Source organism: Candidatus Pseudoscillospira sp. SGI.172 (assembly GCF_050313575.1).
Classification (GTDB): Bacteria; Bacillota; Clostridia; order Oscillospirales; family Oscillospiraceae; genus Vermiculatibacterium.
The window spans coordinates 1-107,935 of record NZ_JBNPLQ010000003.1 but is presented as its reverse complement, the minus strand read 5'-3'; the positions used below and the strand labels follow the sequence as shown (position 1 = coordinate 107,935).

The following is a 107,935-nucleotide window of genomic DNA, read 5'->3' as shown; positions in this document are numbered from 1 at the left end:
TGATCAGGAAGTCGGCGCCGCCCAGTTCCTTCACCGCCTGGTTCAAAGAGGTCGTCCAGCCGGTGGTATCGCTGCTCACATTACCGCTGGAACCGATCTGGGGGTCACCGGCAAAGAGAAAGCTGACGCTGCCCCGATCAGAACTGCCGGTGGTAAAGGTATAGACTTCGGACCAGCCGTCACTGTTGCCCACCCGGTAGGCGTACTTGGTGTCGGCGGTCAGTCCGGTGATCACGGCCTGGTTGGAGTAGTAGCCCGCCAGGCAGGAGGCTTTGCTGGAGGAGGCAAAGGACGTGTGCTGGGCAGGGAATGCTCCGTTGGTCATATCGGAGGCCAGGGCGAGCTGCACCTCGCCTGTCTTTACAGAGTCGGTGTACCAACTCAGGCGGCGCTGCGTCTCGTCGGCGCCGATGGTCAGCGCAACGTTCTTTACATCCGCCTCTCCGGGGGCGGGACCCGCCGCGGGCGCGGTGACCGTCTGGTCCACATTTTTCAGCACCGGGGTCTTGGCCGTATCGTTCCAGTCAAAGACCTTATCGAAGTCAAAGCCCAGACAGGCGTAGAAGTCTTTGGAGGCCATCTGCTCCGCCGTCATATCCCCGCCCTGACCGTCGGAGGCGGTGCCGCCGGAAACGGTCTTCCCATTGACCGTTACTGCGGGATTGACATAGTTATTTGTGAAGGTGCCCGTGCCGGCGTTGTAGCACAGGCGGTAGCCCTCACCCACACCGGCGGTCTGCACCGTGCCGGAGAGAATTACATTTCCGGCCGCATTCGGCTGATACTTCATCCAGCCGCCCAGCAGGCCCGCCACATTGCCGTTTCCGGCGGCGGTAGTGGCATTGGCGGCAATAACCGTCATATTTTTGACAATATTATTGGCTGTCGGCATTTTCAGCAGGCCACCGATGCCGCCGGCCTCGATGCCGGTGGAAGTCACAGCGCCCTCGGCGATACAGTTGCGCACTGCTCGGGTAGCGTCGTTTTTATCGGAATAGCCGGCGATACCGCCTACATTATTGACGCCCTGCACCATCACATTGGCATAGCAGGCCTCGATGATGCCGTCGTTAAAGCCTGCGATACCGCCCACCTGGTTTCCGATGCCCACCACCATCGCGCCTGCGGCGCAGCGGCGGATTACACCGCCGTTTGAAAGGCTGCCCGCCACGGCGCCGGTAATGCCGCCGCCATAGATCTTACCGGTGATCGTGATATCCTCCACCGTACCCGCGCAGCTGCCCACCAGGGCCGCCGTATAATCGGCGGACGTGCGGATATCCACATCACTAAGCTTCAGGTCGTGAATGCTGCCGCCGGAGAGCAGTGTGGAAAACAGGGCGTAGCTGCCGCTCGCAGGGGCAGCGGCCAGATTGGATACCGTGTGTCCCGCGCCGTCAAACTCACCGCCGAAGGTGGTGACGCTGACAGCCTTTGTGCCGGTGAAATCCAGGTCGCCGTTCAGACGGTACTTCTCCAAAGGGGCCTTGTTGATTTCACCCAAGTCAGCTGTAGTCTTGATGAGATAATAGCCCTCGCTGTCCCGCTCCAGCGCGGTGCCGTCAGCGCCAGGCGCCTTTACACTTTGATCCACGCCCTTCAGCACCGGGGTCTTGGCCACATCGTCCCAGTTAAAGACCGTATCGAAGTCAAAGCCCAGACCGTCGTAGAAGTCTCTGGAGGCCAGCTGCTCCGCCGTCGCGTCCGCGCCGATGTTGTTATCATGGCTGCCGCCGGTCTCCGGCATGCCGTTGATGGTCACTGCGGGATTGACGTAATTCTGTGATTTGTTGTCAGGCTGATAACCGATGCGGTGTGCTGTGCACTGGGCGGTGGCAACAATGGAGCCTGACTGGATCACGTTGCCGGTATAGGGCTGTTGTCCGTTGATCCAGGCGCCCAGCAGGCCGGTCACATTTCCGCTGCTAACCGCGCCAGTACCAGTGGCGTTGATGCTCATGTCGCGGACAATGCAGTTGGCGACGCCGATCTTCAGCAGTCCTCCGATGCCGCCGGGCTCCATCGCACCCTGAACGGAACCGGTGACAATGCAGTTCCTGATCTTGGCATTTTTGGTTACGTCGGAGACTGCACGTCCCACCAGGCCTGCCGCCATGTTCCCGCCCAGGACCCGGGCGTTCACATAGCAGCTGTCGATCAGGGAATTGTCGGTACATTCTCCAACCAGTCCGCCCATCCGTTCTGTTCCGCTGACGCTGACGCCGGCGGAGGAGCGCAGGAGCTGACCGCCGTTGTCCAGATAGCCCACGATACCGCCAACCGGTTTTGCGCCGGTGAGACTGCCGGTAACAGTAACATCTTCAACCCTGCCCGCGCAGCTGCCTACCAGGGCGGCAGCGCTGCCGGAGGCGGTAATGTCCACGTCCTCCATCTTCAGATCGTGAATGCTGCCGGTGCTGTCGAGCGTGGTAAACAGGGCATAGCTGCCGCCGGACTCCACGCTCAGCCCCGAGATCGTGTGGTCATCGCCGTCAAAATCGCCGCTGAACACGGAGACGGTGGAAATTCCCGAGCCGTTCAGATCGAGGTCGCGGCTCAACCGATAGTTTCCATTGGGCAGCTTATTGATCTCGTTAAAATCAGCCGCCTCCTCGATCAGATAATAGCCATCGGTATCCTGAGTGAGATCCACACCGGCAGAGGTGCTGTCGGTGTCGATGACCAGAAGCGTGTTGCCAACTGGACGCTCTTTGCCGTCCGAGGGGACATTTTTCACCTCCAGGGCGTAGGTGTCGGGGTTTTTCACCACAGCCGCGGAGGAGCCGCCGCCGTCCAGATTCAGCGCCTCTACGGCACCCAGATCCTTCATATACTGTGCAAGCTCCTCAAAAGTCAATCCGGCGGAAATATTGGAGCGGCCATCGGCCACCACCAGCAAGATGGAGCCGTCCTCTTTGATGCCCACGGCCGTGCGCGGATGGCGGGCATCCTCCACATTCTGGACCTGCCCATCCTTCACCAGCCACGGGCCGCCGCCCACAGCCTGATCCAGACTGTCCGCTACAGTGTCGAATATCTCCTTGTCCCCGATGACGGCCTCACCGTCACTTTTGATCCCAAAGAAATAGGAGCGGTTTCTGTTGTCTCCTTCATAGTAGGGTGAAAGCAGCTCCCCATCCTTAATGGTTACGCTCTCAGGCTGGATCAGCGTGGCGTCATTGATATTAAAAAAGTCCGCGTTGACCGCCGCCAACACATTCTTGCCGTTGCGCTGGGCGGCAAGTGCCTGGCCGGAGGTGGTCTGCGTCAGGCCTTCCTTCAGGGGCGTCTCATCGTTGGGAACGCCGGTGACAATCTTCAGAGAATCGTCACTGCCGTCCACTGTGACCACAAAAGTCCTGACATCCTCTTTATCTGTATTCTGGATAATTTCTTCGCCGTAAGAAAGCCCATCAAAGAGTTCCTTGGACGAGAGGTCACTCTCCCGCGAGGACCCGGGGCTTGCCGCGAGTGTTGCCGGCATCATGCCCAGAAGCAGGACAAACACCAGCAGTAAGCTTGTGATTCGTTTTCTCATTCTGTTTTTCTCCTTTGTTCAGTTTTCTGTGTAAACTGCTGTCCTTTAAATATTACCGTCCACTTGTATAATCCTCTACCATCTATATGCAAAGTTTGTGTAATATCTTAACGGTATTTTTGAAAAACGATTTTTACCATTTGATTGTTTTATGCATTTACCCCCACATGAAGGGTGTCGCCAGGGCTTGACGGAAAGTTCCCCCGGCACCACCCAGTGCTGTGAAGTAAAGGCCACGCTCCAGAAATCTGTTGTAGTCTGGAGGAGAACCTTGTTAGATTCTCTTACCACGGGAAAATCTCCGGCTACGCGGTCCAAGCCGTGAACTGGGCTGTGAGCCAGAAACAGCGCATCAGGAGAGATCAAACTCTGCACCACAGTAAACAAGAAAGAACGCGGAGGGCCCGGATTTCAAAGGCGGGGACTCTGAAGATACGCCGCACCATCCACGAGAAAAGGGGCGGGACACTGACGCCTTGGGCTACCAAGACTGACGCGGGTGCCCGCACCATCACCCTCTCCCCCAGTACGGCTAAACTCCTGCGGGAGCGAAAGAAATCCGTGCTGACAGAACCCTCTATCTATTCATTCATTTGACGCTTACTTTTTCTCCGCGAATGAGCGAAGGATCACCGCGTTCCACATAGGGACGCGGTGATCCTTCGTTTTTTCTACTCCGAAAACCCCCGGCTAAGCCTTAACCTCATTAAGATGGCCACCCCAACGAAACCGCTTCCGGGAGAGAATCTCGGAGGCGGTTTCGTAAACACATACATCAGAAAAGAGGACACGGCAAAAGCGGCGTTAATGTGATAGACATGGGTGCCTTCCGGCTGGGTAAAAATGGTGTGGAGACGAAGCAGGGAAGCAAAATTATAGAACGTCATTCTGGAAAATATCTCCTGCTTGATGAATGGGCGCTTTTTGGCATGAAAGTGTGTCTGCGCAAGGGTGTATTTCAAATCCCGGAAAGATGTCTCGATACCCCAGCGTTTGTGGTAAAGCTCACGGAGCAGCAGAGGTGGGGACTGGTCTGCAGGAAGGTTGGCGATTACGGTTTCGTACATGCTCTCTTTGACCGCAAATCTGACCACACGTAAGGAGATCGGATACAACGCATCGCTTGCGTCCCTGATATAGTCGAAATGAACCTCGCTGGGGGTCCAGCGGTACTTCTGAGGCTCCCGGCGGATACGGTTTGTGAGGCGTTTGGACAGGGAATAACTGAAAACCGCGTCAAATTCCTGTGCATCAGGCAGCCCAAGCCCTGAAAGTATGCCCTGCTTGTCTTTTACGCGAATCAGGTATTTCCGCTCTATGTGCGCTATGTTGTTATACGCCTCATAGCCGCAGTCCGCTATGAGAATGACCGGTTCTGTGAGTTCCGCCCGGTCCACTGGTTCCACAAGCGCCCGAGATTCGTGCTCCACCCGGCCGTCTTGTATGACGGCGTCCAGATAGAGTTGGCTTTCCAAGTCGTACAGAGCGTTCAAATGCAGCAGTTTGTATCCGCGTCCGTCCTTGGTGCCGTTAAAGTAGGTTGCCTCGTCGTGAATGTTGCTTGGAATCTGCACATGGGAACCGTCCACCGCCAGCAGTGTGTACCCGTTCCACCTTCGTATGGAACGGTTCCGCTGCGCTCCAAGACACAAAAGGGCACAAAACACAGGTACCTCTGTCGCAGCTATACGAAATCTGTTAGGATGTGTTTGAGAAAACAGGCACACTACAGAACACGTTGGGGTGAGTGGGTACAGCTATCTATCCGCTGAACCAAATACTTATGTGTGCCGGCCGCTCTTCCAAGCACAAATGAGTAGGACATTGAACCCTGTAAAATTATCTTTGGAGAGATAGACTTCTTCAATCTTTCAGTGAGCGGCCAGTCCCTGTCTGTTCCCTCAAGTCTTTAATATTGAGGGGATGTGTTATGCTCAAAATCGTTTATCCAATCTGTTGCGGAATGGATGTACACAAATCGTTCCTGGTAGCCTGTATCGCCTCCACCAACGAGCAAGGCGTTACCACCTACCAGAGCAAGCGGTTCTTCACCTTCACCGGGGATCTTCGGCGGTGCGCTGCTTGGCTTGGAGAAAACGACCGCAAGGATGTGTGTATGGAGTCCACTGGGAAGTATTGGGTTCTCATTTACAACATCCTGGAGGCCCCCCGCACCATCGTCCTTGCTCACCCCAAGTACGTCAAAGCCATCCGGGGGAAGAAAACAGACAAGAAGGATGCCAAGTGGATTGCGGACATCTTCAAACACGATTTGGTCTCCGGCAGTTTTATCCTTCCTGCGGACATTCGCCAACTTCGGGATCTGATGTGCTATCGCTGGAAGCTCACCAACTTTACGACCGGGGAGAAGAACCGGGCGCAGAACGTCATCACCGCCAACATTTTAGGCACCACTGTCTATTCCGACGCCGGTCTCGGTATCTTGGCAGTGGTGATCGGCGGCATCCGCGATATAGATCTTTGGCTGGGCCTTCAGAACCTTGCGGCCTCCCATTTTCACCGGCCAGCTCTGGTAGATCAGGTTTGCACTCTCTAGATAATTTACATAATTTTCTACAGTCGGTCGGGTTACACCGCCCAGCTCCTTAGCGATGGAAGTGAAGGAGACGATCTCCGAGGAGACGTTGCAGAGACAGAGAAAGCTACGCTCCAGCTCGGTAGCACTCCGGATATTGTAGAGGGCAGGCAGATCCCGCTTGAGTACCTTGTCCACCACATCCTCACGCATGATCTGCTGGGCCATCAGATCATTGGAGGCCACAGAGCCAACTCCGGAAAACCGCCCACCTGAAGGTAGCGGTTAAAGTGATTTTGAAGCGGCTCCAGTTTCAGCATAACCTTTGTGCGCTCTGTATGAGCCATGCGGGAAAAGGCGGTAGGCCGAATGTCCGGGCCCAACTCGGGAACCTCCACACCAATGAGTGCGCAGTACTCAAAAAAGAAAGCGTAGGCACAGGTATAACGCTCCACCGGCCTGCTCCGCTCTCCGTACTTCCTTTCATCAGAGCGGGGCTGGCCGAACCAGTGGCTACGATTCGGGGATCCGGCTGCATATCATAAAGGGTCTTGAGCCATTTATCCCAGTCGCTGGCATATTGAATTTCGTCAAAAAAATAAAAGGCACCCTGATTGGGCCAGATATTTTCATGGTAACATTCCAGAATGTCATTTAAGCTACTGAGCTTCAGCATGGGATGATCCATAGAAATAAAAGCGATGCGCTGTGGGTTAACCCCCCTTTTGAGAAGCGTTTCGATCATCTGGTACTGGATTGTGGTCTTCCCTACCCGCCGAGTGCCGGTAAGCACCACTGTTCACCGCAGGTCGGTTTGATCCAGGCGCTTCATCGCCTCATAGTAGGCAAACCGGCGATATGTCTTTGTAAAGCTGGGATGGACCGTTCCGGTGGCCCACCAGGGATTAAAGGCTTTCAGCACCTTTAGGATTTGTGATTTGCTTGCAATTGCCATACTGCTCACCTCCCTATAGAATTTATGCTTTATTTTCTATTTTTTCAACATATAATATAAATATACTTATATTATATGCGAAAAATAATTTAAAGAGGGATCTGTTCTTAAACGCAGAACAGATCCCTCTTTATACGTTCCATATTACCTCAGCCCTATCGTCAATCAGGTTTATTTCTTTCACAAATTGGGCTGCCACCATCTTTTTTTCTTCGAAATCCAGCGGGGTAAATTGCACCCGCTGCAAGTGGATACTCGGCTTTGATTGACGCCTTGCCCGCTCATCTAAGAGGGCTTGCTTCTGCCCTTCCAGCTTCTGAATGGCCCGGTTAACATAGGCCATAGTGATATCACTGCTCCCTGTGAGGGCATCAATCAGACGGTTGATCTTCTGGTCGATTTCTGCGAGAGCGCTTGTATACGCCTGGTCTTCGTATGTATCTGCTTCTATATCCGGACATTCAGCAAGCAGACGCTCCAATTCTGCGGCAACTGATTCCTCCAGGGTCCGAAGATCTACTCGAATCGCCTGCTTACACAGCCCCAAATTAGATCGTCCACTGCACACTAAGTAGTACTTGTTCCCATCTTTATTGACCTTTACGCTATACCCACAACAGCCGCATTTTAAAAGGCCTGAAAGCCACGTGTGTTTCCCGCTGCCTTTTCTTCCTAGTTGTCTGTTGCCATCCAGCTTATTTTGACACTGAATCCAGACTTTAGAGGAGATAACGCCGCAGTGATTGGCGATGGAAAGGTGCTGATCTTTTAAGGACTGATATTTCCCAACGCTGCGATCCCGCTTTCCGATAATCATTCCGGCATGGACGCCATCAAACGCTTCAAATTTGCTTGCAAACTGGATGCCTTTTGCCTTATAATGCAGATAAATCTCCTCGTCAGCCATGACATAAAGCGGGCTGTGCAAGATGCGGGACAGAGTCACATTATCCCAGGTGGCTCGTTTAGGGGCGGGAATTCCGTCTGCGTTGAGCATATGGGCTACACTGCCCAGAGACGCCTCTGCTGAAACATACGCATCAAAGATGCGCTTCACAACCTCCATGTTCTCGTTTGGAATCAAAGCGGGAGAGAGTTTTCCCATCGCGTCTGGTATGCGGCCAATGGAAAAGCCGTAGGGTGCAGGCCCGCCCGGCCAAGAACCGAGCTTCACCCGCTGATAGTAGTTGTCCCGTACCCGCTCGGCGGTAGTCTCCCGCTCCAGCTGGGCAAAGACCATGATAATACTGAGCATGGCCCGGCCCATTGGAGTGGAGGTATCGAACCGCTCATTAACAGAGACGAACTCTACCCCGTGCCTTTGCAGCACCTCCCACAGCCGACTGAAATCGGCCAGCGAGCGGGAGAAGCGATCCAGGCGGTAGACCACGATTTTCTGAACAATTCCCTTTTCCACATCGGCCATCATCCTCTGGAAATCCGGCCGATTGGTATTCTTACCTGAGAAGCCCTTGTCTTGAAAAACCTGAACCTCTCTGCCGACCTCTCGTCTGCACAGGTCGATTTGCCCCTGGATAGAGAGACTGTCCGCCTTGTCCACGGACTGCCGGGCGTAGATCGCGTCCAAGGCGGACACCTCCTTTCGCTCAATTGGATCAATCTAGCGCCGCAGCTGAGGTGGCTGTACCGGGGCTCGAGACAAGCGGGCTGATTCCCCTAAACTGGTTAGTCCACTGATGCAATTCTGATAGAGAGCCCGTAAAACTTCCAGACGGCTCCCTGAGTTGACTTGCTGTGGATGCATATGTGTGATTCGCATAATATGTATTCCTCCTTTCTTCAAACTATCTTGACCTATATATAATAGATACATAAAATTTCCATTTATTTGTGTCTGGGAATGGGCAGCCCCAGAGCCGCCGCCTACGCATCTACGGCAGCAAAATCCTCAGATGATTGGTAAGCGCACAGATCTTCAAGGCAGATAAACAGCGCTCGCACCTGGTGGAGCTTTTTGCTGCTCTTCTGGCTCTTGTCCATATTGAACAGGCGGTTGCGGCGAAGTTCCGAGGTGATGGCCTTGACCGTGATGCCGGAGTCTCTGAAGTGCCTCTGCATTGGTTGGAGCAGATACTCCGGTCTTAAGCAGAGGCAACCTTTATACTCCACTGCCGCTTCACCGGTTTGAAACTTTCTCCCGGTTTTTTGGGTAATGACAATCCCGCAGCGGGATAGATACAAATCAGCTAGACACCCGGAAAAGCGATTGGTGTCGCTGTGCTCTCGCTCACGGGCGAGAAGCTCCTTTTGACGATGAATCGCTTGGAAGACTGCATCTTGCATCATACCCTTTATACCTATGCGAACTTTTTTGCCAAATGAGGGAAAGCTGTCGGCAAAAAATCTAAGGAAAATATTCATTTCCACCATAAAAGACTCGTAATCTCACGCAGACGCTCCTCTTAAACAGAAGTGGTTCCCTTGGCATCCCTCAACTTCTCCATTCCTTGGCGAAATTTAGTTTCGACCTCGTAATAGTGGGCAGATATCCAGCGCAGGAATCGATAAATGATGGTTGGCCATGCCAAGGGTTGCTGTTGGAGCGCGGTCAATTGCCTAGAAGGAAGCGGTCGGTCAAGCTGAAAAATGAGGCAGCGCACCAGTGTGGAGAATCCCTCTGGCAAATACTCACCAGTGAACACGATGCCGCAAGCTAGCGAATCGGTCGCGCCAAATCGCCCCCACCCTCGAACAGCGCTATTGCCTACCAAGCGAATGATTTGATTTGCCTTTTCATCCCGCGTTCGCTTTGCGGTGCGCGATGCGCCGGGATATGGGTCGTCAACCAGCCGGGTACAGTCTTTCCAGGGGCGCAGATCCTCAAAAATGGCGGTGGAGGAGGAGAGCAAAGAGATTCCATCTGGCTGGGAGCGAGGAGCATCCCGATTGAAAATTGCGGGGAACCACTCCGCCAAAGCGCTCTTCCTGGTTTGTGACGGGCCAACCAAATAGCTGATAAAGCGCCGTTCCCATCCGGCATCTTGAAGGGGCTGTTGTAAAAAACTTAAATGGCAACAGTATCCGTTGAGAGGTCGCGGCAACGGTAATCGAGCGTGGTGAAGTCCAGACAGTCGAGCTGCTTAAGTGTTATGGGCTGACAGGAGATCCGTGTTCCTCCCGTCAGGATCACTTCGAACTGCACCAGGAGATTTGCCGGACTCAGGCTGTCTCCTGGACGGGCAACATCCGGCAAATGGGGAATATAGTTCACCAAGGAACCGTTGAAAGGATTTGTGTTTTTCATAGTTAGACCTCCGAATTTATTTAGGAGGCGCATGGGTCAACCTAAGCTCTTGCCTCCCATGTCCCTAGGCTACCGGGTCTCACCATGCAGGTATAGAACGAAAACTAGGAAAAAGCAAAGAATCACCGCATTCCTATCGTGGAACGCGGTGATCCTTTGCTCATTCGCGGAGAAAAAGGAGGATTTACAGCATGGACTTGCAAGCGTTTTGAATGGAATCTTTAGCGGTGCGTATTATTCCCCGCATGATTCGAACTTTTTCTTTTGTCCATTCTTTTTTCTCTGTGATGACATCCCAAATCGGATATTGATTCTCGATAAACCACTCAAAGTCGTCCTGTGCATCCTTAAACATAAGGAGCGGCTCATCTAAGATTTGGTTCTTTATTGTGTGAGAAAGCACGGAGCATGCCTCATATCTGCGGCACAGAGCAAGGTAGGAGGGTCGCCTATCCGTGGATGCGAGAATTCTAGTGCGCATAAGGATATCATGATAGGTGGTTAAAAACAAGACAGGGCGTGTACGCGGCGGCAGATACCTTAGAAGGCGCAGCTTTAGTGCATTTATACACTTGGCCTGGAATAGGCCACTTTTGAAAAAGATCTTGTGCGCAACATCGTTTGCGCGATCTCGGTTCCCATCAAGCAAAAATTGATTGTGCGCAAAGGTTGCTGCACTATAGATTCCCTCTACCATCAAATGGTTTTCAAAAGTTTGAAAATCGAGAGCGGCCTGAATCTGATCCAGTGGAGTTACTGCATGAGCCCGCACGGAGAGCCACTCTATGGAATATTGATTGTATTTTTCGCAGAAGTCACTATAGCTGACATTCTTACTGTCAGCAAACATGAAAAAGTTCTTGGCTTTTCTTAGGCCTTGTTTGAAAAAAGATGAAGCAAGTATGTAAATAGATCCATTTACACGTAAGAATACCGGCGATGGGACCGAACTCCGTCGCCGTATTCTTGTGGTCACTCGTACCGCCGTTTCACCTATAGCCATGTACAAGGCGTTTTTCAGATCTGAAATGTGATATGCTCCAACTGCTTGAATCTGTTTGGGATACATCCACATCCCATTGAATGGGCTCCATTCCAATGGAGCGGATCGCGGAAATGACATTGTCATCATACTCTCCATAGGGCGGCCGGATCAGGGTGGGCCGCACCCCGGTGACCGCCTCCACCTTGTCGTTGCAGGCATTGACGTCGGCGATGATCTCATCCCGGGAAAGCTGAGACATATGGGCATGGGTGTTGGAGTGGTTCATGACCTCATGTCCGGCATCAGCCAGGGCCTTGACCGATTCCGGATATTTGTCCACCCAGGCGCCCACGACAAAGAATGTGGCTTTGACATTGTATTTTCCCAGAATGTCAATGAGCATCTGGGTATCCTCATTCCCCCACGCCGCATCAAAGGAAATAGAGATCATCTTCTGATCCCGCTGAACACAGTAGATGGGCAGCTGTCTGGTGGTGGCAGCGGCCCCGGCGGCAACGGGGTGGTTTACCGCCAAAAACATGGCGGCCGCCACCAGCAGGCAGACCAGAACGGTCACTCTCTTTCGTTTGAACAGGATCATTTTCATAAAAGTCCCTCCTTCTTTTAGTGCATCTATATGTGGGGAAGGGGGACGACATGTGGCGGGACAAGCGGAAAGACTGTTTCGGAGAGGTCAGACCCGCATGGACATCCAGTTGCCCTTCCAGAGCGTCAGGGCAAAGAGAATGGAGCTGATGCTCCAGGTGATGGGATAGGCGGTAAAGACCACCGTAATGTCCTGAAAGCACGGCACCATGAATGTAATGTAGGAAATACGAAACACACACCACACCGCCAGCATGACTGCCATGGGGATCACCGCCCGCCCGGCGCCCCGCAAAATAGAGGCCGCGGAGTGGGAAAACGCCAGCATACAGTAAAAAAGAGCCTCCACCCGCGCCTGCCGGACGCCGAAGGCGATCACCGCGGGATCGGGGGTAAACAGCCCGATGAGAAAGGGGGCCAGAAGAAACACGGCAACGCCCACCGCCTCGGAAAGTCCCACCGTCATGAGCGTACCCAGCCGGGCACCCTCTTTCACCCGGTCATACCGCTGCGCCCCCAGATTCTGACTGACAAAGGTAGTCATGGCCAGCGTCAGGCAGGTGATGGGGAGAAAGACAAAGCCCTCCACCTTAAAATAGCTCCCGCATCCGGCCATGGCGTTGTCCCCAAAGGCGTTGATGTGGGACTGCACCACCACGTTGGCGATGGCGATGACGCTGTTTTGCACACCGCTGGGCAGGCCCAGGCGAAAGATGAGGCCCAGCACGGTGGGATCGGCCCGGAGACGCCGAAGAGAGACGCGGACAAGAAAACGCCCGCTCATTAGATGTAAAAAGCCCAGCAGAGCGCTGAGGCACTGGCCGATGACGGTGGCCAGGGCCGCACCCGCCACCCCCATGTCCCAAACGGCCACAAACAGAAGGTCCAGCACCACGTTGACCACAGAGGAGACGATGAGATAGTACAGGGGATGGCGGCTGTCGCCCAGGGCCTGAAAAATGCCGTTGGCCGTGTTGTAGAGGACCAGCCCCAGCAGTCCGGAACAATAGATGCGGAAATAAAGGACGGAATCAGGCATGACATTTTCCGGCGTGCCGATCCAGCGCAGAATGGCCGGGGTGAATCCCACGCCCAGCACCGTCAGCAGAAGTCCGGCCGCGAGAGAAAAAATAACCGTGGCGTGGACGGCCCGATCGACGCCCTCCCCGTCCCGAGCGCCGTAACGGCGGGAGATGACCACGCTGGCACCCGCGAAAACGCCCTGGAAAAAGCCAATGATCAGAAAACACAGGCTCCCGGAGGAGCTGACGGCGGCCAGGGCCTCATTGCCGCTGAAATTGCCCACCACCAGGGAATCCACCGTGTTGTAAAGCTGCTGAAACAGATTGCCCAAAAACAGGGGAAGCGCGAACCGCAGCAGAATCCGGCCAATGGGGCCCTGGGTCATCAGTGTTTTTTCCTGCTCCACCACAGTCCACCTCTTTCTCTCTCATGGAAGGTAACCTCACGGGAAGCCCATCCGCTAACAAGACGTAAAATTGCCTTTTAAAATTTATCACGCAAAGGGATTCTTGTCAATCTATGCAGCGGTCATGTCCCGGCAGCGTAAGGGAACCCCCCAAGGCCGCCGATATGATGAACTTTGTCATGGAACACGGGCTTGACGATTACAGGGAATGGTCATAAAACACAAAAAGGCAAAATAACAGCCGCAAAAAGAAAGATCCAGTTGACAACATGGTCAAAATGGAATTATACTACTGTAAATTGATAAAGTGCATAGAGAATGAAAAATATACAATGTGGAGGAATTTGGAATGAAATTTTATCGTGCAGCAGCTCTGGCCCTGGGCCTGAGCCTGGCGCTGACCGCCTGCGGCAGCGGCCCCAACTCCGGCAGCGGCTCCGGCGACAGCGCCGGCAGTGACAGCACAGCAGACAACTCTCTGCTCACCATTGCCATCCAGGACGAGATCGAGGGGTGCGACATCCAGCAGATCGGCTGGGAAAATATCGTCCACGGCCTCATCTATGAGCCCCTGGTGGTGTTCAGCGAGGATCTGTCCGAGATTCAGCCCGCCTTTGCCGAGTCCTACACCGTGGCGGAGGACGGTTCCTACATCGAGTTCGTCCTGCCCAAGGACGCCAAATTTTCCAACGGCGACGTGTGCGATGCCGCGGCGGTAAAGGCCTCCGAGGAGCGGTTCCTGGAGATCAGCGAGTACGCCGGAGATCTGGACGCCGTGTCCGACATCGAAGTCGTGGACGAGCAGACCATCCGCTACAATCTCTCCGGCCCCGCCCCCTACATGTGGGCCTCCCTCACCAGCACCTACGGCGGCATCAACGACGTGGCCGTGGCAGACACCATGGAGGCCGACGCCTTCAACCGCTGCCCCGTGACCAACGGCCCCTACTATGTGGACGAGTGGACTCAAGGCTCTCAGATCACCCTCAAGCGCAACGAGAATTTTAAGACCAACAACCCCAACATGACCAACCGTGGCATCTTCGCCTTCGACACCATCGTGGTACGGTTCATCCCCGACGAGTTCACCCGGGTCAGTGAGCTGGAGAGCGGCAGCGTGGACGTGATCTTCGACGTGCCCTCCGCCAGCATTGCCGATCTGGAGAGCAACCCCGATGTGACCACCTACGGCTATAAGCAGGCCGGCGTGTCCTATCTGAACATGCAGGCCGGCAAGGGCGTCACTGCGGATGTGAAGGTGCGCGAGGCTCTGTCTCTGGCGGTGAACCGGGACGAAGTGGCCGACGCCCTGGACGGCGTGGTCACCCCCACCTACGGCTTTATCTCCGAGGCCCAGGCCGGTTACAGCGCTGCCAAAGAGACCGAGCTGTCCCAGAAGCTGGCCTTTGATCCCGAGACCGCCAAGAGCCTGCTGGCCGAGGCCGGCTGGGCCGACACCAATGGGGACGGCATTGTGGAGAAGGGCGGCCAGGCCCTGTCCTTTGAAATGCTGATCGCCTCGGACCGCGCTTCCGTCAAGGCGGCCGCACCCGTGCTCCAGGCTCAGTTTGCCGCCGTGGGCGTGGACGCCCAGATCCGGGAGTATGAGGGCGCCTACATCAAGCAGCTCATGCGGGACGACAACTTCGTCATGGGCGGCCGCAACTACGTCTGGAACGACGCCGACATCCTTTATTACGTCTTTACCTCCGAGTCCGGCTATCCCTGGGACGACCCCGCCGTCACCGACGCGCTGGTCAAGGCCCGCACCGAGAACGATCCTGAGGCCCGTGTGAAGGCCTACGAGGCCGCCCAGGATCTTCTGGTGGCCGACTACAAGGCCATCTCCCTCTTTGCCGACAACTACTGCATTGCCACCAAAAAGGACATCACCGGTGTGAAGGTCACCAACGACGGCCGCGTCTGGTTCCACGACACCGTGCGGGAGTGAGCCGGATGGAGACACTGGAACAGGCGGCGGACCGGATCGCCGGGAAAGCGGCCGGGCCGGACACCCCGGGCTTTGCCCTCCTGCTGGCCAAGGACGGCGAGGTGCTTCTCCGCAAGGGCTACGGCATGGCCGACCTGGAACGGGGAAGGCCCGTCACACCTGAGGACAATTTCGTCATCGCCTCCAACACCAAGCAGTTCACCTGCATGGCTGTCCTCATGCTCCGGGACCGGGGCCTGCTGGATCTGGATGAGCCCATCGAGCGTTTTTTCCCGGATTTCCCCGACTACCGGAAAGCCGTCACCGTGCGGATGCTCATGGCCCACACCTCTGGCATCCGGGAATACTTTGAGGAGGGCTTCCGGGAGAATGAGGAGGCCCTCCGCACCGCCGACACCGCCAGGCTTCTGGAGATCGCCCGGGGCTTCGGCCCCCAGCTGGACTTTGAGCCGGACACCCGCTGGTCCTACTGCAACACCGCCTATGTGATGCTGGGGGATATCGTCCGCCAGCTCTCCGGGCTTCCCTTCGGTCAGTTCCTGGAGCGCGAGATCTTCGCCCCTCTGGGGATGACCCGCACCGTGGCCCCGGACTACATGGATCAGACCGACCCCCGGCAGGCTACGGGCTATGTGGAACCCAACGACCGGCCCGGCGTCTATGTGCCCCAGCCCTATGACATGCTGCTGGTGGGCTACGCCGACGGAAACATCTCCTCCAATGTGGACGATCTCCTCAAATGGCATCACTACCTCTATGAGAGCAGCAGCGAGGCGCTGGTGAAGCGCTCTACGGTGGAAGAGCTGTTCGTCTCCCACGTACTGAAGGACGGAACGCCCACCCACTACGGCATGGGCCTGTTCCTGGGTGACATCGAGGGCAAGTCCAAGCACTACTCCGGCCACGAAGAGATCTGGCACACCGGCGGTACCATGGGCTTTATCTCCCGGGTGTCCCGCTTCCCCCGGGACGGCGTCACCGCAGCCATGCTCACCAACTGGGAGGGGCAGGGCCTGGTACGGGACGAGGTCTTTTTCCCCATTCTGGACGAGCTGTTTCAGCGCATTTAAAGCCCGCTCGAACGGCGGGAATCCCGCGGATTTGGTTCCTTCCAGGGGAGCAGCGGCCAAACACAGAGCCGCTGCTCCCTTTGGGCTATTTCAAATGAGGAGGAAACCCCTTTGAGCGACGTAGTCAAATATATCATCAAACGATTGCTGACCGGGGTGCTGGTGGTCCTGTGCGTGACCGTCATCATCTTCGGCATCATGCAGGCCATGCCCGGAACCCCCATTGAGCTGATGACCGACACCCGGGTCTCCGAGGAAAAGGTCGCCCAGCTGGAGGAGAAGTGGGGACTGGACAAGCCTCCCGTGGTCCAGTACTTCTACTGGCTGGGAAATATCTGCAAGGGGGACTTCGGCACCTCCATCACCACCGGACAGGATGTAGCCTATCTCATTGGGCAGCGGCTCCCCTATACCCTGATGCTGACGGGCGCGGCCATTCTCGTTGAGTATCTGCTGGCCATTCCCCTGGGCCTGGTCGCCGCCGTACGGCGGGACGGGATCCTGGACAAATTCCTCACCATCGTGATGGTGGTGCTCTGGTCCATGCCCGCCTTCTGGCTGGGCGTACTGTTCATCCGGGAGTTTGCCGTGAACAAGAGCTGGTTCCCCATTTCGGGGTACAGCGGCTTCCGCTCCCTGGTCCTTCCCGCCCTGACCCTGGCCCTCCCCGCCCTGGCCCAGATCTTCCGCCTGACCCGGAGCGAGGTGCTGGACGTGATGGAGGAAAAGCATGTGGAGACCGCCTATGCCAAGGGCATCTCCGACAGGAAGGTGCTGGTGCGCCACGTGCTGCGCAACGCTCTTATCCCCGTGACGGTCACCTTCTTCCTCTCTCTGCCCTGGCTGATCGGCGGATCAGTGGTAGTGGAGAACGTCTTTGCCTGGCCCGGCATGGGGCAGCTCCTCTGGAAGGGCATCGCCAAGCAGGACTTTCCCATCGTGCAGGGCATCGTGTTCGTCATTGCGGTGCTCACCGTCATCTGTAATCTTATCGGGGATATCGTGTCCGGTATTCTGGATCCCCGGATCCGTATGGAATAAGGGGGCGGACGTATGAAATGGAAAAAGAGCAAGCTCCGGCAGGTGGTCAAAAAGCCCCTGTTCTTCATTGGATTTTTCATGATGCTGGTGGTGGTCCTGGCCGCCGTTTTCGCCCCCCAGCTGGCCCCCCACGGCTTTGCCGATCAGGCCCTCAATATGAAACTGGCGCCCCCCTGCGCGCAGTTCCCTCTGGGCACCGACCGCTACGGCCGCTGCATCCTCAGCCGGATCCTTTTCGGCAGCCGCATCGCCCTGAAGGTGGGGCTGGTGGCGGTGGTCATCGAGACGGTGATCGGCGTGACCCTGGGCATTCTGGCGGGCTACTACGGGAAAAAGACCGACCGGGTCATCATGTTCGTCACCGACATGATCTGGTCCATTCCTCCCATCATCCTGGCCATGGCCATCGTGCTGCTGCTGGGCCCCAGCGCAGAGAACGTGGCGATCTCGGTGGCGCTGGTGACCTGGGCACAGTTTACCAAGATCGTCCGGGCCAAGGTCCAGTCCATCAAATCCCTGTCCTACATCGAGGCTGCCAAGGTCTACGGCGAGAGCGATCTGCAGATCATCCTGCGCTACATTCTCCCCAACCTGACCTCCACCATCGTGATCCTGGCCTCCCTGGCGCTGCCCTCGGCCATCCTGTCCACCACCTCCATGGGTTTCCTGGGGCTGGGGGCACAGGAGCCGCTGCCCGACTGGGGCATGATTTTGTCCAACGGCATTCAATTTATCAAAAAGGCCCCCTGGGTCACCTTCTGGCCCGGTCTTGCCATTGTGTGGACGGTTTTGGGCTTTAATCTGGCCGCGGAGGGTCTCAAGGAACTGCTGGACCCGCGGATGAAGGTGTGACGGCATGGAAGAGAAAATTTTAGAGGTAAACGACCTGTCGGTCTCCTTCTCCGGCGGGGTGCAGGCGGTCTCCGACGTCAGCTTCGACCTGCGCCGGGGCGAGGCCTTCGCCCTGGTGGGGGAATCCGGCTGCGGAAAATCCACCACCGCCCGGGCCATTCTGCGGCTCATCCGTTCTCCGGGGCGCATCACCGGCGGGCAGGTCCGCTTCGAGGGCCGGGATCTGCTGGAGCTGAGCTCCAAAGAGATGAGCCAGGTGCGGGGCCGGGAGATCGGCATGATCTTCCAAAATCCCCTGGACTCCCTTAACCCGGTCTATACCATCGGAGGCCAGGTCACCGAGGGTCTGGTGGTGGATCGGATGGAAAAGCGGGAGGCATGGCGTCTGGCCGCCGACATGTTCCGGGACGTGAAGATCCCCGACGCGGAGAAGCGGATGAAATCCTATCCCCATGAGATCTCCGGCGGTATGCGGCAGCGGGTGATGATCGGCATGATGCTCTGCCGCCACCCCAAGCTCCTCATCGCCGACGAGCCCACCACCGCCCTGGACGTGACCATCCAGGCTGGGATCATCGAGCTGATGAACGACCTGCGGCGCAAGTACGACACCGCCGTGCTGATGATCACCCACGACTTCGGCATCGTGGCCGACATGGCCGACCGGGTGGGCGTGATGTATGCCGGAAAGCTGGTGGAGCTGGGGGATGTGTACACCATCTTCGACCGCCCCCTCCACCCCTACACCCGGATGCTGATGAAGGCCCTGCCCGTTATCACCAAGAAAGAGGGGCGGCTGGCCACTATTCCAGGCACCGTGCCGGATCTCTCCAAGCCGGTGAAGGGCTGCCGGTTCGCCGACCGCTGTCCCGACGCCTGCGGGATCTGCCGCAGCGCCGCCCCGGCCCTCACGGAGTGCCAGCCGGGACACCTGTGCGCCTGCCACAAGGAAAAGGGAGGTGGGGCGCATGTCTGAGACGCTGCTGTGCATTGAGCACCTGAAAAAGTATTTCCCCCTGAAAAGCGGGCTGAAAAAGAACGCCGCCTTCGTCCGGGCCGTGGACGATGTGACGCTGGACATCCACGCCGGAGAGACTCTGGGCCTGGTGGGGGAATCCGGCTCGGGCAAGACCACCCTGGCCAAGATGATCCTGGGGCTGATGGAGCCCACAGAGGGGACCATCACCCTGGACGGGATGGACATCCACGACCGGGGCCGCCGCAAAGAGCTCTCCCACTGCGTGGGCGCCGTGTTCCAGGACCCGGCCTCCTCCCTCAATCCCCGCGCCACCGTTTACCGCTCTCTGGAGCGGCCTTTGGAACTGAACGGCTGCTCCAAAGGGGATGCCCGGGACCTCATCTATGAGACTGCCGAAAAGGTCAACCTGGGCCGGGAGCTGCTGGAGCGCTTCCCCTATGAGCTCTCCGGCGGGCAGCAGCAGCGGGTGTCCATCGCCCGGGCCATTCTGCTCAAGCCCAAGCTGCTGGTGCTGGACGAGCCCACCTCCGCCCTGGATGTGTCTGTGCAGGCCCAGACCCTCAACGAGCTGCTGGATCTCCAGCAGAAGTTCGGCCTGACCTATCTGTTCATCACACACAACCTGTCGGTGGTGCGGTATATGAGCGACCGCATCTGCGTCATGTACGGCGGAAAAGTCATGGAACTGGGCGAGGCGGAGGAGATCTACGGGCATTACCGCCATCCCTACACCTTGAGCCTTCTGTCTTCGGTGCCCCCTCTCCACCCCAGCCAGCGGGAGCGGAAAAAGGTCCTGCTCACCGGAGACATGCCCAGCCTCATCGGGGAACTGACCGGCTGCCGGTTTGCCTCCCGCTGTCCCTTCGCCCAGGAGAGCTGCCGTACCGAGGAGCCCCCGTTCCGGGATCTGGGGGAGGGCCACCGGGTGGCCTGTTCCCTGGCCGAGACCCTGGACTTTCCAAACCGCTGAGGAGAGAAAGGAAGTCTTGATTCATGTATGATACCCTGATCGTGGGCGGGCGCTTCCCCGACTTTGACGCCGGGGCGCTGGTCCCCGCAGAGATCGCCCTGGAGGGCGGAAAGATCGCCGCTCTTCTTCCGCCGGGGGAACGGCCCCAGGCCCGCCGGGTGGTGGACGCCGCCGGCAAGGTGGTCTCCCCCGGTTTCATTGACCTGCACATGCACGAGGAGGAATTTGCCGGAGACAGCCGCCGGTACGACATCTCCGAATATATGGCCCTCCAGGGGGTCACCACCTGCGTAGGGGGCAACTGCGGCCAGCAGAATCACTCCATGGCCCGGTTCAAGGAAATTTTGGCTGCCAACGGCGGCGCTCCGGCCAACTACATCTTGCTGGCCGGCTACAATTCCCTCCGGGAGGCTGAGGGACTGGGCTGGTACGACGCCGCCCCCGAGGCCGTCCGGAAGCGCATTCAGAGCCGTCTGGCCGAGGAGCTGGCGGAGGGGGCCTGGGGCCTCTCCTTCGGTCTGGAGTACGCCCCCGGCATCTCCGAGGAGGAGATGACCCGGGCGGTGGAGGCAGTCCGGAGCTTCGACCCCTTTGTCTCCATCCACTTCCGGGCCGACTGCGAGGAATGTATGTCCTCTCTGGAGGAGATGGCCCGGCTGTCCCGGCGCACCGGCTGCCGGGTGCAGGTCTCCCACCTCAGCTCCCTGGCGGGCACCGCCCACAACATGCCTCAGTCCCTGGCGTTCCTGGAGCGGGAGATCCGGGAAAACCCCCTGCTGGGCTACGACACCTACCCCTACGCCGCCTTCTGCACCGGCATCGGCACCGCCGTCTTCGACATGGACTGGCGGGAGAAGTGGGGGGTGGACTACGACATCATCCTGCTCCTTCACCCCCCCTATGCCGGGCGGCGGTGCACAAAGGAGCTCTATGAGAAGGTCCGCCGGGAGACCCCGGAGGTCAACGTGGTGGCCTTCGCCATGGATGAGGAGAGCATCCGCACCGCCATCGCCCACCCCGCGGGGCTTCTGGGCAGCGACGGCAGCATCAGCGGCGGCTGTCTGGGCCATCCCCGGGCTGCGGGGACCTTCCCCAGGATCCTGGGCAAGTATGTCCGGGAGGAGAAGGCCCTCACGCTGATGGAGGCCCTGGACAAAATGACCCGCCGGGCGGCCCGCCGTCTGGGCCTGTCCGGAAAGGGGCAGGTTGCTCCGGGCATGGACGCCGACCTGGTCATTTTTGACCCGGACACCATCGCCGAAGGAGCAGAATTTACCGACATCACGCTCCCCAACCGGGGGATCGACCTGGTGCTGGTCTCAGGGGCTCCCACCGTGGAAAACGGTGTGCTCACCGGGGCGCTGCCCGGCCGCTTCCTGTGCCGGACAAACTGAAAATCTTGCCGCTTTCAAGAGGCAGAGGAGGATTTTTATGGAGTACAAGCGTTATCCCAGACTGCGCTGCGACCTGTCCCGGCTCCGCCGGAACGTGGAGAGCGTGACCCGGCGCTGTCACGCCGCCGGAATTCGGGTGGCGGGGGTCGTCAAGGGAGCCAACGGCCTTCTGCCCATCACCGAGCAGTATGCCTTGGGGGGCTGCGATCAGATCGCCTCCTCCCGGCTGGATCAGCTGGAGCGGGCGGCGGGTCTGGGCCTGCCCACCATGCTCATTCGGGTGCCCATGCGCTGCGAGCTGGAGGATGTGGCCCGGGTGTGCGACTACTCCCTGGAGAGCGACGCCGATACCCTCACGGAGCTCAATGTCCTCTGCGCCCGCCGGAACAGGCGGCACAAGGTGGTGCTCATGGCCGACCTGGGCGACCTACGGGAGGGCTGGTGGGACAAGGACGAGCTGACGGTTCAGGCCCTCCGGGTGGAGCGGGAGCTGAGCCATCTGGATCTGGCGGGGATCGGCACAAATCTGGGCTGCTACGGTGCCATCGTGCCAACCGTGGAAAAAATGGAGGAGCTGGCCGCCCTGGCGGCGCGGATCGAGGCGGCCATCGGCCGGAAGCTGGAGATCGTCTCGGGAGGGGCCACCACCTCTTTCCGCCTGGTCCATCAGGGAACGATGCCCGCCGGAATCAACCACCTGCGGATCGGGGAGGCCATTTTGGTCAACTACGACCTGCCCCATGAGTGGGGGATCTCCGATCTGGATGACCTCTCCTCTCAGGTATTTACCCTCCAAGCGCAGGTTTTGGAGTGCCGGAGAAAACCGAGCTATCCGGAGGGGGAAATTTTCATCGACGCCTTTGGCCGCCGGCAGGAGTACCCCAGCCGGGGCATGCGCCGCCGGGCGCTGATCGGCGTGGGCAAGCTGGATCTGGGCAGCGCCATGCGTCTGATCCCGCGGGATGTGGGAATTGAAATTCTGGGCGGCTCCAGCGACCACACCATCCTGGATGTGGAGGACTGCCCCCGGCCCCTGAAAGCGGGAGACATTTTGGAGTTTGATCTGGACTACACGGCAGTGCTCTTTCTCACCGCCGGATCCTATGTGGCGCTGGACTTCCTTCCGGTCGAAGAATCCGCCGCTCTGTGCTGAGGGGGCGGCAAACCCATTCAATCCGGGCGGGCCTGCGGAAGAAATCTCCGCAGGCCTGTTTTTTTAATTGAAGTGTTGTAAAAACAACATCTTTTCATCGGGAGATCGTGTATCATGAAGACAAACAAACAACAGGAGGAAGCTGCTATGGTACGGAAGATCATCCACATTGATGAGGAAGCCTGCAACGGCTGCGGCATCTGCGCCGCCGCCTGCCACGAGGGGGCCATCGGCATGGTGGACGGAAAGGCAAAGCTGCTGCGGGAGGACTATTGCGACGGCCTGGGGGACTGCCTGCCCGCCTGCCCCACCGGGGCCATCACCTTTGAAGAGCGGGAGGCACCGGCTTATGACGCAGCCGCCGTGGCCCGGAGTAAGGCCGCCCAGGCCGTGCCCCTGCCCTGCGGCTGTCCGGGGAGCCAGTCCCGGGCACTGCGTCGGGAGCACACCGATAAGCCGGAGGTCCCTGTATCTGTGTCTGTGGACTCCCAGCTCAGCCAGTGGCCGGTGCAGATCAAGCTGGCCCCGGTGAACGCCCCCTACTTTGACGGGGCCCACCTTCTGGTGGCCGCCGACTGCACGGCATACGCCTACGGAAATTTCCACCGGGACTTTATCCGGGGGAAGATCACTCTGATCGGCTGCCCCAAGCTGGACGAGGGGGACTACACGGAAAAGCTCACCGAGATCCTGGTCCGGAACGACATCAAGGCCCTCACTGTGGTGCGCATGGAGGTGCCCTGCTGCGGCGGTATCGAGCGCGCAGCGGTGACCGCCCTGAAAAACAGCGGGAAGTTCATCCCCTGGCAGGTGGTGACTCTTTCCACCGACGGGCGGATTCTGTAACCAAATCCCTATCGCATTCCGGCAGACACTGTGATATAATAAGAAACTGCAAAGCGGTTCCTTATTATATTTTCGGCACACTTCGCGTCCCTGCCTGTGCCGGGGTCCGTGAAGGATGCCGGAAACCCATCCATACATTCAAAAACAAGGAGGGTGCGCCATGAAAACCATTCTGGTAGCCGGCGGCGCCGGCTACATCGGCAGCCATATGGTGGCGCTGCTGGTGGAAAAGGGCTATGACGTCGTGGTGGTGGACAATCTGTGCACCGGACATTGGCAGGCGGTCAGGGGAGCGAAGCTCCGGGTGGGCGACGTACGGGACGCGGCCTTCCTCGACCGGGTATTTACCGACGATCCCATTGACGGCGTTATCAACTTCGCCGCCTATTCCCTGGTGGGGGAGAGCGTCACAGATCCGTTGAAATATTACGGAAACAACTTGGCGGGAGCCCAGTCCATGCTCACCGCCATGAAGAACCACAAGGTGAACAAGATCGTCTTTTCCTCCACCGCCGCCACCTACGGTGAGCCGGAGAAGCAGCCCATCGAGGAGACCGACCGCACCGACCCCACCAACCCCTACGGCGCCAGCAAACTGGCCATCGAAGGGATGCTCAAGTGGTGCGACCGGGCCTACGGCATCCGCTATGCCGCCCTGCGCTACTTCAACGCCGCCGGGTCCAACACGGCTGTGGGCATCGGAGAGGATCACTCACCGGAGACCCACCTCATCCCCCTGGTCCTCAAAACTGCCCTGGGTCAGCGGGAGCACATCGGCATCTTCGGGGACGACTACCCCACCGCCGACGGCACCTGCATCCGGGACTATATCCACGTCCGGGATCTGGCCGAGGCCCACCTGCTGGCGCTGGAATATCTGGATCGGGGCGGAGAGAGCGGGCCCTTCAACCTGGGCAGCGGCGACGGCTTCTCTGTGAAGGAGATCATCGACACCGCCCGGAAGGTCACCGGGAAACCGATCCCCGCCAAAGTGGAACCGCGCCGGGCAGGCGACCCGTCGATCCTCATCGCCTCTAACCAGAAGGCCCGCCAGGTGCTGGGCTGGGTCCCCCATCGGGGACTGGAGGAGATCATCTCCGACGCCTGGACTTGGCACCAGAGCCACCCCCAAGGCTACGGGAAGTAAAATATTAAAAACAGGGAGTATTCTCACATAACGAGAATACTCCCTGTTTTTATAACCTGTGCAATTTTCTCCCCCACTTACTCCAACTCGAAGGACAGCAGCTCCACACCGCGCTCCATGTCCGGGCTGTCCAGCCCCACTCCATCCACCGTCATCTCCCCCCGTTGGTTGTCGTAGGGGTCCTGGCGGACTTCCGGGTCGGGAGGCGTGAGGGGCGCCTGAAAGGCGGAGTTGGCCACCATGCGCCAGGGGTCCAGACTGCCGAAATAGTGCTTCCTGCGGCGGGTCTCTCCGTTCCGGCGGGAGGAGGAGCCGAAGGAGGGGTCGGCCCACAGCCAGCCGTGGGGGGCGATGTAGAACATGGCCCAGTCGTGGGAACCCACATGGTCCGGCCGGACGGCCAGACCGCTCTGCCACCGGGCAGGGATGCCCGCAATGCGGCAGAGGGTGATGAAGAGCAGGGCCATTACCCCGCAGTCCCCCCGCAGCTCCTTTGCGCAGGTGTCGGCAATGACGTCCAGCTGAAGATAAGCGGGCTGATAGCGGTAGTCCACGTTTCCGGTGACGTAGTCGTAGATGGCGGCCGCCTTTTCCGCCGGGGAGGCGCAGCCCTCAATCAGTCGGGCGGCCAGCGCCCGCAGGTAGGGCGTGAAAGCCAGGTGGGGAAGCTGCTCGGCGGTGTCGAAGGTTGGCTGGACAGGGTCCCAGGGGAGGGTAAGGGGGTCGGTAAACACCGCCCGGTGGCAGTAACGGTAGGTGACGGTGAAGCTGTCCCGATCCCGGCTCTCCCAGAAAACTGTCCGCTGGGGGGCGTCCTCCGGGGCGAGGAGGTACCCCGGGGTGGCGTCCAGGATCTCGATGCCGCTCTGCTGGGGGCACCGGGCGGGCACGGGGAGCCAGGCCTGCACCGGCTTTCCGGCGGCGGGCATCCTGGTACGGATCGTGGCCTTCAGGGTGATGTGGGCGGTGAGGGCCCCCTCCCGCTCCATCCGCTCCAGCACAGCGTCCCGCTGGGCATTGTCCACCGGCTCCTGCTTCAGGCCCGGGGCCTCCCGGGGGTAGATGCGCAGGGAATCCAGGAAATCCTTGTGATAGCGGCTTTCCCCTTTGATGTTCCGCCAGTCGATGCGCCCGGCATCCACCAGGGCGTCGAACTGCGCCCCGGTAAACTCCGGCCACTCCGCCCGGATCATGGCCAGCGCGGCGGCGCGGCTGTAAGGATAGTCCCTGGGCAGTCTCTCCAGCCGCACCCGCTCGGCCCGGAGGCGGGGAGCCAACTCCCCCAGCGCATCCCGGGCCAGCTCCCGGTCGATGAGCCGCAGAGCCCCCTCCAGGTCCCCCATGGCCTTCCGCCGGGCGATCTCCGGGGGCAGCGTGGTAAACAGATGGAAAAAATCGTCGTTTTTCGTCATGGTGTGTCGCTCCTCTCATTGTTGTTCAGCATACCACGCAAAAGCGGCGAAGGCAAGAAAAAGGGCCTCCGGAGGATCTGCTCCTCCGAAGGCTCTTCTCATCCATACGGTCTTTATCCCTGCACCGAAGCGGCCAGGGCGTCGGCCAGGGCCTCCAGCTCCCCGGCCCGGGCGGAGGGCAGGGTGGACTTGAGGGTGAGCCGGGAATCCAGAAGGCGGCAGTCGGCCAGCTCGCCTGTGACGAATTTCTCCATGAGCTCCCCGGATTTGGGGGCCCAGGTGCCGTTTTCCAGGATGGCAAAGGTCCGGTTCTGGACATTGAGGGCCTTCATATCCTCCAGGAAGTTCAGCATGGGAGGATAGATCCCCATGTTGTAGGTGACCGAGGCCAGCACCACGTGAGACAGGCGGAACACCTCGGAGATGAGGTAGGAAACATGGGTTTCGGACACATCGAAGAGGGAAACCTCCTTTATGCCCCGCTCGGTGAGCGCGGTGGCCAGAGCCTCGGCGGCCTGTTCGGTGCCGCCGTACATGGAGCCGTAGACGATGACCACACCCTTCTCCTCGGGGGCATAGCGGCTCCAGAGGTCGTACTTGTCCACAAAATAACCCAGTTCAGTACGCCATACCGGCCCGTGAAGGGGGCAGATGAACTTCACTTTATCTCCCAGCGCAGCCACCTTGTCCAGCAGGGCCTGCGTGGGCGCGCCGTACTTGCCCACGATGTTGGCATAGTAGCGCCGGGCCTCGTCCAGCCAGTCCCGCTCAAAGTGCAGCTCGTCGTTGAAGAGCCTGCCGTTGAGCGCGCCGAAGGTGCCGAAGGCGTCGGCCGAGAAAAGGACGCCGCTGGCCTCGTCAAAAGCCGCCATGGCCTCCGGCCAGTGAACCATGGGAGCGGAGTAGAAGGTGACGGTGTGGCGGCCAAAGGAACGGGAATCCCCCTCGCCCACAGTGATACGCTCCGTGTCCGGTCCGGCAAACTCGAACTGGTCCAGGAAGCGGAAGGCCACAGCGCCGGAAATGAGCTTGACGCCCGGCCAGCGGGCGATCACCGCCTGAAGCCCCGCCCCGTGATCGGGCTCCAGATGGTCCAGCACCACATAGTTCAGCTCCCGTCCGGCCAGCAGGTGCTCCACATTCTCCACCAGCTGACGGCTGGCCGACCAGTCAGCCGCGTCGAACAGGACGGTCTCTTCGTCCAGCAGCAGGTAGGCGTTATAGCTCACGCCTCTGGGGACGGGATGGATATTTTCAAAGCGAGACAGGCGGCGGTCATTCCCGCCCACCCAATAGAGATCCTCGGTGATCTTTCGTACACAGTACATCGAGCCGTTGCCTCCTTTATGTTTTTCGGTGGTATTGTATCACAAATAATGGGGAAAGAAAAGAGGGGAGGTCTGTGCGCAGCAAAAAATACGCCGCCTTCCCCTTCTCAAAAGACGCAGGCGGCCTTTTTCATCGGCCGCCTGCGTCTTTTCCAATTTATTTTGTCGCTCAGATGGGCTCCGGAGGTGCAGTCTGGCCGCCGAAGGCCTCCACTGCCGCCTCGTCGGCCTCCTGGCGGGCCTCAATGGCCTCCTTCAGGAGCATATCCTTCACCTTCATCAGCCGGATGGTGGAGGCGCGCTCGTTCTCGTCGAGCTTCATGGTGATATACTTGATGGTCTCCTGCATCTGGGGGATCTTCACATACTCCAGCGCGTTGACCCGGCGGCGGGTCTTTTCGATCTCCTGGGCCAGGAGCTGGGAGGTCTTTTCCACCTCAGCCAGCCGCAGCATATCCCGAAAGACCTGGGAGAGGGCCTGCACAGCGTCGTCCAGCTCGCCGGAGGTGGCTGCAAAGCCGTAGGGATAGACCTGCCCGACCTCGCCGCTCCTGGTTTTGAAGTGGTACACCGGCACATCCACCGACATGATGTTTTGGAAGCCCATGTCCAGGGAGACCGACTCCTTGGGATACATAAGGGCCTGCTCCAGCATCTCGGGGGACATCACCGCCGAGGCGGCGGCGAAGGCGGCAGAAGCCTGAGACAGCCCCTCCTCCACCTTTTTCCGCAGCGCCCGGTTCTCCCGCACCACGTCCATGAACTGCTTCATCAGCTCGTCGCGCTTATCCTTGAGCAGCTTGTGGCCCCGGGTGGCGGTGCGCAGCCGGCCCTTGAGCCGGGTGAGCTCCATGCGGGTCGGGTTCACATTGATCGCGGGCATGGCTTACCCCTCCTTTTTCGGGAGGTACTGCTCGATGAACTCGGGCTTGATCCGCTTGAGCTCCGCCCTGGGCAGAATGGACAGCAGCTCCCAGCCCAGATCCATGGTCTCCAGGATGGAGCGGTTCTCGTCCGGGCCCTGGGAGACGTAGCGCTTTTCAAACTCGTCGGCGAATTTGGCGTACAGCAGATCGGTGGGAGAGAGGGCGGCCTCGCCCAGAATGGACATGAGCTCCTTGTTCTCCTTGCCGGTGGAATAGGCGGCAAAGAGCTGGTTCATCACGCCCGAGTGGTCGGCGCGGGTCTTGCCCTCGCCGATGCCCTTGTCCTTCAGCCGGCTCAGGGAGGGGAGCACGTCGATGGGCGGGTTGACGCCCTTGCGGAAGAGCTCCCGGCTCAGAATGATCTGCCCTTCGGTGATATAGCCGGTGAGGTCGGGGATGGGGTGGGTCTTGTCGTCCTCAGGCATGGTGAGGATGGGGATCATGGTGATGGAGCCCGGCTTGCCCAGCTGACGGCCGGCCCGCTCATACATGGTGGCCAGGTCGGTGTAAAGGTAGCCGGGATAGCCCCGGCGTCCGGGGACTTCCTTCTTGGCCGCCGAGACCTCACGCAGCGCCTCGGCGTAGTTGGTGATGTCGGTGAGGATGACCAGCACGTGCATGTTCTTCTCAAAGGCCAGGTACTCCGCCGCCGTCAGGGCCATACGTGGGGTGGAGATACGCTCCACGGCGGGGTCGTTGGCGAGGTTGGTGAACAGCACCGTCCGGTCGATGGCGCCGGTGCGCTTGAACTCCTCCACGAAGTAGTTGGACTCCTCAAAGGTGATGCCGATGGCGGCAAAAACCACGGCGAAGTTGGCGGTGTCCTCCCCCAGCACCTTGGCCTGGCGGGCGATCTGGGCGGCCAGGGCGGCGTGGGGCAGGCCGGAGCCCGAGAAAATGGGCAGCTTCTGGCCGCGGACCAGCGTGTTCAGTCCGTCGATGGCGGAGATACCGGTCTGGATGAACTCGTTGGGATAGTCCCGGGCGGCGGGGTTCATGGGCAGGCCGTTGATGTCCCGGTACTCGTCGGGAAGGATATCGGGGCCGCCGTCGATGGGGCGGCCCATGCCGTTGAACACCCGGCCCAGCATCTCGGAGGACACGCCCAGCTGGAGGGGATGGCCCAGAAAGCGGACCTTGGACTCGGCCAGGTTGATGCCGGCGGAGGGCTCGAAGAGCTGGACCACGGCGTTGTCGCCGTTGACCTCCAGCACCTTGCAGCGGCGCAGGTCGCCGTTTGGGAGCTGGATCTCGCCCAGCTCGTCGTAGGTGACGCCCTGGACCTTCTTCACCATCATCAGGGGGCCGTTGACCTCCTGAATGGTCTTATACTCTCGAATCATACGTCCGCCTCCCCTTTGGCCGCGGCGGCGGCAATTTCAGTCTCCAGAGCGGAGGCAATGGCGGCATAGACCGCCGGATACTCCTCCTGAGGCACCGACTTGGCCCGGCCGATCCGTTCCCGGCTGGGAATGGCAAAGAGGTCGGCGGTGGCGGCTCCCTTCCCGATGGCCTCCCGGCAGAGGGCATCGCACCTCAGGATCAGGCCCAGCAGCTTCTCCTGCCGGTCGTAGGAGGAGTAGCTGTCCACATCCAGGAAGGCGTTCTGCTGGAGGAAGTCCTCCCGGATCATCCGGGCGGTCTCCAGGGTGAGCTGGTCGGCGGGGGACAGGGAGTCCTTGCCCACCAGCTGTACGATCTCGTTGAGGCTGGACTCCTCCTGGAGGATGGCCAAGGCCCGGTCACGGTCAGCCATGAACTCCTCGCCCAGGTTCTCGTCGTACCAGGGCCGCAGGGATTCCAGATACAGGGAGTAGGAGTTCAGCCAGTTGATGGCGGGGAAATGGCGGCGGTAGGCCAGGCCCGCGTCCAGGGCCCAGAACACCTTGACGATACGCATGGTGGCCTGGCTCACCGGCTCGGACAGGTCGCCGCCCGGAGGGGAGACCGCACCCACGGCGGTGAGGGAGCCCCGGCGGTCGTCGGAGCCGATGCACTCCACCACGCCGGCGCGCTCGTAGAACTGGGACAGGCGGGAGCCCAGATAGGCGGGGTAGCCCTCCTCGCCGGGCATTTCCTCCAGCCGGCCGGACATCTCGCGCAGGGCCTCGGCCCAGCGGGAGGTGGAGTCGGCGATGACGGCCACGTCGTAGCCCATATCCCGAAAGTATTCGGCGATGGTGATGCCGGTGTAGATGGACGCCTCACGGGCGGCCACCGGCATATCGGAGGTGTTGGCGATGAGCACCGTCCGCTTCATGAGGGACTCCCCGGTGCGGGGGTCCTGCAGCTCGGGAAACTCCCGCAGCACATCGGTCATCTCGTTGCCGCGCTCGCCGCAGCCGATGTAGATGACGATATCCACGTCCGCCCACTTGGCCAGCTGGTGCTGGACCACCGTCTTGCCCGAGCCGAAGGGGCCGGGGACGGCGGCGGTGCCGCCCTTGGCGATGGGGAACAGGGTGTCGATGATCCGCTGTCCGGAGCACAAGGGGGTCTTGGGGGGATACTTGTGGGAATAGGGGCGGCCCACACGCACGGGCCACTTTTGCATCAGCGTCAGCTCATGGCGCTCCCCGGCGTCATCCACCAGGATGCCGATGGGGTCGGTGACGGTGTAGCTCCCCCCCTGGATGGAGAGGATGGTGCCGCCCATGCGGGGGGGCACCAGGATCTTGTGAAGCACCACGCTGGTCTCCTGGACCGTGCCCAGGATATCGCCGCCGGAGACCTTGTCCCCGGACTGCACGGTGGGGGTGAACTCCCACTTCTTCTCCCGGTTCAGACCGGGCAGCTCGATGCCGCGGGTGATATTGGACCCGGCGGCCCTCATGATCTCCTCCAAAGGCCGCTGGATGCCGTCATAGATATTCTCGATCATGCCGGGGCCCAGCTCCACGGACAAGGGCGCGCCGGTGGTGATCACCTCCGCGCCCGGCCCCAGTCCGGAGGTCTCCTCGTAGACCTGGATGGAGGCGGAGTCCCCGTTCATGGTCAAAATCTCGCCGATGAGCCGCTGGGGACCCACACGGACCACGTCGGCCATATTGGCGTCCGAAAGGCCGGTGGCCACCACCAGCGGGCCGGAAACCTTGACAACTTTTCCGCTCAAGTCGTTCAACCTTCTTCCTTCAGGTAGATTCGCATTCCTGGAACGGCTCCCAGCCGTCCCGGCGGACATTTACAGATGCAGCCACCGTCTGATCCGGGCCCGGAGCCCCCTGGGCGCATAGTCCTCGGACGCCCGGAAGGCCTCTTCCGCTTTCTCAGCCTGCCGAAGCGCCCGTTTTCTCCCCGGCGAGACAGGGCTGCGTCTCGTGTACGATCAGCTCGGTGTTCATCCCGGCACGGGGAAGCAGATCGAAAAACATTCCTGCGCCCCTTTCCCGGTCTGAGACGGTTCTTACAAAATATCCGCGCCCACGGCCCGCTCCACAGCGGTCTTGACCTTGGCCATGCCGATGCCAAGGCTCCCCTCCTTGCCGGGGATGAGGATCACCGCTGGGGTGAGGTCGTCCTGATAGCGGGCGATCTCGGGGCCCATGTACTGGGCAAAGCCCTCGGTGAGATAGACGATGGCGTAGTTCTCCCGGGCCAGCCGGTGAAGGGCCGCCTTGGCCTCCTCGGTGTTCTCCACGGGGAACACATCCAGCCCCAGCGCCCGGAACCCCAGGACGCTGTCCCGGTCGCCCACGGCGGCAATGCGGTACTCAGACATAGCTCTCACGCATCCTTTCCCGGATGGCATCGCCGCTCAGTCCGGCCTTCCGGCCCGCCAAGATGGTGCGGATGGCAGTGGCCTCCGCCTCCCGGGCACACAGGTAGGCCACCACAGGGGCCTCTCCGAAGGCCACCCGCTTGGCCTGGCTCAGGTAGCCGTTCAGGGCGTCGTCACAACACTTTTCAAAGCCGGTGAGGTTCCCGGCCCCCGGGGCGGTCAGACCTGCGCCCAGCTCGGCAGCCTTCTCCAGAGGGGTCCCCGCGAACCGGCGGCTCAGCTCTCCGCCCCTGGAGACGGCGATGGCCCGGGGCTCCACGTTTCCGCCGGGGAGCAGGCTGCCGGCCAGCACCTCGCCCCCCGCGCCCATCCGCTGGCAGCGGACGGCGGTGCGGAGGTTGGCGGCGTCCACTGCCAGACGGACATAGCCCTGCAAAAAGGCGCTCCCGCTGGCCTTGGCCGCGGCGGTCATCTCCTCGTAGCAGGCCCGGTCCAGGATCAGATCGGCGGCCTGGGGATCACCCGAGGCGTTCAGGGTCTCCCGGGCCTCCTCCGCCGCACGGTGAAGAGCCTCCGGATAGTCCCCCAGCGCCCCCCGGCGATAGGCATCGGCCAGCGCCCCGGGGTCATAGCGCCCCCCGGCCATCAGCAGCCGGGCGGCCTCTTCTCCCAGGGCCTCGGCCTTGACCAGGACCTTGAGATTGTGGTAATCGTATTTGATTTGAAACACCTCCACCAGCGCCGGCTGGGGCACGGCCGAGCGCAGATCGGCAAAGAGGCCGGCTCTCGCCCTGGTCAGCACGCGGTTGAGGGCAGGGACCGAGAGGTCCTCCGGCTCTGCGTAGCCGCACTCGGCGAGGATCTTGAGGGCCTCCTCGTCGGTGCGGGCGTCGATCATCCGCTCCCGGCGCTCCCGGCCGAACAGTCTGTTCTCCATGGCCCGGACGCGGGTGGAGATGGAGAGATAATCAGTATCTTTCACGGCTTCCTCCTTTCCCCGGAGGGAGAATCATTCCCGGACAAACAGCACGTCGGCCACCTGGCGCTCCAGCTCTGGACGGGCCAGACGGACCAGGGTCTCAAAGGCGCAGTTCATCTCCACGCCGTCGGCTGCCAGGATGAAGCCCCCCCGAATGGGCCGGGTCTCCTCGGCCAGGGTGAGCATGCCGGTGCCGGCCAGCAGGGCGGAACCGGCGGTGACCACCTTGTCCAGAATGGCGCCGGCGGTGGAACTGGTGAGCTCCTCAGGCAGCTTGGGGGCCACCCGGCGGGCCAGGATCTCGTTGGCCCGGGTGACCACCTGCTTGCCCACGCGGGAGCGGTCCCGCTTGGAAAAGGCGACGCTCTCCCGCCCGGTGACCGACGCCTTGGCCGCCATGGCGGCCAGCAGCTCCACATACTCTTCCTCGGGCAGCCCCAGAAGCTGTTCCAGGGCCCGGTCGAAGGCCTTCCCCAGCATCTCCTGCTTGGCCCCCAGCAGCTTCTTGCGGCCCTCCAGCCGGGCTACGCTGGCCAGGCGCTCCTGCCGCTCGGCGGCATTCTTCTTGCCCCGGGCCAGGATGTCGTCAGTCTCCCGCCGGGCCTTTTCCGCCCACTCGGCGGCAATGGCATCGGCCTTGGCCTGGGCGTCCGCCAAGATGCGGCCGGCCTCCGCCTTGGCGTCGGCATCAATTCGTTCCGTGATCTTATCCAATCCGTTCATACGGTTTCCGCCTTTCCAGTGTGATCCTCATTATGCACTGATATTGATGATCATCAGCATGGAGGCCAGCAGGGAAAGGATGGCGTAGAACTCCACGGTGATGCACAGGATCATGCCCTTGGACCAGTCGTCGGGCTTCTTGGCCAGAATGTTGATGGAGCCGGCTGCCACGCGGCCCTGGGCGATGGCGGAGAAGAGGCCTCCGAGGGCCATGGGCAGGCAGGCAAAAAGGTACTGCATTCCCTGGGCGATGGACAGGTCGGGAAGGGTGCCCGAGAGCAGGCCCATGCGGAAAATGGCGAAAAACCAGACCACCAGGCCGTACAAACCCTGGGTGCCAGGGATGACCTGAAGGATCAGCACCTTGCCGAACTTACCGGGGTCCTCGCAGAGGAGGCCGGCGCCCGCCTCACCGGCGATGCCGGTGCCCTTGGCAGAGCCGATGCCGCTCAGAACCGCCGCCAGGCCCGCGCCCAGCAGCGCCAGGGCCAGACCGCCAATGTTTTCCAAAAACATAATGATTTCCTCCTTTATTCTTGTACCACGTCAATGTATTTGGTCTTGATGTCCAGGGGCTGGAAGGGCTTCCCGCCGTCCTGATAGAATTTCCCGAAGTATTCCAGGCACTGCAGGCGCAGGTCGTGCACATAGCAGCCCAGCAGGTTCAGGGCAAAGTTCAGGGCGTTGCCCGCCAGAGAGATGATGAGGAACAGGAAGATGTTCCCCGGGATGGCGCCCAGGGTGTTGAACACCTGGGCGATCACGCTGCCCGCCAGCATCAGGGCCATCAGACGGGAGTAGGACAGGATGTCTCCAAAGTAGCCTGTGATATGGTTGTAAAGGGAACCGAACACGGCGGTGACCTTGCCAAAGCCCTTGGCGTTCCAGCCGGAGCCCACCAGGATCATCACGCCCCCCACAATGAGGACGATCTTGGTCACGCCCAGAATCGCCAGGCCCGCGCCCAAGAAAACCACCCACCAGGTGACCTCCTCCCAGACGGCGTCCATGACCTGGCCCTTTTTCAGCTTCTCTACGAAGCTGATGGCCATGCCGGTGACGATCTGTACAAAGCCCAGGCACATGGCTCCCACCAGGATGGACAGGGTGTCGTCCAACGGGGTGAAGAGCGAGGGCAGGGCGGTAAGGGTGGTGTTGGGGTCGATGAGTTTGGCCAGCTGGGGGATAAAATCCCCGAAGAAGCCCCCGGTGAGCGCGCCCACCGCAAAAGTGCTCACCCCGCACAGACCCATGAGTCGGAACAGGTGGTCCATGGTCCCCTTGGGCTTGAGCCTCCTGGTGACGATGAGGGAGGCCAGGATCATCAGAAGGCCGTACCCCATGTCCGCCAGCATGATGCCGTAGAACAGCACGAAGAAGGGGGCCATCAGCGGGTTGGGATCCACCCCGCCATAGGCGGGGAGGGAGTACATCTCAGTGACCATGTTGAGGGGCCGGGTAAACCAGTTGTTTTTCAGCTTCACCGGCACCTGGGGATAGTCCTCCGGCGCGGGGTCGGCGGATTCCCATGCGCAGGGGTAGCCGTCCAGCAGGGCCTTCAGCGCCCCCTGATCCTCCGCCGGGAACCAGCCGGCGAGGTAAAAGGTCTCCCCGGTATCCCGGAGCTGGGCCTTGGCGGTCTCCCGCCGTACATCCTGAGCGGTCCGGTCGGCGCACAGCCGCAGAGCGGACCGCTCCCCGGCGTACCCGGCGGCCTTCTCGGCCAGGGCCTGGCGCGCTTTGCGATTGGCCTCCAACTCTCCCTGGAGCCGACGGTCGTTCTCCGCCGCGGTCCCGGTGAGGCCCCGGAAGGTGGCGCGGGAAAAGCCGTGCGCCTGCAGGAGCTCCACGGCCTGGTCAGCCACGCTCCGGTGGCAGAGGAAGAAGAGATACTGAACGTTCCGGTCCCGGCCCGCCGAGGTGAAGGAGCAAAGCTCCCCGGCCTGCCCCAGTTCCCCCAAAAGGGCTTCCGGTTCCTCCCCGGCGGGAAGGGTCCCGAAGAGGGCGGTCACCGACGGGGTGGACGCGGTCTCCAGCGGGATCTCCAGGGACAGCCAAGGGGCCAGGGCAGCCTGCTGGGCCTGGAGCTTTCCGAAGTCCGACTCCAGCGCGGCGATGTCCCGCCTGGCGTCGCAGAGGGCCCCGGCGTCCCGGAGGGCCCGGTCATAGGCCTCCCGGTCCAAGAACTGCTTCCGGGTGACCTCCGGCCGGGGTGAGAAGCCGCCCCCCTTCTCGGGGGCATACTGTTTGAGCGCCTCCAGCGCCTCGGATACCCGGCTCTGCCGCTCCCTTGCCTCCCCCAGCGCCTCGTCGGAGGGGCGGGCAAGAGCTGCCCAGGCCGGATCGTCTCCTGTGTCCTCCGGCTCGTCGATCTCCACGCACCCCAGATCCTGGAGCCGTTTCAAAAGCTCCTCCCGGTCTGCGCGCAGGGCGATGAGCCGCAGGCGTTTCATTTTCACGATAGCCATTTCAGGTATTCACGACCCTTCTGACGATCAGCGCCGCGGCTTCGTCCAATTTCTCCGCGGCCTTCTCCCGGAGCGTCTGGCAGTCCTTTTCATATTCCGCCAGCGCCTCCCGGGTCTTATCCCGGGCGGTCTCCTCCGCCTGGCTCATCCACACCCTGGCCTGAGTCTGGGCGGCCTTCCGAGCCTCGTTCAGCTTTGCCTGCCCGTCCTTCTGGGCCTGGGCCAGCAGCGCCTGGGCCTGGGCCTGGGCCTGGGCTTTGCGCTCCCGGGCCTCCGCTTCCGTCTCAGTCACCTGTTTGATCGCGTCCATCGACATGTTCTCACCGCCTTTTTATCCTGGGAATCATAGGACATTGCTATTTTTTATCTTACTCGAAAGCCGACCGGATTGCAAGCCCATTTTCTTGTCGTCATTTTGCACTGGATATCAAAAAATAGACTAAAATATCTTTTTTTATCGCATATTTTAGCACTTTTTTTGTTGTTTTTTCGCCCATTTTCTCCCTTTTCCAAAATAGATATGAAAAATTATATATAAACTTTTTAGTTTAAACTTATAATTTGGTTATTTTAAATAAATCCAGCCTGTCTTCAAAAAACAACGCGCCGGGGCCCATGTCACGGGTCCCGGCGCATTGTTTCCTGCGCGGGGGAGAAAAGCGTGCCCCCCATTGGGGCGTAAGAGGAAGCGGGCTGCGGCACATAGGGCGGCGAGGTAAAGACCATCCGGGCCGGGGACAGCCCCATCCCCTCCAGCGCCCGGTCGTATTGGCGGGAGACCTCCTCGCTCTCCGGGCCTGGGAGATAGAGCCGGTCGGCGTACTTTCCCAGCAGCCGGGCCGTCTGGCCGCTTTTGTCCCCCGCCCCGGTCAGGGCCGCGCCGCCTGCGGACAGGGAGAGCTTCACCTCCGGGTAGTCCTTCAACGCCTCCCGCACCTTTGCGTAAAAGGCGTCCAGAACTTGGGAAAACCGGCTCTCGTCATAGTTTCCCCCCCGCTTGATATACTCCAGCTGTCCGGCAGTGGGGTAGGCGGCGTTGTCCAGCAGGATCTCGTCAAAGCCCAACGCTGCCAGTTCCCGGCAGACGCCCGCCACATAGTCCTGAGCGCCCTCGACAGTGGGGCTCAGCCAGCGGATGTCTCCGGCGTCCCGCCAGTTATAGCCGCTGTTGGTCCTGACCGCCAGAGAATTGTCCTGCCGGGGCGCCAGGTTGTCCCGGAAGCAGGACACCCGGGCTACCGTGTAGAGCCCCCCGTCGTTGAGGGCTTTGATGGCCGCGTTGAGGGCGGGGTCGGCAGCGGAAGAGCCGAAGCGGATGGCGGCGGGCAGGTCGGAGACGTAGCCCAGGGTGCCGTCGTCGGCCTTCATGTCGAACCAGGCGGCGTTGCCGCCCGCGGCGGCCACCTGCTCCTCCGCCGTGCCGTCATAGAGGGCGCTGCGGGGCAGGACTGCGGCCCGCAAAAATTCCTCCTCCGGCGCGGGGCTGGGCTGGGCCGTCACCACCACCACAGGCGGCTCCCCCACCCCGGCGGATGCCGGGGGCAGGCTCTCCTTCTGCTGGAGGAAAGGCAGCTCCAGCCGGGCCTGACCGTCATCGGTATAAACCACATATTTTTGCAGCAGGAAAAAGGCGGCCACTGCCGCTGCCAGCACGACCAGCAGGAACACAATGAGGATCGTCAGGATATTTCTCCACCCAAAACGCCCCCGATAGGAGTCATACCCATATGTCCTTCGCACTCGCTCTCTTCCTCCTCTCACGGCCCGCCCCTCACGGTCCCTGCGGGGCTGCCGCGCTTATCTTAACCACCGGGCCTGCCGGTCTATTCCTCCTGCCCGCCGGTCAGCGCCCGATCCAGCAGCTTCAGGCCCCTGGCCACGGTCTCCTGCTCCTCCGGCGCCAGCTCCCCCAGCAAGCTGTCAAAATATTCATTCACCCCGGTCTCGGCCTTGGTGCGCAATTTCTGATAGTGATCGGTGGCCTCTACGTAAATGACGCGGTGGTCGGTCTCCGACCGGGTGCGTCTGGCCAGGCCCAGCTTCTCCAGCCGGTCCACGATCCCGGAGACTGTGGAATTGGCGCTTCCCGTCCGCTCGGCCAACTGACTGATGGGCATCGGCCCCTCTCCTCCCAGCACACTGAGCACCAGAGCCTGGGGAAATGTGAGGTTCAGCTTCCCAAAGTGACTGCGGAACTGCTGGGAGAGATGCTGACTGACCCGGAGATAGTACATCAGAACGTGGTCCATGATGGTCCGTCCCTTCCTTCCATTTTATTTGTGAGCGAAGCATACCGCAAAGACACCCCGCCGTCAAGGAATCCCGGGAAAGGTTCACAAACCTTTTCCAATTCAGACACAAATAAGGTGCTCATCCCGCCGCCGGGATAAGCATCCTCTGGAGCATGACCGCCAGGGCGGCCCGGTTGGCACTTCCCTGGGGCTCCAAGGTCCCCCGGTCGCTCCCCTGCAGGATCCCGGCCCCCACGGCATGGCTCACCGCCGTCTTGGCCCAGCCGGAGATCGCGCCCGCGTCGCTGAACAGGCCCAGGGTCCCGTCAGCCAGAGGCTGTCCCATCTGGCAGGCATAGCGATAGAGAAAAGCGGCCAGCTGCTCCCGGGTCACCGCATCGCTCCCGCCGAAGGTGCCGTCTGCATAGCCCGTGGCGATCCCCCGCCCCTTTGCCCAGGCCGCCGCCACATCGTACCAGGTGTCCACCGCATCGGGGAATGGCTTCGCCACTGTGGCCGCAGGCGCGCCGGCCAGCCGCCACAGCACCGTGACCACGGTGGCCCGGTCCACCACCGCATAAGGGGCGAACCGGCCGTCCGCCAGTCCTGTCATGACCCCCTTCTCCGTCATTTCCTGCACGGCGGGGGCAAACCAGTCCCCGGCGGAAACATCGGGATATCCTTCACCGGCGGCCAGAACCGGGCCGGTCAAAAGACTCAGCGCACAGGCCAATGCCGCCAGTTTTCTTTTCAGCCGCATAGAATCCACCTCACAGTGTGTCGATGGATACAGCTTAACATATATTTTTTAAATATCTTTGAACTTTTCACATTTTTATAAAAACGTAACAGTTTCTCCGTTTTGACGAAGGAGCAGCCGCCCGGCGCCGCCGGGCAGCTCCAGATTCTCGCCCCATGGGAGGGCCAGCTCCGCCGGCGCCTCTCCGGCGTTGACCGCCGCCACTGCCGTCTGCCCCTCCAGCGTCCGGGCAAAGGAGAGCAGGCCTCCGGAACACGTCAGCCAGGAGAACCCGCCCCGCCGAAGGCAAGCCAGCTCCCTCCGGGCCCTCCCCAGGGCGGTGAACCAGGAGACCAGGCCCCCGGCCTCCTCCCCCCAGGGGAACGTGCGGCGGTTGAAGGGGTCTTCAAACCCCTCCATTCCCGCCTCGTCTCCATAGTAAACGGTGGGAGAGCCGGGAAAGGCATAGAGGAGCAGCGCGCCCAGCCGAAGCCGGGCTTCTCCCCGCTCCCGCTCCGCCGCGGTCATCCGGTAGGAGGCCCGCCAGTCCCGGGAGCGGTCCTTCCCTTCGCCCCCTGTCCCCAGCAGCGTGAGGATCCGGGGGGTGTCGTGGGTGCCCAGGGCGTTCATGGCCGAGGCAAAGGCCCAGGGCGGATAGTTCTGCCGCAGCCGCTCCATCGTCCGGCGAAAGGCCCCGGCGTCTCCCCCCAGCAGATAGTCCAGCAGAGCGGAGCGCAGAGGATAGTTCATCAGCCCGTCGCAGTGCCCGCCCAGCAGGTGGCGGCGGCGGACCGAGTAGGCGATCTTGTTGGAGCCGTCCTCCCACACCTCGCCGATGACCACCGCGTCCGGTTTTTCCGCCCGGGCGGCGGCATGAATGGCGGCCACCACGGCATCAGGGAGCTCGTCGGCCACGTCCAGCCGCCAGCCGTCCGCCCCGGCGCGCAGCCAGCGGCGGATGATCCCGTTCGGCCCGGTGATATAGTCCAGCCACGCCCGGCTCTCCTTGTTTGCGGCGGGCAGGGAATAGATCCCCCACCAGGCGGAATATTGATCCGGCCAGTGCTGGAAGGTGAACCAGTCATAATAGGGAGAGTCCTGGCTCTGATGGGCCCCCTGCCCGGGATAGAAGCCGTCGCCGTTGAAGTAGCGGGAGACAAAGCCCATGTGGTTGAACACCCCGTCCAGCATCACCCGCATCCCCAGGGCGTGGGCCCGGCGGCAGAGGACGGAAAAATCCTCCTCCGTACCCAGCATGGGGTCGATCTTCTCATAGTCGGCGGTGCCGTAGCGGTGGTTTTCAGCGGCCTCAAAGATGGGGCAGAGATAGAGGGTCTCCACCCCAAGGCTTTGGAGATAGGGGAGTTTCGCCGTGATCCCCGGCAGACTCCCGCCGAAGAAGTCCCGGTTGCGCACCTCTCCCCGCTCGTCGGGACGGTACTCCGGCTCCTCCGTCCAATCCCCGTGGACCGTGCGGCCGCCCACCATCCCTGTGGGATCGGGGACCCTCAGGCGGCAGAACCGGTCGGGAAAGATCTGATAGGTGACCCCCTCCCCAAACCAGCTGGGCACCCGTTCGGCAGGGTCATAGACGGTGAGCTGGAGCTCCTCGGTGGTCTCCCGCCGCCCGTCCAGTCCCTCCAGCCGAAGGGTGTACCAGACCAGCCCCACATAGCCCTCGGTCTCCAGCGCAGCGGAAAAAAGGTCCCGGTCGCCATCCATCCCAACCCAGGGAAGGGGCGTTTCCGTGACCCGGTCTGCGTCGAACTCCCAGCGGGCGGCGAGCACCGCCCTGGAAAAGCCCTCCGACCGGGCCGGCCGGAGGGTAAACGTCACTGTCGTCCCCGACGGCACGGCCCCGTAGGGGGCCCTGCACCGGGGATCGGCGGGATCAAACCACTGCGTCAAGCGGATTCCTCACTTCTTTATTCAGGTCGTGTCTTACCGCGCCAGCGCATTCTCCGCCGGAGCGGCCTCCATGGCGCCCTTGGCGGAAAAGTAGTAGTCCAGGATCTCGGCGGCGATGGCCGCCACCAGTGTGCCGGAGCCGCCCTTCTCCACCACGATGGAGAGTGCGATCTCGGGGTTTTCATAGGGGGCGAAGGCCACCAGAATGGCGTTGGCCTCGCTGTTGCGGGAGACCTGCGCGGTGCCGGTCTTGGCCCCCACTGTCACGCCCAGATCCTTGAAATAGACGGCGGCAGAGCCCTCGCTGGCCACCATGCCCATTCCCTTTTTCACCGCCGCCAGGTTGGCCGGATCAAGGTTGATCTCGTCCCGGATCTCCGGGCGGTATTCCTCCACCACCTGAGAAAAATCGCTGGATTTCACGGTTTTGAGCAGGTGCGTGGCGTAATGAGAACCGCCGTTGACCAGGGTGGACACATAGTTGGCCAACTGGATGGGCGTGACTTTCGTGTTGCCCTGTCCGATGGCCGCGTACATGGTGTCGCCCTCGTACCAGGCCTGACCGTGCTTGGCGCTGGTGGCCGGCCCGGCCATCTCCCCGGCCTCCTCGTAGAGCTCCAGACCGGTTTTTTGTCCCAGGCCGAAGAGGGCGGCGTAAGTGTCGATCTTCTCGATGCCCAGCCGCAGGCCGGTCTCGTAAAAGTAGATATTGCAGGAGTCCCGGATGGCCTCCGACACATTCTCCCAGCCGTGGGTCCGGCCGTACTGGCGGTAGTACCAGCACATGGGCTGATCCTCAATGCGGTCGTAGTGCTTGTAGCGGCCGGTGTCCAGGATCTCCTCGGTGGTGGAGATGACCCCCTCCTCCAGCCCGCCCGCCGCCACGGCCATCTTTATGGTGGAGCCCGGGGCGTAGAGTCCCTGGAGCGCCCGGTTGAAAAGCGGCTTGAGGGGATCGGCGGAGAGGGCGTTGTAGTCCCGGGAATAGGATTCCGGGGAAAAGGTGGGGTAGGACGCCATGGCCAGGATGCCGCCGGTCATATCGGTGACCACGCAGGCGGCCCCCTCGGTCTCGTCGGTCATCCCGGGAACGTGGCGCTTGAGGGACTCCTCCACTACCTCCTGGAGCTTGATATCGGCGGTGAGCATCACGTTGTTCCCCGGTTTTGGTGCCTCCACCTCGCCGGTCTCAGCGTTGACGTGCCAGTTCTCGCTGACCACCTTGCCGCTCTGGTTGAGCTCAATGTCCCGGGTGCCCGGTGTGCCCCGGAGCAGATCCTCAAAGGCGGCCTCCACGCCGTCCTTGCCCACGGTGTCGTTCATGGAATAGCCCTTGTCCTTGTACCGGTCCCAGTCCTCGGCGTAGATGGGCCCCACCTGGCCCAGCAGGTGGGCGGCGTACTCGGTCTCATACTGGCGCACGGTGACCGTGTCAATCTTCACGCCGGAGAGCTTCCCCTCCTTCACCGCGGTAATAAACGCGATATTCACATCCCGGGCAAAGACATAGGAGGTGCGGGCCACGTCCTTGGAACGAAGGGCCAGTTCGTAGAGGACCCCCACCAGCGCCCGCCCCTCGGCCTCGCCCACGCTTCCATCCACTTCAAAGTAGGCGCGCAGTGCGTCCACCATCTGACCGGCGGTGGGGTTTTCGGGCAGATCCTTCAGCTTCAGCGACTCGACCAGTCGGGCCAGCTGGGAGGGAGATTCCGTCCCGTCGGCGGAAAGGGTCTCGAACGGCCGTGCCTGCGTATAGGAAAAAGGAGCCTCCCCGCTGATGCACAGGGTGTCCGTCCAGGCCACCCCCTGCTCCCGGCAGACCGCCAGCAGCTTTAAAAGGGTTGTGTTGCGGCCCTGGATATCCCCCATCAGGGAGGTGTCCAGACTCACCTGATAGCTGGCCCGATTGGAGACCAGCACCCGGCCGTACCGGTCCAGGATCTCCCCCCGGGCCGCCTGGACCGTCTCGGTGTTGGCGATCTTCCGGGTAGACTGCTCCAGATAATAGCCCCCGTGAACCACCTGCAGGTTGTAAAGCACACCCGTGAAGGCCAAAAAGACAGCGGCCAGGATCAAAAGCACTGTCCGGGTGCGAAATTGAAATTGTTTCCCATCCATATTCTTAAAAACCTCTCACAGGACCGTGGCCTTGGGGACCCGCCGGAACACCCAGCGGAACAGCAGGTAGACAAGGGGCACAAAGCACAGCGACCAGGCGATCTCCCGCCCGGCCACCGCCGCCATGGCCGACAGCCCGGCCCGCCCTGTCAGGAGCCGGGCGAGGATCCGCCCGGCATCAATGGCCCCCAGAGCCAGCACCGAGCAAACCAGACAGCCCAGCAGATCCTGGCGCAGCACGTACTGGGCCAGCAGACCCGCGCACAGCCCCACCAGGGTGAGCGCCAGAGTCATCCACCCCGCGCTCCCCGGCTCCAGCGTGTCGAACAGCACGCCCACCGCCAGGCCGAAGCCCGCCCCGGCGGAAGCCCCCTCCAGCACCGCCACCGCCACCGCGGCCAGGGGCAGCAGAGAAGGGACCACGCCAAAGAGGGGAAAGCGGTTGACCAGAAACGCCTGGGCAAACCACACCGGCAGCAGAGCCAGCGCATAGGCCAGCCACTTGATAGAGAAATCTTTGGTCGTCACGGCTCCGATACCCTCCTTCGTATTTTATTTCACCATGCTGAATTCTTTGATGACAAACACCTGCTCCAGCTTGCCCAGTTCGGCGGCCGGGGTGAGCACAGCGTAATCGCTCATGCCGCTGTCGTCGGAGCGGACCTCCTCCACATAGCCCACCACCAGCCCCGAGGGGTAGGCGGCGGTGTCTCCGGACTTCAGCCCGGAGGTGAGGATGGTGTCCCCCGCCAGCAGCCGGGTGTCCTCCGGCAGATAGGCCAGCTTCAGCCTTCCCTGTCCCATCAGCTGGAAGTCCCCCTCCAGGATGGCGGCCCCGTCGGTACGGGCAATGAGCCCGCCCACCTCCAGGTCCACATCCACCACGGTGATGAGGCGGGACCAGTTGAGCCCCACCTCGGAGATCACGCCCACCAAATTGCCGTATTCATCCACCACGCAGTCTCCCGCCGCCACATCGGCGGCCGAGCCCTTGCTGATGGTGAGGGTAGAGCTCCAGTTGGAGGCGCTCCGGGCAGTGACGGCGGCCTCCTGCAGTTGGAAATCGGGCCGCTCGGTCTTCAGCCCCAGCAGATTGCGCAGCCGCTCGTTCTCCCGGCTGGCCGCCGCCCCGTCCCGGGCCTGCTTCTTCAGCTCGGCGTTCTCTTTTTTCAGCGCCTCCAGCTCCTCCTGCATGCTCTCCCGCTGGAAGGCGTCGGAGTAAACTCCCTCGGTCCAGTTGACGAAGGCGTTGATGCCGTTTCGGAAGGGGGTGGCGATAACTCCCGCGGCGTTGGACAGGGGATCGGCCATCCCCCCGAAGGTCAGGGAGAGCACCGCCGTGATGAGGGCCAGCAGCACCGCGATCACCAAAATCAGGATTCCATTGTGTTTGAGGAAATCTTTCACGCTCTTGTCTCCTAACCGTGTTCGGCGTTCACCGCCGGGCGGACAGGGCCAGACAGTCCACGCCAAACCCCGCCAATACCTGTCCCAGGGCGCACACCGGAAGGCCCATCACATTGAAATAGTCCCCCCGGATGCGCTCCACCAGCAGCGCGCCCACGCCCTGGATCCCGTAAGCCCCCGCCTTGTCCAAGGGTTCTCCCGTAGACACATAGGCGTCGATCTCCCCGGGGGAGAGAGGGCGGAAGGCCACCTCAGTGGCCTCGCTGCGGGTGACGGCCTCCCCGCCCCGGAGGACGGTGAAGCCGGTGTAGACCTGATGGCGGCGCCCGGAGAGGGCGGCGAGCATCCGGCGGGCATCGGCGGGATCGGCGGGCTTCCCCAGGACGGCTCCGTCCAGGGCCACCACCGTATCGGCGGCGATGACCAGAGCGTCCGGCCCCGCCTGGGCCGCCACCGCCCGGGCCTTCTCGGCGGAGATGGTCTCCACCAGCCGGCCGGGGGGCAGGGGCCGGTCGGAGTGCTCGTCGATATCAGGGGTCAGGGTGCGAAAGTTCCGGACACCCATCTGCCCCAGCAGCTCCCGCCTGCGGGGAGAGCCGGAGGCCAAAATGATCTCCATGGTAAAACAACCCTCTTTCCCTTACGCCTTGCCGGTAGAGCCGAAGCCACCGGAGCCCCGCTCGGTGTCGTCCAGCGTGTCGGTGACCAGAATCTCCGCCTGGGCCACCGGCAGCACCACCAGTTGAGCGATGCGCTCGCCGGGTTGAATCAAATAGTCCTTCCAGCCATGGTTGGAAAGCGCCACCTGAATCTCCCCGCGGTAATCGCTGTCGATGACCCCCACACCGTTGGCCAGAGCCACTCCGTGTTTGGCGGCCAGCCCGGATCGGGCAAAGACCAGGGCCACGTACTCCGGCCCCGGCAGGGCGATGGCCAGTCCGGTGGGCACCTTCACGCAGGTCCGGCCGCCGCCGGGGACGGTGAGCGGTCCATCGATACAGGCTCTGAGGTCCATCCCGGCGGAACCGGATGTGGCGTAGGAGGGGTATTCGATCTCCGTCCCGATTTTGGGGGAGAGGGCTTTGATTTTCAATTCCATCGTGTGTGACAACCTCGTTTTCTCAATCATGGATGGGATCTGTCCCGGCACGCTCATTCCACGCCCCGGTAATAGAGTCCCCGGGTCAGCTCCGCCGGAGCCCAGCCGCTCTTCCCCTGATAGCGCTCCAGCACCTGGACGCACTCGGCCGGGCTTTCGGTGGTGAAGGCCAGCCGGGCGTAGGTGAGCCCCGCCTTTTTCCACTCCGGCTTGTCCGCCAGGAAGAGGGGGCGGCTGTTCAAAATCTCGCTGCGGCAGCCGGGGGCCTTGACCACCGGGAACCGGGCCCCCCGGCGGTCGGTGAGGACGTTCTCCCCCTCGCAGCCGCAGCGGCCGGTGCGGTTTTTGATGATACAGTTCTCGGTGAGCATCAGGGGCAGGCGTCCGTAGACGATGGCCTCGGCGGGAATGGCCTTGGACAGGTCCCGGATCTGGGCCAGCTTCAGCTCAAAGGACAGGGTGGCCGAGGCAAAGCCCAGGCGCTTGAACTCCTTGAGAGCCTGGGCGTTGAACGCCGGCAGGCCGTAGTCCGCCCGGAGGGTGAACCCCTGTTCCGCCGCCGCCGGGATCAGGCCCAGGTTGCCCACCAGGGCTTCGGCGGCTCCCAGCTCCCGGGCGCGCCGGAGCTGGGAGCGCACCCCCGGCAGCTCCCGGTCCCAGGCCACCCGGGGCACAATGACCCCCAGAGCCGTCCCGGCCTGCAGCCCCTCCAGGCACTCGGGGTGGAGGGAGAGCTCCTCGGCGGGGACATACACAATGGCGGGGGAGAGCGCCAGCAGTTGGGGGGTGATCTGTCCGGCGGTCTGCACCGACACGGTGAGGGCGGGGGGCTCCCCCGGATTTTCATAACGGACGCCGGGGTGATACTCACCGGTGCGGCAGGGCTCCAGCGTCTGACGCTTTTCGGAGAGTTCCTCCAGCACCTGACGCCGCAGGGCGTTGAGGGCGGAGAGGGACACGCTCAGCCCATCCTCCACCGCCGCCTTCACCCCGGCGCAGCGGTAGGGGGTGCCGCCGGTGCGGGAGAGCTGCTTCTCCACCTGCCCGGCGGTGACGGCCCGGGTGAGCGCGGCCTGGGGCGGCTCCCCGGCGGCGGTGACCACCCGGCCCTCGCCGTCCTCCACCCCCACCCGCACCGGCTCCCCGGCGCGGATCATGGCGTAAAATCTGACCTCCACCAGGGGATTTTCCTGGCCCACATAGGTCTGTCGGGCCTGGGCGAAGAGTTCCTTGGGCTCGGGGGTCTTTTCCTCCCGGACGCCGAACATGGCCGGGCCGGTCTTGTCCTCAAAATAGCCCCTGGTAAAACCCTGGCGGGAGAAGGCATCCTCCAGGGCCTGCCGCTCCTGGGGAGTGGGCAGACGGTCCTCCCGGAGCAGGGTAGCGTAGATGCGGGTGACCACCGCCACATACTCGGCCCGCTTCATCCGTCCCTCCAGCTTGAGGCAGGAGACCCCCATTTTTTTCAGACGGCGGAGCTGGTCGATGAGGCAGGCGTCCTTCAGGGACAGCGGGTAGCTGTCCGCCCGGCCGCCCCAGCCGTATTTCATCCGGCAGGGCTGGGCGCACAGCCCCCGGTTGCCGCTTCTCTCCCCCACCACAGCGGAGAAAAAGCACTGCCCGGAGTAGCACATGCACAGCGCCCCGTGTCCGAACACCTCGATCTCAATGGGCGAGCGGTCGCAGATATACTCGATCTCCGACGCGGGCAGCTCCCGGGAAAGCACCGCCCGCTTCAGGCCCAGATCGGCGCAGGCCTTCACCCCGTCCAGGTTGTGGACGGTCATCTGGGTTGAGGCGTGGAAGGTGAGGTCGGGGGCGGCCTGTCGGGCCGCCCGCAGGACGCCGAGATCCTGCACCAGCACCGCGTCCGCCCCCAGCTCGGCCGCCCGACGGGCCAGGTCGGCGGCGGCCGGGAGCTCCCGGTCGGTGAGCAGGGTGTTCAGCGTCAGGTAGACCTTCACCCCCCGCAAGTGGCAGTAGGAGATCGCCGCGGCGAAATCCGCCTCGGTGAAATTCTTGGCGTTGCGGCGGGCATTGAAATCGCCGAAGCCCATATAAACGGCGTCCGCCCCGTTCTGGACGGCAGCGGTGAGGGCCTCCATGGACCCGGCGGGCGCAAGCAGCTCCAACATGTCAGCCCTTCTTGTTCTGGAGCTTGAAGATCTCCCGCTTGGCCTCGGACAGCTCCATCTTCAGCGCGGTGGCCTCCTCCAGATACTCCTTGAGCTGGCCCCGGAGGTTTTCAGATGCCTCCACCTCCTTAAAATACTCGTCCGCTATATTGAGTGCAGCCAGGGTGGCGGCCTCTGTGGTGGAGACCTTGCCCCCCGACAGCACTTCGTTCACCTTGGCATCCACATGCTGGGCCACCCGCTCCATGTAGGAGGCGTCTTCGGACGCCACCAGCGTGTACTCCAGACCGGCGATATTCACACTCACCTTGTTTTTCACAACGCGCCCCTCCTTACTTTTTTGCCGCGGGCTTTGCGCGGCAGACATACTATGAGTTATTATAACATAGGAACCACGGATTGAAAAACAAAAAATCGTGAATTTTTTTCCCGCCTTCGCCCCGTGGATTTCCTATTTACGGCGGGGCTGTTTTCGTGTAGAATAAAAGATTGAAAACGATCGAACAGGGGGTGTGCGCGTGTCTGATCCCACATTTTTGCCCGGAGGAATTCTGTCCATGGCCGCCGGGGCCGTCGACCGGCTTCTCTCCGCCGGGAGCGGAGACGCCGCCCTTCTCTACCTCTGGCTGCTCAAAACCGGCGGGGAATACGACGCCGCGGGCGCCGCCCGGACCCTCAAATGGGACCCGGTCCGGGCCGATGGGGCCATGCAGCTGCTGGCCGGGATGAAGCTGGCCGATCCGAAGCGGAGCAAGGCTCCCCCGGCCCCCGCCCCGGCAGAGCCTCCGGAATACACGGCCGCCGATCTCAACCGGGAGCTGGAAAATCCCGCCTCCCCCTTCCCGGCCCTGGTCTCCGAAGTGCAGCGGCGGCTGGGAAAAGTGCTCTCCACCGCTGATCTGAAGAGCCTCTACACCGTCTACGACTTCGCCGGGCTCCCCGCAGAGGTCATCTTGCTGGCGGTGAGCTGGTGCGCGGAGGAGACCGGGCGGAAATACGGTACCGGTCAGAAGCCCCGCCTCCCCCAGATCCAGAAGGAATGCTTCCGCTGGAAGGAGCTGGGGGTGGACACGGTGGAGGGTGCGGAGGCCCATCTCAAGCGCCTGGCGTCCCTTCGCACCCGGACGGGGCGGATCCTGGCCCTCATGGACATCCGGGACAGGCCCCCGGTGGCCCGGGAGCGGGAATACATTACAGTCTGGGTGGACATGGGCTTTTCCGACGAGGCCATTCGTCTGGCCTACGAGAGGACCGTGCTGAAAAAGCAGACCCTCAACTGGCCCTACATGAATTCGATCTTGAAAAGCTGGCATCAGAAGGGCCTGCACACCCCCGAGCAGATCACCGCCGGGGACTCGCAGCGCCCCCAGCGCCCCGCCGGGGCCACCGCACCCCAGCCCGCGCCCCCCGGAGAGGCCGACCGCCGGGCCCGGGAGGACATGGAGCGGATGCGGGCATTTCTCAGACAGCAGAGCAAGGAGGGGAATTAAATGGCATACGATCCCGCCGTTCTCCGCCGGGCCTCCGGGCGTCTGGAGGACGCCCGGAAGAGCCGTCAGGAGGCGCTGGAGCGCCGCCGGAAACAGCTTTTTGCCCGTCTGCCCGAGCTGGCCGACATCGACCGGCAGCTCCGCGGCACCATTCTGGACATCATCCGCTCCTCCCTTCGCTCGGGCGTCGACCCAGTCCCCGCCCTCCGGGTGGTCAAAGACCGGAATATGGTCCTTCAGAACCGGCAGGCCGAGCTGCTCCGCTCCGCCGGGTATCCCCCCGACGCCCTTGCCGACACGCCCGCCTGCAAGGCCTGCGGGGACACGGGCTGGGTGGGGACCCGCATGTGCTCCTGCCTCAGGGCCCTGTGCGCCGAAGAGCAGGTGAAGGAGTTGTCCAAGCTGCTGGATCTGGGGGAGCAGTCCTTCGACTCCTTCTCTCTGGACTGGTATTCCCCCCTCCCCTGGACGGGGGAAACGATCCCGCCCCGGGAAAACATGGAGTTCATCTGTGAGCTCTGCCTCAACTACGCCCAGAAGTTTGGAAAATTTTACTTTAAAAATCTCTTTCTCTCGGGAAACCCGGGGCTGGGCAAGACCTTCCTCTCTGCCTGCATCGCCCGCACGGTGGCCGAGAAGGGCTTTTCCGTGGTCTACGACACGGCGGTGAATGTATTTGCCCGGTTTGAGGAACAAAAGTTTTCCAAAAGCGTCGAAGAGGGGAGAGAGGCCCAGGGGGAGACCCGGCGGTATCTGGGCTGCGACCTGCTGATCCTGGACGATCTGGGCAGCGAGATGACCACTCCCTTTGTCCAGTCGGCCCTCTACACCCTGGTGAACACCCGCCTCACCCGGGGGCTTTCCACCGTCATCTCCTCCAATCTGTCCATGGACGGGGTCCGCTCCCGGTATGCCGGACAGACCGCCTCCCGGCTGGAAGGGGAATACCGGGTCCTCCGGTTTTACGGGGAGGATATCCGGCTCCTGCGGAAGAAAAAGCTGTGAGGGTTCTCCAGCGGGGATTCCTGCGACGTGAAAAGATTGCTTTTTTCACCGGGAACGTATATACTTTATAGAATGAATCCATTTTTTTGAATATTGGAGGTACAGGAGTATGAATCTGAAACGGTTCGGGGCGCTGGCCGCCTCGCTGGCGCTCACCCTCTCCCTGACCGCAGTGCCCGCTGCCGCCATTGAGTTTACCGACGTGCCCAGCACCTACTGGGGCTACGCGGACATCAGCAAAATGTCCAACCTGGGCTACGCCAGGGGCTATGAGGACGGCACCTTCAAGCCGGACGGCAAAATGACCGCCGCCGAGACGCTGCTCTTCTGTGCGCGGGCCACCGGCGTGGGCACCGGCACCCAGGCCAAGATCGCAGAGGCCCGGGCCGACGAAATGAAGAAACTGCTTCCGGAAAGCATGGTCTCCTGGGCCGCCAAGGAGATGGCGGTGGCGGTGGAGACCGGGGTGCTCTCCCTGTCCGAGCTGGACGCCCTGTCCCAGGCGGGGGCGCTGGCCAAAACCATCACCCGGGAGAACATCTGCATGTATCTGGTGCGGGCCATGCAGCTGGAGCCCCTGGCCAAGAGCCTCTCTACCTACTCTCTGTCTTACAAGGACAAGAGCAGTATCTCCGCCTCTCTTCAGCCCTATGTCTATGTACTTACCAACTTCGGCATCGTCAAGGGCACCGAGACCGGGAATTTTGACCCCAAGGGTGCCGTGACCCGGGCCCAGATGACCGCCATGCTCAGCCGGGCCCTGACCTTCATGGAGTCGGCGGGGATCGAGACCGAGCTGAGCGAGTACACCACCTACGGCTGGCAGGCGGGCACCATCTCCGCGGTCACCACCGCCGGGGACGGCGCCACCGTTCTCACTCTGACCAGCGACTTTCAGGGCACCCGCTCCTACTCCATCCCCTCCGCTGCCAAAATTTATGAGGACAATATGCTCACCACCGCCTCCGCCCTCAAAACCGGGCAGTATGTCCGGCTGAACCTCACCGCCGGAGGCGCCGTGTCCGAGGCGCGTCTGTGCGGCGTGCTCACGACCTACACCGGCTCAGTGTCCAGTCTGGCCGACGGCCAGCTCTCCGTTCTTTCCGGCGGGGCCGTGAAAAACTTTGCCATCGACCGCTTTACCGATGTGATGGTGGGCAAGACCGCGGGGGACCGCTCCCTCATCGATGAGGACGCCGGCTACGCCACCGCCGTGTGCTATGTGGATGAGATGAACCATCTGGCCGGGGTCAAGCTCTCCGGCGGCACTCAGCTGGTCACCGGTCTGGTGGAGAACGTGACCACCGCCTCCGGCGTCACCACCCTGCGGGTGGCGCTGTTCAACGGCGTGGTGTACACCTACAAGCTGCCCTCCGGCATCGCCGTCACCGTCAACGGGGTACTGGGCTCCCTCACCACAGGGAACGTGGGCGATTACGTTCAGGTCCGGGTGAGCAACGACAGCATGGAGGCCGCCAGCGTGGCCGTGGACACCGTCACACAGTACGTCCAGGGCCCCATCAAGCGCCTGGGCACCGTGGGCACCGCCAAGGCGGTCTACATCACCGACACCTTTACCGGCAAGGAGGTCTCCTACACCGTCAGCTCCAGTGCCGTCATCACCTATAACGGCGAGTCCCGCACCGCGTCTCAGATCGAAAGCGGCTGGTACGCCACCGCCCTCATCTCCAACAATATGATCGCTCAGCTGACGGCCTACTCCGGGTCTGTCACAGTGGAGGGGACCCTCACCTCCATCAACTATGGCACCACCACCGTCCTCTCGGTCACCAAGGCCGACGGCAATGTGGTCACCTATAATCTGGACATCACCGACCTGCCCGACATTGCGCGGGACGGCAAGTCCAGCTCCATCGACCGGCTCCGCACGGGAGACAGTGTGGCGGTCACTCTCCGCTACAACGAAGTCAACAAAATTGCCGCCACCTCCCGGTCCGCCAATCTCACCGGCACCATCAGCAGGATCACCATGGAGTCTGCCGGGGTGACCATGGAGCTGAAGCTCTCCGACGGTTCCACCGAGACCTACACCGTTTCCGAGGGGGTCTCCGTCACCCAGAACGGCTCCTCCTCCAACATTTACAGCCTGAAACCGGGCTATGCCGTGGCGCTGGTCACCGAGGGCGATTCCGTGATCTCCATCGCCATCACCGGTACAGCCTCCTCCGCCACATCCCTCACCGGAACGGTGCTTCTCACCAACTCCTCCAGCGCCGTCCGCACGATGACCGTTCAGGTCACCGACTCTCTGGGCAAGGTCAGTCTGGTCACGGTGAATGTGAAGAGTGCCAGCCTGCTGGATCTCTCCGGCGCCTCCTTGAGTCTGTCCAACGGCTTTGCCGCCGGGGACACCGTCATCGCCTACGGCAGCTATGACGGCGCCACCTTCGTGGCCACCATCGTCATCAAGCAGTGATCAAAAATCCAAAAAGGTCCGCCCCCGGGGCGGACCTTTTTTGTCTCCTGTTCCTGTCTACTTCTCTCCCGCCCGCTCAAAGGCGGCCCGCACAGGCTGACTGCCGCCGGTGCGGTTGTTGGCCCGGATGATGGCGGAGATCTCACCCCGGGTGCGCTCCAGTTCTGCCCGCAGGTCCTGGGCCGACACCCGGAGGGCTCCGTGGCCCAGAATGATGAGCTGCTCGGCCCCGTCGGAGGTGGCCACCTTTACCCGGCAGCGCTCCCGGGAGAGCTGATAGCTGGCCTTTTCAATATAGGTGTCCGCAGTCTCAGCCTCCTTGGTGTAGACCACGTGGATGTTGTGGTAGCGGGAAACGGAGCCCGTGCCCTGGGGCACCTTGTAGGCGTCAAAAACCAGGATCACCCGGCACTTTCGGAAGCCCTGGTAGTTGCTCAGAAGATCCATGAGGACCTTCCGGGCGGCGTCCAGATTCTCCCGGGCCACCGCCTTCAGATCCTCCCAGGCAAAAATGATGTTATAGCCGTCCACCAGCAGATACTCCGGCCCCACGGGGGCGGCGGTGTTCACCGGCCTCAGGCTCTCGGGAGGCGCTGCGCGGGGCGCTTTGGGAGGCGGCTGAAAGGCCCGGGGCTTGATCGCCCCATAGGTCTTTTCAAAAATGGCCCGCAGCTCCCGGTCATCCTCCAGGCTCCCGGCAGACGGGGCCGACCGGCGGGCGGGCGCGGCGGCTTCCGTTTCCTTCTTCTCCCCGGACAGGTCCAGGGCAGGAAGGTGCATGTGGGCGGGCACCTCGTTCCAGGGCACGTTGTACCCCGCGCCGTGGGCACAGAACACCGAGCCTGCGGGGTTTTCCACATCCCGCTCGGGGTCGTAGCCCAGCGCCTCCGCCACCGCCGCCTGATCGGGGCAGGGGCGGTACTCCCCGGGGGTCAGAGAGATCCGCCCCCGGCCCCTGGTATAGGCGGCCACTTCTCCGGCGTAGTCCCGCAGCCCCGCCACCGGGGCCTGTCCCTCCAGCACAGTCTCCTCGCCCACCTGTTCCGGGGGCCGGACCTCTCCCCCCATCCGCTGGAGGTCGGTCATGGCCCGGCCCAGGCTGGCGGCGGGCAGCTCCAGCCGAAAGCGGTACCAGGGCTCCAGCAGGACGGACCGAGCACCCATCAGCCCCTGGCGCACCGCCCGGTAGGTGGCCTGGCGAAAATCGCCCCCCTCGGTGTGCTTTTCATGGGCCCGGCCGGAGATCAGGGTGAGCTTCATGTCGGTGATGGGGGAGCCTGTGAGCACCCCCGGGTGGGCCTTCTCAGCCAAATGGGTGAGGATCAGACGCTGCCAGTTTCGATCCAGCTGGTCCTCCGGGCAGGCAGAGGCAAAGCGCAGCCCGCTCCCCCGCTCTCCCGGCTCCAGCAGCAGGTGCACCTCGGCATAGTGGCGCAGCGGCTCGAAGTGTCCCACCCCCTCTACCGGTGCGGCAATGGTCTCCCGGTAGACTACCTGTCCGGGGCCGAAATCCACTGCCAGACCGAAGCGGCCGGCGATGACCCGGCGGAGGATCTCCGCCTGCACGGTCCCCATGAGCCTCAGATGGAGCTGCCCCAGCCGCTCGTTCCACTCCAGATGGAGCTGGGGGTCCTCCTCCAGCTCCCGGAGTTTGGGGAGGGCGGTATGGGGATCACAGCCCTCCGGGAGGATGAGTTGATAGACCAATGCGGGCTCCAGCACCGGCGGGGCCCAGAGCCGCTCCGCCCCCAGGGCCTGTCCGGGCCGGGTGTCCGCAAGCCCGGTCACCGCACACACCGTCCCGGCGGCGGCCTCCTCCGCGGGGAGAAATTTGGCCCCCGAGTAAATACGGATCTGATCCACCTTCTCCGCGCCTCCGGGGAGGGCCACCAGGTCCTTTACCCGCAGGGTCCCCCCGGTGACTTTCAGGTGGGTCAGCCGCGCCCCCTGAGGGTCTCGGGAAATCTTGAACACCCGGGCGGCGAAATCCGGCCCCCGGAGCGGGCGGGGGGCCAGCCGGGAAAGGGCGTCCAGCAGCTCGTCCACCCCCTCCGCCCGGAGGGCGGAGCCGAACAGGCAGGGGAAGAGCTTTCGAGTCCCCACCAGACGCCGAAGGGTCTCACGGGACAGGGTACCGGTCTCCAAAAACTCCTCCATGGCCTCTTCGTCGCCCAGGGCGGCCTCCTCCCAGACTGCGGGATCGCTCAGGTCGAGGCAGGCGTCCGAAAGAGAAGCGCGGGCCTTTTCCAGCAGGGCGGCCCGCTCGGCCCCCGGCTGGTCCATTTTATTAAAAAAAAGGAAGGCAGGCACCCCCGCCCGCTCCAACAGCCGCCACAGCGTGAAGGTGTGCCCCTGGGGGCCGTCGGGGCCGGAAATCACCAGCAGGGCGCAGTCCAGCACCGCCAGTGTGCGCTCGGCCTCGGCGGAAAAATCCACATGGCCCGGGGTGTCCAGCAGGGTCAGTTCCACGTCCTCCAGCGGAAGGACCGCCTGCTTAGAAAAAATGGTGATGCCCCGCTCCCGCTCCAGGGCGTCGGTGTCCAGAAAGGCGTCGGCGTGGTCCACCCGGCCCAGACGGCGCAGCCGCCCGCCCCGGTAGAGCAGCGCTTCGGATAAGGTTGTCTTTCCTGCGTCCACATGGGCCAGGATGCCGACGGTCAGCTTGTCCATAATTTCTCCTTTTTGCTTGGTTCGATTTTCTCTATTTTACCGTTGGGGCGAAAATTTGTCCACCGTTTTCCCAGAAGGTGTGGAAAAAGTCCCCGCGCCGCTTTGACGGCGCGGGGACTTTTTTCAGTTCTTTTCCATGCCGGCGGTGACCTCCGGCATCAGCTCGTTGGTGATGACCCGAAGAATCTCCGTGAATTTGGCCTGATCCTCAGGGGTAAAGCGCTGCCGCATCCGGCCCACTACCGTCTCGATATAACTGCTGGAGATATTGTAGTAGTCCTGATATTTTCTCGTCACCTCCAGGTGGTATTCCCGTTTGTCCTCCCGGGACTGGACCTTGCGGACATATCCCTTGCGGATCAGGCTGTTGACCTTGTAAGCCGCGTTGGGCGGCGAAATGCGCATAAAAGAGGCAAACTCGTTGATGGTAGGGGAATCCAGCGCCTGAATGGTCTCCATGGCAAAGGTCTCCACCGTGGTCAGGCTGGCCTCCCGGTTCTGAAAGCGCTCAAAGATCTCCTGATAAAAATGCAGTTTAAATTTGGTATACACTTCTACAAACAGCTTCTCCAGCATGCCGCTTCCCCCCGCCATTTCTTCTTTTTCCTTAGTATACCACAGTTTTGGCGGGCGGGCCATTTATTTTGAGTCCGTCAGCGCAAAAGTGAGTTCAGCTACGGCCGCCGTCTGCCCGTTCACGGTGGCTTTGGCCTCTCCCACTCCCACGGACCCCTTTTGCCGAACCATGCGGCACTCCAGTTCCAGCACGTCCCCGGGGATCACCTGACGTTTGAAGCGGGCGTTTTTGATGCCGCCGAACACCGCCAGCCTGCCCCGGTTTTCCGGCAGAGAGAGGACGGCCACAGCCCCCACCTGGGCCAGGGCCTCCAGAATGAGAACGCCGGGCATGAGATGCTGCTGGGGAAAGTGGCCGCAAAAATGCATCTCGTTGACCGACACGCACTTGATGCCCCTGGCCCACACCCCCGGCTCTCCGTCCACAATGCGGTCCACCAGGGCAAAGGGGTACCGGTGGGGGAGGATCTCCGCGATCTCATTGGAATTGAGCTGCAAACCCATTCATTTCCCCTCCCATCTGCGCAGCAGCAGGCAGGCGTTGTGCCCGCCGAAGCCAAAGGCGTCGGTCAGGGCGTACTCTACCTGCTCTTCCCGGCCCGCATTGGGAATGTAGTCCAGATCGCAGGCCGGGTCGGGGACGCGGTAGTTGACGGTGGCCGGGAGAAAGCCTTCCTTCAGCGCCAGGGCGGTAAACACCGCCGCCGCCGCGCCGGCGGCTCCCAACAGGTGACCGGTCATGGATTTGGTGGAAGACACCGCCAGTGTCCGGGCGTGGGCGCCGAACACCGCCTTAATGGCGGCGGTCTCTCCGGCGTCGTTGAGGGCGGTGGAGGTGCCGTGGGCATTGATGTAGCCCACCTGCTCCGGCGCCGCGCCTCCGTCGGCCAGCGCCTCGGCCATGGCCCTTGCGCCCCCTTCCCCCTCCGGGGCGGGAGCAGTCATGTGATAGGCGTCGCAGGTGGCGCCGTAGCCCGCCACCTCCGCATAGATCCGCGCGCCCCGGGCCTGCGCCTGCTCCAGGCTCTCCAGCACCAGCACGGCCGCACCCTCGCCCATGACAAAGCCGGAGCGCTCCGCGTCAAAGGGAATGGAGGCCCGCAGAGGGTCGGTGCCGGTGTGCAGGGCTTTCATGGAGGTAAAGCCCCCGATGGCCAGGGGGGTGATGGCGGCCTCGGTGCCGCCGCAGACCATCACGTCGGCGTAGCCGTCCCGGACGGCCCGGAAGGCGTCCCCAATGGCGTTGGAGCCTCCGGCACAGGCAGTGACCGGGCAGGCGCTCATGCCTTTGAGGCCGAAGCGGATTGCCACCAGCCCGGCGGCCATGTTGGAGATGATCATGGGGATATAGAAGGGAGAGACCCGGTCGTAACCCTTTTCCTCTCCCTTCAGCGTCTCCTCCTGGGTGAGATCCAGCCCGCCGATGCCGCTGGAGACGGCGCAGCCCCAGCGGGTGCGGTCCTCCCCCTCCCGGGGCTCGCCCAGTCCGGCGTCGGCCATGGCCTCCACGGCGGCCGCCATGGCGAACTGGGTATAGCGGCCCATCCGCTTGGCGTCTTTTTTCTCCATCCACTCCTCCGGGTCAAAGTTTTTGACCTCGGCGGCCAGCGTGACTTTTCGTCCCGTCGTATCGTAGCGGGTGATGGCTCCAATTCCGCACACGCCGTCCCGGACGGCCTTCCAGCTATCCGGTACGCTGTGCCCCAGGGGGTTCACGGTCCCCATGCCGGTGATGACGACCCGTCGTCTGTCCATGGTAATCTCCTCCTTCAGACCGCCATGCCGCCGTCCGCACAGACGACCTGGCCGGTGATGTAGCCAGCCGCGTCGGAGCAGAGGAAGGCCACCAGAGCGGCGACTTCCTCCGGCCGTCCCAGCCGGGCCATGGGAATGGTCTTTTCCAGTTCCGTCCGGGCCTTCTCCGGCAGGGCGGCGGTCATGTCGGTGTCAATGAAGCCGGGGGCCACGGCGTTGGCTGTGATCCCCCTCCCGGCCAGCTCCTTGGCCGCCGACTTGGTCAGTCCGATGAGTCCGGCCTTGCTGGCGGCGTAATTGGACTGACCGGCGTTGCCCCGCAGGCCCACCACCGAGCTCAGATTTACGATGCGGCCCCAGCGCTGCTTCATCATGGGTCGGCACACCGCCTTCATGGTGAGGAAAGCCCCCTTCAGGTTGGTGTCCAGCACCGCATCAAAGGCCTCTTCCTTCATGGTCATGAGCAGCCCGTCCCGGGTGATGCCAGCATTATTGACCAAAATGTCCACCCGGCCGAAGGCGGCGAGAGCGGCGTCCGCCAGAGCCTTCGCTCCGGCGGGGTCCGCGGCGTCCGCCTGCACCGCCAAAGCGCCGGTGGCGTCGGCAGTCTCCCGGGCAGCGGCGGCGTTTCCCGCATAGGAAAACACTACGTTGGCCCCTTTGGCCCGCAGCTCAGTCACAATGGCCCTGCCGATGCCCCGGCTGCCGCCGGTGACCAGAGCGGTCTTTCCCTCCAATGTCATCTCTCTTCCCCTTTCCACATCTTTAAAAAGGCCTCCAGCTGGGCTGGGGTCTCCACCGGGCAGCAGTTCAGCTCCGGACAGGTCTTGCGGACAAAGCCCGTAAGGACCTTTCCCGGGCCGACCTCCACGACGGTGTCCACCCCGTATTCCGCCAGACGGCGAATGGTGTCCTCCATCTGCACCGGGTGACTGACCTGTTCCACCAGAAGCTGTTGAACCGTGTCCCCGGGCCCCATCACATCCCCCAGGCGGTTGAAGAGGACGGGAAACGCCATTTCCCCCAGGGAGACCTCCGCCAGCTTTTTCTCCAGGGCCAGCCCCGCCGGGGCCAGCAGGGAGGTGTGGAAGGGGCCGCTGACCTTTAACGGCAGGCACCGTTTCGCCCCTCTGGCGCGGCAGCGCCCGGCCGCCTCGGTCACTGCCCGCAGCGTCCCGCCGATAACGATCTGTCCGGGACAGTTCAGGTTGCACACCTCGGCCACCCCAAAGGAGGATGCCTCACGGCAGCATTGGGCAGCAGATTCCCCATCCAGTCCCAGCACCGCCACCATGGCGCTCTCGATCCCCCGGGAGGCCTCCGCCATGGCCCGGCCCCGGAAGGCCACCAGGGAGACGGCTGTCCCCGCGTCAAAAACCCCCGCGCAGTGGAGGGCGGAATACTCCCCCAGGCTCAGTCCGGCGGCATAGGCGGGGACGACCCCCGCCTCCCGGAGCAGGGCGGTGACCCCCGCCGCAAAGGCCACCATGCAGGGCTGGGTGTACTCGGTCCGGTCCAGCAGCCCCTCAGGGTCGGAGAGGCAGGTGGTTTTCAAGTCAAAATCCACCGGCGCGGCATCGTAGATCTCCCGAAAGCGTGGGAACGCCTCATAAAATTCCGCCCCCATTCCGGGGTGCTGGCTGCCCTGTCCGGCATAGAGAACCGCAAGCTTCATTCCTCCGCCATCCCCTTCACGCAGGTATAATACCCACTGTATAATTCCTCAAAAATATGCCGGAGAGGTTTGATCTCCCGGAGCTGGCCTGCCACCTGGCCCGCCATGAAGCTGCCGGTGTCGGTGTCTCCGTCGAAAACCGCCCGGCGCAGGGAGCCAAGAGTGAGCTTTTCCAGCTCGGCCAGGGGCAGGTGCTCCTTCTCCATGCGGACATATTCCCGGGCCATTCTGTTTTTCAGCACCCGCACCGGCGCGCCGGTGGTGCGGCCGGTGACCATGGTGTCGGTATCCGCCGCCTTCAAAAGCGCCCGCTTGTAGTTTTCGTGAATGGGACACTCCTCACTCACCAGCAGACAGGTGCCCAGCTGCACGCCGACCGCCCCCAGACAGGCGGCGGCAGCCACCTGTCTGCCGTCGGCAATGCCTCCGGCGGCGATGACGGGCACGTCCACTGCGTCGCAGACCTGGGGGACCAGGGCCATGGTGGTCATTTCACCCACGTGGCCGCCGGACTCGGTGCCCTCGGCGATGACGCCGTCGATGCCGTAGCGGGTGAGCCGCCGGGCCAAAACGGCGGCGCCCACCACGGGAAAGACTTTGATCCCGGCCTCTTTCCAGGCGGGAACATACTTGCCGGGATTGCCCGCCCCGGTGGTGACTACCTGCACTCCTTCCTCTGCCAGGAGCTTTGCCTGCTCCTCCACACAGGGGTTCATGAGCATGAGGTTGACGCCAAAGGGCTTGTCGGTGAGCGCCCGGCAGGCGCGGATGTGGGTACGCAGGGTCTCGGTGTCCATACCGCCCGAGCCGATGAGCCCCAGAGCCCCGGCGTTGGAGACGGCGGCGGCGAATGCGCCGGTGGCCACGTTGGCCATGCCGCCCTGGATAAAGGGAAATTCCGTTCCCAGAAGGGTGTTCAAATTCATGGGGGTGCCTCCTTTTTCTGTGTGCGAAAACCGTCCTGCACATCTTCCCGCCCTGATCCGCAGGCCTTCAGGCAAGCTCCACCAGGGCGCCCGCCCAGGTCAGTCCGCCGCCGAAGGCGCAGCACAGGGCCTTCTGCCCGGGGGCAAGCCGCCCTGCCCGGACGGCATCGTCCAGAGCGATGGCGGTGCTGGCGGACGAGACGTTTCCGTAGTGTTCCATGTTCATCCAGACCTTTTCCTCCGGGATCCCCATCTTCTTCATGACCCGTTCCAGAATGCGGCGGTTGGCTTGGTGAAAGACAAATTGATCCACGTCCTCCGGCGTCAGTCCCGCCCGGTCCAGCAGCGCCCGGATGCACTCCGGCACGGTCTCCACAGCGAATTTGAACACTTGGGTGCCTCCCATGTGGAGCACCGGCGGCTCCCCCCGGCCGAGCCCGGGGGCATAGAGGGATTCCCACTCCCCCCGAGCGCCCAGCACCGACGGCATGGGGGCGTATCGGTCGGAATACTCCACCACGGCGGCCCCCGCCCCGTCTCCGAAGAGGATGCAGGTGCCCCGGTCGGTGTAATCGGTAATGCGGGAGAGAACCTCCGAACAGACGATGAGGCCGTATTTCCGGCGGCTGTACGCCAGCAGAGCCTGTGCCGTATGGAGCCCAAAGACGAAGCCGGAACAGGCGGCGCTGAGATCAAAGCACACCGTGTCCTCCGGCATCCCCAGCTCCTTTTGCAGCATGCAGGCGGTGGAGGGGGTAATATAGTCTGGAGTGATGGTAGGCACCAGACACACTCCGATGTCCGCCGGGCTTGCTCCGGCCATCTCCAGCGCCGCCCGGGCGGCGTTGAGCGCCAGCTCGCACTGGCTCTCCTCCACACACCGGCGGCGCTCCCGGATCCCGGTGCGGGCATAGATCCACTCGTCGCTGGTCTCCACCATCCGGCTGAGGTCCTGGTTGGTGACCGTCTGCCGGGGCAGAGAGCACCCCGTTCCTCTGATCCTGATTCCACTCACGCGCGTTCCCTCTTTCCCGCCGGGTCTCCCATGGCCCGGAACTTTTTGTATCTCTGTGCGGCCAAAAAGCTTCCACTCTGGCGTTTCCAGCCCTCCAGGGCACGGCACAGAGCCTCATCCACCGTGCGGAATACCGACTGGGGAGCGGTGTGGGCGCCCCCCTCCGGCTCCGGAAGGATCCCGTCAATGACCCCGGCGGCCAGCAGGTCCTCGGCAGTGAGCTTCATGATCCCGCAGGCTTCCTCCGCACGGGCGGCGTCCTTCCACAGAATGGAGGCAAAGCCCTCGGGGGAGAGGACGGAATAGACCGCGTTTTCCAGCATGAGCACGGTGTTTCCCACGCCGATGGCCAGCGCCCCGCCGGAGTTTCCCTCTCCGGTGACGACGCAGATCACCGGCACGGTAAGGGCGCTCATCACGGCCAGATTCCGGGCGATGGCTTCCCCCTGGCCCCGGGCCTCGGCCTCCACGCCTGGATAGGCTCCCGGGGTGTCGAGAAAGGTGAAGATCGGCCGCCGGAATTTTTCCGCCTGTTCCATCATCCGCCGGGCCTTGCGGTAGCCCTCCGGCCCCGGCATTCCAAAATTGCATTTTAAGTTTTCTTCCAGATTTTTGCCCTTTCGATGTCCCAGCACCGTCACCGGACGGCCGTGGAAGAGGGCCACGCCCCCCAGAATGGCGGGATCCTCCCGGCACTGCCGGTCCCCCTTCTGCTCAAAAAAGTCCGTACAAAGGGCGGCGATGTAGTCGGCGGTTCCGGGACGGCCCGGGTGCCGGGCCAGCGCCACCCGCTCGGCGGCAGTGCGCCCGCTCATGGCTTTTCCCCCTTTCCGTGGAGCTTCAGCAGCCGGGCCAGGGTCTCCCGCATCTGCGCCCGGGGGACAACGGCGTCCACAAAGCCGTGCTCCTCCAGATATTCCGCCCGCTGAAAGCCCTCAGGAAGCGTCTGCCCGATGGTCTGCTGAATGACCCTCGGCCCCGCAAAGCCCACCAGGGCGCCCGGCTCTGCCAGGGTGATGTCCCCCAAACTGGCAAAGCTGGCGGTGACCCCTCCGGTGGTGGGGTCGGTGAGTACAGAAATGTAAAACCCGCCTTTCCGGGAAAAACGCTCCAGGGCGGCGGCGGTCTTGGCCATCTGCATCAGGGACAAAATCCCCTCCTGCATCCGGGCCCCGCCGCTGGCGGAGAAGAGGATGAGGGGAAGCTTGTTTTTCCCGGCATACTCGATGAGCCGGGTGACTTTTTCCCCCACGGCAGCGGACATACTGCCCATGAAAAAGCGGCTGTCCAGCACGCCGACGGCCGTTTTCCGGCCCTCGACGGCGCCAACGGCGGTGACCACCGCTTCGGAAAGTCCCGTGCGGGCCCTGCTCTCATCCAGCTTCCCGGCGTAGCCCGGAAAATGGAAGGGATCCCGGGAGGTCAGCCGCTCGTCCAGCTCCCGGAAGCTCCCGGCGTCCAGCAGCAGGCTCAGTCGGTGATAGGCCCCGATGGGGTAGTGATAGCCGCACTTGGGACAGACGTGGCGGGCCTGGGCCAACTCCCGGCGGGGAACGGTCTCCCCGCACCGGGGACAGGGGGCCGACCGGGCCAGGTGGCTGCTCTGCCCGTCCCGCATGGCCTTCAGCGCCAGCAGGTGCTGCCTCCTCTTGGCAAACACTCCGTTCATGCCCCGCCCTCCTCTCCGGTGTCACACCACTTCAGCAGAGTGTCCAGATTTCGTTCCAGAAACGCCGTGTCCGTATTTCCCCGGACAAACTCCGGGCAGTACATGATCTGGTGGGCCAGCGCGGCGTTGGTGGTACAGCCCTCGATCACCAGCTCCTCCAGCGCCCGGCGCATCCGGCGCACCGCGTCCAGTCGGGTGGGGGCGTGGACCACCACCTTGGCGCAGAGGGAGTCATAAAAAGAGGGAAGGGTGTACCCGGTGTAAAGGGCGGTCTCCACCCGTACGCCCAGGCCGCCGGGGAGGTGAAGAAAGTCCACTGTCCCCGGGCAGGGGGCAAAGCCCCGGCGGGGGTCCTCGGCATTGATGCGGCACTCCAGGGCATGGCCGGTGAGGGTAATCTCCTCCTGCCGCCGGGAGAGAGGAAGACCGGCGGCAATGCGGATCTGCTCCCGCACCAGATCCATCCCGGTGACAAACTCCGTGACCGGGTGTTCCACCTGAATGCGGGTGTTCATCTCAATAAAGTAAAAGCGCCCCTCCCGGTCCACCACAAATTCCACGGTCCCGGCGTTTTCATACCCGGCGGCCCGGGCAGCCTTCACCGCGGCCTCGCCCATGGCCGCGCGCAGGGCGGGTGTGAGGGCCCTGGAGGGGGATTCTTCAATGAGCTTCTGATTTTTCCGCTGGATGGAGCAGTCCCGTTCCCCCAGCTGGATCACATTTCCGTGGCGGTCGGCCAGGATCTGAAACTCGATGTGCCTGGGGGAGAGGATGAGCTTTTCCAGATACATCTCCCCGTCTCCGAAGTTGGCCACCGCCTCGCTCCGGGCCTCCTCAAACGTTCCCTCCAGCTCCTCCGGGGAGAAACACCGCCGCATCCCCCGGCCCCCGCCGCCGGCGGCGGCCTTGATGAGTACGGGGTAACCGATGGCGTCGGCCGCCCGGCGTGCCGCCGTGGCGTCGGCCACCGCACCGTCCGAGCCGGGCACCACGGGTACTCCCACCGCCCGCATCAGCGACCGGGCTGCGGCCTTGTTGCCCATTTTTCGAATGACCTCCCCGGATGGACCGATGAACTTCAGTCCCTCCCGGGCGCAGGCGTCGGCAAAGTCGGCGTTCTCCGACAAAAAGCCGTAGCCGGGGTGGATGGCGTCGCACCCGGCAGACTGGGCGGCAGTGAGGATGGCGGCGGTGTTGAGATAGCTCTCTCCCGCCCGGGGCGGACCCACGCACACCGCCCGCCCCGCCAGCTGGACGGGGAGGCTGTCGGCGTCGGCGGTGGAGTGGACCACCACCGTATCGATGTCCAGATCCCGGCAGGCCCGTAGGATCCGGAGAGCAATCTCCCCCCGGTTGGCGATTAAAATCCGCTGAAACATTGCTTACACCGCCCGATACCGGAGAATGGGATCGCCGAAACCCACCAGCTCCCCATCCGTCCGGAGCAGTTCCTCCACCACCAGATCGCAGGGGGCGGGGACCTCGCTCATCATTTTCATGGCTTCCATCAGGCACACGGTCTGCCCCTTCTTCACCTGATCCCCGGCCCGGACGAAGGGGGGCTGATCGGGGGCGGCGGCGGAGTAATAGGTACCCACCAGGGGTGCAGACACAAAAAGGCCCTCGGGCTCCCGGGACGAAGCGGCGGGAGTCTGAGTTGGGGCCGGAGCCTTCACGGGCACCCCAAACTCCTTCTTCAGCTCCAGGGTCACATCCTTTGTGGACAGCTTGAACGCGGTGCACCGCCCCGCCTCAAACCGGTCCATCAGGGCAAAAATTTCCTCGTTGGTCATGGAAAACTCCTTTCCCGGTGGAAAAAGCCCGCCGGAACCACGATGTCCCAGCGGGCCTCCCGGCGCTCAGTTGGCGTGGCTTTTCAGGTACTCGACAATGTCGCCCACCGTAGCAAACTTGGCTACATCCTCGTCCGGGATGGTGACCCCGAACGCCTCCTCCAGCGCCATGGCCAGCTCCACAGCGGCCAGAGAGTCGGCTTCCAGATCCTCCGCCAGCCGGGCCTCGGGGAGCACTTTGTCCGCGTCACAGCTCAGGGTCTCCACAATGATATCGCGTACTTGTTCAAACTCCATGGTAAAATCCTCCTTATTAGTTCAATCATTTTAATTAAAATTTTTTAATTAAAAAGGGTGAAGTAATGATACCATGATTTTTCGGATTGTCAAGAAAAAGTTTTCGACAGCGGACTTTCATGGTATACTGGGCAGTGAAAAACTGTCGAGAGGAGAGGTGACAATGACACAGCATGAGCGGGCCCTGGCGGGCCGGCTGTTTGACGCCCGGTGCCCGGAGATGCGTCGGCTCAAGCACAAAGCCCACGTCCTCTGCCAGCGGTTCAACGCCATGGACGAGTTCGATCCCGACCGGCTCCCCCTGATTCGGGAATTCATCGGCTCCATCGGGGACGGGTACTACTTCCAGGGGCCCATTCAGTTCAATTATGGCTGCAACACCCACATCGGGGCCGGCTTTTTCGCCAACTTCAACCTGACGGTGATGGACGACGGGCCCATCACCATCGGCGACCACGTGATGCTGGCCCCCAACGTCTCTCTGATGGCCACCACCCACCCCCTGATCGCCGCGGAGCGGGGGGCCCTGACCTATCCGGACGGCCACGTCTCCACCTCGGAGTACGCCCCCGCCATTCACATCGGCAGTCATGTGTGGCTGGCCTGCAGCGTCACGGTATGCGGCGGGGTGACCATCGGGGACGGCGCCGTCGTGGGCGCCGGGAGCGTGGTGACCAAGGACATCCCCGCGGGATGGCTGGCCTACGGAAACCCCTGCAGACCCATTCGGCCCATTACTCAGGCGGACAGCAAGCTGGATCTGCTGTGACCCCAACCTCCAAACACACGCAAAAAGGCCGCCCCATGGAATATCCATGGGGCGGCCTTACGTTTGAAACCGGGGGCTTACTTTTTCAGTCCGGGGTTGTTTTTCAGTTCCTTCAGGGCATCCTTGTAGGAGAGGTTGACCCGGCCCTTCTCGTCGATTTCGGTGACCTTCACCCAGATCATGTCGCCGATGTTCACCACATCCTCCACCTTCTCCACCCGGTGGTCGGCCAGCTTGGAGATGTGGACCATGCCGTCCTTGCCGGGAGCCAGCTCCACGAAGGCGCCGAAGGTCATGATGCGCACCACTTTGCCGTAGTACAGCGCGCCCACCTCGGGCACAAAGACGATAGTCTCGATCATCTTCTTGGCCGCGTCGCAGGCCTCGGAATTGGGGGAGGCGATATGGATGGTGCCGTCGTCCTCGATGTCCACCTGGGCGCCGGACTCGGCGGTGATCTTCTGAATGACCGAGCCGCCCTTGCCGATGACCTCGCGGATCTTGTCCACGTCGATCTTCATGGTGATCATCTTGGGGGCGTACTTGCTCACCTCGGCGCGGGGCTTTCTGATGCAGGGGAGCATCACCTCGTCGAGGATGGCGAAGCGGGCGTCCCTGGTGATCTCCAGGGCCTCTTTGATAATGGCGTGGGAGAGGCCGTCGTTCTTGATGTCCATCTGGATGGCAGTGATGCCGGCCTTGGTGCCGGCCACCTTGAAGTCCATCTCACCGTGGAAGTCCTCCACGCCCTGGATGTCGATGAAGGTGGTAAAGCCGCCGTTATCGTCCTGGATGAGGCCGCAGGAAATGCCGGCCACAGGGGCCTTGATGGGCACACCGGCGTCCATGAGGGCCAAGGTGGAGCCACAGATGGAGCCCTGGGATGTGGAGCCGTTGGAGCTGAGGACCTCAGAGACCACGCGGATGGCGTAGGGGAACTCCTCCACGGAGGGGATGACGGGCTCCAGGGCCCGCTCGGCCAGCGCGCCGTGGCCCTTCTCCCGGCGGTTGGTGGACCGGGCGGCCCGGGCTTCGCCGGTGGAGTAGGCGGGGAAGTTGTAGTGGTGCATGTACCGCTTCTCCTCCTCCTCCCAGATGGTGTCCAGCTTCTGGGAAGCGGCGAGAGTGTTCAGCGTGCAGATGGAGAGGACCTGCGTCTGGCCGCGGGTGAAGAGGCCGGAGCCGTGGACCCGGGGCAGAACGCCCACCTCTGCGGAGAGGGGCCGGATCTCGTTCTTCTTCCGGCCGTCCACCCGGTGGCCCTCCAGGAGCCATGCCTTGACGATCTTCTTCTGGAACTTGTAGGTGATCTCCTCGAGGTACTTGTCCATCTCGGGGTAGTCGGCCAGGAACAGCTCGTGCCAGTGATCCACCAGAGCGTTCCACCGCTCCTCCCGGACGTTCTTGTCGTCGGTGTCCATGGCGGCCTGAGCCTCGGTCATGGTGGATTCCACGATCTTGTCGAAGAGCTCCTGATCGAAGTCGGCGTGGTCGTAGGTCATCTTCTCCCGGCCGATCTCGGCCACCATGGTATTGATGAGCGCCACCTGCTTCTTGATCTCCTCGTGGGCCTCAACAATGGCGTTGTACATGATGTCGTCCGGGAGCTCGTTGGCGCCCGCCTCGATCATGATGACCTTGCCCTCGGTGGCGGCCACGGTGAGGTCCAGCTTGGAGGCGTGCTTCTGCTCCTGATTGGGATTGAGGACGATCTGACCGTCCACATACCCGGCCTCCAGGCAGCCGATGGGACCGGCCCAGGGAATGTTGGAGTAGGCCAGGCAGGCGGAGGTTCCGATCATGGCGGTGACTTCGGGAGAGCAGTCCCGATCCACGCTCATCACGGTGCAGGTGACCACCACATCGTTGCGGAAGTCATAGGGGAAGAGGGGCCGGATGGACCGGTCGATGACACGGCTGGCCAGCACGGCGGGCAGAGAGGGCTGGCCCTCCCGGCGCATAAAGGAGCCGGGGATCCGGCCCACGGCGTACAGCTTCTCCTCAAAGTCCACGCTCAGAGGAAAGAAGTCAATGCCGTCCCGGGGGCGGGCAGAGGCGGTGACGGCCACCAGCACGGTGGTCTCGCCATAGGTGACCATGGCGGAGGCGGTGGCCAGCTCGGCCACCTTGCCCACCTCGATCTTGAGGGGGCGGCCGCACAGGTCCATCTCATAGACCTTGCGGTTGGGGAACTGCTTGTGGGTAATGACGGTTGACATAGTAGATCCTCCTTCGATCTCCCCCGACCGACCTCTTTCTTTAGCACTTGAATCCGGGCCTCCTCCGGGGAGACGGGGCGCAGATTCAACTGCTAAATGAGCGGCGGAATGGGGGTATTTTCGCTTCCACAGAATGGGGAAAAAGGGTGGCGCGGTAAACCACGCCACCCTCTATTCACATTTCTTACTTACGGATGCCCAGCTTGGCGATGAGGGCGCGGTAACGCTCCACGTCCTTGGCAGCCAGATAGTCCAGCATCTTGCGGCGCTTGCCGATCATCTTGTACAGGCCGCGGCGGGAGTGGTTGTCGTGGATGTGAGTACGCAGGTGCTCGGTGAGCTCATTGATGCGGGCGGTGAGGATGGCCACCTGGACCTCGGGGGAGCCGGTGTCGGTAGCATGGGTGCGGTTGGCCTCGATCACGGCCGTCTTTTCGTCTTTACGAATCATAAAAAATTCCACCTTTCATTTTTCTGCCCAAAGGGCTGAGGGAGGGGTGGGTGAACACCTCCAAACGGAGGCCGTCTCCCGCTCTCTAAGCCGATGGACGGTTTGCATGCTTTCAAAATATATCACACATTTTACCCGGTGTAAAGGAAAATTATCACGAAATGCGGAAATTGCCGTTCTTTTTCCTTTCATCCCGCCGGGGCATCCGCCCACTGATAGCCCGCCGCGGCCAGTTCCTCGGCGGTGTGGAGCAATCCGTCACCCAGAGCGGCGTCCAGGTAGAGCCGCTCCCCGGAGTCCACTTGGACGGCGTTCCAGAACCAGCTCTGGCCGAGATGCGTTCCCTCCACCACCTCGCAGGCGGTCCCAACCTGCTGACACAGCAGGGCGTAGGCCAGGGCCAGGCCCTCAGCGTCGGCAGAGCCGTCCACCAGGGCGGCGTAGGCGGTGTTTCCGCCCCCTGCGGCGTAGGCGGCATAGCTCCGCAGCTCCGAAGCCGCCCGCAGCGCGGCGGCGCGGGGATCCAGGCCCCGCAGGGAGCCGGAGATGGCCCCCGCCTGGGCCGCCAGCCGCTCACTCTTGCCCCACAGTTCGTCGGCGGCCTCGGGATAGGTCAGGGTGATCTCCACCACCCGCTGGCTGCCGTGGTCCGGATAGAGGGTGATCCCGGCCTGCGGCATCCCCAGAGCCGCCACCGGCGTATCATAATAGGCCTGGCGGATGAGCTGGGCAATGGACGCCTCATCCTCCGCAAAGTAGGCCACCCGGAGCACCACTTCGCCGGAAAAGGAAGTCAGGGCCTCCTGAAGCTCCGATCGGATGGCACTGGAGCCGGTGACGTTGACGATGGAGCGGATCTGGTCCGCCGTGTGGCGGTATCGGATGGCGATGGACGCCTGATAGTAGGAGACCACCCGGGTGCACTCGTGCTTGATGTAATCCACCGCGTAGGCCCCCACCGGGTCCTCGGCGGCCACCTCCAGGCAGGCGGCGGTGAGGGCGGACTCCACGTCGTCGGCGTAGTCGTAGAGCTGGATGACTCCTGCCTCCTGGCCCTGGGAGACCAGATACAAAACCGCGGAGACCAGCTCCTGATAGTTCTCCACCCGAAGGACGGAGGAGTCCTCCGCGGTGACGGGCTTGTCCACATGGGCCGTCACCGACTCGTAGGAGCGCTCCAGCATGGAAGAGCAGCCGGACAGCAGCAGGCACAGCGCCAGCAGTCCGCTCAGGGCGCGCAGTTTCATTCCGGGGCCTCCTCTCCCGCAAAATCAGGGCCGTCTCCGCAGCGCGGGGGCCTCAATAGCCCAGTTCTTCCTCCACCAGCACCACCTCGGCGCAGGGAATCCCCACCGGCTTGCGCCACAGGGTCACCAGGACCCCGCAGATCCGCTCGGGACTGTCGCAGTCGTAACAGCGGTCGCCCCGGGCGGCGCAGGGGGTCCTGCGCCCAAGCCGCTGGGCGTTCTTCGGCCCGGCCACGTTCCGGGCCCGGGAAAGGGCGGCCTGCGCATCGGGGGCGATCTTGTTGGCCCCCACCACAAAATAAACCGACTCGTGGCCGTCCAGGGTGGCGGCCACCCGGTTGCCGTGGCCGTCGATGTTGAAGATCTCCCCGGTCTCGGCCAGCGCGTTGGCGGAGGTCAGGTAGACCTGGGCCGTGCGGGCGGCGGCGCGGGCCTCCGGTCCCTGGGCCGACCAGTGCCAGTAGACGGTGTTGTGGGCAGCCAGCCGCTCGTAGAGCCCCAGCTCCTGAAGGGTGACCGATCCCCCCATGCCGATGGTCCGGCCATCCAGCTTTCCATCCAGATAGTCCGCGGCCTCTCTTCCCGTGGCGAAGCGGGAAACCGCAAAGCCGCGGCGTTCCAGCGCCTGGGTCAGCTTGTCCCATTGGATCATGATACCCCTCTTTTCTCTTTGTTCAATCGCCTGTTACAGCTCGCTTTGGTGATAGCTCCGGAAGCCCTCGCCCAGCACCTCATGGGCGGCGCAGACGATCATAAAGGCGTTGGGGTCCACCTGTCGCACAGTTTCCTTGATGACCACGATCTCCCGCTGCTTGAAAGCGCAGAGGATCACTTTTTTGCTGGCTCCGGAATAGCCGCCCTCCCCGGGAAGATAGGTCACGCTCCGGTCCAGGTCATGGATAATGACCTTGGTGATCTCCTCGGGGTGATCGCTGATGATATAGGCCACCTTGGCGTTGTCCAGGCCGTAGAGCACCCCGTCCATCACCAGTGTGGAGATGTAGAGGGCCACCAGGCCGTAGAGGGCGCTGTTGAGGCTCCGGAACGCCAGGGCCACCGCCACAATGACCACCAGGTCGATGCCCATGAGCAGCTTGCCCATGGGGAGCCACGCCAGCTTCAGTTTCAGCAGCCGCGCCACCAGATCGGTGCCGCCGGTGGTGGCTCCCTGGAGGAAGATGATCCCCAGCCCAAGGCCCAGCACCGCGCCGCCGAAGATGCAGGCCAGCAGCGGCTCCATGGCAGGAAACGTGTAAAGGGCCGCCAGGCCGTCGATCATCAGAGAGGACAGAGCCATGGCCACCAGAGAGGAGACCAGCAGATGCCCGCCCAGAAGCTTCCACCCCAGCAGGAAGAGCGGGATGTTGAAGAGGATGACCAGAGTGCCCACCGGGGCCCAGGGCAGGGAGGCGTTGACAATCTGGGCCAGACCGGTGATGCCTCCGAAGGCAATGCCGTTGGGCACGAAGCACCAGTCGAAGGCCACGGCGTACAGGAGTGATCCCAGGACGATCAGGCAGTAATTTTGGATCAGTTTCCCCACAGAACGCTTCATCTTACTCCTCCAGCAAAGAAAGCTGCCGCTCTCCCCGGTCATTCTCCCGCAGGAGCATGCCCGCCACGGGGAGAGACCGGGCCCGATAGCGGGCCGGGTCCTGGATGGCGGTGTCGGCCAGGGGCCGGGCCGCCTCCAGACGGTATTTGGGTTTGAGAGTCATCACGTTGACCCCCTGGGTGGACCGGGTGGTCTTGGGCGAGAGGACGGCGGTGTGGAAAATGAGGCACCGTCCCTCGGAGGAGGTGAGCGCCATCTCCAGATCCTCCTTCAGGTGGTAGGCCGCCGCAAGGGGGGACTTGTCCGAATAGGCTCCCGTGAGCTTCTTCCGCCTGGTCTGGGTCCGGTAGGCCGCCAGCTCCACCCGGGCGACCTTACCGTTTTGAAAAAAGAACAGCAGGTGGCCGGAATAGTCGGCGGTGACGCAGGCCCACACCGCGCTCTCCCCGGGATCCATCCCCAGTTTGGTGGGCAGGTAGTCGCCCAGCACGCTGGCCTTGGCGTCGTCGAAGTCGCTCAGCCGGGTCTTATAGCACTGCTGGCGGTCGGTAAAGACCAGCAGCTCGTCCCGATTGCCGGCATCCCAGCGGAGGGAGGGCCCGTCCCCCTCCTTGTACTTCTGCTCGGAGCTCATCCGCAGAGAGGCGGGGGTGATCTTCTTCAAGTATCCCTCCCGGGAGAGGAATACATGCACGGGATAGTCGGCGATCTCCTCTTCCGGTTCAGGCTCGGCGGCCATCTGGTGCTCATAGAGGATCCCGGTGCGCCGGGGCGCGGGGTACTTTTTCATCACCTCTTTGAGTTCAGCGGCGATGATGTTCTTCACCCGCTCGGGGTGGTCCAGAATATCCTGGAGATCGGCGATCTCCCGCTCCAGCTCAGCGGTCTCGGCCACCCGCTTGAGGATATACTCCTTGTTGATGTTGCGCAGGCGGATATCCGCCACATAGTCGGCCTGGATCTGGTCGATGCCGAAGCCGATCATCAGGTTGGGGACCACCTCGGCGTCGGCCTCGGTGTCCCGGATGATGCGGATGGCCCGGTCGATGTCCAGCAGGATCTTTTTCAGGCCCTTGAGCAGATGGAGCTTGTCCTGCTTTTTCTTCTGCGCAAAGTAGGTCCGGCGGCGGACCCCGTCGGAGCGCCACGCCGTCCACTCGTCCAAAATCTCCCGCACCCCCATCACCCGGGGCATCCCCGCAATGAGGATGTTGAAGTTACAGGCAAAGGAGTCCTGGAGAGGCGTGGATTTGAAGAGCCGGGCCATGAGCTTGTCCGGGTCGGCCCCCCGCTTGAGGTCGATGGTGAGCTTGAGGCCGTTCAGGTCGGTCTCGTCCCGCATGTCGGCGATCTCTTTGACCCGGCCGGCCTTGACCAGCTCGGTCACCTTGTCCATGATGGCCTCGACGGTGGTGGTGTATGGGATCTCATAGATCTCCACCACGTTCTCCTCCTTCACGTAGCGCCACCGGGCACGCACCTGGAAGGAGCCCCGGCCGGTCTCGTAGATGGAGGCCATGGCCGCGCCGTCGTAGAGGAGCTGGCCCCCGGTGGGGAAATCCGGGGCCTTCAGAAGGGAGAGAAGATCACAGCCGGGGTCCTTCAGGAAGGCGATCGTGGCCTGACAGACCTCGTGGAGGTTGAAGCCGCAGAGGTTGGAGGCCATGCCCACGGCGATGCCCTGATTGGCGCTGACCAGCACGTTGGGGAAGGTGGTGGGCAGGAGGGAAGGCTCCAGCATGGAGCCGTCGTAGTTGGGCACAAAATCCACCGTGTCCTGGTCGATGTCCCGGAAGAGCTCGGCGCAGATGGGGTCCAGCCGGGCCTCGGTGTACCGTGAGGCCGCCCAGGCCATATCCCGGGAGTAGACCTTGCCGAAGTTGCCCTTGGAGTCCACCAGGGGGTGGAGCAGGGCCCCGTAGCCCCGGGAGAGGCGGACCATGGTGTCATAGATGGCCTGGTCGCCGTGGGGATTGAGCTTCATGGTCTGGCCCACGATGTTGGCGGACTTGGTCCGGGCTCCCCCCAGCAGCTTCATGGTGTACATGGTGTAGAGGAGCTTGCGGTGGGAGGGCTTAAAGCCGTCGATCTCGGGGATGGCCCGGGAGATGATCACGCTCATGGCGTAGGGCATGTAGTTGATCTCCAGGGTCTGGGTGATGGGCTGCTCCAGCACCTCGGGGCGCAGGCCCATCACATTGGGGTCGGCGCCCCGGTTGATCCCCTTTTCGGGGGCTTTTTTCTTAGCCATCGGTATCAGTCCTTGTCCTTTGGATGATTGGTGGGGCCGTTCATTCCGGCGAAATCAGTCGGGCAGGCCGATGACGCCGGCGGTAAATAAGGCGTCGTCAAAAATAGGGGCCACAGCGGGGTCGGCCTTCATCTCGCCGTAGAGCTGGCCCCGGGGCGTGGCCCAAATATCCGCGGCACTCAGGCCGGCCCATTTGCAGTACCCGGCCAGGTAGGCGCCCTGGGCCTCATCCCAGGAGCCATAGGTCTCACAGACCTTTTGCGCGGCGGGCTCCACCAGGGCCAACGCCTCGGGATAGGTCACATAGCCCGCCAGGTAGCCCCACTGGGCCAGACTGGACACGCGGAACCAGTCCCAAGCATCCGATCCCGTGGCCAGAGCCGCCGTCGTGGTCATCAGGGCTTCCCGGTCCTGGATTCCCCAACCACCCCATAGTAAGTCCCGGCTAATTGTTTGGGCAGGAATGCGGGCCATGCTGCGTCCATCGTCCACTGGGGCAAGATAACGATGACTTCGGATCATCGTGCCAAACAGAGTGGGGTCATCTCTGTTCACCTTGGTCAAAATCGCCCCCATGGGAAGCGCCCATGCTTCCAAATTGGAAGGCTGAACCACCGTCTTATTCTCGGTGACGAGCACACGGTGATGGGGGCCATCCCACTCCACCATTTGACCAAAAAATTCCGCAATATACCGAACAGGGACAAACGTTGTTCCAGCTTCAGCAAAAGGCGCAACATCCATTTGGAAAGAGACGCCGTTTCGAGTAGCTTCGGTTTGACTCAGGGTCATGACGATTTCATCCCCACCCCTCATAAGGTGGACTTGATTGGTTTCCTGGACCCATTTCACCTCTGCGCCAAGCGCCTCAGAAATTGCTCGGATGGGGACCAGTGTCCGACCGTTTTGGGCCCGCCCCGGCAGATGAGACGGTCTTCCGAATTCATCTCTGCCCGGGATGATCTCTTCACCATCCAAATAAACATAGATCTTCGCCCGCTCCGCCGAAAGTGCTTGGGACAGTCGTTCATATTCCGCAGGGTCAACAGGCTGCAATGCACCATAGGCCAAAAATTGATTCAAGGAGTTCAAGCCGTTTATCCGCATCGTCTCTTCGATCACATCTGCAAAAGAACTTAAATCTTTGTTCGGTTGCAGGTAAAAATTAATTTGGTACATTGACCGGACGTGCCACAGGGACAATTTTGCGGCGTTTGGGCCACCTGCCTTTTTGTCATCTTTTACCGATGAACTGAACGGCTCATACGTAGCCCAACGGTCTGGATAGCCGGCATTTTTATGCCACATAAGCTCGAGGAGCGCCAATTCAAACTCCGCAGCCTGGTCATGGCCTTTATAGCCTTGAAGGCTTCCGCTTCCGAGGGCGCTTAATTGGGTAAGCATCGTCCACAGCGGATCCCCCTTCTGGGGCTTTTTCCCTCCAGCTTCAGCATCTGCCCGGAGTTGGGTCACATAGTTCCAGAATTTCGATTCGTAGGCATAGCTGCCCGGGAACACAATATACTCCTCCTCGCGCACCCAGCTGGGCGGCGTGGGGGTGACGCTCTCCGCCGCAAAGGCGGGAACGCAAAGGGAAAAGACCAGAGTCAGCGCCAAAAACAAACTTGTCCGCTTTTTCATTCTGACCATCCTTTCGTCCGTGTGGTTAGAAGGCCCGGGGCAGTCTTACTCGGCCATCTCCGGCAGACCCATCACGCCGGTCTGGAAGAGGGCGTCGTCAAAAATAGGGGCCACAGCGGGGTCGGCCTTCATCTCGCCGTAGAGCTGGCCCCGGGGCGTGGCCCAAATATCCGCGGCACTCAGGCCGGCCCATTTGCAGTACCCGGCCAGGTAGGCGCCCTGGGCCTCATCCCAGGAGCCGTAGGTCTCACAGACCTTTTGCGCGGCGGGCTCCACCAGGGCCAACGCCTCGGGATAGGTCACATAGCCCGCCAGGTAGCCCCACTGGGCCAGGTGGCTCGCCCGGAACCAGTCCCAGGCATCCGCGCCCACGGCCAGGGTCTCCGCCGTGGTGATCAGGGCCTCCCGATCCTCGATGCCCCAGCCCTCCCGCAGGATCTTGCGGCCGAAGTCCGGGCCGGTGGTCTCGTGGCGGTTGGTGACCTCGCCCCCCACGGGGCCGGCGCCAAAGCGGGCCTTGCCGCCGAAGAGGGTCACTTCATGGGGGTTGCTCTCGTAGTTGAGGACGGCCCCCATGGCCAGGGCCCAGGCTTCCAGGTTGGAATCGCCCGCCGCCGACTTGTCCTCGGTGATGACCACGTGCTGCTGGGCCCCGTTCCACTCCACCTTCTGGCCAAAGAACTCGGCGATATAGCGGATGGGGATGTAGGTGCGGTTGTTCTCGGCGTAGGGGGCCACGTCCATCTGGAAATGCTCCCCGTTGCGGAGGGCTTCGGTGCTGTCCAGGGTCATGACAAAGGTATCCCCCGCCCGCCGGATGGTGATCCGCCGGGCGGCGGCGTCATAGTCCACCGTGGCCCCCATCAGCTCGGCCAGGCGGCGCACGGGCACCATGGTGCGCTGATTGCGCACCTGGGGAACGGTGGTGTCCAGGTAGTCTGCGCTCACCCGCACCGCCTTGGGGTGGACGACCTCCCCGTCCAGGGTAACAAAAAGGAGCGCTTTGGCGGCCGCCAGGTTCCCGGCAGACACGCCGTTGGCCGCGCCCCAATCCAGCACCTGGGCCATGGTGAACCGGGGATCAGGGAGCAGATACTCCACCGCCCCCACAAAACGGCCCAGGCCCCGGCCCTCCAGGCCGTCGGTCAGGTCCTGGTCCCAGAGCCCGGCCCGGGCGTTCCAGAGGTAGGCCAGAGCGCGGGGGGACGCCTGGCCGGACGCGCCATAGGCGGCACTTTCAAAGTCGGCCCCGATTTTCGCCGTTTGCCCTTTGGCGGCGGCGTTGAGGGCATATTTCACCTTCAAAAGGCCTACCTCGAAGTCCACACTGGCCCCGCCCATCCGTTTCAGCTCCCGCAGGCGGTTGAAGAGCACCGTGTCCGTGCCGGACTGGGGCTCCGGATTCCCCGCCCCGGCGTGCTCCCGGAGGGAGAGAATTTTGTCCCAGGTTGCCGTCTCATAGGCCGCGCCGTCCGCGAAGACGGCGTACTCCTCCGCCGGACACCAAGAGGGCGGCGCGGGAACCACCGGTTCCACAGCCCGGGCGGGCAGAAGGTCAGAGCCAATGCCAGGACCAAGGGGAATAAAATGGTCTTTCTCACAAGGCTGTCCTCCTCGTACTCAAGCAAAATTTAGAAAACCGGAAAACTGACGTGCGGAGCGCGTCAGGAAACGGAAAAATCAGCGCTGCCGGCCCGCCCGGACGGGCGGGCCGGCGGCACACACGGCGCGGAGAACACGCTCAGCTCACAGCTCCACGATCTCAGCGCCTGCCGGAGGGGCGGAGCGGGGAAGATCGGTAGTGGCCTTGCGGGCGGCGGTGCCGCTCACGGTGAGCTGAAACTGGTTTTTCCAGTGGAGTTCCGCCGTCTCGGTGGCATGATCGGCGGTGCCTGACGCCTGGGCCGCCATCCGGAAATCCAGGAGATTCATCAACCAGGTCATGGCAGCGGTCTCCGCGGCGCTGCCGCCGCTCCAGCTGTCGTCGCTCAGTCCGGCGGCAATGGCGTCCATGTCGGGGCGGAAGACCGCCTGCGTGGAAAAGCGCCCGGTCTCACTCACGGAAACGGAGAGGCCGAACTCCTTGAAGGGGGCTCCAAAGCTCCCTCCCGTCATCTCACCTATCAGGCTGTCCAGCGCCTTGGCGTCCAGGCTCCAGGTCAGGGTGCCGTTCCGGTCGGTAAAACGCTCCGGCCCAAAGAGAAGGGCCATGGCCGCCCGGCCCTCGTCAAAGTTTTGGTAGGCGTATTCGGCGCCCAGACAGCCGCTCTCGCTTTCAGACAGGAGCGCGTTGTAGAGGAGCTCCGTGCCCCAGCTCTCAGTATTCACGGTGAGGGCGGACAGGCCCGTCCCTCCGCCCAGATCCCAGGCAAACCAGGTGTTCTCGCTCACCGTCTCGTCAAAGGCCGCCAGAATGGGGGCGTTGGCGTACAGCTTTCCGCTCTCCAGGTCAAATAGGACCTGGACCTTGCAGCCGGTGAGCAGGGTCTTGAGGTTCTGTGCCGTGAACTTGGGCATCTCGGAAGCCAGCTGGTCCATGGTCTGCCGGCTGAGCAGATTCAAAAGGTCGGCCGCGCTGATGGACAGCGTCAGATCCAGCTGATTGTCCCGGAGCAGGGTATCGGCGCGGAGGGTGGCGGTGCAGGTCTTGTTCCCGTCCAGGGAATTGAAGGCAGTCAGGGCCAGTTCACAGGTCTCGGTGGTGCGGTAGCTCTGCCCGTCCTGGGGCATGGCGGCGGTGAACAGCCGCCCCATCAGGGTGTTGAGGTCGGCCAGTTCCCCGTCCAGCTGGGTCCGGAGGGCCGTCCGGTCCAGCAGGACGACCTGATTGCTGCCGGCGTTCCACACCACGTCCCAGCCCTGGGCGGCGGCGGTGCTCCGGACAGGGAGACGGTCCCCGGTCTCCGCCGTGCCCAGGATCGCGCCCAGCGCATCGGCCGAGGCATAGGTCACGCCGTTTTCCGCGGTGAGCGCCACATCCTCCCGGGCCTGTCCGTTGACCACCAGGACCGGCTGGTCGGGCCGCCGGGAGGGGTAGCCGGGCTCCTCGTTCTGCCAGCCGGCGGAATCCACATACATGGCGTCGACAAACTCCTCCTGAGAGAGGAGGAAGTTGTCGATGAGATACTCCTCCTTTGGGTACCACTCGCCGTAGACATCGGCGTAGTAGGCGTCGGCGTCAAAGGCGGCGTATCCGGCGGGGTCTGCGGCAGCAAGGCTCTTGGCCTGGGCGATCAGGCCGGATACGCTCTCGCGGCCCTGAACGTACCGGGCCTGCACATAGGTGGTCATCTCCTGAACGGTGGCAAGGCCGTAATCCTCCATGGCGGCCTCCATGGGATCCCGGTAGCCCTGGGAGGACAGCCAGGCCTTTACGTCGTAACGCTCCAGCTCGCCGGGATGGGCGGAGCGGTAGTCGGCCACCAGCTTGGCGTCGTAGGCCGGATCAGCCAGGCTTCGCACATACTCCTCCCACATGGCGTCCCGGAAGCCCTCTTCCGTCACGCCGAAATTCTCCATGTACTCCTCCCGGGTCCACCACTCCCACTCCTGGGAAAACCAGGCGTCTGGATCAAAGGCGGCATACTCCTCGGGGTGGGCGGAGCGGTAGTCCGCGGTGAACTGGCGCAGGAAGGCGGTATAATCGTCCTCCTCTTCCACCGAGACGCCCCAGCCCGCGTCCGCGGGCGGGAGGGGCGGCGTCTCTTCTGCCAGTGCGTACTTTTCATTGAGCGTACGGATCTCCTCCGGAGTCGGGGATGCCCCTGCGGCAAAGGCAGGGGCGGCCAGGGAGCATCCCAGCGCCAGCGCGGCGAGGGAGGCGGGGAGCCATCGGTTGCGTTTCATACGGGGTACCTCCTTTTGATTGACAGGTTTGCGCCCCCCCGGCAGTCCGCCGGGCAGGCCGTCACGAAATATCGGCCAGCTCTAAAAACTTATAGCCGTTTTCGGCGATGTGGTCCTTCCGGCCCTGGAGGTTGTCCCCCAGCAGCAGGTCGAACATCCGGGCCGTGGCCTCCATATCCTCGGGCATGACCTTGATAAGGCGGCGGGTGGCCGGATTCATGGTGGTCAGCCACATCATCTCCGGCTCGTTCTCGCCCAGGCCCTTGGAGCGCTGGATGGAGATCTTTTTGTCCCTGCCGATCTCCTCCACGATGTCGTCCTTCTCCTTGTTGGAGTAGGCAAACCAGGTCTTTTCCTTGTATCCGATCTCATAGAGGGGAGATTCCGCGATGTAAACGTATCCCCGGCGGATGAGGGTGGGAGTGAGCCGCCAGAGCATGGTGAGGATGAGGGTGCGGATCTGGTAGCCGTCCACGTCGGCGTCGGTACAGATGACCACTTTGTTCCACCGCAGGTTCATCAGGTCGAAGGAGGCCAGATCCCTGGCCCGCTTGTCGCTGACCTCCACCCCGCAGCCCAGCACCTTCAGAAGGTCGGTGATGATCTCCGACTTGAAGATCTTGCCGTAGTCGGCCTTGAGGCAGTTCAAAATTTTGCCCCGCACGGGCATGATGCCCTGAAACTCCGCGTCCCGGGAGAGCTTGACGCTGCCCAGGGCGGAGTCGCCCTCCACGATGTAGAGCTCCCGGCGCTCAGCGTCCCGGGTGCGGCAGTCCACAAATTTCTGCACCCGGTTGGACAGGTCCATGGCCCCCGTGAGCTTCTTTTTGATGTTCAGCCGGGCCTTTTCGGCAGATTCCCGGCTCCTCTTGTTGATGAGCACCTGCTCGGCGATCTTTTCGGCGTCGAAGGGGTTTTCGATGAAGTAGACCTGCATCTGCTCCTTCAGGAAGTCGGTCATGGCCTCCTGAACGAACTTGTTGTTGATGGCCTTCTTGGTCTGGTTTTCATAGGAGGTCTGTGTGGAGAAGTTGTTGGAGACCATCACCAGACAGTCGGAAATGTCGTTCCAGGTGACCTTGCTCTCGCTCTTCTGATACTTCCCCTGCTGACGGAGATAGCCGTCGATGGCCGAGACGAAAGCGGACTTGGCCGCCTTCTCCGGGCTTCCGCCGTGCTCGAGCCAGGAGGAATTGTGATAATACTCAATGGTATTCACCGTGTTGGAAAAACAGAAGGACACCGAGAGTTTGACCTTGTATTCCGGCTTGTCCTCCCGGTCCCGGCCCCGCCGCTCGGTCTGCCAGAACACCGGCTGGGTGAGGGTGTTTTCCCCCGCCAGTTCCTTTACATAGTCCTGAATGCCGTTTTCATAGAGAAAATCGGTGGTCTCGAATTTGCCCGGGGCGGTCTCGTTGAAAAACCGGAAGGTGACCCCGGCATTGACCACCGCCTGGCGCTTCATCACGTCGGTGAAGTAGTCTGTCGGGATATCGATGTCAGTGAACACGTCCAGGTCGGGCCGCCAGCGGATGGTGGTGCCCGTCTTTTTCCCCTGGTCGGCGGGCTCGTCCCGGAGCCCGCCCACGTTCTCGCCCTTTTCAAAGCGGAGGGAGTACTTCCTGCCGTCCCGGCGGACGGTGACGTCCATATACTCGCTGGCGTACTGGGTGGCGCAGGAGCCCAGACCGTTGAGGCCCAGGGCGTATTCGTAGTTGTCCTTCCCCCCGCCGTACTTGCCGCCGGCGTAGAGCTCGCAGAACACCAGCTCCCAGTTGTATTTCTGCTCCTTCTCGTTCCAGTCCACGGGGCAGCCCCGGCCCTGGTCGGCCACTTCGATGGACTTGTCCAGGAAGCGCCGGACGGTGATGAGACTGCCGTGGCCCTCCTTGGCCTCGTCGATGGCGTTGGAGAGGATCTCAAAGACGGCGTGCTCGCAGCCGTCCAGTCCGTCGGAGCCGAAGATGACCCCCGGGCGCTTCCGGACCCGGTCCGCCCCCTTCAGCGAAGAGATGGAGGTATTGTCGTATTGCGGTTTGACCCTTGCCATTCCAGTTCCTCCACAGTATAATTGATAAGAAATGTCCGCTTGGACAATTTAGATAATATTACAAGTTAGTATTATAGCACAGATGAATCAACTACGTCAAACGGAAGCGGAATTCCTCCGCTTTCGCCCGGAAAGGAAGATTTTTATGCCGAAACAGGAAATTCTGCAAAATTACGCCCGGCTGCTGGTCCGCACGGGCTGCGCCCTGAAGCCGGGGCAGGAGCTGCTCCTCACCGCTCCGGTGGAGGCCGCTCCCTTTGCCCGCCTGGTGGCTGAGGAGGCCTGGGCGGCCGGGGCGGGAGACGTGATCGTGGAGTGGGCCGACCAGCCGGTGAGCCGCCTGCGCTATCTCCACGCCCCTCTGTCCTCCTTTGAGTCCGTCCCGGAATGGAAGCGCGCCCTCCTCAACGGCGCGGCGGGGCGGGGGGCCGCCATCCTCACCCTGGACGGGGACGACCCCGACGGCATGGCGGGTATCGATCCCGCCCGGTTCACCGCCTGGTCCCGCGCCTCCCACCGGGACTGCAAGGCCTTTTACGACGGCATGGATCTGGGCCGCAACGTCTGGTGCATTGCGGGCGTGTCCACCCCTGCCTGGGCCAAAAAGGTCTTCCCCGGCTGTTCGGAGTCCGAGGCCGTGGAGAAGCTGTGGGACGCCATCCTCTACACCGCCCGGGCCGACGGGGCCGACCCGGCGGCGGCCTGGGCCGACCACTCCGCCGCCTTCCAGGCCCGGATCAAGCTGCTCAACGAGAAGCAGTTCGACGCCCTGCGGTACACCTCCTCCAACGGCACCGACTTCACCGTGGGGATGAATCCCGGCCATATCTGGGCGGGCGGGGGTGCGGAGACGGTGGACGGCACCTGGTTTTTCCCCAACATGCCCACCGAGGAGATCTTCACCTCCCCCCACCGGGACCGGGCCGACGGCGTGGTCCACTCGGCCCTTCCCCTCAACTACCGGGGCGGGATGATCGAGGACTTCTGGATCAAATTCGAGGGGGGCGTGGCCGTGGACTGCGGCGCGAAAACCGGGCTGGACCGTCTGAAGAGCATCCTGGACACCGACGAGGGGGGCCGTCACCTGGGCGAGGTGGCCCTGGTGCCCCACGCCTCCCCCATCGCCCAGAGCGGCATCCTCTTCTACTCCACCCTCTACGATGAGAACGCCGCCTGCCACCTGGCGCTGGGCAAGGGTTTCCCCGAGTGCGTGGAGGATGGTCTGGAGATGGACGAGACGGCCCTCGCCGCCCACCACATCAATCTCTCCGCCACCCATGTGGACTTTATGATCGGCACCGCCGACCTCACCATCACCGGCATCGCCGCCGACGGCAGCGAGACGCCGGTGTTCCAAAACGGCAACTGGGCGGGAGCGTTCGCCGGAGACCTGTAACGCCCCCCTTTCTTTCGCCAAAGGGCCCAGTGGAACGGGGAGAAAACGCTCCGGTTTTGGACAGGTCCACAGAATAAAGGAAGCCCCCCTCCCCCGCCTTGACATCCCTTTTTCCCAATGATACCCTTATGGGTATCTTTTGTCGAGAAAGGGTGGTTTTTGTGCTCTCTCCCTCGGAATTTGTGGACAGCTATGCGGCCATTGGCGCGCGCAAGACCCAAACTCCCGCGCTTCGTCTGCTCCTGCTGGGGGCTTTGGCAGGGCTCTTTATCGCGCTGGGCGGTGCGGTGACCAACACAGCGGCCCACACCATCGCCAACGTCTCCGCGGCCCGGATCATCTGTGGATTTCTCTTTCCGTTCGGGCTCATCATGGTCATCCTCACCGGCGCAGAGTTGTTCACCGGGAACTGCCTGATCTCCATCTCGGTCCTGGAGCGGAAAGCCTCCCCGGGCGGGATGCTCCGCAGCTGGGGTCTGGTCTATCTGGGGAATTTCGGGGGAGCGCTGGCTCTGGCTGCCGCCTGCGCCTTCTGCGGACAGCTGGATTATTCCGGGGGCGCTCTGGCGGTATACACCGTCAAGACGGCGGCGGCCAAGTGTGCTCTTCCCTGTGGAAACGCCGTGGTGCTGGGCGTTCTCTGCAACATTCTGGTCTGCGCGGGGGTGATGTGCTCCCTGTGCGCCAAGGACGTGTCCGGCCGGGCGGTGGGGGCCTTTGTGCCGGTGTGCGTGTTCGTCCTCTGCGGCTTTGAGCACTGCGTGGCCAATATGTATTACGTCCCGGCGGGGATCTTCGCGCTCTCCGTCCCCCGCTACGCCCGGCTGACGCTGGAGGCGGGGGTGGACGTCTCTGCTCTTACCTGGGGCAGCTTCCTCCTGCACAACCTCCTGCCGGTGACTCTGGGCAACATTCTGGGCGGTGCGGGACTGGGGGCCCTTCTGTGGGCCTGTCACGGAAAACGCGCCTCATGACCGCACGTCTGACCACCTCCCAAAAACGGAGTGCTTTGCAAGCCTCAGCCTAATAAAGATATTTCGAAAGGCGGCAGCTGTGATGGTTTTCATAGCTGCCGCCTTTCGTCCTTTGAGGGTTTTGGATCCCACCCGGCAAGGTTGTTATACGATGACGTATCTCGTCACGGCCCGGCTGTGGTGGTAACCACTATTTCCTGCCGTTATAATGAAATTGATATGAGGTTTTGGGCATAGAGAAGAATGACTGAACTCTGATCTTTCATAAGATTATGAGCATAACACGAAATCAGGGCATCACCGTTCAAAAACGGTGATGCCCTGATTTGAGACTGTCGAAAACGTGACGAAGCCGCTTTCTCGGGCAGGATACAGCCCATCGCGGCAGAAAGACCATGCTGAAGGCAACCGTGTATACCCCCATGGGGACGGGGTGAGCACGAAGGAGACGCCGGAGATGGGAGATGTGCCCAGACCGGCCCGGGTGATAAAAGCGATCCCGGTCGCCGCCCAAAATACGCCGGTCAAAAAACAGAGCAGGCGGATCCGCCCGCTCTGTTTGAATACGCCGTCAGACAGCGTCTCTTCCATTTTTCCGAGCCCGGTCGTACAAATACCGCAGTCCCTTCAAAAGCAGATGCTCGTCATATTGAAGCGGTCTGCGGCAGTGGGGGCAGACCAGGCGGCTCAGACCGCCGGTGACCACGGCGGTGACCGGACGCCCCAAATGTTCCTCAATCCGCGCGGACAGCCCGTCGATCTGCGCCGCCGTTCCAAAGACGGCCCCGCTCAGCATGCAGGAGACGGCGTCCGTTCCCAGCAGCGCCCGGGGAGGCTCCAGCCGGATCTTCGGCAGCTGGGACGCCTGGGCGGTGAGCGCGTTGACCGAGGACTGCACGCCGGGCAAAATCATACCGCCCAGAAAGCGTCCTTCCCCGTCCAGAACGGACAGGGTGGTGGCCGTGCCCAGGTCAAAGACGGCCAGCGGCGGCTGGTACTGCGCGAGGGCCGCGACGGCATCCGCCACACGGTCGTTGCCCAGACCCTTCCGGTCGTAGCCCACCAGCACCAGGCCGTCGTCCAGATCGGGGCAGACTGTCAGGACACGCCGGCCCGTCAGGGAGGCGAGGGCAGGCTCGATCCGCGCGGTAAGCTCGGGAGCCACCGAGGAGAGGATGCAGCCCTCCGGCTCGCCGCAGCCGTCCAGCAGGTTCTCCATCTCCCGGTGCCACCTGATGCCGTCCCAGTCGCGGCGGCTGGGCAGCCGCCGGACAAACACCGGCTCCTTCCCGGCATCAAAGCCGCCCAGCACCACGTTGGAATTTCCGATATCAACGGCGAGGATCATGCTCAGACCTCGGCCCCCGCGCTGGGGCTCTTTCCGCCCAGCTTCAGGACCTGGGCCAGGGGCATGCACACGGCGGGAGTGATGACGGCCGCCACAACGGCCTCGGGCAGGCCGTTGGCCCCCACGATACCCAGGATCACGCCGAGCACGGCGTCCACGGGAATGCCCTTCATCACGGCATAGGCCTGGCGAAACACCAGGAAGATCAATCCCATGACCAGAATGGTATTGGTAAAGGCTCCGGCCACAGCGGCAAAAGCCATCCCGGAGGCCCGGCCCGCGGCGCTCTTCGATCCGAAGAGCTGCTTTGCCCCCTGGAACACCAGCCAGGGCGTCACCCCCACCAGAATGCGGGGCACAAAACAGATGACCAGCGCCCATGGGCTCCCATGGTCCAGGCCGGGGACCGGGATGAAGGGCGAGAAGGCGAAGGAAAGGGCGCTGGGGACCATCGTGTTTTTGAGGATGCTGGTCAGCCCGAACACAAAGCCGAGGAACGCACCCTTTTTAGGTCCCAGCAGGATCGAGCCGATGATAACGGGCACGTGAAGGATGGTGGCCTTGATCAGCGGCAGGTCGATCAGGCCGATGGGGGTAAACGCCAGGAGAAAGAGGATGCCGGAGAACATGGCGAGCAGCACCAGTTCACGGGTCTGGCTGCTCCGGTTGCGCGCGTGGTTCATTTTTACTACCTCCTGCTGCCGTTCCCTCTGGGGGATACAGCGCATATTTGAGAGCGAGGCGCAAACGCCGCGGGGCTCCGCGGGTTTTCCCATCGCTCCGGGCGGCCGGACGTCGGCTTCACCGGGGGCCTGCCGTCCCGAACGGGTACAGCGGCTCCCAAGCCGGCCTGGCCAAACCACATTATATAAAAAGCGAATTGGAAGTGCAAGCCATAACACGGAACTTATTTACTTCCCGGCGCTTTTTTGTTATACTCTATTCGACAAAGCTGCGGAAAACGGAGTGGATCATCATGTTGAGCGGAAAAACCGTACTATTGGGAGTAACGGGCGGGATCGCCTGCTACAAGGCGGCGGAGCTGGCCTCCGCCCTGGTCAAGCAGCACTGCAAGGTCCGTGTGCTCATGACAAAGAACGCCACGGAGTTCATTGCGCCCCTGACCTTTGAATCTCTCACGGGCAATCCGGTGGCGGTGGATACCTTTGACCGGGACCGGCCGTGGGAAATCGAGCACATCGCGCTGGCCGACCAGGCGGATCTGGTGCTCATCGCTCCCGCCACCGCCAATGTTCTGGCCAAGCTGGCCCACGGGCTGGCCGATGATATGCTGACCACCACGGTGCTGGCCTGCGACTGCCCCAAACTCGCCGCGCCGGCCATGAACACCAGAATGTACGAAAATGCGGTAACGCAGGACAATCTGGATGCGCTCCGGAGATACGGATGGGAGATCATCGAACCTGTCAGCGGACGGCTGGCCTGCGGCGCGACGGGCAAGGGCAAACTGCCCGACCCCGAGCGGCTGCTGGAAGCCGTTCTCCACGCGCTTACCCATCGGAAGGATATGACCGGCCTGAAGGTACTGGTGACCGCAGGCCCCACCCGGGAGGCCCTGGACCCGGTGCGGTACCTCACCAACCTCTCCACCGGGCGGATGGGCTATGCCGTGGCCCGTGCCGCCGCCGCCCGCGGGGCGGATGTAACCCTGGTCACCGGCCCCACGGAGCTGCCCCGGCCGCCCTATATGGCGGAGGTGGTGGAGGTGACTTCTGCCCGCCAGATGTTTGAGGCGGTCACTGCCCGCAGCGCAGAGATGGACCTGATCGTCAAGGCCGCTGCCGTGGCGGACTACCGCCCGGCGACCGTGGCGGAGAACAAGATCAAAAAGACGCGGTCCGGGACGGACCTGTCCCTTCCTCTGGAGCGGACGGACGATATTCTGGCCTGGCTGGGGGCACACAAGCGGGACGGGCAGGTGCTGTGCGGGTTCTCCATGGAGACGGCGGACCTGCTGGAGCACTCCCGGGAGAAGCTGGAGAAAAAGCGGGTGGATCTGATCGCCGCCAACAACCTCAGGGAGGAGGGCGCAGGGTTTGGAACCTCCACCAACCTGCTCACGTTTCTCACCGCGGATGCGGTCATCCCTCTCCCCCTGATGTCCAAAACCGAGGCTGCCCATCAGCTGCTGGACGAGCTGCTGCGGCTGATGGGTATGTAATCTGGAGATCCTTTCAAACACGGAAAAAGCCCGCGGGACATCTTAAAAGATGTCCCGCGGGCTTTTTCCTTCCGGCATCCCCCAAACGATGGAAACACACGCTGTCTCCAGTACCTGTCTGCCTCCGACGGGCCAACAGAGACGGCCTTCATTCACTTTGGGCTTTTTTCTTTTTTTTGCAGTACCGGTCCTCCTCGCTGAAGATACAGCCGCAGTACTTCTGCATGTAGAGTCCCAGCTCCCGGGCTTCCGCCTGCCCCTCCCGAAAGCGCGGGGAGAAGTCGTAGGGAGCAAATTTCACCCCGTACTGGGCCGCCAGCTTCTCTCCCGTCTCAAAAATAAGCGGAGTGTTCTGGTAAGGACTGACGGTAAGGGTCGTACAGAACGCATCGAATCCGTGCTCTGCGGCATATCGGGCAGTCTCGGCCAGACGGCAGGCATAGCAGTAGCCGCAGCGGCGGTCAATGTCGCCGCACACCGCCTTCACAAAGGGGCGCAGGCCGTACTCATCCTCCGTCACCAGCTCCAGCCCGATCGATTTGGCGTAGTCGCTCAGGCAGTTGCGCCGGGCGCGGTATTCGGTAAAGGGGTGGATGTTGGGGTTGTACCAAAAGCCCACCGGCTCAATGCCCTCCTCCCGAAGCTTCTTGACGCAGGCCACCGAGCAGGGTGCGCAGCAGATGTGGAGCAAAAGTTTCATAATCAGTCCCTCCCGGACTTGTTTTCCGCGAAAGCGCGCAGAGGCAGAGGCGCCCCGGCTCATTTCCGCAGATATCATTATAACAGGCTTTTGAGGCAGAGCAAGCCCCCTTCGCATAATTGCGGAGCGCGCGCCGCCCCCGCTTCTCTCCGGCGCCCCGGCGCGGGGCGGGCAAAAAAGAATATCCGGGGCGGCAGGCAAAAAACGGTCCTGAGCGCCGTTTGGAGCGCTCAGGACCGTTTTTCTCTTGCTTTGATCTCGCGGAAGTCCTCCGAAAGCCGGACAGCCTTACTTGCTCTTCCGGGCGGTCTTGGCGCCTGCGCACCCCATCTCCCCGCCGATCCCGCAGCGGCTGCAGGCGGAGGGGGCAGTGGCGCAGCCGCCCAGAGCGGTCTCCCGCAGCTCGGCGGGCAGGCGTTTGCCCACGGTGTACATGGTCTCCAGCATCTCATCGAAGGGAATGAGCTGGCTCACCCCGCTCAGGGAAAGTTCGGCGGCAATGAGGGCGTTGGCCACGCCGGCGGCGTTCCGGTTCTGGCAGGGGTACTCCACCAGCCCGCCCACGGGGTCGCACACCAGGCCCAGCATGTTCATCAAAACGGTGGAGGCCGCGTCCAGGCACTGCTCGGGCTCGCCCCCCATGAGCTCCACCGCAGCGGAGGCCGCCATGGCGGAGGCCACGCCCACCTCGGCCTGACAGCCGCCCACGGCTCCTGCCACAGTGGCGTTGCGCATGGCCAGGTATCCCACGGCTCCGGCGTTGAACAAAGCGTCCACCAGCCGGTCGTCGGAGATGTGGTAGCACTCCTGCAGGGCCAGCAGCAGCCCGGGCACCACACCCGCTGAACCGGCGGTGGGGGCAGCCACGATGAGGCCCATGGAGGCGTTGACCTCCAGCACGGCCATGGCATAGGTCATAGCCTTCCCCAGCACGTCCCCGCAGATGCTCTTCCCCTTGGCACTGTGGACGGAAAGTTTCTTGGCCTCCCCGCCGATGAGCCCGCCCATGGACTTGCCCGGGGTCTTGATGGGCTGGACGGCGGAAGCGCGCATGATCTCCAGCGCCCGTCCCATGCGGTGATCCACCACATCCACAGTGGTCTCGCCCAGCTCGCACTCCCGGCGGCGCATGGCCGCGGAGATGGAGCAGTGTTCGGTCTTGCAAACTTCCAGCAGCTCTCTGGCTGATTTGAAATCCATGCTCTCTCCCCCCTTACGGCTGCACGATCATCACATCGTGAATATTCGGGTTTTCCCAGAGGGTCTCGGCGATCTCCTCCGGCAGTCGGTCGTCCGACTCCACGATGGTGTAGGCGGTATGCCCCTTGGCCTCCCGAAACAGCCGCATGAAGGCGATGTTCACATTGCGGTCGCTGATCACCTTGGTGATGTGGGCGGCCACGCCGGGCTTGTCCTGGTGGACAACAATGACCGCGCTGTACTCTCCGGTGAAGTCCACCTTGACGCCGTTGATGCGCACGATGCGCACCTTGCCGCCGCCCAGAGACTCGCCCCGCACGGTCATGACCCGTCCGGCGGTGTTTTCCATGCGGATATCCACGGTGTTGGGATGGACCTCCGTCTCGGTCTCATTGGGCGTGAAGCAGTAGCTCAGCCCCCGCTCCCCGGCGATCCGAAAGGAGTCCCGGATCCGGGTATCGTCGGTGGAAAAGCCCATGATGCCGCCCAGCAGGGCCCGGTCGGTGCCGTGGCCCCGGTAGGTCTTGGCAAAAGAGCCGTACAGGGTGAACTCCACCTGCTTGAGCGGGGGGGCGATCATCTTCTGCGCCAAATAGGCAATGACCGCCGCGCCCGCCGTATGGGAGCTGGAGGGGCCGATCATGTTGGGCCCCAGCACATCGAAAACGCTGATAAATGCCATAAATGCTCCTTACGCCTCCACGGTGTCCTTTTTCACGATAAACTTCCGATAGATGGTGTCCACAATGACGCCGATGGCGTTGTCGCCGGAGACGTTGCAGGCGGTACCGAAGGAGTCCTGGGTGATGTACAGCGCAACCATCAGGGCACAGATCGGGCCGTTGGGGTCACCGGCCTCACGGCCGAAGATCATGTAGAGGAAGGGCAGGGCGGTCATGATGGAGCCGCCGGGGGCGCCGGGGGAGGCCACCATGGCAACGCCCAGCGTCATGATGAAGGGCACCACGGTCATCAGGCTGATGGGCAGCTGGTTCATCAGGCACACGGCGGTGGCGCAGGCGGTGATGGTGATCATGGACCCGGCCATGTGGATGTTGGCGCACAGAGGCACCACAAAGTTGCGGATCTGCTCGGAGATGCCGTCGGCCTCGGCGCACTTGAGGTTGACCGGGATGGTGGCGGCGGAGGACTGGGTGCCGATGGCGGTGGCATAGCCGGGGATCTGGTTCTTGATGAGAGTGAAGGGATTCTTCTTGCTGATGGCGCCCGCCACCAGGAACTGGATGAAGATGCAGATGAGGTGCATGGCGATGACCACCAGGAACACCTTCCAGAGGATGCTGAGAATGGCGAAGGTCTTGCCGGACTTGGTCATGTCGGTAAAGGTGCCGCAGATGTAGAGAGGCAGCAGGGGGATGATGACGGAGTTGAGAACCTTGTCGATAATACCGGAGAAATCCTTCATCCCGTCATAGAGAGTGCTGCCGATGGTCTTGCCCCGCATCAGGGACAGGCACAGGCCCAGGACAAAGGCCAGCACCACGGCGGACAGGGTATCCAGCAGGGGAGGGATGGAGATGCTCAGGTAGCTGTCCAGGGAGCTGCCCGCAGTGGCCGCGATCTGGTCCAGGGCCCCCTCGCTCATAAAGTGGGGGAAGAGCGTGGAGGACACCAGATAGGAGGCGGAGCCCGCCAGCAGAGTGGAGGCGTAGGCGATGGCCACCGTAATGATGAGCAGCTTGCCTGCGCCGCTCTTCAGGTCGGCGATCCCCATGGTGACGTAGGCTACGATCATCAGGGGGATGATGAATTTGAGGAACGTGCTGAAGATACCGGACGCAGTCACCACGATCCGGGCGAACCAGATCGGCATGAACTGTCCGACCAGGATACCCAAAATGATCGCGATGATGAGTTTGGGCAGCAGGCCAAGTTTGAATGCTTTTTTTTCCATGTTACTCCCTCCGTTAATTCCATAATTCCCAATTTTCTCTTGACTTCCCTGTTTTTTTAGTATAACATGTCCACACTATTGAATCAAATTCATAAATTGAATGGAATCATTTCAAAAATTTTATATCATCTTTCCCTAATATTCCAGAAAAGGAGGCCCGGTCCATGGAGATCCGGCAGCTCAACACATTCATTCGGGTGGCACAGTTCCAAAGCTTCTCCAAGGCGGCGGAGAGTCTGGGCTATTCCCAGTCGGCCGTCACGGTACAGATCCGGCTGCTGGAGGAGGAGCTGAACACCCGGCTGTTTGACCGCATGGGCAAGCGGGTGGCCCTCACCGGGCAGGGCCGGCGGTTCCTCTCGGGAGCCTATGACGTGCTCTACGAGGCCAATCGGGCCAGACTCTCGGTGGCGGACGAGGAGGAACTCCACGGCCAACTCCACATCGGAGCCATCGACTCTCTGTGCTTTTCCTCTCTGCCCCCCGTCCTCCACCGCTTTCGGGTCGACCACCCCCGGGTGGGCATCCGCATCACCACCGGCTCCCCCGGGGAACTCATCGAAAAGATGGAGCGGGGGGAACTGGACCTCATCTACATCCTGGACGAGCCCCGGTACAACAACAACTGGTACAAGCTCATGGAGAAGAAGGAGGAGGTGGTCTTTGTGGCCTCGGCCGACTTCCGGCAGGAATTGGGGGGCGCGCGCAACCTCCGGGTGGAGGACCTGCTGGACAAGCCCTTTTTCCTCACTGAGCGGGAGGCCAACTACCACCGGGTGCTGGACCGCTACCTGGCCACTCGGGACAAGGTCCTCACCCCCTTTCTGGAGATCAGCGACGTCTCCTTCATCATTAAGATGCTGGAGACCACCCGGGGGCTGTCCTTTCTGCCCTGGTTTGCCGTGGAGGAGAGCGTGCGTCAGGGCAAGCTGTCGGTGCTGGACGTCACCGACCTGCACGTGTCCATGTACCGGCAGATCTTTTACCACAAGGCCAAGTGGAAAACCCGGGAAATGGATGAGTTTGTCCGCCTGACGGCCGGGGAGTGCAACGCCGTTTGACCTTGCCCCAAAAATTTTTTGATTTTTATGGAAAGTATTGCATTTGAAAAATAGTTACAAAACGGTTACAATCTATTTTGTCCTCGAGAGACAAATGATTAAGATGGGAGGTCGGTGAGTCAGATGTACAGTTTTGATTGCAGCTCTTTCTGGCAGATCCTGTGCCAGCTGTGCGGGTTCGGCTGCTGAGCGGTTCCCGCGGTCACCCCGGGGCGGCCCGCCCGACGGGCGGAGCCGCCCCCATTTTTTGATTTGGAGGTACAGCGTGAAAAAACTGATCGGTGCATGCATCGCACTTTTCCTGGTTGCCGCCGCCGGGCTTTCGGCCTCGGCGGCCGACCTGTCCCACACCGTAGCGGCAGGTGACACCATGTGGAAGCTGGCCGTCAAGTATCAGGTGGGCACCAGCGAGATCATCCACGCCAACACGCAGATCAAGGATCCGAACCTGATCTATCCGGGGCAGGTCCTCACGATCCCCCAGCCCGACGCCGCGGTTTCCTCTTATGAGGCCGAGGTCATCCGTCTGGTCAACGAGATCCGCGTCCAGAACGGCCTGAGCGCGCTCAAGGCAAACTGGGAGCTCTCCCGGGTGGCCCGCTACAAGTCTCAGGACATGGCAGACAATCGCTATTTTTCCCACACCAGTCCCACCTACGGCACGCCCTTTGAAATGATCCGCGCTTTTGGTCTCTCCTACCGAACCGCCGGAGAGAACATCGCCTACGGCCAGACTACCCCCCAGGCCGTGGTCACGGCCTGGATGAACTCCAGCGGGCACCGGGCCAATATTCTGAGCAGTTCGTACACACAGATCGGCGTGGGATATGCGGCAAAGGGCCGCTATTGGACCCAGATGTTCCTTGGATAGCCTCTCCCCCGCACGGTATGAGTCCATTCTTCTCCCCAGCCGCCCCCGGCGACGCAGACATGCCGCCGGGGGCGGCTTGTTTCCTCGTCATTTTAATAGCATTTGGGGAAAAAATATGGTACAATATCCCCAAAACGAAAGGGGGGAATGCTCCATGATGACCCAGGTCCGCTCTCTGGGCCTCCATGGCGTGGAGGGCTACGAGGTCACCGCCGAGTGCGATCTGTCCCGGGGCCTGCCCAACTTTGAAATTGTGGGCCTGCCTGACACGGCGGTCAAGGAGGCCCGGGAGCGGGTGCGCGCGGCGGTGAAAAACTGCGGCTTCCCCTTTCCCGTCTCCCGGATCACGGTGAATCTGGCCCCTGCCGACCGCAAAAAGGGCGGCACCATTTACGACCTCCCCATTTTGGTGGGCATCCTCTCCGCGGGAGAGCAGCTCCCGCCCCCCGATCCAAAGGCCGCCTTTCTGGGGGAGCTCTCCCTCTCCGGCGCGCTGCGCAGCGTCTCCGGGATGCTCCCCATGGCCCTGGCCGCCCGGCGGGCGGGGATCGAGACTCTCTACGTCCCCGCCGACGCCGCCCCGGAGGCCACTCTGGCCAAGGGGCTCACGGTCTACCCGGTGGCCCATGTGAGTGAGCTGGTGGCCCACCTGAAGGGGGAGGCCCCCCTCTCTCCGGCGGCGGCCTGGACGCCGGACGGGGAATCGGGCGAGCTTCCGGACTTTGCCGAAGTGAAGGGCCAGGAGCAGGCCAAACGGGCGCTGGAGATCGCGGCCGCCGGCGGACACAACGTGCTCATGATCGGCCCGCCGGGCTCCGGCAAATCCATGCTGGCAAGGCGTCTTCCCTCCATTCTCCCGGAGCTTTCGGAGCGGGAGGCGCTGGAGGCCACCGCGGTCCACTCGGTGCTGGGCCTCACCTCCCGGGAACACCCCCTGCTCACCCGGCGGCCCTTTCGTGCGCCTCACCACACCATTTCGGCCGCGGGGATGGCGGGGGGCGGCGTCCCCCTCATCCGCCCCGGGGAGATCTCTCTGGCCCACCGGGGCGTCCTCTTTCTGGACGAGCTGCCCGAGTTCCACAAGGACGTGCTGGAGGTGCTCCGCCAGCCCATGGAAGAGGGGACGGTGCAGATCACCCGGGCGTCCGGAAGCGAGGTCTTTCCCGCCCGATTCATGCTGGTGTGCGCCATGAACCCCTGCAAATGCGGCTGGTACGGCCATGACCAGCGGTGCAAATGCGCCCCCAGGGACGTGGAAAAGTATCAGTCCCAGATCTCCGGCCCACTGCTGGACCGGGTGGATCTGACCGTGGAGGTGGACGCCCCCGATTTCGACACCCTCTCGGAGCGCCCCTCGGGTGAATCCTCCGCCGTCATCAAGGCCCGGGTGGACGCGGCCCGGGCCGTCCAGGCCCGCCGGTTCGGCCCCGGCGGCGTGCCCTGCAACGCCCAGATGGGCAGGGGGGAGCTGGAGGAATTCTGCCCGCTGGACGAGGCCTGTCAGGGCCTTCTCAAAAGCGCCTTCCAGCGCATGGGCCTCACCGCCCGAAGCTATGACCGCGTCCTCCGGGTGGCCCGCACCATCGCCGATCTGGACGGCGGCGGAGACCTCCGGGCGGCCCATCTGGCCGAGGCGCTGCAATACCGCTCCAGCGGTTGGCTGACCCGATAAATTTTTTCCTGTCCCATATTTTCAATGCGATCCGTCCATATTAAAAAAAGCGAGGTTTTTCCATTGAATGAGATCATCCTTTTAAAACTGGGCGAGCTGGTCCTGAAGGGCTTGAACCGCCGGAGCTTTGAAGAAAAGCTCATGTCCAACGCCAGGCGGCGGCTGCGCGCCCTGGGCTCCTTTCAGGTCACCACCAAGCAGTCCATCACCTACGTGGAGCCCCTGAACGACGACTGCGACATGGACGGGGCCTTCGAGGCCATGAAAAAGGTCTTTGGCGCCGCGGGGGTGTGCCGCTGCCGCGCCTGTGAGAAGGACAAGGACGTGATGCTGGCCGCCGTGAAGGACTTCCTGGCCCCCCAGCTGGCCGCCGCACGCACCTTTAAGGTAGAGAGCAAGCGCTCCGACAAGGCCTTTCCCCTCAACTCCATCCAGATCTCCCAGTACATCGGGGGAGAACTGGACGACGCCTATCCCCACCTCACCGCCGACATGCACCACCCCGACCTCACCGTCTATGTGGAGGTCCGGGACGACGCGGCCTTCATCCACGGCAACACCGAGCCGGGCGCGGGCGGCCTGCCCGTGGGCATGGGCGGCCATGCCGTGAGCCTGCTCTCCGGCGGGATCGACTCCCCCGTGGCCTCCTGGATGATGGCCAAGCGGGGCCTGTGTCTGGATATGGTCCACTTCTTCTCCTATCCCTACACCTCCGAGGAGGCCAAGCAGAAGGTGCTGGACCTGGCCAGGCTCCTGACCCCCTGGACGGGACGGCTGGTGGTCCATGTGGTCCCCTTCACGGCCATTCAGGAGGAGCTGCGCCGCTCCTGCCCCGAGGAGCTGTTCACCATCCTCATGCGCCGGTTCATGATGCGCATCTCCGCCGAAGTGGCCCGCCGCGTTGGGGCGGGGGCCATCGTCACCGGCGAGAGCCTGGGCCAGGTGGCCAGCCAGACCATGGAGGCCATGCAGTGCACCGGCGCGGTGACCTCCCTGCCCATTTTCCGCCCCGTGGTGGGCATGGATAAGGAGGAAATCGTCCGCATCTCCCGGAAGATCGGCACCTTTGAGACCTCCATCCTGCCCTATGAGGACTGCTGCACGGTCTTTACCCCCAAGCACCCCAAGCTCAGGCCCACCATGGAAGAGTGCGCCGCCGCCGAGGAAAAGCTGGATGTGGAAGCCATGGTGAAGGACGCCGTGGACAACATCGAGCGCATTCGCATCGGGGCAGAGTAATTTTTCATCCACAGCCTGTGGATCTTTTTCGGAGATTCTCTTTCTTTTTTCGACCACACTTTACAAAAAAAGGAAGTCCTGCTTATGTCTCATACCGCCGAACTCATCGCCGTGGGCACCGAGCTGCTCCTCGGCAACATCGCCAACACCGACGCCCAGACCCTCTCCCGGGAGCTGTCCGCCCTGGGCATCAACGTCTACTACCACACCGTGGTGGGCGATAACCCGGAGCGGCTGAAAAAGGCCGTGGAGATCGCCAAGACCCGGGCCGACCTCATCATCACCACCGGCGGCCTGGGCCCCACCTGCGATGACCTGACGAAAAACGTCCTGGCCGAAGCCTTTGGGAAAAAACTGGTCTACAACCCCGAGGCAGCCCGGCGGATGGAGGCCTATTTCCAAAAGCTCCATCCGGAAAGCGGCAGGACCATGACGGAGAACAACTATCAGCAGGCCTATCTCCCCGAAGGCTGCACCCCCTTCCAAAACGACCGGGGCACCGCCCCCGGCTGCGGCTTTGAAGCGGACGGCATTTGGGTGCTCATGCTCCCCGGCCCCCCTTCCGAGTGCGGGCCCATGTTCCGCTCCCGGGCGGTGCCCTATCTGGCCGGCCTGGCCGACGGGGCCATCGTCAACCGCTCCCTGCGGATCTTCGGCATGGGGGAGTCGGCGGTGGAGTTCCAGCTGCGGGATCAGATGAACGCCATGAAAAACCCCACCCTGGCCCCCTACGCCAAGGAGGGGGAGGTGGAACTGCGCATCACCGCCAAGGCGCCCGACCCCGCCGCCGCCCAAGCCCTCATCGCCCCGGTGGAGGAGGAGCTGCGCAGCCGGTTCGGCCCCCTGGTCTACGGTGTGGACGTCTCTTCCCTGGAAGAGGTCTGCCTGGCCCTTTTAAAGGACCAGGGCCTCTCCCTGGCCTGTGCCGAATCCTGCACCGGCGGCCTTATCGCCAAGCGCATCACCGATCTGGCGGGGGCCTCCTCCGTCTTTCACGGCGGAGTGGTGAGCTACACCAATGAAGTCAAGCACGGCGTTCTCGGGGTACCGCGGGAGCTGCTGGATCAATTCGGCGCAGTGTCCGCCCCAGTGGCGGAGGCCATGGCCGAAGGGGCCCGGCGGGCTCTGGGGGCGGATCTGGCGGTGTCCGCCACCGGAGTGGCTGGGCCGGATCCGGACGACCGGGGCAACCCGGTGGGGCTGGTCTATGTGGCTCTGGCCTGGGACGGCGGCGTTTTCGTCCGCACCGTCCACGCCGCCGGGCCGCGGGAGCGGGTGCGCACCGTGGCGGCCAGCCATGCCTTCGACCTGCTCCGCCGAAGGCTCACCGGCCTGCCCCTGTGACAGTTTCCCGGGAAATGCGCTTTATCGCGTTTCTTTTGAAAAAACAGACTGAAAGCAAGAGGGCAGACGGCATTTTTGAAAAGAAATTTGTCGTCTGTCCTTACTTTTTCTGTAAATCACATTGCTTTTTTTCCTTTCGCGGGTTATAATACGAAGCTGTATGTGAAAATCATGAATTTTTGACCAGCGGAAAGATTTGAGGTGCAGGAAGTTGCAGGATCAGCATTTGAGAAACGTCGCCATCATCGCCCACGTTGACCATGGCAAAACCACCCTGGTGGACGAGATGTTGAAGCAGGGCGGCATTTATCGGGAAAACCAGGCCACCGTGGACCGCGTGATGGACTCCGGGGACCTGGAGCGGGAACGGGGGATCACCATTCTCGCAAAGAACACAGCCGTCCACTATAAGGACACGAAGATCAATATCGTAGACACTCCGGGCCACGCCGACTTCGGCGGCGAGGTGGAGCGCATTCTGAAAATGGTCAACGGCGTCATCCTCCTGGTGGACGCCGCCGAGGGTCCCATGCCTCAGACCCGATTTGTGCTGAGCAAGGCCCTGGAGCTGGGCCACCGGGTCATCGTGGTGGTCAACAAGATCGACCGCCCCGACCAGCGCATCCACGAGGTGTGCGATGAGGTGCTGGAGCTGCTGATGGATCTGAACGCCACCGAGGAGCAGTTTGACTCTCCCACGCTGTTCTGCTCCGGCCGGCAGGGCACCGCCAGCTATTCCCCCGACGTGCCGGGCACCGATCTGACCCCGCTGTTCGACACCATTCTGAATTATATCCCGGCTCCCGAGGCCGATGTGGACCAGCCCTTCCAGATGCTGGTCTCCTCCATCGACTACAACGAGTTTGTGGGCCGGATCGCCATCGGCCGGATCGAGCGTGGCGCACTGAAGCAGAACGACGAGATCGCCGTGTGCAACTTCCACGCCCCCGACGCCCCGGCCAAAAAGGCCAAGGCCACCGCCATTTATGAGTTCGACGGCCTGGCCAAGGTGCCCACCGACTCCGCCACCGCCGGCAACATCATTGCCATGAGCGGTATCGGCGACATCACCATCGGCGACACCATCTGCTCTCCCGCCGCGGTGGAGCCCATCGAGTTTGTGAAGATCTCCGCTCCCACCATGGAGATGACCTTCTCGGTCAACGACTCCCCCTTCGCCGGCCGGGAGGGCAAGTTCGTCACCTCCCGCCAGATTCGGGAGAGACTCCAGCGGGAAATGCTCAAGGACGTGTCCCTGAAGGTCACCGAGACCGACAGCACCGATTCCTTCAACGTGGCGGGCCGGGGCGAGATGTCCCTGTCCATCCTCATCGAGACCATGCGCCGGGAGGGCTACGAGTTCCAGGTCTCTCCCCCCCGCGTCCTCTTCCGGGAAATCGACGGCACAAAGTGCGAGCCCATCGAGCGGCTGGTACTGGACGTCCCTGCCGACGCCATCGGCACCTGTATCGAGGCGCTCGGCCGCCGAAAGGCAGACCTGCTGGATATGACCCCCATCGGCAATCGGATGAAGGCCCAGTTCCTGGTGCCCTCCCGGGGCCTGTTCGGCTACCGCAACGAGTTTTTGACCGCCACCAAGGGCGAGGGCATTATGGCTTCCGTCTTTGAGGACTACGCCCCCATGAAGGGGGAGATCGCCCGACGGAGCACCGGCTCTCTGGTGTCCTTCGAGACCGGCGAGGCAGTGACTTACGGCCTCTATAACGCCCAGGAGCGCGGTGTGCTCTTCATCGGCGCGGGCGTGCCCGTCTACGCCGGCATGATCGTGGGCGAGTGCCCCAAGCAGGAGGATATCTCGGTCAACGTCTGCAAGAAAAAACAGCTGACCAACATGCGGGCTTCCGGCTCTGACGACGCCCTGCGTCTCACCACCCCCCGGCAGATGTCCCTGGAGCAGGATCTGGAGTTCCTGGCCGACGACGAGCTGCTGGAGGTCACTCCCGAAAACCTGCGTCTGCGCAAGCGGGTGCTGGACCACGGCGAGCGGATGCGTCTGGCCTCCAAGAAAAAGTAAAGAACAGCCCTCAAAAATTGGGACCGGCTTTCCAGCCGGTCCCAATTTTCATTATAAGAAATATTTTCTCTATGCAAAATAAATTTTCTCATTTTTGCTATCCCAGATAGCCAACTGCCGAAAGAGGAAGATCCAGAAGGTGAGCGTGAAGGCCGACAACAGAGTGGTTGCCACAATCGCGCTGGAGGTCAGCACATCATCGCCGCCCATCGTTTTGGCCATCACGTAGCTGCTGGGGGTGACCGGAGAACCCAGCATGATGACAATAGCCAGCAGCGCCTGTTCCCGGAAGCCCAGAAGTACCGCCAACGGCAGAAAGACCGCCGGGAGTGCCATCAGCTTCACCGCCGTAGCGGCCAGGGTGGGTTTGAGCCTGGCGACGGCCTTGCGCCCTTCAAATCCGGCCCCAATGCAGATCAGGGCCTGGGGCGTCGCCATTCCACCCACCATGCCGAGGGTTTTATTCACCATCGGCGGGAAGGAGAGATCCAGAAGGGAGGCGAGCATCCCCAGCGCCAGACCGATGATGATGGGGTTTGTGACCGCTCCCATCGCGGCCCGGATCAGGTTGTCCCCGGTCGAGCCGGTATGCTCCCCCTCAAAAGCGAGCACCGCCACCGCGTAAATATTGAACAGAGGGACGCTGCCCAGGATCATCTGTGGCGCCATTCCTGCATTTCCATAGATATTGGTGATAAAGGCCACCCCCAGCACCGCCACGCTGCTGCGACAGCAGGCCTGGACAAACGCCCCCACCAGGCTCTTGTCCCGCAGCAGCAGCCGGGCCAGAAACCAGATGGCAAAAAACATCACCGTGGTCACTGTTGCGCAGAACAGCACCAGCCTGACGTCGAATTCCTCCCGCAGATGGGAGCCAGCCATGTCACAAAAGAGCAGCACCGGCAGCGTGACCCGGAAATTAAAGGCATTGGACACCGTGACAAAGCCGCCGTCCAGAAGGCCGATCTGCCGGAGCACATATCCCAATACAATGACCAGGAACACCGGCACTGTGGCAGTGAGGCTGTAAATCAAACTGTCCATGTCCTTTCCCTCCCTTTTCCCGTTTCTTTGCCGGGGCAAAGAGAACTGAATCAGTGTACGCCCACTTTTTTCTTCCGTCAAGAAAAGCTGTTTCATGGGTTGTATTTTTTTTATTTTCAGATATAATGGAATGTGGCGTGATGCTAAAGCATCTTACATTTTCAAAGGAGGAAATTTGAAATGAACAAGACCATCGCCGCCCAGAATGCCCCCGCCGCCGTCGGCCCCTATTGCCAGGCCAAGCAGTGCGGCAACACCCTGTACACCTCCGGTCAGCTGGGCCTCATCCCCGCCACCGGTAAGCTGGCCGAGGGCATCGAGGGCCAGGCCAAGCAGTCCCTGGAGAACCTGGGCGCTATTTTGAAGGAAGCCGGCATGGACTACTCCGATGTGGTCAAGACCACCTGCCTGCTGGCCGACATCAAGGACTTCGCCGCTTTCAACGCGGTGTACGCCAGCTATTTCAAGGGCGAGGTCCCCGCTCGCTCCTGCTTCCAGGTGGGCGCTCTGCCCATGGGCGGTCTCGTGGAGATCGAGGTCATCGCAGTCAAGTAAACAGGTCTTTCTGTTTCAGGCGCTCCGTCCCAAAGGACGGAGCGCCTTTTTTATTGAGGAAAAATAAACCCCACTAAACGGATTGTTTTGGTTGTTTTTTATAAAGTTTTGTTTTTATTTTCTACATTTCATCTAACCATTTTCCCCTTGCATCCGGTTAAAAAAACAAGTATGATAAACGCACAAATAAAGTTTAGTAATAAAAAATTTTTGTGTGAGGCGATGAAAATGTCTACTCCCGTTCAAAAGTCCCCTGGAAGCGTATTTGAAATGCGCGGCCTCCCCCCGGCGGGAAAACTGATCCCGCTGGGCCTCCAGCACGTTGTGGCCGCGATCGTGGGCGTCATTACTCCCGCCATCATCGTCTGCAACACCTGTGGGATCACCGGAGACGACCGGACCCTGATGATCCAGGTCTCCCTCATCCTGACGGCTCTGGCCACCTTCCTGCAGCTCTTTCCCATTTTCGGGCGGATCGGTTCCGGTCTGCCTGTGGTGATGGGTATCAGCTTCGCCTATGTGCCAACCCTCACCGCCATCGGCGGCCAATTCGGCCTGGGAACCATTCTGGGCGCGGAGCTGGTGGGCGGATGCGTTGCCATCCTCTTCGGCATTTTTGTCAAGCCCATTCGCAAATTCTTCCCGCCCCTGGTCACCGGCACCGTGATCTTCACCATCGGCCTGTCTCTCTATCCCACCGCAGTGAAGTACATGGCCGGCGGGGCCGGCAGCGCAGAATTCGGCTCCATGAAAAACTGGCTGGTGGCCTTTGTCACCCTGGCTGTAGTCTTTATCCTCAACAACTTCGGCAAGGGCATCTGGAAACTGGGCAGCCTTCTTTGGGGCATGATCGTAGGCTATATCCTTGCTGTGTTCCTGGGCATGGTAGACTTCTCCGGCATCTCCGCCGCCCCCTGGTTCCAAGTGGCGGCCCCCTTCCGTTTCCCCATTGAGTTCAATATCAGCGCCTGTGTCTCCATGGCCATCATGTATATCGTCAACTCTGTGCAGACCATCGGCGACCTCAGCTCCACCACCCTGGGCGGCCTGGACCGGCTGCCCACCGACAAGGAACTCTCCGGCGGCATCATCGGTCAGGGCGTCATGAGCATAGTGGGCTCCCTCTTCGGCGGCCTGCCCTCCGCCTCTTACAGCCAGAACGTGGGCATCGTCACCGTCAACCGGGTGGTCAACAAGATGGTCTTTGCCTTCGCCGGGCTGGTCCTTCTTGTGGCCGGCTTCATCCCCAAGTTTGCCGGAGTGCTTACCACCATTCCCCAGTGTGTCATCGGCGGCGCCACCATCTCGGTGTTTGCCACCATCACCATGACGGGCATTCGAATGATCACCTCCCAGACCTTCACCATGCGCAATTCCACCGTGGTGGGCCTGTCTGTGGCGCTGGGCGTGGGCGTCACCACGGTGGGCAGCAGCTGCCTGGCCGGCTTCCCCACCTGGGTCACCGCCGTGTTCGGCTCCTCTTCCGTGGTCCTCTCCACCCTTGTGGCCATTGCGCTCAACCTGATCCTGCCCCCGGACGACCTGGAGAAAGTCCAGCAGACCGCCGTTGCGGCCGTGACCGATGACGTGATGGAGCGCCTGTCCGACGATGATCCAACCAACGACCCCACTGACGCGGAGTTCCGTCAGAAGTAAATAAAAAACGGCCCGGACCTCGGGTCCGGGCCGTTTTTTTATTCTTCCTCCCAGAAGCTGACGCCGGCGTCAGTTCTCCTTGGCCTCATCGATATAACTGTAAAGCGTATACTTGGAAATTCCGAAATATTTGCACACCTTGTCTCCCGACTTGGTGATAAGGAAAGCCCCGGTGTCGTTGAGGAAGCGAATGGCCTTCACCTTGTCGTCCTTGCTCATCAGGGGCACCGGCTTGCCCACCAGCTTCACGCTCTGGTCGATCAGCTCGTCCAGCAGGTCGGAGACGTTTCGGGCAATGGGCTCCGGCTCCTTCTGACTCTGTTCGGCGGCAGTGAACTGACGCAGAGTCTCCTCCATAGAGAGCATCATGGTGATATCGTAGTTGATGGAAAAGATCCCCACGGGGTTTTCATCGTCGTCCCGGATAAAGATCGTGCTGGACTTCAGGATCTTGCCGTCCTTGGTCTTGGTGAGATAGCCAAAATGATCCTTTAGGGCCGCAGGGTCTCCCCGCAGGGCCTCCAGCACAATGTGGGACGGTCCGTCCCCCAGTTTGCGCCCGGAAACATGTCCGTTTTCGATGGCGACGATGGAGCTGTCCTCATCATTGGAGGCCAGGTCGTGAACCACCACCTCGCAGTTGGGTCCAAACTGTCTGGCCAGTCCCTTAGCCAGATGGAACAGGAATTCCATGGATGTAGCTTCCGACATCCGGATCCCTCCTTCTCTTTCTCAAAATATGAGCCCTTTCCGGGCCGCGAAATTGGTCGCGTAAGCGCAAAAATGGCATGAATCTTACTTTTGTTCTATTATATCATACCGGCTTGTAATTTCAAGAAAAATTGTTTGGTTGAAAAAAAATAAGCGTGAAAACAGACTTGCCTTTCCCCAAAAAATATGATAGGATAGGGGCGATAAGAGGGGGGGACCGCTCTCCCCCCGCGAAAAACAACCGAATACCCGGTTATGGCTGCAACGAAGTGCTTTGCGCACGGGCTGAATGAGGACTCGCTCCCGTCGGCCGCGCCTGCCGACGACGAGACGCTCATTCCGCACCGGAATGGGTGTTTTTTTGACACTTTGGAACAACATGAAGGAGGAATTACCATGCTGCTGCTGGGAAACGGAAGAGTCATCACGAGAGATCCCGCTACGCCCTATCTGGCCGACGGCGCCGTGGCCATGGAGGGTGAAGTCATCCGGGAAGTGGGGTCTACCGCCGCGCTGAAAGCCAAGTATCCCAAGGCCCAATTTGTGGACGCCAAAGGCGGCGTCATCATGCCCGGATTCATCAACGCCCACACCCACATCTATTCCGGTCTGGCCCGGGGCCTGGCCATTGAGGGCAACAACCCCACCAACTTTCTGGAGGTGCTGGAGGGCACCTGGTGGAACATCGACCGCCACCTGACTCTGGACGGCACCCGGGCCTGTGCCGCCGCCACCATCCTGGAGTGCATCCGGGACGGCGTCACCACCATCTTCGACCACCACGCCAGCTTCGGGGAGATCCCCGGCTCCCTCTTCGCCATCGAAGAGGTGTGCGAAAAGATGGGCATCCGTGCCTGCCTGTGCTACGAGGTCTCCGAGCGGGACGGGGCGGAAAAGACCCGGCAGTCCATCGAGGAAAACGCCGCCTTCGCCCGCCACTGCAAGGAGAAAAACTCTGACATGATGAAGGCTATGTTCGGCGGCCACGCCCTCTTCACCATCTCCGACAAGACCTTTGAAGAGATGGTCAAGGCCAACGACGGGATGACCGGCTTCCACATCCACGTCTCCGAGGGGATGAACGACGTCATCGACTCCCGGGAGAACTACGGCTGCCGCTCGGTGAACCGGCTCTACTACAACGGCATTCTGGGTCCCAAGACCATTCTGGGCCACTGCATCCACGTCTCTCCCGCCGAGATGGACCTCATCCGGGAAACCGACACCATGGTGGTCAACAACCCCGAGAGCAACATGGGCAACGCGGTGGGCTGCGCCCCCGTGCTGAAGATGTTCGAAAAGGGCATCCTCATCGGTCTGGGCACCGACGCCTACACCCACGACATGCTGGAAAGCCTGAAGGCGGAGCTCACCATCCAGCGCCACAATGCCTGCATGCCCAATGCGGGCTGGGGCGAGGCCACAGGGATGCTCTTCCAGAACAACGCCAAGATCGGCGCCCGCTACTTTGAAAAGCCCCTGGGCGTGCTCCGGCCCGGCGCCGCCGCCGACGTGATCGTCATGGACTACCGCGACTTCACCCCCTTCTCCCACGAGAACATCGACGGCCACATGCTCTTTGGCATGCAGGGCCACGACTGCACCACCACCATCATCAACGGCAGGCTCCTCTACCGGGACCGCCAGTTCGTGGACATCGACGAGGCCGCCGTCCGGGCCTTCTGCCTGGAGCAGTCCAAAAAGCTGTGGGGCGAGCTGAACCACCGCGCTTACTGAGCCCTTTGGCCATCTCACTTTGATTTTTAGATTGGAGGTCTCTTTCCATGAGCGATATCATGCGCCCCATCTCCTTCTCCCACCTGATGAACTGGGTGCTCACCGAGCACCGGGACCACGGCGCCATTTTCGGCGTCCTCTCCGACAAGATGCCCCGGCACACCGATGGACAGGCCCTGCCCCTCTTTGCCGAGAAGATCGAATCCCCCTACGGCCCCGCGGCCGGACCCAACACACAGTTGGCCCAGAACCTCATCGCCTCCTATGTGGCGGGATGCCGGTTCTTTGAGCTGAAGACCGTCCAGATCATGGACGGCGAGGAGCTGTCCAAGTGTGTGGCAAAGCCCTGCATCACCGCCGCCGATGAGTGCTACAACTGCGAGTGGTCCACCGAGCTCACCGTCCCCCAGGCCTATGCCGAGTATGTGAAGGCCTGGTTTGCCTGCAAGCTGCTGGCCAAAGAGCTGGGCCTGGGCGATCCGGACGGCTTTGTGTTCAACATGTCCGTGGGCTACGACCTCAAGGGCATCCAGAGCCCCAAGGTGGACGCCTACATCGAGGGGATGAAGGACGCCTCCCGCTCCGAGGTCTGGGCGGAATGTCTGAACTGGACCCTGACCCATCTGGACCGCTTCCAAAATGTGGACGCCGCCTATGTCAACACCATCACCCCGGTGGTCTCCCGCTCCATCACCGAGTCCACCCTCCACGGCTGTCCCCCCGACGAGATCGAGCGCATCGCCACCTACCTCATCACGGAGAAGGGGCTCAACACCTACGTCAAGTGCAATCCCACCCTCCTGGGCTACGACTTCGCCCGCAGGACCCTGGATTCCCTGGGCTTCGATTACATCGTCTTTGACGACCACCATTTTGTGGAGGATCTTCAGATGGCCGACGCCCTGCCCATGTTCCGCCGCCTTCAGGCCCTGTGCGCCGAGCGGGGGCTGGAGTTCGGAGTCAAGCTCACCAACACCTTCCCCGTGGATGTGGCTGCGGGAGAGCTGCCCAGCCAGGAGATGTACATGTCCGGCCGCTCCCTCTACCCCCTGACCCTCTCTCTGGCCGGGATGCTGACGAAGGAGTTCGGCGGAAAACTGCGGATCTCCTACTCCGGCGGCGCGGACGCCCACAATATCAAGGACCTCTTTGAGGCGGGTATCTGGCCCATCACCATGGCCACCACCGTCCTCAAGCCCGGGGGCTACGAGCGCTTCTGCCAGATCGGCCGGATCCTCTCCGGCTGCGGTTCCCAGCCCTGGTCCGGCGTGGACGCGGCGAAGGTGGACGCCCTGGTGGCGGCCATCCCCACCGATCCCCAGCGGCGCAAGCCCATCAAGCCCATCCCCAGCAAAAAGCTCACGGAAAAGGTGCCCCTCATCGACTGCTTCACCGCCCCCTGCCGCTCCGGCTGCCCCATCCATCAGGACATTCCCGCCTACCTGAAGCTGGCGGGGGAGGGGAAGTGGACCGAGGCGCTGGAGGTCATCACCCAGCGCAACGCCCTGCCCTTCATCACCGGCACCATCTGCCCCCACCACTGTGCCGACAAGTGCATGCGGGGCAATTACGACGAGTCCCTCCACATCCGCCAGGTCAAGCTGGAGGCTGCCGAGCATGGCTTTGCCGCGCTGCTGCCCTCTCTGAAGCCCGCCGCGCCGGTCTCCGGCAAGCGGGTGGCCGTGGTGGGCGGCGGCCCCGCCGGTCTGGCGGCGGCCTACTACTTAGGCCGGGCCGGCGTGCCGGTCACCCTCTTTGAGCGCACCGGCGCCCTGGGCGGCGTGGTCCGCCACGTCATTCCCGAATTCCGCATCTCCGGCGGCGCCATCGATCGGGACGTAGAGCTGGTGAAGGCCATGGGCGCCGAGATCCGGCTGAATGCCCCGGTGGACTCTGTGGAAGCCCTTCAGCAGGCCGGCTTCACCGACGTGATCCTCGCCACCGGCGCCTGGATGCCGGGCGAGCTGGCGCTGGAGCAGGGGAGCGCGCTGGACGCGCTGGAGTTCCTGCGCCAGGCCAAGGCCGCTCCGGAGAAGATGGCCGTGGGCAGACACGTGGTCGTGGTGGGGGGCGGCAACACCGCCATGGACGCTGCCCGCTGCGCCAGGCGCCTGCCCGGGGTGGAGACCGTCTCCCTGGTCTACCGCCGGGACGAGCGTAACATGCCCGCCGACGAAGAGGAGCTGGCGCTGGCCAAGGCGGACGGGGTGGATTTCCTGCCCCTGCTGGCTCCCATGGCCCTGGCGGAGGGCAGGCTGACCTGCAAGGTCATGAAGCTGGGCGAGCGGGACGCCTCCGGCCGCCGCACCCCGGCGGAGACCGGCGAGCTCCGGGAGATCCCCGCCGACACGGTGGTGGCCGCCGTGGGAGAGCGGGTGGACTCCGCCTTCTTCCGCCGCAGCGACCTGGCCTTGGACCGCAGAGGCAGGCCCGTGGTCAACCCTGAAAGCCTGGAGACCAGCGCGGCCAACGTCTACGCCGCAGGCGACGCCCGCCGGGGCCCCGCCACCGTCGTGGAGGCCATGGCCGATGCCCTGGCCGTCTGTCAGGCCATCCTGGGCACCGACGCGGGGGCGGACCGCTTTGCCGCGGCCAACGCCGACTTTGACCGGGCAGAGCTCCGCAGCAAGCGGGGCGAGGTGTGCACCGACTGCTCCTCCTGCGCAGAGAGCGAGCGCTGCCTGGGCTGCGCCGCCGTGTGCGAGACCTGCGCCAGCGTCTGTCCCAACCGGGCCAATATCGCCGTCGCCGTCCCCGGCATGGCCGCCGCCCAGATCATCCACGTGGACGGCATGTGCAACGAGTGCGGCAACTGCGCCACCTTCTGCCCCTATGACAGCCGGCCCTATCAGGACAAATTCACCCTCTTCTGGTCGGAGGAGGACTTCCTCAACAGCGAGAACGAGGGTTTCCTCCCCGCCGGGGACGGCTCCGGCCGGTGCAAGGTCCGTTTGGGCGGCCAGGTGAAGGACTACGATGCCGTTGACCCCGCCTGCGGCCTCTACGAGCCTCTGCGCCAGCTGATCCTGGCGGTGCGGAGCTCTTACGGC

The 107,935-nt window shown here is 62.3% G+C and carries 93 protein-coding genes and 1 pseudogene; 28 read left to right on the top strand and 66 right to left on the bottom strand.

All coding sequences use genetic code 11. From position 1 onward, the window contains the following. Window positions 1–3,538: phosphodiester glycosidase family protein (locus ACQRD3_RS02730; RefSeq protein ID WP_427779674.1), on the bottom strand; the 3,538-nt coding region annotated here is incomplete at its 3' end. 671 nt (window positions 3,539–4,209) lie between these two features. Beyond that, on the bottom strand, window positions 4,210–5,205 hold the full coding sequence (locus ACQRD3_RS02725) for an IS4 family transposase (RefSeq protein WP_427779672.1): 996 nt from the start codon (window positions 5,203–5,205) through the stop codon (window positions 4,210–4,212). A 263-nt stretch (window positions 5,206–5,468) separates the two neighbouring features. Here ACQRD3_RS02725 and ACQRD3_RS02720 point away from each other — a divergent pair. Further along, window positions 5,469–5,966: pseudogene (locus ACQRD3_RS02720) on the top strand (IS110 family transposase); the annotation flags it as partial. Here ACQRD3_RS02720 and ACQRD3_RS02715 read toward each other — a convergent pair. The 10 genes from ACQRD3_RS02715 to ACQRD3_RS02670 form a co-directional block, all read right to left on the bottom strand. Continuing rightward, window positions 5,943–6,287, bottom strand: coding sequence for a DUF4143 domain-containing protein (locus ACQRD3_RS02715; protein ID WP_427779680.1), 345 nt, complete (start codon window positions 6,285–6,287; stop codon window positions 5,943–5,945). The pseudogene ACQRD3_RS02720 and the gene ACQRD3_RS02715 sit on opposite strands and share 24 nt — an antisense overlap. A gap of 100 nt (window positions 6,288–6,387) precedes the next feature. Then, entirely contained in the window at window positions 6,388–6,819 is a 432-nt protein-coding gene (locus ACQRD3_RS02710) for an ATP-binding protein (protein ID WP_427779671.1), read from the bottom strand. Window positions 6,820–6,873: 54 nt separating this feature from the next. Then, window positions 6,874–7,029, bottom strand: a complete 156-nt coding sequence (locus ACQRD3_RS02705; protein WP_198933219.1) for a hypothetical protein — start codon at window positions 7,027–7,029, stop codon at window positions 6,874–6,876. 130 nt (window positions 7,030–7,159) lie between these two features. After that, complete coding sequence (locus ACQRD3_RS02700; RefSeq protein ID WP_143476589.1) at window positions 7,160–8,617, bottom strand: recombinase family protein; 1,458 nt, start codon at window positions 8,615–8,617, stop codon at window positions 7,160–7,162. A gap of 296 nt (window positions 8,618–8,913) precedes the next feature. Continuing rightward, window positions 8,914–9,420 carry a hypothetical protein gene (locus ACQRD3_RS02695; RefSeq protein WP_080906800.1) on the bottom strand — a complete coding sequence of 169 codons (507 nt, stop codon included), beginning with the start codon at window positions 9,418–9,420 and terminating at the stop codon, window positions 8,914–8,916. 32 nt (window positions 9,421–9,452) lie between these two features. Next, entirely contained in the window at window positions 9,453–9,965 is a 513-nt protein-coding gene (locus ACQRD3_RS02690; RefSeq protein ID WP_427779668.1) for a hypothetical protein, read from the bottom strand. 89 nt (window positions 9,966–10,054) lie between these two features. Further along, window positions 10,055–10,294 (bottom strand): hypothetical protein, encoded by a 240-nt coding sequence (locus ACQRD3_RS02685; RefSeq protein ID WP_427779666.1) that lies wholly within the window; start codon window positions 10,292–10,294, stop codon window positions 10,055–10,057. A 184-nt stretch (window positions 10,295–10,478) separates the two neighbouring features. Beyond that, the gene (locus ACQRD3_RS02680) at window positions 10,479–11,297 is read right to left on the bottom strand and encodes a hypothetical protein (protein WP_427779664.1); all 819 of its coding nucleotides are present in this window, start codon (window positions 11,295–11,297) and stop codon (window positions 10,479–10,481) included. Further along, window positions 11,284–11,886 (bottom strand): polysaccharide deacetylase family protein, encoded by a 603-nt coding sequence (locus tag ACQRD3_RS02675; protein ID WP_427779662.1) that lies wholly within the window; start codon window positions 11,884–11,886, stop codon window positions 11,284–11,286. Before ACQRD3_RS02675 ends, ACQRD3_RS02680 begins: the two co-directional genes overlap by 14 nt. Window positions 11,887–11,973: 87 nt before the next feature. Continuing rightward, window positions 11,974–13,293 (bottom strand): MATE family efflux transporter, encoded by a 1,320-nt coding sequence (locus ACQRD3_RS02670; protein WP_427779679.1) that lies wholly within the window; start codon window positions 13,291–13,293, stop codon window positions 11,974–11,976. Window positions 13,294–13,663: 370 nt separating this feature from the next. Between ACQRD3_RS02670 and ACQRD3_RS02665 the strand changes: the two genes are divergently transcribed. The 10 genes from ACQRD3_RS02665 (at window position 13,664) to galE (ending at window position 24,717) form a co-directional block, all read left to right on the top strand. Beyond that, complete coding sequence (locus ACQRD3_RS02665) at window positions 13,664–15,265, top strand: ABC transporter substrate-binding protein (RefSeq protein WP_080906804.1); 1,602 nt, start codon at window positions 13,664–13,666, stop codon at window positions 15,263–15,265. A gap of 5 nt (window positions 15,266–15,270) precedes the next feature. After that, entirely contained in the window at window positions 15,271–16,335 is a 1,065-nt protein-coding gene (locus ACQRD3_RS02660) for a serine hydrolase domain-containing protein (RefSeq protein WP_080906805.1), read from the top strand. Between the two features lie 111 nt (window positions 16,336–16,446). Continuing rightward, entirely contained in the window at window positions 16,447–17,376 is a 930-nt protein-coding gene (locus ACQRD3_RS02655) for an ABC transporter permease (protein ID WP_427779659.1), read from the top strand. Between the two features lie 12 nt (window positions 17,377–17,388). Continuing rightward, a complete protein-coding gene (locus ACQRD3_RS02650; RefSeq protein ID WP_080906807.1) occupies window positions 17,389–18,228 on the top strand; it encodes an ABC transporter permease in 840 nt (279 codons plus the stop codon). A gap of 4 nt (window positions 18,229–18,232) precedes the next feature. Further along, the gene (locus ACQRD3_RS02645; RefSeq protein ID WP_427779657.1) at window positions 18,233–19,204 is read left to right on the top strand and encodes an ABC transporter ATP-binding protein; all 972 of its coding nucleotides are present in this window, start codon (window positions 18,233–18,235) and stop codon (window positions 19,202–19,204) included. Further along, window positions 19,197–20,177, top strand: coding sequence for an ABC transporter ATP-binding protein (locus ACQRD3_RS02640; RefSeq protein ID WP_080906809.1), 981 nt, complete (start codon window positions 19,197–19,199; stop codon window positions 20,175–20,177). The genes ACQRD3_RS02645 and ACQRD3_RS02640 overlap by 8 nt, the downstream gene beginning before the upstream one ends. Window positions 20,178–20,200: 23 nt before the next feature. Then, window positions 20,201–21,571, top strand: coding sequence for an amidohydrolase family protein (locus tag ACQRD3_RS02635; protein ID WP_427779655.1), 1,371 nt, complete (start codon window positions 20,201–20,203; stop codon window positions 21,569–21,571). A gap of 37 nt (window positions 21,572–21,608) precedes the next feature. Next, window positions 21,609–22,724 carry an alanine racemase gene (locus ACQRD3_RS02630; protein WP_427779653.1) on the top strand — a complete coding sequence of 372 codons (1,116 nt, stop codon included), beginning with the start codon at window positions 21,609–21,611 and terminating at the stop codon, window positions 22,722–22,724. A 147-nt stretch (window positions 22,725–22,871) separates the two neighbouring features. Beyond that, on the top strand, window positions 22,872–23,570 hold the full coding sequence (locus ACQRD3_RS02625; protein WP_427779652.1) for an ATP-binding protein: 699 nt from the start codon (window positions 22,872–22,874) through the stop codon (window positions 23,568–23,570). Window positions 23,571–23,730: 160 nt separating this feature from the next. Continuing rightward, entirely contained in the window at window positions 23,731–24,717 is a 987-nt protein-coding gene (gene galE, locus ACQRD3_RS02620; RefSeq protein ID WP_427779650.1) for a UDP-glucose 4-epimerase GalE, read from the top strand. A 77-nt stretch (window positions 24,718–24,794) separates the two neighbouring features. On the opposite strand, the gene ACQRD3_RS02615 is transcribed toward galE, so the two are convergent. The 22 genes from ACQRD3_RS02615 to ACQRD3_RS02510 form a co-directional block, all read right to left on the bottom strand. After that, window positions 24,795–26,129, bottom strand: coding sequence for a transglutaminase-like domain-containing protein (locus tag ACQRD3_RS02615; protein WP_427779648.1), 1,335 nt, complete (start codon window positions 26,127–26,129; stop codon window positions 24,795–24,797). 113 nt (window positions 26,130–26,242) lie between these two features. Beyond that, window positions 26,243–27,457, bottom strand: a complete 1,215-nt coding sequence (locus ACQRD3_RS02610; protein ID WP_427779646.1) for an FprA family A-type flavoprotein — start codon at window positions 27,455–27,457, stop codon at window positions 26,243–26,245. Between the two features lie 169 nt (window positions 27,458–27,626). Further along, entirely contained in the window at window positions 27,627–28,340 is a 714-nt protein-coding gene (locus ACQRD3_RS02605; protein WP_427779644.1) for a V-type ATP synthase subunit D, read from the bottom strand. A gap of 3 nt (window positions 28,341–28,343) precedes the next feature. Beyond that, entirely contained in the window at window positions 28,344–29,726 is a 1,383-nt protein-coding gene (locus ACQRD3_RS02600) for a V-type ATP synthase subunit B (RefSeq protein ID WP_080906816.1), read from the bottom strand. Then, entirely contained in the window at window positions 29,723–31,495 is a 1,773-nt protein-coding gene (locus ACQRD3_RS02595) for a V-type ATP synthase subunit A (protein ID WP_427779642.1), read from the bottom strand. The genes ACQRD3_RS02600 and ACQRD3_RS02595 overlap by 4 nt, the downstream gene beginning before the upstream one ends. A 291-nt stretch (window positions 31,496–31,786) precedes the next feature. Beyond that, entirely contained in the window at window positions 31,787–32,101 is a 315-nt protein-coding gene (locus ACQRD3_RS02590) for a V-type ATP synthase subunit F (protein WP_080906818.1), read from the bottom strand. Continuing rightward, window positions 32,094–33,083, bottom strand: coding sequence for a V-type ATPase subunit (locus ACQRD3_RS02585; RefSeq protein WP_427779641.1), 990 nt, complete (start codon window positions 33,081–33,083; stop codon window positions 32,094–32,096). Before ACQRD3_RS02585 ends, ACQRD3_RS02590 begins: the two co-directional genes overlap by 8 nt. A gap of 27 nt (window positions 33,084–33,110) precedes the next feature. Further along, window positions 33,111–33,803 carry a V-type ATP synthase subunit E family protein gene (locus ACQRD3_RS02580; protein WP_080906819.1) on the bottom strand — a complete coding sequence of 231 codons (693 nt, stop codon included), beginning with the start codon at window positions 33,801–33,803 and terminating at the stop codon, window positions 33,111–33,113. A 30-nt stretch (window positions 33,804–33,833) separates the two neighbouring features. Beyond that, entirely contained in the window at window positions 33,834–34,319 is a 486-nt protein-coding gene (locus ACQRD3_RS02575; RefSeq protein ID WP_080906820.1) for a V-type ATP synthase subunit K, read from the bottom strand. Window positions 34,320–34,333: 14 nt separating this feature from the next. Beyond that, window positions 34,334–36,256, bottom strand: a complete 1,923-nt coding sequence (locus ACQRD3_RS02570) for a V-type ATP synthase subunit I (RefSeq protein ID WP_427779638.1) — start codon at window positions 36,254–36,256, stop codon at window positions 34,334–34,336. A 16-nt stretch (window positions 36,257–36,272) separates the two neighbouring features. Continuing rightward, the gene (locus ACQRD3_RS02565) at window positions 36,273–36,587 is read right to left on the bottom strand and encodes a hypothetical protein (protein ID WP_080906822.1); all 315 of its coding nucleotides are present in this window, start codon (window positions 36,585–36,587) and stop codon (window positions 36,273–36,275) included. 302 nt (window positions 36,588–36,889) lie between these two features. Further along, complete coding sequence (locus ACQRD3_RS02560) at window positions 36,890–38,011, bottom strand: putative glycoside hydrolase (RefSeq protein WP_427779635.1); 1,122 nt, start codon at window positions 38,009–38,011, stop codon at window positions 36,890–36,892. 83 nt (window positions 38,012–38,094) lie between these two features. Beyond that, window positions 38,095–38,520, bottom strand: coding sequence for a MarR family transcriptional regulator (locus tag ACQRD3_RS02555; RefSeq protein WP_080906824.1), 426 nt, complete (start codon window positions 38,518–38,520; stop codon window positions 38,095–38,097). A 121-nt stretch (window positions 38,521–38,641) separates the two neighbouring features. Then, entirely contained in the window at window positions 38,642–39,262 is a 621-nt protein-coding gene (locus ACQRD3_RS02550; RefSeq protein WP_427779633.1) for an S-layer homology domain-containing protein, read from the bottom strand. 75 nt (window positions 39,263–39,337) lie between these two features. Further along, a complete protein-coding gene (locus tag ACQRD3_RS02545) occupies window positions 39,338–41,149 on the bottom strand; it encodes a glycoside hydrolase family 13 protein (protein WP_427779631.1) in 1,812 nt (603 codons plus the stop codon). Window positions 41,150–41,182: 33 nt separating this feature from the next. Further along, complete coding sequence (locus ACQRD3_RS02540; protein ID WP_427779629.1) at window positions 41,183–43,267, bottom strand: penicillin-binding transpeptidase domain-containing protein; 2,085 nt, start codon at window positions 43,265–43,267, stop codon at window positions 41,183–41,185. 15 nt (window positions 43,268–43,282) lie between these two features. After that, window positions 43,283–43,795, bottom strand: a complete 513-nt coding sequence (gene mreD, locus ACQRD3_RS02535) for a rod shape-determining protein MreD (RefSeq protein ID WP_080906827.1) — start codon at window positions 43,793–43,795, stop codon at window positions 43,283–43,285. 24 nt (window positions 43,796–43,819) lie between these two features. Beyond that, the gene (gene mreC / locus ACQRD3_RS02530; RefSeq protein WP_427779627.1) at window positions 43,820–44,674 is read right to left on the bottom strand and encodes a rod shape-determining protein MreC; all 855 of its coding nucleotides are present in this window, start codon (window positions 44,672–44,674) and stop codon (window positions 43,820–43,822) included. Between the two features lie 28 nt (window positions 44,675–44,702). After that, complete coding sequence (locus ACQRD3_RS02525; protein WP_080906829.1) at window positions 44,703–45,293, bottom strand: Maf family protein; 591 nt, start codon at window positions 45,291–45,293, stop codon at window positions 44,703–44,705. A 21-nt stretch (window positions 45,294–45,314) separates the two neighbouring features. Beyond that, window positions 45,315–45,773: a dUTP diphosphatase gene (gene dut / locus ACQRD3_RS02520; RefSeq protein WP_427779625.1), complete on the bottom strand. Its 459-nt coding sequence runs from the start codon at window positions 45,771–45,773 to the stop codon at window positions 45,315–45,317. A gap of 53 nt (window positions 45,774–45,826) precedes the next feature. Then, entirely contained in the window at window positions 45,827–47,908 is a 2,082-nt protein-coding gene (locus tag ACQRD3_RS02515; protein ID WP_427779623.1) for a DUF3656 domain-containing U32 family peptidase, read from the bottom strand. A gap of 1 nt (window position 47,909) precedes the next feature. Beyond that, on the bottom strand, window positions 47,910–48,227 hold the full coding sequence (locus ACQRD3_RS02510; RefSeq protein ID WP_080906832.1) for a cell division protein ZapA: 318 nt from the start codon (window positions 48,225–48,227) through the stop codon (window positions 47,910–47,912). Window positions 48,228–48,426: 199 nt separating this feature from the next. On the opposite strand from ACQRD3_RS02510, the gene ACQRD3_RS02505 reads away from it, so the two are divergent. From ACQRD3_RS02505 to ACQRD3_RS02495, 3 genes are all read left to right on the top strand, one after another. After that, entirely contained in the window at window positions 48,427–49,398 is a 972-nt protein-coding gene (locus ACQRD3_RS02505) for a DnaD domain protein (protein WP_427779620.1), read from the top strand. Then, entirely contained in the window at window positions 49,399–50,403 is a 1,005-nt protein-coding gene (locus tag ACQRD3_RS02500; RefSeq protein ID WP_427779618.1) for an ATP-binding protein, read from the top strand. 109 nt (window positions 50,404–50,512) lie between these two features. Beyond that, a complete protein-coding gene (locus ACQRD3_RS02495; RefSeq protein ID WP_427779616.1) occupies window positions 50,513–52,840 on the top strand; it encodes an S-layer homology domain-containing protein in 2,328 nt (775 codons plus the stop codon). 57 nt (window positions 52,841–52,897) lie between these two features. Here the strand turns inward: ACQRD3_RS02495 and ACQRD3_RS02490 are convergent, their stop codons facing one another. The 13 genes from ACQRD3_RS02490 to acpP form a co-directional block, all read right to left on the bottom strand. Then, window positions 52,898–55,510 (bottom strand): NYN domain-containing protein, encoded by a 2,613-nt coding sequence (locus ACQRD3_RS02490; RefSeq protein ID WP_427779614.1) that lies wholly within the window; start codon window positions 55,508–55,510, stop codon window positions 52,898–52,900. Between the two features lie 123 nt (window positions 55,511–55,633). Beyond that, a complete protein-coding gene (locus ACQRD3_RS02485; RefSeq protein WP_080906934.1) occupies window positions 55,634–56,086 on the bottom strand; it encodes a MarR family transcriptional regulator in 453 nt (150 codons plus the stop codon). Between the two features lie 63 nt (window positions 56,087–56,149). Continuing rightward, window positions 56,150–56,590, bottom strand: a complete 441-nt coding sequence (gene fabZ / locus ACQRD3_RS02480; RefSeq protein WP_143476590.1) for a 3-hydroxyacyl-ACP dehydratase FabZ — start codon at window positions 56,588–56,590, stop codon at window positions 56,150–56,152. Continuing rightward, window positions 56,591–57,841, bottom strand: a complete 1,251-nt coding sequence (gene fabF, locus ACQRD3_RS02475) for a beta-ketoacyl-ACP synthase II (protein ID WP_143476591.1) — start codon at window positions 57,839–57,841, stop codon at window positions 56,591–56,593. 14 nt (window positions 57,842–57,855) lie between these two features. Beyond that, window positions 57,856–58,584 (bottom strand): 3-oxoacyl-[acyl-carrier-protein] reductase, encoded by a 729-nt coding sequence (gene fabG / locus ACQRD3_RS02470; protein WP_427779611.1) that lies wholly within the window; start codon window positions 58,582–58,584, stop codon window positions 57,856–57,858. Beyond that, window positions 58,581–59,516 (bottom strand): ACP S-malonyltransferase, encoded by a 936-nt coding sequence (gene fabD / locus ACQRD3_RS02465; protein WP_427779609.1) that lies wholly within the window; start codon window positions 59,514–59,516, stop codon window positions 58,581–58,583. Before fabD ends, fabG begins: the two co-directional genes overlap by 4 nt. After that, window positions 59,513–60,442 (bottom strand): nitronate monooxygenase, encoded by a 930-nt coding sequence (locus ACQRD3_RS02460; protein WP_427779607.1) that lies wholly within the window; start codon window positions 60,440–60,442, stop codon window positions 59,513–59,515. Before ACQRD3_RS02460 ends, fabD begins: the two co-directional genes overlap by 4 nt. Window positions 60,443–60,509: 67 nt before the next feature. Then, window positions 60,510–61,457: a beta-ketoacyl-ACP synthase III gene (locus ACQRD3_RS02455; RefSeq protein ID WP_427779605.1), complete on the bottom strand. Its 948-nt coding sequence runs from the start codon at window positions 61,455–61,457 to the stop codon at window positions 60,510–60,512. Beyond that, window positions 61,454–62,272: an acetyl-CoA carboxylase carboxyltransferase subunit alpha gene (locus ACQRD3_RS02450; RefSeq protein WP_080906840.1), complete on the bottom strand. Its 819-nt coding sequence runs from the start codon at window positions 62,270–62,272 to the stop codon at window positions 61,454–61,456. Before ACQRD3_RS02450 ends, ACQRD3_RS02455 begins: the two co-directional genes overlap by 4 nt. Further along, entirely contained in the window at window positions 62,269–63,126 is an 858-nt protein-coding gene (accD, locus tag ACQRD3_RS02445) for an acetyl-CoA carboxylase, carboxyltransferase subunit beta (RefSeq protein ID WP_427779602.1), read from the bottom strand. The genes ACQRD3_RS02450 and accD overlap by 4 nt, the downstream gene beginning before the upstream one ends. Then, window positions 63,123–64,505 carry an acetyl-CoA carboxylase biotin carboxylase subunit gene (gene accC, locus ACQRD3_RS02440; RefSeq protein WP_427779600.1) on the bottom strand — a complete coding sequence of 461 codons (1,383 nt, stop codon included), beginning with the start codon at window positions 64,503–64,505 and terminating at the stop codon, window positions 63,123–63,125. The genes accD and accC overlap by 4 nt, the downstream gene beginning before the upstream one ends. Window positions 64,506–64,508: 3 nt before the next feature. Then, entirely contained in the window at window positions 64,509–64,919 is a 411-nt protein-coding gene (locus ACQRD3_RS02435; protein WP_427779598.1) for an acetyl-CoA carboxylase biotin carboxyl carrier protein, read from the bottom strand. A gap of 66 nt (window positions 64,920–64,985) precedes the next feature. Continuing rightward, complete coding sequence (acpP, locus tag ACQRD3_RS02430) at window positions 64,986–65,216, bottom strand: acyl carrier protein (protein WP_427779596.1); 231 nt, start codon at window positions 65,214–65,216, stop codon at window positions 64,986–64,988. A 163-nt stretch (window positions 65,217–65,379) separates the two neighbouring features. On the opposite strand from acpP, the gene ACQRD3_RS02425 reads away from it, so the two are divergent. Then, a complete protein-coding gene (locus ACQRD3_RS02425; RefSeq protein WP_080906845.1) occupies window positions 65,380–65,985 on the top strand; it encodes a sugar O-acetyltransferase in 606 nt (201 codons plus the stop codon). Between the two features lie 77 nt (window positions 65,986–66,062). On the opposite strand, the gene ACQRD3_RS02420 is transcribed toward ACQRD3_RS02425, so the two are convergent. The 10 genes from ACQRD3_RS02420 to ACQRD3_RS02375 form a co-directional block, all read right to left on the bottom strand. Next, window positions 66,063–68,204: a polyribonucleotide nucleotidyltransferase gene (locus tag ACQRD3_RS02420; RefSeq protein WP_080906846.1), complete on the bottom strand. Its 2,142-nt coding sequence runs from the start codon at window positions 68,202–68,204 to the stop codon at window positions 66,063–66,065. 184 nt (window positions 68,205–68,388) lie between these two features. Next, window positions 68,389–68,655, bottom strand: coding sequence for a 30S ribosomal protein S15 (gene rpsO, locus ACQRD3_RS02415; RefSeq protein ID WP_080906847.1), 267 nt, complete (start codon window positions 68,653–68,655; stop codon window positions 68,389–68,391). Window positions 68,656–68,843: 188 nt separating this feature from the next. Next, window positions 68,844–69,902: a hypothetical protein gene (locus ACQRD3_RS02410; RefSeq protein ID WP_427779593.1), complete on the bottom strand. Its 1,059-nt coding sequence runs from the start codon at window positions 69,900–69,902 to the stop codon at window positions 68,844–68,846. 52 nt (window positions 69,903–69,954) lie between these two features. Further along, window positions 69,955–70,554 (bottom strand): lactate utilization protein, encoded by a 600-nt coding sequence (locus ACQRD3_RS02405; RefSeq protein ID WP_080906849.1) that lies wholly within the window; start codon window positions 70,552–70,554, stop codon window positions 69,955–69,957. Between the two features lie 33 nt (window positions 70,555–70,587). Next, window positions 70,588–71,457 carry a YitT family protein gene (locus ACQRD3_RS02400; protein WP_427779591.1) on the bottom strand — a complete coding sequence of 290 codons (870 nt, stop codon included), beginning with the start codon at window positions 71,455–71,457 and terminating at the stop codon, window positions 70,588–70,590. A 1-nt stretch (window position 71,458) separates the two neighbouring features. Next, window positions 71,459–73,708, bottom strand: a complete 2,250-nt coding sequence (locus tag ACQRD3_RS02395) for a DNA gyrase/topoisomerase IV subunit A (RefSeq protein WP_080906851.1) — start codon at window positions 73,706–73,708, stop codon at window positions 71,459–71,461. Window positions 73,709–73,762: 54 nt separating this feature from the next. Beyond that, complete coding sequence (locus ACQRD3_RS02390; protein WP_427779588.1) at window positions 73,763–75,349, bottom strand: stalk domain-containing protein; 1,587 nt, start codon at window positions 75,347–75,349, stop codon at window positions 73,763–73,765. 45 nt (window positions 75,350–75,394) lie between these two features. Continuing rightward, window positions 75,395–76,885: a stalk domain-containing protein gene (locus tag ACQRD3_RS02385; protein WP_427779586.1), complete on the bottom strand. Its 1,491-nt coding sequence runs from the start codon at window positions 76,883–76,885 to the stop codon at window positions 75,395–75,397. Between the two features lie 210 nt (window positions 76,886–77,095). Beyond that, on the bottom strand, window positions 77,096–79,195 hold the full coding sequence (locus tag ACQRD3_RS02380; protein WP_427779584.1) for a hypothetical protein: 2,100 nt from the start codon (window positions 79,193–79,195) through the stop codon (window positions 77,096–77,098). Window positions 79,196–79,256: 61 nt separating this feature from the next. Continuing rightward, complete coding sequence (locus ACQRD3_RS02375) at window positions 79,257–81,245, bottom strand: toprim domain-containing protein (RefSeq protein WP_080906856.1); 1,989 nt, start codon at window positions 81,243–81,245, stop codon at window positions 79,257–79,259. Between the two features lie 145 nt (window positions 81,246–81,390). On the opposite strand from ACQRD3_RS02375, the gene ACQRD3_RS02370 reads away from it, so the two are divergent. Beyond that, the gene (locus ACQRD3_RS02370) at window positions 81,391–82,641 is read left to right on the top strand and encodes an aminopeptidase (RefSeq protein WP_427779582.1); all 1,251 of its coding nucleotides are present in this window, start codon (window positions 81,391–81,393) and stop codon (window positions 82,639–82,641) included. A 128-nt stretch (window positions 82,642–82,769) separates the two neighbouring features. Further along, complete coding sequence (locus ACQRD3_RS02365) at window positions 82,770–83,615, top strand: formate/nitrite transporter family protein (protein WP_427779676.1); 846 nt, start codon at window positions 82,770–82,772, stop codon at window positions 83,613–83,615. Window positions 83,616–83,912: 297 nt separating this feature from the next. Here ACQRD3_RS02365 and ACQRD3_RS02360 read toward each other — a convergent pair whose 3' ends face one another. Genes ACQRD3_RS02360 through ACQRD3_RS02350 form a run of 3 tightly spaced genes read right to left on the bottom strand, consistent with a single transcriptional unit; the run spans window position 83,913 to window position 85,646 of the window. Next, window positions 83,913–84,206, bottom strand: coding sequence for a hypothetical protein (locus ACQRD3_RS02360; protein WP_427779580.1), 294 nt, complete (start codon window positions 84,204–84,206; stop codon window positions 83,913–83,915). After that, on the bottom strand, window positions 84,187–84,963 hold the full coding sequence (locus ACQRD3_RS02355; RefSeq protein WP_080906859.1) for a type III pantothenate kinase: 777 nt from the start codon (window positions 84,961–84,963) through the stop codon (window positions 84,187–84,189). Before ACQRD3_RS02355 ends, ACQRD3_RS02360 begins: the two co-directional genes overlap by 20 nt. Window positions 84,964–84,965: 2 nt before the next feature. Next, window positions 84,966–85,646, bottom strand: a complete 681-nt coding sequence (locus tag ACQRD3_RS02350; RefSeq protein WP_080906860.1) for an ECF transporter S component — start codon at window positions 85,644–85,646, stop codon at window positions 84,966–84,968. Between the two features lie 293 nt (window positions 85,647–85,939). On the opposite strand from ACQRD3_RS02350, the gene coaBC reads away from it, so the two are divergent. Then, window positions 85,940–87,145: a bifunctional phosphopantothenoylcysteine decarboxylase/phosphopantothenate--cysteine ligase CoaBC gene (gene coaBC, locus ACQRD3_RS02345; RefSeq protein WP_080906861.1), complete on the top strand. Its 1,206-nt coding sequence runs from the start codon at window positions 85,940–85,942 to the stop codon at window positions 87,143–87,145. Between the two features lie 148 nt (window positions 87,146–87,293). On the opposite strand, the gene ACQRD3_RS02340 is transcribed toward coaBC, so the two are convergent. From ACQRD3_RS02340 to ACQRD3_RS02325, 4 genes are all read right to left on the bottom strand, one after another. After that, window positions 87,294–87,845 (bottom strand): epoxyqueuosine reductase QueH, encoded by a 552-nt coding sequence (locus tag ACQRD3_RS02340; protein ID WP_080906862.1) that lies wholly within the window; start codon window positions 87,843–87,845, stop codon window positions 87,294–87,296. A 288-nt stretch (window positions 87,846–88,133) separates the two neighbouring features. Next, window positions 88,134–89,045: an L-serine ammonia-lyase, iron-sulfur-dependent, subunit alpha gene (sdaAA, locus tag ACQRD3_RS02335; RefSeq protein ID WP_080906863.1), complete on the bottom strand. Its 912-nt coding sequence runs from the start codon at window positions 89,043–89,045 to the stop codon at window positions 88,134–88,136. A gap of 13 nt (window positions 89,046–89,058) precedes the next feature. Next, entirely contained in the window at window positions 89,059–89,727 is a 669-nt protein-coding gene (gene sdaAB / locus ACQRD3_RS02330) for an L-serine ammonia-lyase, iron-sulfur-dependent subunit beta (protein WP_080906864.1), read from the bottom strand. 9 nt (window positions 89,728–89,736) lie between these two features. Continuing rightward, window positions 89,737–90,960, bottom strand: coding sequence for a dicarboxylate/amino acid:cation symporter (locus tag ACQRD3_RS02325; RefSeq protein ID WP_080906865.1), 1,224 nt, complete (start codon window positions 90,958–90,960; stop codon window positions 89,737–89,739). A 164-nt stretch (window positions 90,961–91,124) separates the two neighbouring features. On the opposite strand from ACQRD3_RS02325, the gene ACQRD3_RS02320 reads away from it, so the two are divergent. From ACQRD3_RS02320 to typA, 6 genes are all read left to right on the top strand, one after another. Further along, on the top strand, window positions 91,125–92,021 hold the full coding sequence (locus ACQRD3_RS02320) for a LysR family transcriptional regulator (RefSeq protein ID WP_427779577.1): 897 nt from the start codon (window positions 91,125–91,127) through the stop codon (window positions 92,019–92,021). Window positions 92,022–92,286: 265 nt separating this feature from the next. Beyond that, on the top strand, window positions 92,287–92,892 hold the full coding sequence (gene safA, locus ACQRD3_RS02315) for a SafA/ExsA family spore coat assembly protein (RefSeq protein WP_427779575.1): 606 nt from the start codon (window positions 92,287–92,289) through the stop codon (window positions 92,890–92,892). 154 nt (window positions 92,893–93,046) lie between these two features. Then, window positions 93,047–94,564 (top strand): YifB family Mg chelatase-like AAA ATPase, encoded by a 1,518-nt coding sequence (locus tag ACQRD3_RS02310; RefSeq protein ID WP_427779574.1) that lies wholly within the window; start codon window positions 93,047–93,049, stop codon window positions 94,562–94,564. Between the two features lie 63 nt (window positions 94,565–94,627). Beyond that, on the top strand, window positions 94,628–95,803 hold the full coding sequence (thiI, locus tag ACQRD3_RS02305; protein WP_427779573.1) for a tRNA uracil 4-sulfurtransferase ThiI: 1,176 nt from the start codon (window positions 94,628–94,630) through the stop codon (window positions 95,801–95,803). 84 nt (window positions 95,804–95,887) lie between these two features. Next, window positions 95,888–97,147: a competence/damage-inducible protein A gene (locus ACQRD3_RS02300; protein ID WP_427779572.1), complete on the top strand. Its 1,260-nt coding sequence runs from the start codon at window positions 95,888–95,890 to the stop codon at window positions 97,145–97,147. A 211-nt stretch (window positions 97,148–97,358) separates the two neighbouring features. Continuing rightward, complete coding sequence (typA, locus tag ACQRD3_RS02295) at window positions 97,359–99,182, top strand: translational GTPase TypA (protein ID WP_080906871.1); 1,824 nt, start codon at window positions 97,359–97,361, stop codon at window positions 99,180–99,182. A 69-nt stretch (window positions 99,183–99,251) separates the two neighbouring features. Here typA and ACQRD3_RS02290 read toward each other — a convergent pair whose 3' ends face one another. Then, window positions 99,252–100,226, bottom strand: coding sequence for an AEC family transporter (locus tag ACQRD3_RS02290; protein WP_427779569.1), 975 nt, complete (start codon window positions 100,224–100,226; stop codon window positions 99,252–99,254). A gap of 180 nt (window positions 100,227–100,406) precedes the next feature. Here ACQRD3_RS02290 and ACQRD3_RS02285 point away from each other — a divergent pair, with 180 nt between their 5' ends. Continuing rightward, complete coding sequence (locus tag ACQRD3_RS02285) at window positions 100,407–100,781, top strand: RidA family protein (protein ID WP_080906872.1); 375 nt, start codon at window positions 100,407–100,409, stop codon at window positions 100,779–100,781. A gap of 228 nt (window positions 100,782–101,009) precedes the next feature. Beyond that, entirely contained in the window at window positions 101,010–102,437 is a 1,428-nt protein-coding gene (locus ACQRD3_RS02280) for a uracil-xanthine permease family protein (protein WP_427779567.1), read from the top strand. 69 nt (window positions 102,438–102,506) lie between these two features. Here the strand turns inward: ACQRD3_RS02280 and ACQRD3_RS02275 are convergent, their stop codons facing one another. Next, a complete protein-coding gene (locus tag ACQRD3_RS02275; protein WP_080906876.1) occupies window positions 102,507–103,148 on the bottom strand; it encodes a helix-turn-helix transcriptional regulator in 642 nt (213 codons plus the stop codon). 396 nt (window positions 103,149–103,544) lie between these two features. Between ACQRD3_RS02275 and ssnA the strand changes: the two genes are divergently transcribed. Both ssnA and ygfK read left to right on the top strand, forming a co-directional pair. Continuing rightward, window positions 103,545–104,885, top strand: coding sequence for a putative aminohydrolase SsnA (gene ssnA, locus ACQRD3_RS02270; protein WP_427779565.1), 1,341 nt, complete (start codon window positions 103,545–103,547; stop codon window positions 104,883–104,885). A 47-nt stretch (window positions 104,886–104,932) separates the two neighbouring features. Then, window positions 104,933–107,935, top strand: a 3,003-nt coding sequence (gene ygfK / locus ACQRD3_RS02265; RefSeq protein ID WP_427779564.1) for a putative selenate reductase subunit YgfK, incomplete at its 3' end; no start/stop codon positions are given.

Coding starts and splice junctions, on each gene's coding strand:
- ACQRD3_RS02695 (WP_080906800.1), bottom strand. CDS start 9,420: ATGGTGGAAATGAATATTTTCCTTAGATTTTTTGCCGACAGCTTTCCC.
- ACQRD3_RS02485 (WP_080906934.1), bottom strand. CDS start 56,086: ATGCTGGAGAAGCTGTTTGTAGAAGTGTATACCAAATTTAAACTGCAT.
- ACQRD3_RS02515 (WP_427779623.1), bottom strand. CDS start 47,908: ATGTTGGAGCTGCTTGCGCCCGCCGGGTCCATGGAGGCCCTCACCGCT.
- ACQRD3_RS02685 (WP_427779666.1), bottom strand. CDS start 10,294: ATGAAAAACACAAATCCTTTCAACGGTTCCTTGGTGAACTATATTCCC.
- ACQRD3_RS02630 (WP_427779653.1), top strand. CDS start 21,609: ATGGAGTACAAGCGTTATCCCAGACTGCGCTGCGACCTGTCCCGGCTC.
- ACQRD3_RS02375 (WP_080906856.1), bottom strand. CDS start 81,245: ATGGCAAGGGTCAAACCGCAATACGACAATACCTCCATCTCTTCGCTG.
- ACQRD3_RS02285 (WP_080906872.1), top strand. CDS start 100,407: ATGAACAAGACCATCGCCGCCCAGAATGCCCCCGCCGCCGTCGGCCCC.
- galE (WP_427779650.1), top strand. CDS start 23,731: ATGAAAACCATTCTGGTAGCCGGCGGCGCCGGCTACATCGGCAGCCAT.
- sdaAB (WP_080906864.1), bottom strand. CDS start 89,727: ATGGCATTTATCAGCGTTTTCGATGTGCTGGGGCCCAACATGATCGGC.
- fabD (WP_427779609.1), bottom strand. CDS start 59,516: ATGAAGCTTGCGGTTCTCTATGCCGGACAGGGCAGCCAGCACCCCGGA.
- ACQRD3_RS02610 (WP_427779646.1), bottom strand. CDS start 27,457: ATGTACTGTGTACGAAAGATCACCGAGGATCTCTATTGGGTGGGCGGG.
- ACQRD3_RS02370 (WP_427779582.1), top strand. CDS start 81,391: ATGCCGAAACAGGAAATTCTGCAAAATTACGCCCGGCTGCTGGTCCGC.
- ACQRD3_RS02400 (WP_427779591.1), bottom strand. CDS start 71,457: ATGAAGCGTTCTGTGGGGAAACTGATCCAAAATTACTGCCTGATCGTC.
- ACQRD3_RS02365 (WP_427779676.1), top strand. CDS start 82,770: ATGGGTATCTTTTGTCGAGAAAGGGTGGTTTTTGTGCTCTCTCCCTCG.
- ACQRD3_RS02715 (WP_427779680.1), bottom strand. CDS start 6,287: ATGCGTGAGGATGTGGTGGACAAGGTACTCAAGCGGGATCTGCCTGCC.
- ACQRD3_RS02670 (WP_427779679.1), bottom strand. CDS start 13,293: ATGACCCAGGGCCCCATTGGCCGGATTCTGCTGCGGTTCGCGCTTCCC.
- ACQRD3_RS02565 (WP_080906822.1), bottom strand. CDS start 36,587: ATGTCGATGGACGCGATCAAACAGGTGACTGAGACGGAAGCGGAGGCC.
- ACQRD3_RS02600 (WP_080906816.1), bottom strand. CDS start 29,726: ATGATTCGAGAGTATAAGACCATTCAGGAGGTCAACGGCCCCCTGATG.
- rpsO (WP_080906847.1), bottom strand. CDS start 68,655: ATGATTCGTAAAGACGAAAAGACGGCCGTGATCGAGGCCAACCGCACC.
- ACQRD3_RS02650 (WP_080906807.1), top strand. CDS start 17,389: ATGAAATGGAAAAAGAGCAAGCTCCGGCAGGTGGTCAAAAAGCCCCTG.
- ACQRD3_RS02300 (WP_427779572.1), top strand. CDS start 95,888: ATGTCTCATACCGCCGAACTCATCGCCGTGGGCACCGAGCTGCTCCTC.
- ACQRD3_RS02460 (WP_427779607.1), bottom strand. CDS start 60,442: ATGAATTTGAACACCCTTCTGGGAACGGAATTTCCCTTTATCCAGGGC.
- ACQRD3_RS02680 (WP_427779664.1), bottom strand. CDS start 11,297: ATGGCTATAGGTGAAACGGCGGTACGAGTGACCACAAGAATACGGCGA.
- ACQRD3_RS02605 (WP_427779644.1), bottom strand. CDS start 28,340: ATGCCCGCGATCAATGTGAACCCGACCCGCATGGAGCTCACCCGGCTC.
- ACQRD3_RS02380 (WP_427779584.1), bottom strand. CDS start 79,195: ATGAAACGCAACCGATGGCTCCCCGCCTCCCTCGCCGCGCTGGCGCTG.
- ACQRD3_RS02570 (WP_427779638.1), bottom strand. CDS start 36,256: ATGAAACGCCTGCGGCTCATCGCCCTGCGCGCAGACCGGGAGGAGCTT.
- ACQRD3_RS02575 (WP_080906820.1), bottom strand. CDS start 34,319: ATGTTTTTGGAAAACATTGGCGGTCTGGCCCTGGCGCTGCTGGGCGCG.
- ACQRD3_RS02275 (WP_080906876.1), bottom strand. CDS start 103,148: ATGTCGGAAGCTACATCCATGGAATTCCTGTTCCATCTGGCTAAGGGA.
- ACQRD3_RS02500 (WP_427779618.1), top strand. CDS start 49,399: ATGGCATACGATCCCGCCGTTCTCCGCCGGGCCTCCGGGCGTCTGGAG.
- accC (WP_427779600.1), bottom strand. CDS start 64,505: ATGTTTCAGCGGATTTTAATCGCCAACCGGGGGGAGATTGCTCTCCGG.
- ACQRD3_RS02645 (WP_427779657.1), top strand. CDS start 18,233: ATGGAAGAGAAAATTTTAGAGGTAAACGACCTGTCGGTCTCCTTCTCC.
- ACQRD3_RS02640 (WP_080906809.1), top strand. CDS start 19,197: ATGTCTGAGACGCTGCTGTGCATTGAGCACCTGAAAAAGTATTTCCCC.
- ACQRD3_RS02660 (WP_080906805.1), top strand. CDS start 15,271: ATGGAGACACTGGAACAGGCGGCGGACCGGATCGCCGGGAAAGCGGCC.
- ACQRD3_RS02360 (WP_427779580.1), bottom strand. CDS start 84,206: ATGGAAGAGACGCTGTCTGACGGCGTATTCAAACAGAGCGGGCGGATC.
- ACQRD3_RS02420 (WP_080906846.1), bottom strand. CDS start 68,204: ATGTCAACCGTCATTACCCACAAGCAGTTCCCCAACCGCAAGGTCTAT.
- fabG (WP_427779611.1), bottom strand. CDS start 58,584: ATGACATTGGAGGGAAAGACCGCTCTGGTCACCGGCGGCAGCCGGGGC.
- ACQRD3_RS02450 (WP_080906840.1), bottom strand. CDS start 62,272: ATGAGCGGGCGCACTGCCGCCGAGCGGGTGGCGCTGGCCCGGCACCCG.
- ACQRD3_RS02590 (WP_080906818.1), bottom strand. CDS start 32,101: ATGTCTGAGTACCGCATTGCCGCCGTGGGCGACCGGGACAGCGTCCTG.
- ACQRD3_RS02435 (WP_427779598.1), bottom strand. CDS start 64,919: ATGACCAACGAGGAAATTTTTGCCCTGATGGACCGGTTTGAGGCGGGG.
- acpP (WP_427779596.1), bottom strand. CDS start 65,216: ATGGAGTTTGAACAAGTACGCGATATCATTGTGGAGACCCTGAGCTGT.
- ACQRD3_RS02325 (WP_080906865.1), bottom strand. CDS start 90,960: ATGGAAAAAAAAGCATTCAAACTTGGCCTGCTGCCCAAACTCATCATC.
- ACQRD3_RS02320 (WP_427779577.1), top strand. CDS start 91,125: ATGGAGATCCGGCAGCTCAACACATTCATTCGGGTGGCACAGTTCCAA.
- sdaAA (WP_080906863.1), bottom strand. CDS start 89,045: ATGGATTTCAAATCAGCCAGAGAGCTGCTGGAAGTTTGCAAGACCGAA.
- ACQRD3_RS02355 (WP_080906859.1), bottom strand. CDS start 84,963: ATGATCCTCGCCGTTGATATCGGAAATTCCAACGTGGTGCTGGGCGGC.
- ACQRD3_RS02710 (WP_427779671.1), bottom strand. CDS start 6,819: ATGATCGAAACGCTTCTCAAAAGGGGGGTTAACCCACAGCGCATCGCT.
- ACQRD3_RS02350 (WP_080906860.1), bottom strand. CDS start 85,646: ATGAACCACGCGCGCAACCGGAGCAGCCAGACCCGTGAACTGGTGCTG.
- ACQRD3_RS02635 (WP_427779655.1), top strand. CDS start 20,201: ATGTATGATACCCTGATCGTGGGCGGGCGCTTCCCCGACTTTGACGCC.
- fabF (WP_143476591.1), bottom strand. CDS start 57,841: ATGGACAGACGACGGGTCGTCATCACCGGCATGGGGACCGTGAACCCC.
- ACQRD3_RS02550 (WP_427779633.1), bottom strand. CDS start 39,262: ATGCGGCTGAAAAGAAAACTGGCGGCATTGGCCTGTGCGCTGAGTCTT.
- ACQRD3_RS02615 (WP_427779648.1), bottom strand. CDS start 26,129: ATGACGAAAAACGACGATTTTTTCCATCTGTTTACCACGCTGCCCCCG.
- ACQRD3_RS02495 (WP_427779616.1), top strand. CDS start 50,513: ATGAATCTGAAACGGTTCGGGGCGCTGGCCGCCTCGCTGGCGCTCACC.
- ACQRD3_RS02540 (WP_427779629.1), bottom strand. CDS start 43,267: ATGGATGGGAAACAATTTCAATTTCGCACCCGGACAGTGCTTTTGATC.
- ACQRD3_RS02310 (WP_427779574.1), top strand. CDS start 93,047: ATGATGACCCAGGTCCGCTCTCTGGGCCTCCATGGCGTGGAGGGCTAC.
- ACQRD3_RS02525 (WP_080906829.1), bottom strand. CDS start 45,293: ATGGAGATCATTTTGGCCTCCGGCTCTCCCCGCAGGCGGGAGCTGCTG.
- ACQRD3_RS02425 (WP_080906845.1), top strand. CDS start 65,380: ATGACACAGCATGAGCGGGCCCTGGCGGGCCGGCTGTTTGACGCCCGG.
- coaBC (WP_080906861.1), top strand. CDS start 85,940: ATGTTGAGCGGAAAAACCGTACTATTGGGAGTAACGGGCGGGATCGCC.
- ACQRD3_RS02625 (WP_427779652.1), top strand. CDS start 22,872: ATGGTACGGAAGATCATCCACATTGATGAGGAAGCCTGCAACGGCTGC.
- ACQRD3_RS02405 (WP_080906849.1), bottom strand. CDS start 70,554: ATGATCCAATGGGACAAGCTGACCCAGGCGCTGGAACGCCGCGGCTTT.
- ACQRD3_RS02410 (WP_427779593.1), bottom strand. CDS start 69,902: ATGAAACTGCGCGCCCTGAGCGGACTGCTGGCGCTGTGCCTGCTGCTG.
- ACQRD3_RS02390 (WP_427779588.1), bottom strand. CDS start 75,349: ATGAAAAAGCGGACAAGTTTGTTTTTGGCGCTGACTCTGGTCTTTTCC.
- dut (WP_427779625.1), bottom strand. CDS start 45,773: ATGGAATTGAAAATCAAAGCCCTCTCCCCCAAAATCGGGACGGAGATC.
- ACQRD3_RS02555 (WP_080906824.1), bottom strand. CDS start 38,520: ATGGACCACGTTCTGATGTACTATCTCCGGGTCAGTCAGCATCTCTCC.
- ACQRD3_RS02705 (WP_198933219.1), bottom strand. CDS start 7,029: ATGGCAATTGCAAGCAAATCACAAATCCTAAAGGTGCTGAAAGCCTTT.
- accD (WP_427779602.1), bottom strand. CDS start 63,126: ATGAACGGAGTGTTTGCCAAGAGGAGGCAGCACCTGCTGGCGCTGAAG.
- fabZ (WP_143476590.1), bottom strand. CDS start 56,590: ATGGGTTTGCAGCTCAATTCCAATGAGATCGCGGAGATCCTCCCCCAC.
- ACQRD3_RS02340 (WP_080906862.1), bottom strand. CDS start 87,845: ATGAAACTTTTGCTCCACATCTGCTGCGCACCCTGCTCGGTGGCCTGC.
- ACQRD3_RS02395 (WP_080906851.1), bottom strand. CDS start 73,708: ATGGCTAAGAAAAAAGCCCCCGAAAAGGGGATCAACCGGGGCGCCGAC.
- ACQRD3_RS02665 (WP_080906804.1), top strand. CDS start 13,664: ATGAAATTTTATCGTGCAGCAGCTCTGGCCCTGGGCCTGAGCCTGGCG.
- ACQRD3_RS02675 (WP_427779662.1), bottom strand. CDS start 11,886: ATGAAAATGATCCTGTTCAAACGAAAGAGAGTGACCGTTCTGGTCTGC.
- ACQRD3_RS02290 (WP_427779569.1), bottom strand. CDS start 100,226: ATGGACAGTTTGATTTACAGCCTCACTGCCACAGTGCCGGTGTTCCTG.
- ACQRD3_RS02490 (WP_427779614.1), bottom strand. CDS start 55,510: ATGGACAAGCTGACCGTCGGCATCCTGGCCCATGTGGACGCAGGAAAG.
- ACQRD3_RS02280 (WP_427779567.1), top strand. CDS start 101,010: ATGTCTACTCCCGTTCAAAAGTCCCCTGGAAGCGTATTTGAAATGCGC.
- ssnA (WP_427779565.1), top strand. CDS start 103,545: ATGCTGCTGCTGGGAAACGGAAGAGTCATCACGAGAGATCCCGCTACG.
- ACQRD3_RS02580 (WP_080906819.1), bottom strand. CDS start 33,803: ATGAACGGATTGGATAAGATCACGGAACGAATTGATGCCGACGCCAAG.